This is a genomic window from Rhodococcus sp. IEGM1339 (genome assembly GCF_050321925.1).
Classification (GTDB): domain Bacteria; phylum Actinomycetota; class Actinomycetes; order Mycobacteriales; family Mycobacteriaceae; genus Rhodococcus; species Rhodococcus pyridinivorans.
Window position 1 is genome coordinate 1 of sequence record NZ_JBNQFT010000009.1, and the last position, 114,485, is coordinate 114,485.

104 protein-coding genes and 3 pseudogenes (1 of these 107 running past the window's edge) are annotated in these 114,485 nt (G+C 68.2%); 50 read left to right on the top strand and 57 right to left on the bottom strand.

The features are described from left to right. Positions 1-535, top strand: a pseudogene (locus tag ACQR3U_RS11240) (glucose-6-phosphate isomerase); the annotation flags it as partial. Positions 536-538: 3 nt separating this feature from the next. After that, positions 539-838, top strand: a complete 300-nt coding sequence (locus ACQR3U_RS11245) for a WhiB family transcriptional regulator (RefSeq protein WP_006553755.1) — start codon at positions 539-541, stop codon at positions 836-838. A 13-nt stretch (positions 839-851) separates the two neighbouring features. Here ACQR3U_RS11245 and ACQR3U_RS11250 read toward each other — a convergent pair whose 3' ends face one another. Further along, on the bottom strand, positions 852-2,255 hold the full coding sequence (locus ACQR3U_RS11250; RefSeq protein ID WP_230810601.1) for a PLP-dependent aminotransferase family protein: 1,404 nt from the start codon (positions 2,253-2,255) through the stop codon (positions 852-854). 37 nt (positions 2,256-2,292) lie between these two features. Between ACQR3U_RS11250 and ACQR3U_RS11255 the strand changes: the two genes are divergently transcribed. Together ACQR3U_RS11255 and ACQR3U_RS11260 are read left to right on the top strand one after the other, a co-directional pair. Next, positions 2,293-3,174, top strand: coding sequence for a DMT family transporter (locus tag ACQR3U_RS11255; RefSeq protein WP_230810600.1), 882 nt, complete (start codon positions 2,293-2,295; stop codon positions 3,172-3,174). A gap of 125 nt (positions 3,175-3,299) precedes the next feature. Beyond that, positions 3,300-4,718, top strand: coding sequence for a DUF4038 domain-containing protein (locus ACQR3U_RS11260; RefSeq protein WP_230810599.1), 1,419 nt, complete (start codon positions 3,300-3,302; stop codon positions 4,716-4,718). A gap of 28 nt (positions 4,719-4,746) precedes the next feature. On the opposite strand, the gene ACQR3U_RS11265 is transcribed toward ACQR3U_RS11260, so the two are convergent. From ACQR3U_RS11265 to ACQR3U_RS11290, 6 genes and pseudogenes are all read right to left on the bottom strand, one after another. Continuing rightward, on the bottom strand, positions 4,747-5,397 hold the full coding sequence (locus tag ACQR3U_RS11265; RefSeq protein WP_230810598.1) for a TetR/AcrR family transcriptional regulator: 651 nt from the start codon (positions 5,395-5,397) through the stop codon (positions 4,747-4,749). Positions 5,398-5,798: 401 nt separating this feature from the next. Then, on the bottom strand, positions 5,799-5,987 hold the full coding sequence (locus ACQR3U_RS11270) for a ferredoxin (protein WP_006553751.1): 189 nt from the start codon (positions 5,985-5,987) through the stop codon (positions 5,799-5,801). Then, the gene (locus ACQR3U_RS11275; RefSeq protein ID WP_006553750.1) at positions 5,984-7,276 is read right to left on the bottom strand and encodes a cytochrome P450; all 1,293 of its coding nucleotides are present in this window, start codon (positions 7,274-7,276) and stop codon (positions 5,984-5,986) included. Before ACQR3U_RS11275 ends, ACQR3U_RS11270 begins: the two co-directional genes overlap by 4 nt. A gap of 369 nt (positions 7,277-7,645) precedes the next feature. Continuing rightward, positions 7,646-8,050, bottom strand: a pseudogene (locus ACQR3U_RS11280) (MFS transporter); the annotation flags it as partial. A gap of 76 nt (positions 8,051-8,126) precedes the next feature. Beyond that, positions 8,127-9,413 (bottom strand): MFS transporter, encoded by a 1,287-nt coding sequence (locus ACQR3U_RS11285; protein WP_006553748.1) that lies wholly within the window; start codon positions 9,411-9,413, stop codon positions 8,127-8,129. A 248-nt stretch (positions 9,414-9,661) separates the two neighbouring features. Continuing rightward, positions 9,662-9,805 (bottom strand): annotated as a pseudogene (locus tag ACQR3U_RS11290) (fatty acid--CoA ligase); the annotation flags it as partial. Positions 9,806-10,091: 286 nt separating this feature from the next. Here ACQR3U_RS11290 and ACQR3U_RS11295 point away from each other — a divergent pair. Continuing rightward, on the top strand, positions 10,092-11,426 hold the full coding sequence (locus tag ACQR3U_RS11295; RefSeq protein WP_006553746.1) for a cytochrome P450: 1,335 nt from the start codon (positions 10,092-10,094) through the stop codon (positions 11,424-11,426). A gap of 360 nt (positions 11,427-11,786) precedes the next feature. Next, positions 11,787-12,509 (top strand): M23 family metallopeptidase, encoded by a 723-nt coding sequence (locus ACQR3U_RS11300; RefSeq protein WP_230810610.1) that lies wholly within the window; start codon positions 11,787-11,789, stop codon positions 12,507-12,509. A gap of 99 nt (positions 12,510-12,608) precedes the next feature. Here the strand turns inward: ACQR3U_RS11300 and ACQR3U_RS11305 are convergent, their stop codons facing one another. Then, positions 12,609-14,579, bottom strand: coding sequence for a M13 family metallopeptidase (locus ACQR3U_RS11305; RefSeq protein WP_006553744.1), 1,971 nt, complete (start codon positions 14,577-14,579; stop codon positions 12,609-12,611). Positions 14,580-14,691: 112 nt separating this feature from the next. Between ACQR3U_RS11305 and ACQR3U_RS11310 the strand changes: the two genes are divergently transcribed. Beyond that, complete coding sequence (locus ACQR3U_RS11310; protein ID WP_019290817.1) at positions 14,692-15,897, top strand: serine hydrolase domain-containing protein; 1,206 nt, start codon at positions 14,692-14,694, stop codon at positions 15,895-15,897. A 242-nt stretch (positions 15,898-16,139) separates the two neighbouring features. Here the strand turns inward: ACQR3U_RS11310 and ACQR3U_RS11315 are convergent, their stop codons facing one another. The 4 genes from ACQR3U_RS11315 to ACQR3U_RS11330 all read right to left on the bottom strand — a co-directional run bounded on the left by ACQR3U_RS11315 (position 16,140) and on the right by ACQR3U_RS11330 (position 19,745). Continuing rightward, on the bottom strand, positions 16,140-17,063 hold the full coding sequence (locus ACQR3U_RS11315) for a PaaI family thioesterase (protein WP_006553742.1): 924 nt from the start codon (positions 17,061-17,063) through the stop codon (positions 16,140-16,142). A gap of 197 nt (positions 17,064-17,260) precedes the next feature. Continuing rightward, the gene (locus tag ACQR3U_RS11320; RefSeq protein WP_006553741.1) at positions 17,261-17,872 is read right to left on the bottom strand and encodes a DUF1707 SHOCT-like domain-containing protein; all 612 of its coding nucleotides are present in this window, start codon (positions 17,870-17,872) and stop codon (positions 17,261-17,263) included. A gap of 53 nt (positions 17,873-17,925) precedes the next feature. Beyond that, on the bottom strand, positions 17,926-18,582 hold the full coding sequence (locus ACQR3U_RS11325; protein ID WP_230810597.1) for a response regulator: 657 nt from the start codon (positions 18,580-18,582) through the stop codon (positions 17,926-17,928). After that, positions 18,579-19,745, bottom strand: a complete 1,167-nt coding sequence (locus ACQR3U_RS11330) for a sensor histidine kinase (RefSeq protein WP_230810596.1) — start codon at positions 19,743-19,745, stop codon at positions 18,579-18,581. Before ACQR3U_RS11330 ends, ACQR3U_RS11325 begins: the two co-directional genes overlap by 4 nt. A 152-nt stretch (positions 19,746-19,897) precedes the next feature. On the opposite strand from ACQR3U_RS11330, the gene ACQR3U_RS11335 reads away from it, so the two are divergent. Beyond that, on the top strand, positions 19,898-20,431 hold the full coding sequence (locus ACQR3U_RS11335) for a hypothetical protein (protein WP_230810595.1): 534 nt from the start codon (positions 19,898-19,900) through the stop codon (positions 20,429-20,431). A gap of 118 nt (positions 20,432-20,549) precedes the next feature. Beyond that, positions 20,550-21,008, top strand: a complete 459-nt coding sequence (locus ACQR3U_RS11340; RefSeq protein WP_033096336.1) for a VOC family protein — start codon at positions 20,550-20,552, stop codon at positions 21,006-21,008. Between the two features lie 9 nt (positions 21,009-21,017). Here ACQR3U_RS11340 and ACQR3U_RS11345 read toward each other — a convergent pair whose 3' ends face one another. Then, on the bottom strand, positions 21,018-22,037 hold the full coding sequence (locus tag ACQR3U_RS11345) for a sigma-70 family RNA polymerase sigma factor (protein ID WP_269065656.1): 1,020 nt from the start codon (positions 22,035-22,037) through the stop codon (positions 21,018-21,020). A gap of 186 nt (positions 22,038-22,223) precedes the next feature. Here ACQR3U_RS11345 and ACQR3U_RS11350 point away from each other — a divergent pair, with 186 nt between their 5' ends. From ACQR3U_RS11350 to ACQR3U_RS11380, 7 genes are all read left to right on the top strand, one after another. Beyond that, positions 22,224-23,660, top strand: coding sequence for an ABC1 kinase family protein (locus ACQR3U_RS11350; RefSeq protein ID WP_230810608.1), 1,437 nt, complete (start codon positions 22,224-22,226; stop codon positions 23,658-23,660). 113 nt (positions 23,661-23,773) lie between these two features. Next, a complete protein-coding gene (locus ACQR3U_RS11355; RefSeq protein WP_033096334.1) occupies positions 23,774-24,583 on the top strand; it encodes a crotonase/enoyl-CoA hydratase family protein in 810 nt (269 codons plus the stop codon). Between the two features lie 40 nt (positions 24,584-24,623). Further along, a complete protein-coding gene (locus ACQR3U_RS11360) occupies positions 24,624-25,781 on the top strand; it encodes an acyl-CoA dehydrogenase family protein (protein WP_230810594.1) in 1,158 nt (385 codons plus the stop codon). 2 nt (positions 25,782-25,783) lie between these two features. After that, complete coding sequence (locus ACQR3U_RS11365; RefSeq protein WP_230810593.1) at positions 25,784-26,815, top strand: AMP-binding enzyme; 1,032 nt, start codon at positions 25,784-25,786, stop codon at positions 26,813-26,815. Further along, on the top strand, positions 26,812-27,420 hold the full coding sequence (locus ACQR3U_RS11370; protein ID WP_230810592.1) for a TetR/AcrR family transcriptional regulator: 609 nt from the start codon (positions 26,812-26,814) through the stop codon (positions 27,418-27,420). The genes ACQR3U_RS11365 and ACQR3U_RS11370 overlap by 4 nt, the downstream gene beginning before the upstream one ends. Then, positions 27,417-28,562: an acyl-CoA dehydrogenase family protein gene (locus tag ACQR3U_RS11375; protein WP_006553729.1), complete on the top strand. Its 1,146-nt coding sequence runs from the start codon at positions 27,417-27,419 to the stop codon at positions 28,560-28,562. Before ACQR3U_RS11370 ends, ACQR3U_RS11375 begins: the two co-directional genes overlap by 4 nt. Then, positions 28,559-29,599, top strand: coding sequence for an acyl-CoA dehydrogenase family protein (locus tag ACQR3U_RS11380; protein WP_230810591.1), 1,041 nt, complete (start codon positions 28,559-28,561; stop codon positions 29,597-29,599). The genes ACQR3U_RS11375 and ACQR3U_RS11380 overlap by 4 nt, the downstream gene beginning before the upstream one ends. A gap of 113 nt (positions 29,600-29,712) precedes the next feature. On the opposite strand, the gene ACQR3U_RS11385 is transcribed toward ACQR3U_RS11380, so the two are convergent. Both ACQR3U_RS11385 and ACQR3U_RS11390 read right to left on the bottom strand, forming a co-directional pair. Beyond that, positions 29,713-32,325 (bottom strand): AMP-binding protein, encoded by a 2,613-nt coding sequence (locus ACQR3U_RS11385; RefSeq protein WP_372477597.1) that lies wholly within the window; start codon positions 32,323-32,325, stop codon positions 29,713-29,715. A gap of 224 nt (positions 32,326-32,549) precedes the next feature. Beyond that, on the bottom strand, positions 32,550-32,972 hold the full coding sequence (locus tag ACQR3U_RS11390; RefSeq protein WP_230810590.1) for an STAS domain-containing protein: 423 nt from the start codon (positions 32,970-32,972) through the stop codon (positions 32,550-32,552). Positions 32,973-33,265: 293 nt separating this feature from the next. Between ACQR3U_RS11390 and ACQR3U_RS11395 the strand changes: the two genes are divergently transcribed. Continuing rightward, positions 33,266-34,492, top strand: a complete 1,227-nt coding sequence (locus ACQR3U_RS11395; RefSeq protein ID WP_230810589.1) for an EAL domain-containing protein — start codon at positions 33,266-33,268, stop codon at positions 34,490-34,492. A gap of 16 nt (positions 34,493-34,508) precedes the next feature. On the opposite strand, the gene ACQR3U_RS11400 is transcribed toward ACQR3U_RS11395, so the two are convergent. The 3 genes from ACQR3U_RS11400 to ACQR3U_RS11410 all read right to left on the bottom strand — a co-directional run bounded on the left by ACQR3U_RS11400 (position 34,509) and on the right by ACQR3U_RS11410 (position 37,344). Then, positions 34,509-35,519 carry a DICT sensory domain-containing protein gene (locus ACQR3U_RS11400; protein ID WP_019290832.1) on the bottom strand — a complete coding sequence of 337 codons (1,011 nt, stop codon included), beginning with the start codon at positions 35,517-35,519 and terminating at the stop codon, positions 34,509-34,511. 134 nt (positions 35,520-35,653) lie between these two features. Beyond that, positions 35,654-36,430: a 3-oxoadipate--succinyl-CoA transferase subunit B gene (locus ACQR3U_RS11405; protein WP_006553723.1), complete on the bottom strand. Its 777-nt coding sequence runs from the start codon at positions 36,428-36,430 to the stop codon at positions 35,654-35,656. Next, complete coding sequence (locus tag ACQR3U_RS11410) at positions 36,427-37,344, bottom strand: CoA transferase subunit A (protein WP_230810588.1); 918 nt, start codon at positions 37,342-37,344, stop codon at positions 36,427-36,429. Before ACQR3U_RS11410 ends, ACQR3U_RS11405 begins: the two co-directional genes overlap by 4 nt. A 72-nt stretch (positions 37,345-37,416) precedes the next feature. Here ACQR3U_RS11410 and ACQR3U_RS11415 point away from each other — a divergent pair, with 72 nt between their 5' ends. Next, complete coding sequence (locus ACQR3U_RS11415) at positions 37,417-38,313, top strand: LysR family transcriptional regulator (RefSeq protein ID WP_230810587.1); 897 nt, start codon at positions 37,417-37,419, stop codon at positions 38,311-38,313. Between the two features lie 52 nt (positions 38,314-38,365). Here the strand turns inward: ACQR3U_RS11415 and ACQR3U_RS11420 are convergent, their stop codons facing one another. Beyond that, positions 38,366-39,781 carry an MFS transporter gene (locus ACQR3U_RS11420; protein WP_230810586.1) on the bottom strand — a complete coding sequence of 472 codons (1,416 nt, stop codon included), beginning with the start codon at positions 39,779-39,781 and terminating at the stop codon, positions 38,366-38,368. 205 nt (positions 39,782-39,986) lie between these two features. Here ACQR3U_RS11420 and ACQR3U_RS11425 point away from each other — a divergent pair, with 205 nt between their 5' ends. Together ACQR3U_RS11425 and ACQR3U_RS11430 are read left to right on the top strand one after the other, a co-directional pair. Next, positions 39,987-41,207: a CaiB/BaiF CoA transferase family protein gene (locus tag ACQR3U_RS11425; protein WP_019290835.1), complete on the top strand. Its 1,221-nt coding sequence runs from the start codon at positions 39,987-39,989 to the stop codon at positions 41,205-41,207. Positions 41,208-41,383: 176 nt separating this feature from the next. Continuing rightward, on the top strand, positions 41,384-41,698 hold the full coding sequence (locus ACQR3U_RS11430; protein ID WP_372477595.1) for a WhiB family transcriptional regulator: 315 nt from the start codon (positions 41,384-41,386) through the stop codon (positions 41,696-41,698). A gap of 5 nt (positions 41,699-41,703) precedes the next feature. Here ACQR3U_RS11430 and ACQR3U_RS11435 read toward each other — a convergent pair whose 3' ends face one another. Then, positions 41,704-42,396, bottom strand: coding sequence for an SDR family NAD(P)-dependent oxidoreductase (locus ACQR3U_RS11435; protein ID WP_230810585.1), 693 nt, complete (start codon positions 42,394-42,396; stop codon positions 41,704-41,706). Between the two features lie 212 nt (positions 42,397-42,608). Here ACQR3U_RS11435 and ACQR3U_RS11440 point away from each other — a divergent pair, with 212 nt between their 5' ends. The 4 genes from ACQR3U_RS11440 (at position 42,609) to ACQR3U_RS11455 (ending at position 46,765) form a co-directional block, all read left to right on the top strand. Then, positions 42,609-43,322: a dienelactone hydrolase family protein gene (locus ACQR3U_RS11440; protein WP_230810584.1), complete on the top strand. Its 714-nt coding sequence runs from the start codon at positions 42,609-42,611 to the stop codon at positions 43,320-43,322. Positions 43,323-43,451: 129 nt separating this feature from the next. Beyond that, on the top strand, positions 43,452-45,386 hold the full coding sequence (locus tag ACQR3U_RS11445; protein ID WP_230810606.1) for a 2-oxoacid:acceptor oxidoreductase subunit alpha: 1,935 nt from the start codon (positions 43,452-43,454) through the stop codon (positions 45,384-45,386). After that, a complete protein-coding gene (locus tag ACQR3U_RS11450; protein ID WP_230810583.1) occupies positions 45,383-46,453 on the top strand; it encodes a 2-oxoacid:ferredoxin oxidoreductase subunit beta in 1,071 nt (356 codons plus the stop codon). The genes ACQR3U_RS11445 and ACQR3U_RS11450 overlap by 4 nt, the downstream gene beginning before the upstream one ends. Before the next feature lie 129 nt (positions 46,454-46,582). Continuing rightward, positions 46,583-46,765, top strand: coding sequence for a hypothetical protein (locus ACQR3U_RS11455; RefSeq protein ID WP_019290838.1), 183 nt, complete (start codon positions 46,583-46,585; stop codon positions 46,763-46,765). Positions 46,766-46,834: 69 nt separating this feature from the next. Here ACQR3U_RS11455 and ACQR3U_RS11460 read toward each other — a convergent pair whose 3' ends face one another. Together ACQR3U_RS11460 and ACQR3U_RS11465 are read right to left on the bottom strand one after the other, a co-directional pair. Then, positions 46,835-47,854, bottom strand: coding sequence for a MaoC family dehydratase (locus ACQR3U_RS11460; protein WP_230810582.1), 1,020 nt, complete (start codon positions 47,852-47,854; stop codon positions 46,835-46,837). A gap of 5 nt (positions 47,855-47,859) precedes the next feature. Next, entirely contained in the window at positions 47,860-48,735 is an 876-nt protein-coding gene (locus ACQR3U_RS11465; RefSeq protein ID WP_230810605.1) for an HpcH/HpaI aldolase/citrate lyase family protein, read from the bottom strand. Positions 48,736-48,946: 211 nt separating this feature from the next. Here ACQR3U_RS11465 and ACQR3U_RS11470 point away from each other — a divergent pair, with 211 nt between their 5' ends. From ACQR3U_RS11470 to ACQR3U_RS11480, 3 genes are read left to right on the top strand one after another with little or no spacing between them, the layout of a single operon-like run. Continuing rightward, complete coding sequence (locus ACQR3U_RS11470; protein ID WP_200358751.1) at positions 48,947-50,098, top strand: acyl-CoA dehydrogenase family protein; 1,152 nt, start codon at positions 48,947-48,949, stop codon at positions 50,096-50,098. A gap of 26 nt (positions 50,099-50,124) precedes the next feature. Next, a complete protein-coding gene (locus tag ACQR3U_RS11475; protein ID WP_230810581.1) occupies positions 50,125-50,871 on the top strand; it encodes a GntR family transcriptional regulator in 747 nt (248 codons plus the stop codon). Positions 50,872-50,899: 28 nt separating this feature from the next. Beyond that, the gene (locus tag ACQR3U_RS11480; protein WP_006553710.1) at positions 50,900-51,352 is read left to right on the top strand and encodes a MaoC family dehydratase; all 453 of its coding nucleotides are present in this window, start codon (positions 50,900-50,902) and stop codon (positions 51,350-51,352) included. 3 nt (positions 51,353-51,355) lie between these two features. Here ACQR3U_RS11480 and ACQR3U_RS11485 read toward each other — a convergent pair whose 3' ends face one another. From ACQR3U_RS11485 to ACQR3U_RS11500, 4 genes are all read right to left on the bottom strand, one after another. Continuing rightward, positions 51,356-52,477: a PQQ-dependent sugar dehydrogenase gene (locus ACQR3U_RS11485; protein WP_230810580.1), complete on the bottom strand. Its 1,122-nt coding sequence runs from the start codon at positions 52,475-52,477 to the stop codon at positions 51,356-51,358. Positions 52,478-52,533: 56 nt separating this feature from the next. After that, the gene (locus tag ACQR3U_RS11490) at positions 52,534-52,971 is read right to left on the bottom strand and encodes a MaoC/PaaZ C-terminal domain-containing protein (RefSeq protein ID WP_230810579.1); all 438 of its coding nucleotides are present in this window, start codon (positions 52,969-52,971) and stop codon (positions 52,534-52,536) included. Then, positions 52,968-53,414: an FAS1-like dehydratase domain-containing protein gene (locus ACQR3U_RS11495; RefSeq protein WP_019290845.1), complete on the bottom strand. Its 447-nt coding sequence runs from the start codon at positions 53,412-53,414 to the stop codon at positions 52,968-52,970. The genes ACQR3U_RS11490 and ACQR3U_RS11495 overlap by 4 nt, the downstream gene beginning before the upstream one ends. 92 nt (positions 53,415-53,506) lie before the next feature. Beyond that, a complete protein-coding gene (locus tag ACQR3U_RS11500) occupies positions 53,507-54,568 on the bottom strand; it encodes a D-TA family PLP-dependent enzyme (protein ID WP_230810578.1) in 1,062 nt (353 codons plus the stop codon). Between the two features lie 71 nt (positions 54,569-54,639). On the opposite strand from ACQR3U_RS11500, the gene ACQR3U_RS11505 reads away from it, so the two are divergent. Genes ACQR3U_RS11505 through ACQR3U_RS11520 form a run of 4 tightly spaced genes read left to right on the top strand, consistent with a single transcriptional unit; the run spans position 54,640 to position 58,462 of the window. Next, positions 54,640-56,484, top strand: coding sequence for an N-acyl-D-amino-acid deacylase family protein (locus tag ACQR3U_RS11505; RefSeq protein ID WP_230810577.1), 1,845 nt, complete (start codon positions 54,640-54,642; stop codon positions 56,482-56,484). Further along, complete coding sequence (locus tag ACQR3U_RS11510) at positions 56,481-57,122, top strand: TetR/AcrR family transcriptional regulator (RefSeq protein WP_006553702.1); 642 nt, start codon at positions 56,481-56,483, stop codon at positions 57,120-57,122. The genes ACQR3U_RS11505 and ACQR3U_RS11510 overlap by 4 nt, the downstream gene beginning before the upstream one ends. Then, on the top strand, positions 57,112-57,984 hold the full coding sequence (locus ACQR3U_RS11515; protein WP_230810576.1) for an alpha/beta fold hydrolase: 873 nt from the start codon (positions 57,112-57,114) through the stop codon (positions 57,982-57,984). Before ACQR3U_RS11510 ends, ACQR3U_RS11515 begins: the two co-directional genes overlap by 11 nt. Before the next feature lie 4 nt (positions 57,985-57,988). Next, entirely contained in the window at positions 57,989-58,462 is a 474-nt protein-coding gene (locus ACQR3U_RS11520; RefSeq protein WP_019290849.1) for a nitroreductase family deazaflavin-dependent oxidoreductase, read from the top strand. 7 nt (positions 58,463-58,469) lie between these two features. Here ACQR3U_RS11520 and ACQR3U_RS11525 read toward each other — a convergent pair whose 3' ends face one another. From ACQR3U_RS11525 to ACQR3U_RS11550, 6 genes are all read right to left on the bottom strand, one after another. Then, a complete protein-coding gene (locus ACQR3U_RS11525) occupies positions 58,470-59,240 on the bottom strand; it encodes an ABC transporter permease (protein WP_202399481.1) in 771 nt (256 codons plus the stop codon). A gap of 47 nt (positions 59,241-59,287) precedes the next feature. Then, positions 59,288-60,460, bottom strand: a complete 1,173-nt coding sequence (locus ACQR3U_RS11530) for an ABC transporter substrate-binding protein (RefSeq protein ID WP_006553698.1) — start codon at positions 60,458-60,460, stop codon at positions 59,288-59,290. Further along, on the bottom strand, positions 60,457-61,197 hold the full coding sequence (locus ACQR3U_RS11535; RefSeq protein WP_039585024.1) for an ABC transporter ATP-binding protein: 741 nt from the start codon (positions 61,195-61,197) through the stop codon (positions 60,457-60,459). Before ACQR3U_RS11535 ends, ACQR3U_RS11530 begins: the two co-directional genes overlap by 4 nt. Beyond that, positions 61,173-62,222, bottom strand: coding sequence for an acyl-CoA dehydrogenase family protein (locus ACQR3U_RS11540; protein WP_230810575.1), 1,050 nt, complete (start codon positions 62,220-62,222; stop codon positions 61,173-61,175). The genes ACQR3U_RS11535 and ACQR3U_RS11540 overlap by 25 nt, the downstream gene beginning before the upstream one ends. Positions 62,223-62,229: 7 nt before the next feature. Further along, entirely contained in the window at positions 62,230-62,745 is a 516-nt protein-coding gene (locus ACQR3U_RS11545; RefSeq protein ID WP_016694511.1) for a DUF4242 domain-containing protein, read from the bottom strand. A gap of 114 nt (positions 62,746-62,859) precedes the next feature. Then, positions 62,860-62,952, bottom strand: coding sequence for a putative leader peptide (locus tag ACQR3U_RS11550; RefSeq protein ID WP_363890111.1), 93 nt, complete (start codon positions 62,950-62,952; stop codon positions 62,860-62,862). 54 nt (positions 62,953-63,006) lie between these two features. Between ACQR3U_RS11550 and ACQR3U_RS11555 the strand changes: the two genes are divergently transcribed. After that, entirely contained in the window at positions 63,007-63,642 is a 636-nt protein-coding gene (locus ACQR3U_RS11555) for a TetR/AcrR family transcriptional regulator (protein ID WP_230810574.1), read from the top strand. Here the strand turns inward: ACQR3U_RS11555 and ACQR3U_RS11560 are convergent. Then, positions 63,617-64,786: an energy-coupling factor ABC transporter permease gene (locus ACQR3U_RS11560; protein ID WP_230810573.1), complete on the bottom strand. Its 1,170-nt coding sequence runs from the start codon at positions 64,784-64,786 to the stop codon at positions 63,617-63,619. The genes ACQR3U_RS11555 and ACQR3U_RS11560 overlap by 26 nt on opposite strands. 134 nt (positions 64,787-64,920) lie before the next feature. On the opposite strand from ACQR3U_RS11560, the gene ACQR3U_RS11565 reads away from it, so the two are divergent. Beyond that, entirely contained in the window at positions 64,921-66,147 is a 1,227-nt protein-coding gene (locus tag ACQR3U_RS11565) for an acyl-CoA dehydrogenase family protein (protein ID WP_230810572.1), read from the top strand. Positions 66,148-66,475: 328 nt separating this feature from the next. Then, on the top strand, positions 66,476-67,066 hold the full coding sequence (locus ACQR3U_RS11570) for a hypothetical protein (protein ID WP_006552714.1): 591 nt from the start codon (positions 66,476-66,478) through the stop codon (positions 67,064-67,066). Positions 67,067-67,082: 16 nt separating this feature from the next. On the opposite strand, the gene ACQR3U_RS11575 is transcribed toward ACQR3U_RS11570, so the two are convergent. Together ACQR3U_RS11575 and ACQR3U_RS11580 are read right to left on the bottom strand one after the other, a co-directional pair. Next, positions 67,083-67,895 (bottom strand): alpha/beta fold hydrolase, encoded by an 813-nt coding sequence (locus ACQR3U_RS11575; RefSeq protein WP_230810571.1) that lies wholly within the window; start codon positions 67,893-67,895, stop codon positions 67,083-67,085. A gap of 22 nt (positions 67,896-67,917) precedes the next feature. Next, positions 67,918-69,453, bottom strand: coding sequence for an ABC-F family ATP-binding cassette domain-containing protein (locus ACQR3U_RS11580; protein ID WP_230810570.1), 1,536 nt, complete (start codon positions 69,451-69,453; stop codon positions 67,918-67,920). Between the two features lie 193 nt (positions 69,454-69,646). Here ACQR3U_RS11580 and ACQR3U_RS11585 point away from each other — a divergent pair, with 193 nt between their 5' ends. From ACQR3U_RS11585 to ACQR3U_RS11595, 3 genes are all read left to right on the top strand, one after another. Then, positions 69,647-71,416, top strand: a complete 1,770-nt coding sequence (locus ACQR3U_RS11585; RefSeq protein WP_230810569.1) for a penicillin-binding transpeptidase domain-containing protein — start codon at positions 69,647-69,649, stop codon at positions 71,414-71,416. Positions 71,417-71,494: 78 nt separating this feature from the next. Continuing rightward, a complete protein-coding gene (locus ACQR3U_RS11590) occupies positions 71,495-73,174 on the top strand; it encodes an NTF2-like N-terminal transpeptidase domain-containing protein (protein WP_024102066.1) in 1,680 nt (559 codons plus the stop codon). Positions 73,175-73,278: 104 nt separating this feature from the next. Further along, the gene (locus ACQR3U_RS11595; protein WP_230810568.1) at positions 73,279-74,016 is read left to right on the top strand and encodes a sulfite exporter TauE/SafE family protein; all 738 of its coding nucleotides are present in this window, start codon (positions 73,279-73,281) and stop codon (positions 74,014-74,016) included. A 21-nt stretch (positions 74,017-74,037) separates the two neighbouring features. Here the strand turns inward: ACQR3U_RS11595 and ACQR3U_RS11600 are convergent, their stop codons facing one another. The 5 genes from ACQR3U_RS11600 to ACQR3U_RS11620 all read right to left on the bottom strand — a co-directional run bounded on the left by ACQR3U_RS11600 (position 74,038) and on the right by ACQR3U_RS11620 (position 79,504). Then, a complete protein-coding gene (locus tag ACQR3U_RS11600; protein WP_033096407.1) occupies positions 74,038-75,510 on the bottom strand; it encodes a peptide MFS transporter in 1,473 nt (490 codons plus the stop codon). Positions 75,511-75,639: 129 nt separating this feature from the next. Continuing rightward, positions 75,640-76,020: a DUF3054 domain-containing protein gene (locus ACQR3U_RS11605; protein WP_006552707.1), complete on the bottom strand. Its 381-nt coding sequence runs from the start codon at positions 76,018-76,020 to the stop codon at positions 75,640-75,642. Between the two features lie 134 nt (positions 76,021-76,154). Beyond that, on the bottom strand, positions 76,155-76,709 hold the full coding sequence (locus ACQR3U_RS11610; protein WP_006552706.1) for a YceI family protein: 555 nt from the start codon (positions 76,707-76,709) through the stop codon (positions 76,155-76,157). Positions 76,710-76,798: 89 nt separating this feature from the next. Beyond that, entirely contained in the window at positions 76,799-77,920 is a 1,122-nt protein-coding gene (locus ACQR3U_RS11615; RefSeq protein WP_228044692.1) for a lysylphosphatidylglycerol synthase transmembrane domain-containing protein, read from the bottom strand. Between the two features lie 84 nt (positions 77,921-78,004). Beyond that, entirely contained in the window at positions 78,005-79,504 is a 1,500-nt protein-coding gene (locus ACQR3U_RS11620) for an adenylate/guanylate cyclase domain-containing protein (protein WP_230810604.1), read from the bottom strand. Between the two features lie 174 nt (positions 79,505-79,678). Here ACQR3U_RS11620 and macS point away from each other — a divergent pair, with 174 nt between their 5' ends. The 3 genes from macS (at position 79,679) to ACQR3U_RS11635 (ending at position 82,244) form a co-directional block, all read left to right on the top strand. After that, positions 79,679-80,881 (top strand): MacS family sensor histidine kinase, encoded by a 1,203-nt coding sequence (gene macS / locus ACQR3U_RS11625; protein WP_006552703.1) that lies wholly within the window; start codon positions 79,679-79,681, stop codon positions 80,879-80,881. Continuing rightward, positions 80,881-81,507, top strand: a complete 627-nt coding sequence (locus ACQR3U_RS11630) for a response regulator (protein WP_006552702.1) — start codon at positions 80,881-80,883, stop codon at positions 81,505-81,507. The genes macS and ACQR3U_RS11630 overlap by 1 nt, the downstream gene beginning before the upstream one ends. A 62-nt stretch (positions 81,508-81,569) precedes the next feature. Next, entirely contained in the window at positions 81,570-82,244 is a 675-nt protein-coding gene (locus ACQR3U_RS11635) for a DUF1707 SHOCT-like domain-containing protein (RefSeq protein WP_006552701.1), read from the top strand. A 57-nt stretch (positions 82,245-82,301) separates the two neighbouring features. Here the strand turns inward: ACQR3U_RS11635 and ACQR3U_RS11640 are convergent, their stop codons facing one another. The 3 genes from ACQR3U_RS11640 to trmB are packed head-to-tail and all read right to left on the bottom strand — an operon-like array spanning position 82,302 to position 87,127. Continuing rightward, positions 82,302-85,682, bottom strand: coding sequence for an MMPL family transporter (locus ACQR3U_RS11640; RefSeq protein WP_230810567.1), 3,381 nt, complete (start codon positions 85,680-85,682; stop codon positions 82,302-82,304). 9 nt (positions 85,683-85,691) lie between these two features. After that, positions 85,692-86,384 (bottom strand): NYN domain-containing protein, encoded by a 693-nt coding sequence (locus ACQR3U_RS11645; protein ID WP_006552699.1) that lies wholly within the window; start codon positions 86,382-86,384, stop codon positions 85,692-85,694. Then, positions 86,381-87,127, bottom strand: coding sequence for a tRNA (guanosine(46)-N7)-methyltransferase TrmB (gene trmB, locus ACQR3U_RS11650; RefSeq protein WP_006552698.1), 747 nt, complete (start codon positions 87,125-87,127; stop codon positions 86,381-86,383). Before trmB ends, ACQR3U_RS11645 begins: the two co-directional genes overlap by 4 nt. 135 nt (positions 87,128-87,262) lie before the next feature. Between trmB and ACQR3U_RS11655 the strand changes: the two genes are divergently transcribed. The 4 genes from ACQR3U_RS11655 to ACQR3U_RS11670 all read left to right on the top strand — a co-directional run bounded on the left by ACQR3U_RS11655 (position 87,263) and on the right by ACQR3U_RS11670 (position 91,818). Then, on the top strand, positions 87,263-87,907 hold the full coding sequence (locus tag ACQR3U_RS11655) for a hypothetical protein (protein ID WP_039585086.1): 645 nt from the start codon (positions 87,263-87,265) through the stop codon (positions 87,905-87,907). Next, entirely contained in the window at positions 87,904-89,289 is a 1,386-nt protein-coding gene (locus tag ACQR3U_RS11660; RefSeq protein WP_064256134.1) for a hypothetical protein, read from the top strand. The genes ACQR3U_RS11655 and ACQR3U_RS11660 overlap by 4 nt, the downstream gene beginning before the upstream one ends. 38 nt (positions 89,290-89,327) lie before the next feature. Continuing rightward, the gene (locus tag ACQR3U_RS11665) at positions 89,328-89,705 is read left to right on the top strand and encodes a DUF6802 family protein (protein WP_006552695.1); all 378 of its coding nucleotides are present in this window, start codon (positions 89,328-89,330) and stop codon (positions 89,703-89,705) included. Positions 89,706-89,985: 280 nt separating this feature from the next. Then, complete coding sequence (locus tag ACQR3U_RS11670) at positions 89,986-91,818, top strand: phosphoenolpyruvate carboxykinase (GTP) (RefSeq protein WP_006552694.1); 1,833 nt, start codon at positions 89,986-89,988, stop codon at positions 91,816-91,818. 420 nt (positions 91,819-92,238) lie between these two features. Here the strand turns inward: ACQR3U_RS11670 and ACQR3U_RS11675 are convergent, their stop codons facing one another. From ACQR3U_RS11675 to ACQR3U_RS11685, 3 genes are read right to left on the bottom strand one after another with little or no spacing between them, the layout of a single operon-like run. Beyond that, positions 92,239-92,715 (bottom strand): VOC family protein, encoded by a 477-nt coding sequence (locus ACQR3U_RS11675; RefSeq protein WP_006552691.1) that lies wholly within the window; start codon positions 92,713-92,715, stop codon positions 92,239-92,241. A gap of 59 nt (positions 92,716-92,774) precedes the next feature. Continuing rightward, positions 92,775-93,944 carry a zinc-dependent alcohol dehydrogenase gene (locus ACQR3U_RS11680; RefSeq protein WP_033096319.1) on the bottom strand — a complete coding sequence of 390 codons (1,170 nt, stop codon included), beginning with the start codon at positions 93,942-93,944 and terminating at the stop codon, positions 92,775-92,777. Continuing rightward, positions 93,944-94,510 carry an SRPBCC family protein gene (locus tag ACQR3U_RS11685; RefSeq protein ID WP_006552689.1) on the bottom strand — a complete coding sequence of 189 codons (567 nt, stop codon included), beginning with the start codon at positions 94,508-94,510 and terminating at the stop codon, positions 93,944-93,946. Before ACQR3U_RS11685 ends, ACQR3U_RS11680 begins: the two co-directional genes overlap by 1 nt. 448 nt (positions 94,511-94,958) lie before the next feature. Between ACQR3U_RS11685 and cysK the strand changes: the two genes are divergently transcribed. Further along, positions 94,959-95,894 (top strand): cysteine synthase A, encoded by a 936-nt coding sequence (gene cysK, locus ACQR3U_RS11690; protein WP_024102055.1) that lies wholly within the window; start codon positions 94,959-94,961, stop codon positions 95,892-95,894. Positions 95,895-95,902: 8 nt separating this feature from the next. Beyond that, complete coding sequence (gene epsC / locus ACQR3U_RS11695; RefSeq protein WP_006552687.1) at positions 95,903-96,481, top strand: serine O-acetyltransferase EpsC; 579 nt, start codon at positions 95,903-95,905, stop codon at positions 96,479-96,481. Between the two features lie 87 nt (positions 96,482-96,568). Here epsC and ACQR3U_RS11700 read toward each other — a convergent pair whose 3' ends face one another. Continuing rightward, positions 96,569-98,017, bottom strand: coding sequence for an aldehyde dehydrogenase (locus tag ACQR3U_RS11700; RefSeq protein ID WP_230810566.1), 1,449 nt, complete (start codon positions 98,015-98,017; stop codon positions 96,569-96,571). A 73-nt stretch (positions 98,018-98,090) separates the two neighbouring features. Then, a complete protein-coding gene (locus ACQR3U_RS11705) occupies positions 98,091-98,612 on the bottom strand; it encodes a nucleoside deaminase (protein WP_033096317.1) in 522 nt (173 codons plus the stop codon). Between the two features lie 110 nt (positions 98,613-98,722). Here ACQR3U_RS11705 and ACQR3U_RS11710 point away from each other — a divergent pair, with 110 nt between their 5' ends. Further along, the gene (locus ACQR3U_RS11710; protein ID WP_230810565.1) at positions 98,723-99,154 is read left to right on the top strand and encodes a hypothetical protein; all 432 of its coding nucleotides are present in this window, start codon (positions 98,723-98,725) and stop codon (positions 99,152-99,154) included. Positions 99,155-99,160: 6 nt separating this feature from the next. On the opposite strand, the gene ACQR3U_RS11715 is transcribed toward ACQR3U_RS11710, so the two are convergent. Genes ACQR3U_RS11715 through ACQR3U_RS11725 form a run of 3 tightly spaced genes read right to left on the bottom strand, consistent with a single transcriptional unit; the run spans position 99,161 to position 101,379 of the window. Next, a complete protein-coding gene (locus ACQR3U_RS11715) occupies positions 99,161-99,592 on the bottom strand; it encodes a CBS domain-containing protein (protein ID WP_024102052.1) in 432 nt (143 codons plus the stop codon). Continuing rightward, positions 99,579-100,601: an ROK family protein gene (locus ACQR3U_RS11720; protein ID WP_230810564.1), complete on the bottom strand. Its 1,023-nt coding sequence runs from the start codon at positions 100,599-100,601 to the stop codon at positions 99,579-99,581. Before ACQR3U_RS11720 ends, ACQR3U_RS11715 begins: the two co-directional genes overlap by 14 nt. Positions 100,602-100,623: 22 nt before the next feature. After that, a complete protein-coding gene (locus ACQR3U_RS11725; protein ID WP_006552681.1) occupies positions 100,624-101,379 on the bottom strand; it encodes a class I SAM-dependent methyltransferase in 756 nt (251 codons plus the stop codon). Between the two features lie 165 nt (positions 101,380-101,544). Between ACQR3U_RS11725 and ACQR3U_RS11730 the strand changes: the two genes are divergently transcribed. After that, positions 101,545-102,774 (top strand): glycosyltransferase family 4 protein, encoded by a 1,230-nt coding sequence (locus tag ACQR3U_RS11730; protein ID WP_230810563.1) that lies wholly within the window; start codon positions 101,545-101,547, stop codon positions 102,772-102,774. Here the strand turns inward: ACQR3U_RS11730 and ACQR3U_RS11735 are convergent. After that, positions 102,685-104,436 carry a hypothetical protein gene (locus tag ACQR3U_RS11735; RefSeq protein WP_230810562.1) on the bottom strand — a complete coding sequence of 584 codons (1,752 nt, stop codon included), beginning with the start codon at positions 104,434-104,436 and terminating at the stop codon, positions 102,685-102,687. The genes ACQR3U_RS11730 and ACQR3U_RS11735 overlap by 90 nt on opposite strands. A gap of 42 nt (positions 104,437-104,478) precedes the next feature. Between ACQR3U_RS11735 and ACQR3U_RS11740 the strand changes: the two genes are divergently transcribed. Beyond that, entirely contained in the window at positions 104,479-105,780 is a 1,302-nt protein-coding gene (locus ACQR3U_RS11740; RefSeq protein ID WP_019290885.1) for a lipopolysaccharide biosynthesis protein, read from the top strand. Positions 105,781-105,808: 28 nt separating this feature from the next. Here the strand turns inward: ACQR3U_RS11740 and ACQR3U_RS11745 are convergent, their stop codons facing one another. Next, positions 105,809-107,044, bottom strand: a complete 1,236-nt coding sequence (locus tag ACQR3U_RS11745) for a DUF3068 domain-containing protein (protein ID WP_072740554.1) — start codon at positions 107,042-107,044, stop codon at positions 105,809-105,811. Between the two features lie 246 nt (positions 107,045-107,290). On the opposite strand from ACQR3U_RS11745, the gene ACQR3U_RS11750 reads away from it, so the two are divergent. Continuing rightward, a complete protein-coding gene (locus ACQR3U_RS11750; RefSeq protein WP_033096313.1) occupies positions 107,291-108,463 on the top strand; it encodes an acyltransferase family protein in 1,173 nt (390 codons plus the stop codon). On the opposite strand, the gene ACQR3U_RS11755 is transcribed toward ACQR3U_RS11750, so the two are convergent. The 4 genes from ACQR3U_RS11755 to ACQR3U_RS11770 all read right to left on the bottom strand — a co-directional run. Further along, positions 108,352-112,638, bottom strand: a complete 4,287-nt coding sequence (locus ACQR3U_RS11755; protein WP_230810561.1) for an alpha-(1->3)-arabinofuranosyltransferase — start codon at positions 112,636-112,638, stop codon at positions 108,352-108,354. The genes ACQR3U_RS11750 and ACQR3U_RS11755 overlap by 112 nt on opposite strands. Continuing rightward, a complete protein-coding gene (locus ACQR3U_RS11760) occupies positions 112,619-112,792 on the bottom strand; it encodes a DUF2613 domain-containing protein (protein ID WP_006552672.1) in 174 nt (57 codons plus the stop codon). The genes ACQR3U_RS11755 and ACQR3U_RS11760 overlap by 20 nt, the downstream gene beginning before the upstream one ends. 140 nt (positions 112,793-112,932) lie before the next feature. Continuing rightward, entirely contained in the window at positions 112,933-114,015 is a 1,083-nt protein-coding gene (locus tag ACQR3U_RS11765) for an isochorismate synthase (RefSeq protein ID WP_064061924.1), read from the bottom strand. A gap of 55 nt (positions 114,016-114,070) precedes the next feature. Then, a protein-coding gene (locus tag ACQR3U_RS11770; protein ID WP_019290888.1) for a universal stress protein crosses the window boundary here: on the bottom strand, positions 114,071-114,485 show its 3' portion. Its footprint extends 53 nt past the window's final position; 415 of the gene's 468 nt are visible here — the last part of the coding sequence; its start codon lies beyond the right edge, outside the window; the stop codon is at positions 114,071-114,073.

The following is a 114,485-nucleotide window of genomic DNA, read 5'->3' on the forward strand; positions in this document are numbered from 1 at the left end:
GGAGGTGTTCTGGGGTGAGCCCGGTACCAACGGTCAGCACGCCTTCTTCCAGCTGCTGCACCAGGGCACCGAGATCGTCCCCGTCGACTTTCTCGGCCTGGCCCGTAGCGGCGACGACCTGCCCGCCCGCGACGGGCAGACCAGCATGCAGGTGTTGTTGCTGGCGAACATGTTCGCCCAGGCCAAAGTGTTGGCCTTCGGGCGTGATGCCGACGAGGTCCGTGCCGACGGCGTCGACGAGGCGTTGGTGGCGCACAAGGTGATGCCCGGGGATCGGCCGTCGACGACGATCCTCGCCCCGGAACTGACCCCGTCGGTGGTCGGGCAGATCATCGCCTTCTACGAACATCAGACCTTCGTCCAAGGCGTCGTGTGGGGGATCGACTCGTTCGACCAGTGGGGCGTCGAACTCGGCAAGACCCAGGCCACCGCCCTGCAGACGGTGCTCGCCGGCGACGAGATCCCCGAGACCGGCGACGCGTCCACCGACCACCTGATCGAGGTCTACCGCACCCTGCGCAACGGAGGGAGGTAGGACATGCCCGCGCTGAAGTTGCTCTATCTGCCGCCTCCCGTTACCGAGGAATGGGATTGGCAGATGGACGCGGCTTGTCGCGACGCAGACGGATCGTTGTTCTTCCACCCGGACAACGAGCGGGGCGACGCGAGGGAGAACCGGATGGCTTCGGCCAAGAAGGTCTGCGCTCGTTGTCCGGTGCGGGAGAAGTGCCTGCAGTACGCCCTCGATTCCGGTGAACGCTACGGGATCTGGGGTGGGCTCACAGAGGACGAACGCACCCGGGTGAGGAAGGCCCGCCGGCGCCGCACGAGCCGGTGACGTCCGCTCGCCCTCACCCGCCGGAGACGACTTTCCCGATGACCCGCGCGGCCTCCCGGAAGGCCGCCGGATTCGGTCCTGCGTAGTTGAGCCGGAGGTACTGACCGGTGGGCTCCGCCGGGAACCACTCGTCACCTGCCGCGACGAGCACCCCGGCGGCCTCGCACTCGTGCGCGACGGCCTCGGCGTCGACGTCGTCCGGGAGCCTGCCCCACAGGTTGAGCCCACCGGACGGTAGCCCGTCGACAGCCACATCCGGTGCGAGCTCACGAAGTTCGCTCACGAGAAGGTTGCGGCGCGATTCGAGCTCGCGCCGCACCGCCCGCAGATGGGTCTGCCATGCCGGCTGGGTGACGACGTCGAGCGCGACCGTCTGGAGAACGCCGCTCACATAGACGGATTCGGCCTGCACGTCGGCGAGGATGCGTTCGCGAGCCGGTCCACGCGCGACGATCGCCGCGACCCGCACCGACGGCGCGACACTCTTGGTCAGGGAGCGGACATAGACGACGTGGCCCGAATCGTCGCGGGCGAACAGCGGAACGGACGGGGCCGAGATCCCGAAGTCGTGGGCCCAGTCGTCCTCGATGACGAACGCTCCCGCATCGCGCACGACGTCGAGGACCCGCTCGCCGGTCGACGACGGCCATTGCGCCCCGGTGGGATTCGCGAAGTTCGGTTGTGCGTAGAAGGCGCGGGCCCGGGTCCGATCGAAGGCGCGGGCCAATTCGTCGGGATCGGGCCCGTTGGGTCCGCTGGAAACCGGTGCGAGCTGCACGCCGGCCTTCGTGGCCGCGAGGATTGCACCCCAATAGGTCGGTGACTCCACGATGAGGGGATTACCGGCGCCGACGAGTGCGCGGAAGATCGACCCGAGCCCGCTCTGACTGCCGGGGGTGATGATCACGTCGCCCGCGGACGGCGGGGCCGTGCGCGCGTTCGTCGCTTCCGACAGCTCCGCGGCGAACCACTCCTGCAGTTCGGGAAGTCCTGCAGCAGGTGTCCGTCCTACGGCGGCGTCGCTGCGGGCTGCGCGTGAATATGCTCCGCGGACAAGGCGTTCGGGAAGCAGCGTGCGGTCGGGATAGCCGGAGTGGAGTGAGACCACATCGTTGGACACGGTGCGCAGGGCGGCGGAGGCGCGAGGCAACGAGGGAGCCGTTCCGAGCGCTTCCGTCTGCCAGCTGTGATCGATCGTGTTCGACGTGCGGATCCGGCGGACGAAGGTTCCCACACCGGTGCGACTCTCCACGAGACCCCGGGTCTGGAGTGTCTTCAATGCTTTCTGCACCGTGACGGGGCTGACGCCGTACTGCGCGACGAGCGATCTCGTCGACGGCAACCGGGCGTCGGGTGCTGCGGTGGCGATCCACCGGGTCAGTTCCGCGACGAGCTGGGAACTGCTACTGTTCGACATGAGATTGAAGAGTAGCGCTATCGTGTCCGGCAGGCCAGTGCTATCGTCCGATCCTCGCGGGCTCGCCTGGGGTCTGCTCGGCGTCGCAGGCTTCTCCCTGACCGTGCCGCTCACCCGCATCGCCGTCGAGAACGGGGCGATGTCACCGCTGTTCGTCGCCGCCGGCCGCGCGGTCGTCGCGGCGGTTCTCGCCGCTCTGGCGCTCGCGCTCACGGGGCAACGACTCCCGAACACGCATCAGTGGCGCAGGATCGCCGTCGTCACAGGTGGGGTGGTGATCGGATTCCCCATGCTCACCTCGTACGCCCTGACCATGGTACCGGCGAACCACAGCGCGATCGTCATCGCGATCCTTCCGGCTGCGACCGCGGTGGTCGCGGTGTTGCGGGCCCACGAACGGCCGCCCACCCCGTTCTGGGTCGCGGCGGGTGCGGGGACGGTCGCCGTCATGGCCTTCGCGGGACTGCGTGGCGGAGGTGCCGCGGGATTCGGTCGAGCCGATCTGCTGTTGCTCGGCGCGGTGGTCGCCGCCGCCGTCGGTTACGCAGAAGGCGGGCTGCTGGCGCGGGAGATCGGTGCGTGGCAGACGATCTCGTGGGCACTGGTGCTGGGGTCACCGTTGATGGTGACACTCACCCTGGTCTCGCTCGCCGACGGACCGCCGCAGGGTGGGGTGACGCACTGGGCGTCGTTCGCGTACCTCGGCATCGTCAGCATGTTCCTCGGGTTCTTCGCGTGGTACCGAGGTCTGGCCATCGGGCCGATGGCTCGGGTCGGGCAGGTGCAACTGACCCAGCCGATCATGACGGTCGGCTGGGCCGCCTGGCTGCTGGGAGAACCATTGACATGGGCAGTGTTTGCGGGCGGTGCCGTCGTCGTCCTGTGCGCCGGCACCGCCGTCCGCGTCCGTCGGAATTGAACGTCGGTCCTTGTCGAGGAAGAAGTCCCCAGCGCGGGTTGTCGCCGACGACGGGTTCCGTGTTTTCGCTCGGAGCCACGATCTCCTCCGTAGCCTGGACGTACCACGGGCGCGGTGGGGTGACGATGAAACAGGCAGTCCTTGTGATGGTGTTGCTGCTGGTCGCGGCCTGTTCGAACGCGGGAGAGCAGGAACAGCGGACGAACGTCCCGGCGGTCGAAGCGGACTGCGATGCCGCCGACCACCGCTTCGTCTCGTCCGTCGGCGCCGATGGCCGCCATTTCGAGGATCAATACGGTGATCCCGTCCTCGTCCGCGGCGACTCGCCGTGGTCGGGGATGGCCGACTGGTCGCCCGAGCAGGCCGAGTTGTATTTCACCGACCGCGAGATCAACGGGTTCAATGCCTCGATCATGTCGGCGATCATCGTGCCGGTGAACGGCGGCCCGAGCTACGAAGGCGCCACCATCGACGGCATCGAACCGTTCGTCGACGGCGACATCACGCAGTGGAACGAGGTGTACTGGTCGCGTGTCGACGACTACCTCCGGATCGCGTGCCGCCACGGGAACACGGTATTCCTGTATCCGATGGACGGGTGGAACCTCACCCACGTCTTTGCGTCGACCACGCCGGAACAGGCCTTCGAGTACGGACGGCGGTTCGCGCAGCGGTACGCGGAATTCCCGAACATCGTCTGGATGACCGGCGGGGACTACTCACCGGAGGCGGAGGATCTCGCGGCCGGTGCCGAGTCGGATCTCGTGCTGCACGCGATGCTCGACGGGATCCGTGATGCCGGCTCCGACGCACCGTTCACGATCCAACTGGGGTGGGACAAGCTGCTGTCCACGGATCACCCGTTCTGGGAACCGGTCGTGGACTGGAACTTCGTCTACACCTACGCGCCCACCTATCAGGCCGTCCTGCAGGCCTACGAGCGTGCCGACGGAACCCGCGACCCGCGACCCGAACTGTTCTCGGAGGGCAACTACGAAGGTGAGAACAACCAGGAGGACACGGCACCGACCACCGACGAGACACTCCGACGTCAGGCGTTGTGGGCACTGACCTCCGGTTCGCCCGGCGAGTTCCGGGGTTCCGACGACTGGGAGTTCCCGGACGGGTGGGAAACCCGTCTGGATACTCCCGCTGTCGCACAGCTGCGAGCGATACGTGAACTGTGGCAGTCGTGGCCGTGGTGGGAGCTCGTGCCGGATATCGACGAACCGCTCGTCGTCGCCGGTCGCGGCACCCCGTGGACGAGTGACGAGATGATCGACGTTCTCGACGACGAGTACGTCACCGCTGCCCGGACACCCGACGGTTCACTCGCCGTCGTCTACCTTCCGACGCAGCGCACGATCCGGCTCGATCCTGCGTTGGTACCGGAGGAGGCGACCCTCGAGTGGGTCGACCCCGCCGACGCGACCGGGCCTCGGCAGCCGGCGACTTCCGACGAGAACGGCGACATCCCTATACCGGGGCCGAACACGGATGGAGACGGGGATTGGCTTCTCGTGATCACCGAGCGAGAGGGATGAACTTTGCTGTTCGAGAATGCTGCTCTCGTCAGCGGGCGGCGAATCCCTGCGAGCAGAAACTCCATACCTCGTCGGCCGAGATGAGAAGGGTCGTAGTGTCGTCGCCACCGCCCGACTGGGCAATGGACATCACGGTCTGCATTGTCATGGCGGCCATTCGCTTCGCGTTCGTTCCCTCGCGAAGGCTGCCCTCGGCATCGACCTTCTCCATCAGCTCCGTGAACAGCGTGAGCATCGGTGCGTGTGCGACCTTCACCTCGGCAGGATGGGTGAGCACCAGCTGCGGCGCGAGGTCGGTGAACAGGGGTCGCGGGGCCGCCGGATCGGGTCGGGACGACTCGAACAGCAGTTCCACTGCGACGCGCAGCTGATCGAGAGGATCCTTCTCGTCGGCGGCAGCGGCACGGATCTGATCGGCAGAGCGGCTCAGAGCATCCTCGAAGAGTGCCAGCAACAGCTCGTGCTTACCGTCGAATTGTAGGTAGAAGCTGCGAAGCGACTGCTTCGACCGGTCGACAACTTCCTGAACCGTGAAGTCGGTGCTGCCCTTTTCCGCGATGATCGCCTGTGCGGCATCGAGAAAGCGCTGAACGCGCTGCTCGGCGCGCAGCTTCGCGGTCCGGATGGAACGCTCCACCGCGCGCTGCTTCCAGGCCGGCTCTTCGCTGGCGCCCGTCACTGCCCGGATCGCCCTGTGTCGCGTGGAGTGGACATGGGGACACTGTACCGGAGGGTAGGGAGGCAACGCGGGGCCGTCCTTCCGCTTTCCGTCCCGACTCGAGACTGTTGCTATCAGAAAAAGAAACCTTGCTCTCATCCCGATACGGCTGATTCGGGGCCGGAAAGAGGCAAGTCGGAATGCGCACCCGGGACGGAATCCGCTGCCGTTCTCGCCATCCGCTGCGGCAATTCGCTGGTTGTCAGGATGGCCGTGAGACATCCTGACAACCAACGCGGGGATCGGAGCGCACCCGGCCCCCGTAGACGGGTCATTCCCCGCAAGAGGCTCGGGAGGTGGATTCTCTGCTGGAGAATGGAAGGCCGGACGCCGGACCCGTCGAAGAACGGCGCGCTCTGATCTCAGTCGAGCCGGATCGCCCTTTCGGGGCAACCCCCTGCGGCCTCCCGCACGGAGTCCTGGTGTTCGGCCGGGACCTCGGACATCAGGGTGACGGCGTATCCGCCGTCGCTCAGGTCGAAGACCTCCGGGCAGGCCGCGAGGCAGACGCCGTGTCCGCGGCAGGCGTCGTCGTCGACGACGACCTTCACTTCGACTCACCTTCCGCCGGCGTGTACTCGAGGTGCAGGGCGAGCAGGCCGCGCAGGATGAAGGTCGGCAGGTAACCGAACTTCCGGTCGTCCTCGGGGCCGTGCACTTTCTCGGAGATCCGGATCTCGCTGGTGCGCTCGAGCAGGCGCGCGATGCCCACGCGTCCTTCGGTTCGGGCGAGCGGGGCGCCAGGACACGAGTGCACGCCGCGACCGAACGCGATGTGGGTGCGTGCGTTGCGGCGATCGATGTCGAACTCGTTCGGGTCGGAGAACTGGCGCGGGTCGCGGTTGGCGGCGCCGTTGACCAGCATCATGATCGTGCCGGCCGAGACGTCGACCCCGCCGACGGTGGTGGGGGTCTTCGCGAGCCGGAAGTCGCCCTTGATCGGGCTCTCGAAACGCAGCGTCTCTTCGATGAAGTTCGGGATGCGATCGGGCTCGCTGCGCAGGGTCTTCTGGAGTTCGGGCTGCTCGGCGATGATCCGCAACGCGGAACTCAGCAGACGCACGGTGGTCTCCTGGCCGGCGGAGAACACGTTCGCGGCGATACGCAGGACGTCGTCGACGGGCGGCAGGGTGCCGTCGGGGAAGGTTGCGGTGGCGAGGCCCGTCAGCACGTCGTCGGTGGGGTTCGCGCGGCGGTCCTCGATGTACTGGCCGAACTTCTTGTACAGGAACTCGAGCGGGTTGAGCTTCAGCGTCTCACCCTCGGTGCTGCCGAGCGAGAAGCCTTTCTCCACTTGGATCTTCAGGCCCTCGATGAATTCTTGATGGTCACTCTCCGGCACGCCCAGCAGGTCGGCGATGACGAGCATCGCGAACGGAGCGGCGAAGCCGGTGATGTAGTCGCCCTCGCCTCGGGCGAGCAGATCGTCGAGGAGGCGGTCGGCGATGCGCTCGATGAAGGCCTCGTTCTCCTTGAGGCGCTTGGGCGTGATGAGCCGCATCAGCAGGCCGCGATGGTCGGTGTGCTGCGGGGGATCCATGGTGGGGAGCTGGTCGTTCATCGGCAGCGAGGGGCGGTGCTCCTCGATGAAGTCGGTGATGTCGTCGCTCTCGGGGCAGGCCGGAAGGCCGGAGAACGGACCGGTCACCGAGATGCACGACGAGAAGGTCTGCTCGTCGCTCAGGACCTGGATCGCCTCTTCGTAGCCGGTGACCATCATGACGTTGTGGTGGGGTTCGCGCGTGACCGGGCATCCCTCGCGCAGGGCGTCGTAGTAGGGGTACGGGTCCTCGACGAGTTCCGGATCGGTGAAGAAGTTCTTCGTCTCGATGTCGGTCATGGTTCCTCCCGGGGCAGGCGGTGGCTGTGATGGAGTTCGGCTTCGCCACGCGGCGTCGCGCGCTCGAGTCCGTATCTCGACCGCACATCCAACCACGGGTTCGAAAGTTGGGCGCGAGAGGATCTTTCGTGCATTTCGGGCTTGTGATGGATAACGTGACGACGATCGATGTGCTGTGTTCGATCTTGAAATGTGTGTAACCGCAGAAGCGACAACATGCCCGTACTCGAGCCTCGGAAAGTTCGGGTACGGGCACGGGATGTGTTCGTCGTCGGAATGTCCGATGGGTGACTTCACGCCGACGGTGGGTCGGTGGAGTCGACGGGAGGAAGAGCGACGCGACGACCTTCGCGTATCGGCGGTATCCGGTCAGCGGCGCAGATCGGCACCGCGAAGGGCCGGCGTGCTCGCCGAGGTATCGGATGGACGGAGCGACCGGACATGGTTGACCGCGAGCGCGGCGAACACGATCACGCTGCCGCACGCCCCGAGGGCGAACGCGAGCGTGATGCCTCCGTCGGTCGGATGCAGGTCGGCGCCCATGTGTGCGGCGAGGACGGCGCCGGACAGGGCACTGCCGAAGGCGCCGCCGACGGTGCGGAGGACCTGGTTGAAACTGACGGCGCTGCCGAGCTCGGTGTCGGCCACGCTGCGTGCGATGAGCGCGGGCATCGCGGCGTAGGTCGTGCCCATGCCGACGCCGAACAGGAACATCCCGACGAGGATCTCCCACAGCCGGTCGTGTTCGAACCACAGCAGGAAGGCCGAGACGGTGCCACCGTCCACATCGACGACCGGGTCGTCGATTCACGAGCCGTCTCCGAACCTCGAACCTCGAACCGGGGCAACATCAGTGATGGGACAAGGCCGCGGGGCGTGCTTCGGTATCGATACCCGGGATACCGCGTCCCCGCAGCGATGCGCCCGCGGTCTCCGCCACGAAGTAGAGGGCGACGAGACCGACCGCGCACGCGCCCATCATGTAGAAGGCCGGCATGAGATCGTTGCCGGTCCGCTCGACGAGCCATTCGTTGATCGCGGGAGCCGTACCTCCGAAGATCGAGGTGGCCACGTTGTACGAGATCGCGAACCCGGCGAACCGGACCTGCGTGGGGAACATCGCGGGGAAGGTCGCCGAGATGGTCGACAACTGCATCACGTACAGCAGGCCGAGCACGGTGAAGCCGAGGATCGCCCAGCCGAAGCCCACCGACATCAACATGTACATCGGCACGGCGAGAACGAACAGACCACCCAGCGACGTCGCCCAGAGGGGCTTGCGCCCGATGCGGTCCGACAAGGAGCCGGAGAACGGGATGACCGCCATCATCGCGAGCTGACCGATCAACACCAGGATCAGTGCCGAAGTGGTCGTCAGACCGATCCGGTCCTCGAGATAGGTCGGCATGTAGCTCAGCAACGTGTAGTTGCAGACGTTCAGCGCGATGACCAGACCCATCATCGTGATGATCGGTCGCCAGTAGCGGGTGAGCAGGTCCTTGAACTCGGCGCCGACGCTGGCCTCCTCCTGGTGCGCCTCCTCCAGTTCCTTGAAGACCGGCGTCTCGTCGAGCTTCGAACGAAGGTAGAGGCCTACCAGAGCGAGCGGGCCGGCGACGAAGAACGGCAGGCGCCAACCCCAGGTCGACATGAACGCATCGGTGGACATCAGATCGATCATCAGGACGAGGAACGCACCGACGGAGAAACCACCCAGCGTGCCGAACTCGAGGAAACTACCGTAGAAGCCACGTTTGTGGTCGGGGGAGTACTCGGCCATGAAAGTCGCTGCGCCACCGTACTCACCGCCGGTGGAGAACCCCTGGATCATGCGCAACAGCACGAGCAGCAGAGGTGCCCAGAACCCGATCGACTCGTACGACGGGACCGCGCCGAGCAGAACCGTCGAACCACCCATCAACAGGATGGTGAGCGCCAGGATCTGGCGCCGACCCAACCGGTCGCCGAGTGGACCCCACACGAAACCGCCCAGCGGCCGCATGACGAAGGAGACCGCAAAGACACCCAGCGTGAGCAGTGTCGCGGATTCGAGATCGCCGGGGAAGAACGAATCGGCGATGTAGGTGGCCGTGTAGGCATAGACGCCGTAGTCGAACCACTCGGTGAAATTACCCATGGCCGACGCACCGATGGCGCGCCGTATCTTCGCCGGCGGCTCGTCGTGAGCGTCCGGCTTGGGGTCGACAGAACCGTTCTTCGCTATGGTCCCCCCTGCGATCGAGGTCAGTGCCTCGGCGGATACCCGAGTCGACAGAGGGTGAAACCGCTTCCCGTGAAGTTCCTCGAAGCCGTGGTCAGGCGGACAATCTGCTGAGCGGGCGTACCGACGAGGCATAACCGTGCCCGCTCACGCCGGCCCGCTGCGGAGTCGACGGTTGCGGCGGTGGCCTCCGGATCGTCGAGATAGCCCTGCATCACGTTGTATCCGCGGATTAGCACCTCGCTGTCGTCGGCGATGCTCACTTCCACACCGTCGCAGGGTTTTCCGACGGTCGTGGCGATCTGTTCGATGCGCACTGGGAAGCGGCCGACAAGGTGCTCTCGCGGCAAGCAGGCGCGCGGAAAATAGGGCGCAGGGGAAATCGGGACGGGTAGTTGTCACTGCAGCGCCGACCGTTTGCGCGCCTTGAAGACAGTTGCATGCCGTCCGAAGGCGTGCTTCTGTCCGCGGACCGTGCAAGCCTGCTCGTTCCGGGGTTGCGGTGATCTCCCTCTGCGGGTCCGGACGGACGTTTGGATGTGCTCCCGACGGGAAGCCTTCACAAGTCCTGCCCCTCCGACGCCGGGAGCACCTGTGCCTGCAACGACCGCGACCGTTTCGCCCACCGACGCCGCTCGGCTCCTCGGGCAGGTGGCCGTGCCGTTCGTGGCGGTGGGACCGATCGCTCGTCGGCGTTGGGCGATGAAGCTGCTCGAGAAGAACCAATCCGATGCCGGCGTGGTCCGCCTGGTCGCCGATCTACGGAAGCGGCACGGTGACGGACCGGTGGTCGTGCCGATCCCCGGCCGCACCCTCGCAATCGTCCTGACGCCCGAGGATGTGGACCGGATCCTGCGCACCGACACGGCATCGTTCACTGCGGCCAACAAGGAGAAGGTGGCCGCACTCAGCCCGTTCCAGCCCAACGGTGTGCTCATCTCCCGAGGGAACATCCGCGCCCAGCGACGCGCGTTCAACGAGTCGGTCCTCGAACCGGAACACGCCCTGCACCGTCTCGCGGCCGAATGGGTTCCCGTGATCGAGCAGGAGGCGCAGGATCTGCTCGAGCATGCGAGGTCGCGCGGTGAACTCGACGCCCCGGATTTCGTGAAGACCTGGTGGCGCCTCGTTCGGCGACTCGCGTTCGGCGACGCCGCCCGCGACGACGAGAGCATCACCGACCAGTTGTGGACGCTGCGCTCGAACGGGAACTGGTCGTTCGCGCATCCGCTCCGGCACCGCCTGCGCGATCGGTTCACCCAGAACCTGCACCGTCATGTCACGGCGGCTCCGTCCGAGAGTCTGGCCGGGGTGGTCCGGGACCTCGCAGCGCCGGCGTCCGTCGACCCGATCGGGCAGATGCCGCACTGGTTGTTCGCGTTCGACGCCGCAGGCATGGTCAGCGCCCGAACCCTGGCGGTGTTGTCGACCCATTCCGAGCAGCGTCTGCGCGTCGAGTCGGAATTGTCGGGAACCGAAGCCGGGACACCGCAGGTCTACGAGTACCTGCGGGCCTGCGTGCTGGACACGACCCGGCTGTGGCCGACCACTCCGGTGATCCTCCGGGACTCCGTGGAAGAGACCACGTGGAGCGACGGTGCGGGTGGTACCTCCACGATTCCCGCCGGTACGGGCTTCGTGATCCTGTCCTCGGCCTTCCACCGCTCCGACGACCTGCCGTTCGCCGACACCTTCGAACCCGAGATCTGGCTCGACGGCCGCGCCGAGCGCTATCCCGCGCTCGTGCCGTTCAGCGCCGGACCGACGGTGTGCCCCGGGCGCAGCATCGTGCTGTTCGCGGCGAGCACCTTCCTTGCGACTCTGCTCCGGTCCGCCGAGTTCACCGTGGTGTCGGATATGAAGCCGGATCCGGCGCGTCCGCTGCCCGCGACGTTCGACAATTTCGGTCTGCGTTTCGCGGTGCGGTAGGACCCTCTCGGCTGGGGCCGCAATACCGCCTCGATACCCCCCCGGAGATCGTTTCCCCGTTATCCGAAGGCGTGACGTCACTCACGGTTCACCCCGGTTTTGCGACCAACGCGTGAGGTCGACGGTGGCGATGTGAATCGAGTAGGGCAAATCGGGCGCTTTTTGTCCGATACCGGTCGGTTTGGAGTCAAGGCGACACGCTGAGGTCGTCAAAGGTCGAAGTACTCTGTGATGGAATCGTGACCCTTTCGTTACCGAGGGCCTGTCCCAGAGGAAACTGCTGTGATCCGAAATCCTGAATCCACCCACACCCGAGAAGCCACCGATCTGCGACGGCGCGCAACCCGCGCCGGCAGGTGGATGGCAGTCGCGGTCCTCGCGAGCGCCGTCACCGTCGGCGGAACGACGGTCGCGAACGCCGCAGGCGACCGGGTCCGCGTCGAGTCCGCCACCGCATGGACGGGCGCCGGGGAGAACCTCTCGACCGCACCGCAGGTGCTGAAGGTCGCCGGTGTCGACGCATCCCACTACACCGAGAAGCTGAACCGCGCCGCCGAGAGGGAAGCACAGCGTGTCGTCGAGGCGATCGCTGCCCAGGAGGCAGCACAGCGTGCCGAGGCCGAGCGGATCGCCCACGAGGCCGCCGAGCAGGCCGCTCGTGAGGAGGCCGCGCGTCGCCCCGCGCTCGCCTTCCCCGCTGCAGGAACGCTGACCTCGGGCTACGGTCCGCGCTGGGGGACCAACCACAACGGTATCGACGTCGCCAACTCGATCGGCACGCCCATCCTCTCCGTCACCGACGGCGTCGTGATCGAATCCGGTCCGGCCTCGGGCTTCGGCCTGTGGGTGCGCATCGCGCAGGACGACGGCACGACCGGTGTCTACGGCCACATCGATCAGTCCCTCGTCTCGGTCGGCCAGCACGTCCGCGCCGGTGAGCAGATCGCCACGATGGGCAACCGCGGCCAGTCCACCGGCCCGCACCTGCACTACGAGGTGTGGCAGCCGGGCGGCGCCAAGGTCGACCCCATCCCGTGGTTCCACGCGCGCGGCGTTCCGGTGCCGAGCTCGCACCTCGGCTGATCCGGTAGGCGACAGCCCGAGAACGGCCCCCGAAACGAACGCCCCCGAAACGACCACTGCCCCGACGCTGTCCGCGTCGGGGCAGAGTCGTGCGTGGAGTTACCAGATGCGCACGCGCTCCGAAGGATCGAGATACAGCCTGTCGCCCTCGGTGACGCCGAACGCCTCGTAGAACGCGTCGATGTTGCGGATCACGCCGTTGCAGCGGAACTCCGGCGGCGAGTGCGGGTCGACGGCGAGGCGTCGTGACGCCTCCTCGTCGCGAACCTTCGTACGCCACACCTGCGCCCACCCGAAGAACACGCGCTGCAGTCCGGTCAGGCCGTCGATGACGGGCGCGGGCTTGCCGTCGAGCGCGATCTCGTAGGCCTTCAACGCGATCGACAGGCCACCGAGATCACCGATGTTCTCGCCGATCGTGAAGCTGCCGTTGACACGCTGTCCGGGAAGGGCCTTCGGCTCGAACTCGTCGTACTGCGCGATGAGGGCCGCGGTGCGCTTGCCGAACTCCTCGCGGTCCGAATCGGTCCACCAGTTCTCCAGATTGCCGTCGCCGTCGTACTTCGCGCCCTGATCGTCGAATCCGTGGCCGATCTCGTGCCCGATGACCGCGCCGATACCGCCGTAGTTCGCGGCGTCGTCGGCATGCAGGTCGAAGAACGGGGGCTGGAGAATCGCGGCGGGGAAGACGATCTCGTTCATCCCCGGGTTGTAGTAGGCGTTGACCGTCTGCGGGGTCATGAACCACTCGCCGCGATCGACCGGACCACCGAGCTTGCCGAGATCGCGGTCGTATTCCGCGGCGTACCCGCTGCGGTAGTTGCCCACCACGTCGTCCGGGGTGATCGTCACAGCGGAGTAGTCGCGCCAGGTGTCGGGATAGCCGACCTTGGGGGTGAACTTCTCGAGCTTGCGCAGCGCGGCCTCGCGCGTGGCCGGGCTCATCCATTCGAGGTCGGTGATGGACTGCCGGTACGCCTCGGTGAGATTGTCGACGAGCACCTGCATGCGCGTCTTCGCCTCGGCGGGGAAGTGCCGTTCGACGTAGAGCTTTCCGACGGCCTCGCCGAGCAGGTCCTGCACGAGCGACACACCGCGCTTCCAGCGGTCGCGGATCTCCTGCGTACCGGTGAGCGTGCGGCCGTAGAACGCGAAGTTCTCGTCGACGAACGCCTCGGACAGGTACGGAGCCCGCGCGCGCAGCACCCGCCACACCGCCCAGGCCTTCCAGTCGTCGAGGTCCTCGTCGGCCCACAACGTCGCGAACGTCTCGAGGAAGCTCGGCTGACGAACGACGATCTCGGCCCACTGTTCGGTGGTCGCGCCGGTCGCGGTGATCCATCCCGTCCAGTCGAACTGCGGAAGATCGGTGCGCAGCGAGTCGAGGGTGAGCAGGTTGTAACTCAGGTCGGCGTCGCGACGCTTGACGACGTCCCAGTGCCCAGCGGCCAGCCTCGTCTCGAGCGCGACCACCTTCGCCGCGTCGTAGGGCAGGTCGGCGAGGGCGAACATCCGGCCGATGTGGGCGGTGTACTGGTCACGGATCTCGGCGTAGCGGTCCTCGCGGTAGTACGACTCGTCGGGCAGCCCGAGCCCGCCCTGCGAAACGTGCATCAGGTACCGCTCGGAGTTCTTCGAATCGGTGTCGACGTAGTGTGCGAGCGCACCCGTCACGCCGGCGCGCTGCAACCCGCCCAGTACTGCCGCGAGCGCGGCGCGGTCGGCAGCGCCGGAGACCGCCCGGAGTTCCCCGCGGATCGGATCGAGACCGGCTGCCTCGATCGTCGCGGTGTCCATGAACGAGGTGTACAGGTCGCCGATCTTCTGGGCGTCGGTGCCCGGCTCGGCGCCGGACGCCGCGGCCTCTTCGATGATGGTCCGCACGTCGACCTCGGCCTTGTCGGCGAGCGTGCGGAAGGCTCCGTCGAGCGCGCGGTCGGCGGGGATCTCGTGTTCGGCGAGCCATCGGCCGTTCACGTGTTCGAAGAGGTCGTCCTGGGGGCGGACCCGTTCGTCGACGTGTCCGAGATCGATGCCGGAGCGAATCTCCGAGTTCTGCGCGAGGGTCATGCTCCCATCCTTACACCGGAAGGACAGGTCGTGCAGTCACCCTGCGGACCGGACCGCCGCGGAAGTGGGAGAACACCCTCGGGAGCGTTTACATACTCCTACCATCGCCCTCATGACCGAAGGTTCCACGACGGAGCCGCCCGTGGCGACCCCGTCCACACAGATGCTGGTCGATCCGCGCTTCATGCCTGTCGCGGATCTGTTCTTCCGGATGTTCTACAAGCCGAGCCAGGGCGGCGGCGCTCTCGCCTGCTACCTGCACGGCGAACCCGTCCTCGACATCTGGGCGGGCTGGGCCGCACGCGACAAGCGGTGGACCCGCGACACCGTGGTGCTGTCGTTCTCCACCGGCAAGGGGGTGGCCAGCACGGTGGTGCACCGCCTCGCCGAGCGTGGCCTGCTCGACTACGACGCAGCCGTGGCCGAGTACTGGCCGGAGTTCGCCGCGGCCGGCAAGGAGACGATCACCCTGCGACAGCTCATGTCGCATCGCGCCGGACTGCACAGGTCCCGCGGTCTCGTGCCCGGCAGGGAAGGACTGCTCGATTCAGAGGCGGTGGCCGCCGCGCTCGCCGCCTCCCCACCCGATCCACGACGTTTCCACGGGCCGGGTTATCACGCCGTCACCTACGGCAACCTCGTCGCCGAGATCGCATCGCGCGTGACCGGGGTGTCCTTCCAGGAACTCGTGCGCACCGAGATCGCCGAGCCGCTCGGCACGGACGAGTTCTGGTACCACGTGCCCGAGGACCAACGGCACCGCATCGCCCGGGTGTTCCCCAAGGTCAACTTCCTGCCGGCACCGTGGACGACGGCGTCGGCGGTGCTGTCGCACGCGCCGGGCGTGCGGGGTCTAGCCGAGGCAGGCATGGCGGAGGGCTTCGACGAGTTGATGCGCAGTCCGTCCGCGCACGACGCCGTCATGCCAGGATGGAACGGTGTGTTCACCGCTCGGGCCCTGGCCCGCATGTACGCGGCGATCGCGAACGGCGGAGCGATCGACGGTGCCCGCCTGTTGAAGGAGGACACCGTCGGCCAGTTGCTCGAAGTGCAGACCCGGCGACGCGACTACGTCCTCGGCATCCGGCCCAACTGGCGGCTGGGTTACCACCCCGGATGGGTCGCCCTGAGGCAGCAGCCGCTGCGGTCGGTCGGCCACTACGGCTTCGGCGGCTCGGGAGCGTTCGCCGACCCGGAGACCGGACTGTCGGTCGCGTTCGTCACCAACCGCATGGGCAACACCTTCACCACGATCTCCGACGGCCGGTTCCCGAGGCTCGGCGCCGCGGCGGTGACGGCCGCGCGCAGAGCAGCGTGATCAGACGTCGACACCCACGTTGACCGCGGCGAGGACCCGGTCACCCTCACGTGCGGTGACCGTCGTCCCCGTCGGGTCGTGGATCGAGTCGGTGTCGTTGCGAGTGTCGCGGCCGCTGTGCTCGGTGTACGGCTCGCCCGTCCTCGTTCATGATCTCTCCTCCGTGCGTCCTCGTTCCGACCATCGTGCGTCCGGACGCTCGAGGCACGGTGCGAGAGAGCTGGGAGATTCCCGCGAATCCGTTACGCGCGGTGCAGCAGCTGGACGTTGGCGTGTGCGCGCACGTAGACCGTGCCGTCGGCGGCGCACAGCGTCGTCTCGAAGGACGCGAGTCGCCGTCCGGCCCGCACCGCTTCGGATCGCAGTTCGATGACCGGCCCGGGGACGGCGGGCGAGCGGAGGTAGTCGAGGCCGATCTCCAGCACGCGATAGTCCTGATCGATGCCGGTCAGCGTCTGTGCGGCCAGGCCGGTGACGGCCTCCGCCATCGACACGAGCACACCGCCCTGCACCGAACCGATCACGTTGGCCATCCACTCGCGCGGCGACAGCCGGGCCTGCACGACGCCGCGCTCGGCGGCTGTCACCTCGAGTCCGAGCAGCCCGGCGAGCGGTCCGCGCGGAAGAGTCCCGGTGGAGATGCCCGTGACGATGTCGAGGCCGGGCAGTTCGGCCAGGATCGCCACATCGGACCACGGTTCCGGCTCGTCCCGCTCCGGCACGGCCTCCGACGCCTCGGCGCCGAGTTCCATCGGCGTGCGCCCGACGACGATGGAGCGGCCGACCAGGTGCGCGACGAGAGCACCCTGCTCGTCGCGCACGTCGGTGCCCGACACGGCGGTGGACTCGTCGAAGAACAGGCTGCTGCCGTGACCGACGAGGGCCCCCGAGGCGGGGAAGGGGTGGGCGAGCGTCGCCGTCACGTGCGACAGCACGCTCTGCGGTCGCTCACCGGTCTCCGCGAATCGCGCGATACCGGCGGGTGCGCCCGCGGCGACGTCGGTGAAGACGCCGATGGAGGCGAGCGTGGTCTGCCCGCGGTGGTCGAACAGGTGCGATCCGACGGACTGGGTGACCGAGACCGACGCGTCGTCGGCGACCTCGATGCCGACGCCCATGAAACGACCCGGACGATCGACGGTGAACTGTGCGGTCTCGATTGCCATTCCTTGCTTCTACCAGGAACAGCGCAATAAAGAGCAATCGGGGAGTGGTTCGTCCCGGTCCGCGATCACCGGTCGACCCCGCTCTGCGGTCACCCCTCGGCTCAGCTCCGTGACTGTCGGTCGCTTCAGCCCCGTGACCGTCGGTCGCTTCAGCTCCGTGACTGTCGGTCGCTTCAGCTCCGTGACTGTCGGTCGCTTCAGCTCCGTGGCGTCTCCGGACCGCGACGACCCTCGAGTTCCCGGATCCGCTTCGACGCCTCCTCGAGCCGCTTCTTCCGTTCGGCGGCCTCCGACTTCTTGAGCTCTTCGTAGACCTTCTCGTCGTCGTCGCTGTACTTCAGGATCAACCGCGGAACGCTGAGCGTGACGATCAGCGACGGCCACACGATCCACGCGTAGCTCCAGTCGAGAGCGATCTGCAGGACGAGGAAGGTCACGAGCGTGACGCCGATGATGATCCAGTCCAGCGTCTCGACCATGCTGCCCCGTTCGCGGAGCGAGGCCAGTTCGTCCTCCGGGGACTGGGGTGCCGTCGCAGAGGAGCTGTCGTGGCTGACCGCCGGCGCGGAGGAGTCGTGGGTCATCCGGATGTGACCGTCGACCTGTTCGAGGGGAACACCGCCGGGTAGCCCCCGGAAGGAGGGGAGCAACGCCGAAAACGTTCGCGCCGAAGATATCTCTCCGGATCGTTCGTAGAACTCGGCGCTGTCGAGCCGGCCCGCGGCGTAGTGTTCGCCGAGTGCGTTCAACGCGTGCATGCGTTCGGCGTCGCTGAGCAGCAGGTCGTCGTGATCGGAAGTGCCGGTCATTGTTTTTCCCGCGCTTTCGGAGTCGGTTGTCGAATCCTGGTGCATCCCCGATCCTAGAGCTGATGGTCGGGCATGTCCCGGGCGAGGATGGCCGCCTGGATCCGCGATTGCAGCCCGAGTTTGTGCAGCACCCGGGCGACGTGTGTCTTCGCCGTGTTCTCACCGATGCCGAGGCGGGTGGCGATCTGGCGGTTGGACAATCCCTCGCCCAGGCACGCGAAGACCTCCTGTTCGCGTGCGGTGAGGGCGTCGATATCCGGACTGTCCGGAACATCCTCCCGCCGAGTCGATTTCGAGACGAACGCGTCGATGACGGTTCGCGTGACCTGCGGTGAGAGCACGGACTCCCCGGAGTGCACCGCCCGGATCGCGTCGAGCATGGCATCCGCCGAGGCGGTCTTGAGGAGGTATCCGGCCGCTCCGGCCCGAAGACTCTCGAAGACGTACTCGTCGATCTCGAAACTCGTCAGCACCAGCACCCGGGCACTCGTCTCCTCCGTGATGGTGCGGGTCGCGGCGATCCCGTCGACGTGCGGCATGCGGATGTCCATGAGGACGACATCCGGGGCGAGGGCGCGCGTCTGCGACACCGCGACGGCACCGTCGGCGGCTTCACCCACCACCTCGATGTCCTCGCTCGTGTGGAGCAGGAGCCGCAGGCCCGCGCGGATGGCGCTGTGGTCGTCGGCGAGCAACACCCTGATCGTCACGTCGTACTCCTGTTCGCGATCGGCAGTTGCACGTATGTCCTCCATTCGTTCCCGTCGCGACCGGAGCGGGCGTGCCCGCCCACCGCGGCGGCGCGTTCGGCGATGTTGCGCAGGCCGTGCCCGGCGCCGCGGGCCGGTGACGGGTCCGGGGTGTCCGGGTCGCCGATCGGGTTCACCACCTCGATCCCGAGGCGGCCGTCGGCGTCGTCGAAACGAAGGGTCACCGGCCGTCCGGGTGCATGCTTGACCGCGTTCGTCAGGGTCTCCTGGACGATGCGGTAGGCCGTGAGATCAACCTCCGCGTCGAGGTCTGCGGGTGGACGACCGTCGATCCGGACGGAGGTGCCGGCGGCGCGTGCGGAGGCGGTGAGCGGTTCGAGGTCGGCGAGGCGACCCGCGGTGGTGATCTCGTCGGTGTCGTCGCTGCGCAGCAGACGCACCATCGACTGCATCTCCTGCAGGGCGGCCACGCTGCCGGAGCGCACGGACTCGAGCACGGTCAGCGCTCGGTCGGGATCGGAATCGCGGAGGCGGAGCGCGGCCTCGCTCTGGATCGCGATCGACGACAGGTGCCCAGCCACGACATCGTGCAGGTCGCGGGCCAGACGCTGCCGCTCGGTGGTGATGGCGGCGCGACGGTCCAGTTCCGCGACCCGCGAGAGAGCCTCGGCGCGTGCCCGTTCGATCTCGGCGGCGTCCCGATGTGTGCGGACGGATCGGGCCCACCAGATCGGGACGACGATCACGAGCGCGGCGATCGACACGGCCCATACGGCGATGCGCAGTTCTCCGAAGTACACACCGAGCGCGACGGCGCCGACGACGATCGGGACCAACGGGGCGCGTTCGAGGAAGCGACTGGTCCGCGCCGAGCCGAAGAGCGTTGCGGTGTACAGCAGGTCGCCGTATGCGATCCAGACCGGCAGCGAAGGGCCGACGACGAGGTCGACCAGTACCGGAACCGTGCCCAGCAGGAGTGCGAGAAGCGGTCGCGTGCGACGCATCGTCATCGGAGCACACACGCACGCGAGCAGAACCAGCCACACCCACAGCGGCTGCGGCGGCCGATCCTCGACGAGCACACCGAGATCCAGGGCGTACAACAGCGAGCCACCCGCGAAGTACGCGAGGGCGACGAGCAGGGAATTGTAGCGCGGGTTCACGAATCCCACTCGAATCTCGGATTCACGGTTGTCCACGGCAACGATTCGACCACAACCGGGGGAGGATCAGGGTCGGCGTCACCCGAAGTGATGAGGCATTTGCCGCCCATCGGGCGACGCGCGCGGGGGGATGTGCCCGCGATTCTGAGGTCATGTTCAGCCACATCGCCGCTTTCATCGTCGGGTGCGAGATCGCGTTCTGGGTCGTGCTCGCGGCCGGCCTCGTGTGCCGGTATCTGCTCCGGCTCCGGAGGACGGGCACGGTGCTGCTCGCCCTGATCCCGCTGATCGACGTCGTTCTGCTCGCGGCCGTCGCGGTGGATCTGCACAACGGGGCGGAGGTCGGCTGGGTCCACCGCGCCGCGGGTATCTATCTCGGTGCGAGTGTCGCCATCGGGCCGAGCGTCGTCCGGTGGGCCGACCGGCGGTTCGCCTATCACCTCGCGGGTGGTCCGAAACCGGAACGCGCTGCGAAGGAGGGCCCGGAGGCCTTCCGCAAGGAATGTGTGGACTTCGGGCGATGGCTGCTCGCGGCCGGGATCAGTGCGGCAGCCGTGCTCGGGCTCGGGTCGACCGTCGCGAACGGCGAACAGGCCTCGGCGCTGTACGGAATCTTCCCCACCCTCGCCACGATCACGGTGATCTGGCTGATCACGGGCCCGGTCTGGGTGCTCGGTAAACAGTGACGACCACACCGCGCCGAGAAATCTCGGGGTGCGCGATGAGTTCTCACGGGGCGGCCGGTCTGTATCCGTGACACCCGCACCGCGTCCCGCACAGGACGGGCCGACCACAGGAGAAACCATGTCGCGCATGCTGTTCGTCAACCTCGCCGTCGAGAACATCACCGCCACCCGCGCATTCTTCGACACGCTCGGATTCACGTTCGACGAGTCGTTCTGCGACGAGAACGCCGCCTGCCTGAAGATCAACGACCAGACCTACGTGATGCTGCTCGAGAAGCAGATGTTCCGGATGTTCACCAACGACGACATCTGCGACACCACGAAGGCTCGTGAGGTGCTGATGTGCGTGTCGGCCGACAGTCGCGAAGGTGTCGACGCGCTCGTCGACGGCGCGATCGCGGCCGGTGGCAGCGAATGGGTGACGACCGGCGCGCAGAAGGCGCAGGAGGAGATGGGGGACTACGCGTACCAGCGGGCGTTCCGCGACCTCGACAACCACGTCTGGGAGGTCATGTGGATGGACATGGCCGCCGCTCAGCAGGCCGATGCTACGGAAGCTGCGCCTGCCGAGGCGTGACCTTCGACGTCAGCGGGCTGCCGGGTCCTCCGGCAGCCCGAACCTGGCGAACAACCCGGCGGTGTCGTCGGAGAAGAAGACGGTGGCGTGCGCGACCCTACCGTCGACGACGTCGAGCACCTGCAGTTGGAAAGGGTGGTGGCGGTCGTCCTCCCCTCGCATGTACAGCCCGAATGCCGGCTGGCCGTTGGCCACGGTGGGAAGCAGCACCTGGTCGCCGGGGCCCTTCGCGGGGCACTGGTGCTTGATGAGGGTGACGATCGCGTCGGGGCCCTGGTACCAGCCCTCGAAGGGCGGCATCTCCCAGACGGCGTCCTGGGTGAGCATCTCGACGAGCGAATCGATGTCGTACTTCTCGAAGCCGTCGACCCAGCGCTGCAGCAACGCCTTGGTCTCGGCGCTGTCGGGTTCGGCGAGGTCGTCGTCGCGGACCTGGGCGTCTTTCAGCTGCGCACGTGCCCGTTGCAGAAGGCTGTTGACCGCCGCCGTCGACGTGTCGAGCGCGGCTGCGACCTCGGTGGCGCGCCACTGCAGGACCTCGCGGAGCAGCAGGACCGCGCGCTGACGAGCGGAGAGATGCTGCAGGGCCGCGACGAAGGCGAGGCGGACGGAATCGCGGGAGGCAGCGATGGTGGCGGGATCCGACGGATCGTCGGTGGCGTACCCCACGGGGAACGGCTCGAGCCACGGCACCTCGGGGCGGGTGACCAGATCGTCGGTGGGATCGGAGCTGGGCGCGCCGAGCCCGGTGGGCAACGGCCGGCGACTGCGGCCTTCGAGCGCCGTCAGGCACACGTTGGTGGCGATCCGGTGCAGCCACGTGCGCAGTGAGGAGCGGCCGCCGAAGTTCTCGTAACCGCGCCAGGCGCGCAGGTAGGTCTCCTGGACCAGGTCTTCCGCATCGTGCAGCGACCCGCTCATGCGATAACAGTGGGCGAGCAGTTCGCGACGGAACGGCTCGGCGAGTTCCATGAAATCGGTCGACGTCGATGTCGAACCGGCAGATTCTTCGAGCAGTTGTTCGGTCATGAGCGCGATACCCCCGGCTGGTCGGACCCGAATCCGCTACCCGTCAGAGAGTAGTCGGGGGCACCGACAGAAGACAGATGATCGCCGGGTCTCGATCGGGGGGCCGGATACAGGTACCGTGCACGAAGTCGCGCCGAGGTGAGCGCGTGGTGGACGGAGTGGGGACAGGTCGTGCACGAGTACACGCTGCGCGAAGGCGTATCCGGAGCGCGGGGTCACAGCAGGCCCGAGCGCAACGGGCCCGTCGGCCCCTTCGCCGACGTCCTTCCACCCGGGGCACTGGACGTCGAGCGGCCTCCGCTCGACCGGTTCGGGCCGGCCGAGCTCGGACGGGCCGTGGTCGTCGCCGCCGTCCTGATCGCCTTCGTGGTGTGGGCGGTGTTGCGGTGGACCGTCCGGCCCCGGCAGCACAGCGTCGTCGAAGCGGCCGCGCACGGCACCGTCGACGCCTTCGAACATCTCGGGCCGACCTTCGTGAAGCTGGGCCAGCTCATCGCGTCGTCACCCGGACTGTTCCCCGCGGCCCTCGCCGACGCGTGCCTGCGCATGCTCGACGACGTGCCGACCTTCCCTTCCGAGCAGGCCCGCGCGGTGATCGAGGAGGATCTCGGACACCGCATCGACGAGATGTTCGAGTCGTTCGACGATGTGCCGCTCGCCGCGGCGTCTGTGGCCCAGGTGCACGGGTGCGTGCTGCGCGACGGCCGACGGGCCGTGGTGAAGGTGCAGCGACCGGGGATCGCGCACCGCATGCTCGTCGATCTGCGCGCCGCCTACATGGGCGCGAAGCTGCTGCAGCTCTTCGAGTTCTTCCGTATCGCGAACACTCCGGGGATCATCCGCGATCTCTACAACGCGACGATGACCGAGCTCAACGCGGCGGTCGAAGCGGATCGTCAGGATCGTTTCCGCCGCAACATCTCCGCGTTCGGCGACAACGTCTACGTCACGGTGCCCGAGGTGTACTGGCAGTGGTGCGGTCCGCGGGTGATCTGCATGGAGCGCCTGCAGGGCAAGCCCGTCGACCGGGTGGTGCCGGGCCAGGACGATCTCGACACCTCCCTGCTCGTGCGCCGCGGAGTGAAGGTGTGGATGGAGGCGGTGCTCTGTCACGGCCCGTTCCACGGCGACGTGCACGCGGGCAATCTCTGGCTGCTCGACGACGGACGTGTCGCGCTGCTCGACTTCGGCATCGTCGGCGAACTGCCCGAGAAGTGGCGCGCGCTGCTGCGGGCGTTGTTCCGCGCGGCCCTGCTCGACGGGGACTTCACGGCGGTCGCGCAGAGTGTGCGGGCGCTCGGTGTCGCCGCCGACCTCGACGTCGACGACGCGTCGGTCGGCCGGCAGGTTGCCGAGATCTTCGGTCCGCTGCTCGGTCAGGACGTGGGGGAGTTGCGGCTCAGCGAACTGATCGGTGCGCTCGTCTCGCTCGGCCGCAAGTGGAACACGTCGACGCCCGAGGAACTCGTGTTGTTCGGGAAGCAGCTCGGATATTTCGAGCGCTACGCGACCGCGCTGGCGCCGGGCTGGGTGCTCGGCCGCGATCCCTTCGTCTTCCGGAACATCTTCCCGGACGAGGTAGCCATAAGAATCGCCGAATCGAACGTGAGCCTGCCCGACTGAGCCACGAGCCCGTTCGGTCTTTACAGGATCCGACCGGCCCCGTAATTTGAACGATCGTTCGACCAAATTATGGTGCTAGCCACACATTGGCTACCGGAAGGACCGCGACCGCAATGGCAACTTCGCAGGACGTCGTACTGAGCACGCGCGACGGAAACGTCGTGACCTGGACGATCAACCTTCCGGAGGCGCGCAACCCGATCTCGGGTGACGACGTCATCGATCGCCTCGTCGAGCTCGCCGAGGAGGCAAACCGCGACATCGACACCCGCGTCGTCATTCTCACCGGCGCCGGATCGGCCTTCTCCGCCGGCGGCAACGTCAAGGACATGGACGAACGTCGCGGCATGTTCGGCGGCAGCCCCCACGCCCTGCGCGAGGGCTACCGTTACGGCATCCAGCGCCTGCCCCGCGCCATCTACCACTGCGAGGTCCCGATCATCGCCGCGGTCAACGGACCGGCCGTAGGCGCCGGCTGCGACCTCGCGATGATGTGCGACATGCGGATCGCCTCGTCGAAGGCGTTCTTCGCGGAGAGCTTCGTCAAGCTCGGCATCATCCCCGGCGACGGCGGCGCCTGGCTGCTTCCGCGCGCGGTCGGGGCGGCGCGCGCCGCCGAGATGGCCTTCACCGGCGACCGCGTCGACGCCGCGACGGCATTCGACTGGGGCATGGTCTCGCAGGTCGTCGAACCCGAGCAGCTCCTCGACGCCGCGAATGCGCTCGCCGCCCGCGTCGCCGTCAACCCCCCGAGCGCACTGCGCATGACGAAGAAGTTGCTGCGCGAGGGTCAGCGCGTCGATCTCGACACGCTGCTCGAACTGTCGGCCTCCTTCCAGGCGCTCTCGCACCACACCGAGGACCACCGCGAAGCCCTCTCGGCGTTCCTCGAACGACGCACCGGCGACTTCACCGGCAACTGACCTTCCCCTCTCCTTGCCCCCACACCCCGGAGGACAAGCCATGCAGCGGACGATCTTCACCGAAGAACACGAGCAGTTCCGGAAGATGGTGCGCGACTTCATCGAACGTGAGGTCGCGCCGCATCGCGAGGAATGGGACGAGATGGGTCGCCCGCCCCGCGAATTCTTCCGCCGGCTGGGCGAACTCGGCATCCTGGGGATCCAGGTCCCCGAGGAGTTCGGCGGAGGGGGCGAGTCCGGCTTCAAGTTCAACACGATCGTCTTCGAAGAGGTTGCGCGCGCCGGAGTCTCGTTCGGCTCCTACACCGTGCACGCCTGCCTGATCCTGCCCTACCTGCTCGAGTACGCGACCGAGGAGCAGAAGCAGCGCTGGCTGCCCGGCTTCGCCGACGGCTCGATCATGACCGCGATCGCGATGACCGAGCCCGGCACCGGCTCCGACCTCGCCAACATCGCGACCTCGGCGAAGCTGTCCGAGGACGGCAAGCACTACATCATCAACGGCGCGAAGACCTTCATCACCGGCGGCGTCACCGCCGACCTCATCCTCACGGTCTGCCGTACGAGTCCGTTCGATCCTGAGAACGGCCGCGGCGGCCTGTCGATCATCGCGGTGCCCACCGACACCGAGGGCTTCGCGGTAGGCCGCAAGCTCGACAAGATCGGCCTGCACCAGCAGGACACCGCCGAGCTCTCGTACACCGACGTGAAGGTGCCGGTCGAGAACCTCCTCGGTGAGGAAGGCGCGGGCTTCGGCTACCTCACTCACAACCTGCCGCAGGAGCGTCTGAGCATCGCTCTGAACCAGGTCGGCTTCGCCGAGGCCGCCATCGCCCACGCGATCCCATACACCAAGGAACGCAAGGTCTTCGGCAAGCCCGTCGCGGCGTTCCAGAACACCAAGTTCGTGCTCGCCGAGTGCTCGGCCGAGACCCAGGCCGCGCGTGTCTACGTCGACCACTGCCTCGAACTGCTCGACCGCAAGGAACTGACGGTCGCCGATGCGGCCCGCGCGAAGCTGTTCTGCACCGAGGTCTCCGGTCGCGTCATCGACAAGTGCCTGCAGCTGCACGGCGGCTACGGCTACATCACCGAGTACCCCATCGCCCGGCTGTACGCCGATACCCGCGTGACCCGGATCTACGGTGGCACCAGCGAGGTCATGAAGACGATCATCTCCAAGGATCTGGGGCTGTAGGCATGTACCCGGGCCGTTACGCCGCCGTCGCCCCGGACCGGCCCGCCGTGCACGAGGCCGCGACCGGCCGGACGCTCACCTATCGGGAGCTCGAGGACGTGTCCGTCCGGTTCGCGCACTGGCTGCGCGCACACGACGTCGGGAAGGGCGACCACATCGCGGTCGTCACCGTCAACGACGCCACTGCGTTCGAACTGTACTGGGGGGCAGTTCGTTCGGGCGTCTACGTCACCTTCGTCAACACGCATCTCGCTCCCGTCGAGGCCGCGTACATCGTCGACGACTGCGACGCGAAGGTGCTCGTCGTCTCGGCGCCGCTCGCCGACCTCGCCGAGGCGATCGTGCCGCTCACCCCGAAGGTGACGCACCGTGTCGCCTTCGACGAGAACACCGTCTACCTGTCGCCGGCACCGATCTACCACGCCGCGCTCTTGCGGTACGGCGTGTCGACGCAGGCGCTCGGTGGCCCGGGCACACTCGGCCTGGCGCGCATCTGCGACGAGAACGGCAATCGGCTACCCACCGGCGAGATCGGCACCGTCTACTTCGAGCGGGACGACTTCTCGTTCGAGTACCACAAGGATCCGGACAAGACGGCGTCCACCAGGCACCCTTTCGAGAAGAACTGGTTCACCACAGGCGACGTCGGATATCTCGACGAGGACGACTATCTGTTCCTCACCGGAAGGGACAAGTTCACGATCATCTCGGGCGGGGTGAACATCTACCCGCAGGAGATCGAGAACGTCCTCGCGCTGCACCCGTCGATCGCGGATGTCGCGGTGGTCGGCGTGCCGGATGCGGACCGCGGTGAACGTGTCGAAGCGTTCGTGCAGCTCGTCCCCGAGGCAGAGGGATCCGATGACGCCGAGGACGACATCATCGGGTTCTGCCGGGAGCGCCTCTCGCGTTTCAAGTGCCCCCGGCACGTGCGGTTCGTCGACGAACTGCCGCGCACGCCGACGGGCAAGATGGTCAGGGGCAGGCTCGGCGAGCTGATCGCGCAGTACGCCGATACCGGAGCGTTGTCGTGAGAGTGCTGTCGCCGAAGCAGCGCGTCTTCATCGAGGCGGGCCGGAAAGAGTTTGTGCGCAACGGATACGGCTCGTCGTCGATCCGGACCATCGCGCAGGAGGCAGGCGTGAGCCTGTCCGCCATGTACTACCACTACAAGAACAAACAGGATCTGCTGCTGGCGATCCTGCTCGACGGCGTCGACACCTACGACGCGGTCTGTGACGCCGAACTCGCCCGCGTCGGCGACGATCCGGTCGAGCAGATCCGCGCGTTCGTCAAGGGGAACGTCATCTTCCGCACGCAGTTCCCCGAGCAGGGACGCATGATCGCGACGGAGGTGCGCAATCTCGAACCCGAGGGTGCGCTGCTGTACGAGGAAGGCCGGCGCGCCGGCCGAAGGCGGATCCGCGACATCATCGATCGCGGTGTCGCACAAGGTGTCTTCACCACGAAGTATCCCGACGACTGCCGCCGATCGATTCTGGCGATGGTCTCGGCGATCGCCAACTGGTACGACCCCGAGGGCCCGGACGGTCCGGACGAGATCGCCGAACGCTACGCGGACCTGTCGCTGGCGCTGCTGTGTCCCACCATCACCGGTGGAGAAGGAGATCGACGATGAGTGCACGACTCGTGCCGAGGGCGGGCACCCCCGACCCGGCACTGACGGAACTCCGTGCCGAGGTACGGGCGTTCCTGAAGGAACAGATCGACGCGGGCGTGTTCACCCCAGGCATCGACACCTGGCTGACGCGATGGAACCCCGAGTTCACGCGCGCACTCGCCGCTCGCGGTTGGGTCGGCATGACGATCCCCGTCGAGTACGGCGGACACGGACGAACCTTCATGGAGCGCTTCGTCGTCACCGAGGAGCTGCTCGCGGTGGGCGCGCCGGTCGCCGCCCAGTGGGTCGCCGACCGCCAGGCCGCACCGTCGCTACTGAAGTACGGCACCGAAGAGCAGAAGCAGCGGTTCCTGCCGGGCATCGCGGCCGGTGAGATCTGCTGGGCCATCGGAATGTCCGAGCCCGACTCCGGATCCGACCTCGCGAGCGTCAAGACGAAGGCCACGCAGGTGGACGGTGGGTGGCGGATCTCCGGCACCAAGTTGTGGACGTCCGGGGCCCACCACGCCGACGCCTTCTTCGGCCTCGCGCGGTCCGCCCCGCTCGATCCCGCGCACCGCCACGACGGGCTGAGCCAGTTCATCGTGCTGCTCGACTCCCCGGGCGTGACCATCCGCCCGATCCTGTCGATGTCCGGCGACCACCACTTCAACGAGGTGCTGCTCGACGACGTCTTCGTCCCGGACGACCTGGTGCTCGGACAGATCGGCGCCGGCTGGGAACAGGTGACGAGCGAGCTCGGTTACGAGCGCAGCGGTCCCGAACGTTTCCTGTCGACCTTCGGGGTGCTCGAATCCCTCGTACACGGTGTGGCCGACGGCAGCGTCGAAGCGGACACCCGCATCGGAGCGACCATCGGGCGCATCGCGGGTCTGCACCGCATGTCCACCGCGGTCTCCGAGTCCCTCGAACGTGGCGAGAACGCCGAACTCGCGGCGTCGGTAGTGAAGGTGCTCGGCACGAAGACCGAAGGGGACCTGGCGGATCTCGCCGACGAGGTCGCGGGATACACCGCGGCCGACGCACATCTGGCCGAGCTCGTCCGGGCAGGAGTCATGCAACGACCGGGCTTCACACTGCGCGGCGGCACGAGCGAGATCCTCCGCGGGGTCATCGCACGAGGATTGGGGATGAGATGAGCGGGCAGGACGCACTGCAGTCGACGGAACTGCGCGACTTCGCACAGATGCTGTCCGAGGTGTTCACCTCGGGCGACGACCACCGCATCGGTGACGTCGTCGAACTCGATCGTGCCCTGTGGAGCACCCTCACCGAGCTCGGCCTCGATCGGCTCACCGGTTCGGAGGACAGTGGTGGAAGCGGCGCGGGATGGCTCGAAGCCGCCCTGCTGCTCGAAGCTGCCGGCAGTGCTGCTGCTGCCGTGCCGGTGGCCGAGAACGATCTGCTCGCGGGTTGGCTCCTCGAGCAGGCAGGCCTCGAGGCGGTGCCGGCCGTGCGTACCGCCGCGGTGCTCGACGCCGACGGCCGCGCACGCCACGTGCCGTGGGCCCGGTTCGCGGACTCGATCGTCGTGTTGTGGGAGTCACCGCAGGGATGGCAGGTCGCCGAGGTCGCTCGCGGCGATGTCGAGATCGTCGAGGCCGTGAACCTGGCGGCGGAGCCCCGCGACCACGTGTGCGTCGACCTGTCGGCACTGTCGGGACGTGACGTTCCGGCGGGCACCGCCTACGAGTTCCGCTACCGGGGCGCGCTCGTCCGTGCGCTGGCCACCGCGGGTGCGATGGATCGGGTTCTCGAGCTCGTCGTCGATCACACCACTGCCCGCGTGCAGTTCGGTCGTCCGCTGGCCAAGTTCCAGGCGGTGCAGGCGCTCGTCGCCGACATCGCCACCGAGGCCTCGCTCGTGCACGCCGCCGCGGATGGTGCGGTCGATGCCGTTCTCGCCGGTGGTTTCGATGACGCGTCGACCCGCTTCGCGATCGCGGCGGCCGCGTCGTGTGCCGGGCATGCGGCGTCGGTCGTCGCCCGAAACGCGCATCAGGCGCTCGGCGCGATCGGCTTCACGATGGAACACGAGCTGCATCGGCACGCCAACCGGATCCTGTCGTGGCGCAGCGAATTCGGCACGGTCGCGTCGTGGGATTCCGAACTGCTCGCCGCGGCCGGTGACGCCGGGGGCGTGTGGGCGTTGATCATGGGTGGCCCGGCACGCTGACGAGCACGAGACATGTCGGTGCATGCTTCAACGCGGTCTTATCGATGTCGTTCACAGGGGCGAGGACTGCACACCACGCGTCCCGGGATCTTCGAACCAGTAGCAGTGACAGTTCACGCCACCGGGGATCTCCCCGGCATCTCCGCAGCGTGGGACGGGGGCGAACCACTGCTGGTACCGGCCGGATTCGGATCGGATTTCGCCCGCGCAGCACCGACCCGTCGACGCAGAGCAAGGGTGACCGTCACGGCTTGCCAGAAGAGAATGCCGACCAGAATCGACAGGGCGAACGCCAACCAGGGATGGTCCTCTCGCAGCGGCAGATACACCTGGAAGTGCGTCAGGTAGATGTAGAGCGACGCGCTCGCCAGCACCCCTGCGATCCGGCTCAGCACAGGTGGGCAGGGAACGGACTCGAGCCACACCAGCAGGCCCAGCCCACCGATGACGAGAAGTTCTCGCTGGAGATCACCCGAGAAGTATCCGGGCACCGTGGCTGCGATCACCGCCGTGACGATCATTCGGTGCCACACGGTCGTCGACGTAGCGGCAGCCCAGCCCAGGGCGAACAACCAGAAGACCATCGACGCGCTCAGAATCAGATTGTTGCCGTCCCCGAGCTCGATCACGCGGTAGCGGGGGAGCAGACCCACACCCACCAAGGCCATCGCGAACCAGAACGAGTGCCTGCGCTCAACACGGTCGATGAGCGGGATGGACAACACCGCGATGACTACGAGCAGGATGTACACGATCGCTTCGATGAACCAGTACCGCCATTCGGGCGTCCACCCGTCGGGGCCGAGAATGCCGTTGAGCAACAACGCACTGGTCACGAGATAGTCCCCGGTCAGTGCGATCACGACGCCGAGCCACACCATGCTGGGTACGGCAATTCGGGCGACGCTGCCCAGGACATGTCGCACCCGTTCGGTACGGGGAGTGGCGAGATGAAAGCGTGCGAAGTTGTATCCGGCGACCCCCAGCAGCACATGCGCGCCGCCGAGAACCCCGAACAACCGGATGTGCGAACCGACGATCAGCACGATCGCAACAGCGCGGAGCAGCACGTTGGTCTCGACCGCCCGCCACCATCGTCGCCGGGGCGTAGGCACGAAATCCTTGATCGCGGTGGTGTGCCAGTTCTGGGGTAGATAGCCGAGCATGCGCTCGAGCCGCAGAGACATCTGCACATAGGACAGCGAGTCGCCGCCCAGGCTCACGAACGAGCTGTCGTCGGTGACCTGCCCACTGTGCAGCACCTCGGCATACAGGGTCCGCAGGGCGGCCGTGTCCACGACGGTGCTCTCTGCCTCGGGTGAATCGGGCGTCGCGTGGTGCACGAGCTCGGCCACTGCCCGAAGGTCGGGTTTGCCCGTGCCGGTCCGCGGAAGCTCGTCGACGAGACAGACCCGCACGGCCGCGACGGGAAGACCACAGGCCCGTGCGCTCGTGGACCGGATCGCCTCGAGATCGCTCGCACCCTCGACCGCCACGATCATGTCGTCCGCCCCGCCGACACAGCATGCTGTCAGTCCCTGTTCGGCGAGGGTCGACTCGACCTGCTGCAGGTCGATCCGTAGCCCGAAGATCTTGACGAAACGGCTGCGTCGGCCCACCACCTCGTACACGCCGCCGTCGATCTGCCGCGCGAGGTCGCCGGTCCGCAGTTCACCCTCGAGGACGTCCCCGAGACCCAGATCCTCGGGCGTGTGCGCGTAGCCGAGCATCACGTTCGGCCCCGTGTAGATCAGTTCACCGGTGCCGTCCGGAGCGTCCGGTATCGGCTCGAGCCGGAAGGATCCACCGGGAACAGCTCGTCCGATCGACTGCGGATAGTCGGAGGCGAGTTCCGGAGGCAGGTACGCCATCCGTGCGGTCGCCTCCGTCTGCCCGTACATGACGAAGAAATCCCAGCCCCGCTCACGGCCCGACTGCGTATAGGCGCGGACCCGATCCGGTGAGAGTCGACCGCCGGCCTGGGTGATGTAGCGCAGGTCGGGTAGGTCCAGTTCGTCGAATCCGAACCGATCGAGCAGATCGAACGTGTAGGGCACGCCGGCGAAGCTGGTGCCGCGGTGGTCTCGGAACAGCTCCCAGAACGCCGGGTCGGTCACCGAGCGGCTCGTGAGGATCACTGCGGCTCCGCGCAGTAGGTGGCTGTGGATGACAGAGAGCCCGTAGCAGTAATGCATCGGCAGCGTCGTCACTGCCCGGTCGGTACTACGGATGTCGAGGTACTCCGCGATCGACTCTGCATTGGACTGCACGTTGCGATGGGACAGGCGGACGAGTTTCGGGGAGCCCGTCGAGCCGGAGGTGCTCAGCAGCAGCGCCAGGTCGGGGTGCAGTACATGCGCAGAACCGTCACCCCGTTCCTCGATCGTCACGGTCCCGTCGATACTGCGCACCACCACGTCGGGTCGGTATGCGGCGATCAGGCCTTCGAAGGCTGCGGGGTGGTCGCCCGGCGCCAGCAGAACCGGATGTCCGGCGAGTAGGGCTGCAAGGTAGACGACAAGAACATCGATCTCGTTGGCACCTGCGATCAACACCAGTCGGCGGGTGTTGCCCAGCCGGGCAGTTGCCCGATGGACTCGGTCGGCCAGGTCGCTGTAGGTGACGGTTTCCTGCTGGGTGATCAAGGCTGGGGCGTCACCGAAGTCTTCCAGATGGAGGACGAAACGCACGCGAGGATGTTCCTTGCGGAAGAACGGGCTGAGCACCGATAGAGTGTAAGGGCTGCCAAACCTGACAACCGAGGGCTTGAATTGGCCTTTACCACCACCTTATGGGGTTCGCCCCCCCACACACACATGTCGCCGCGGTCGTGGGTGGATCCGATGCTGCAGTCGTGTCCGAGGTGTTGCGACGCGCGCACGTGGCGGGCGCACTGCTACAGCAGTCGGTTGCACGCCGGCCGGACGCCGTCACGCGCCCCTTGCTGTGATCAGGCAGCGGGTGCTGTGCCCGCGTCGCAGGGTGCGGCATCGGCTGTGACGTCGAGGTCGGGAGCGAGGATGTCGAGCAGCATGCGCACCTGGCGTGTGGGTGCGACGACGTGGAAACGGTCGGGCCGGATGTGAACGGCATCGGCGAGCATCGAGGCGACCTCGGAGTACATGAAGGTCACCTCGGACAGGTCGACGACGACGTGGTCGCCCGAGAGTGCGAGGTCGCCGAGAGTGGAGGCGAACTCCGCTCGGGCGGTCATGTCGAGATCTCCCTTCGCCCGCAGGACGCTGCAGCGACGGGAGGGCGAGTGGACGTCGAGACGGTAGCGCGGTGCTCGGGCGACCGTCTCTGCACCGACTCGTGAGAGTGCGCCGCTGTGGGTGACGATCCTGCGGGTGGTGCTCGTACGTGTGCTCATTGCGGTCTCCTGTCGGCGTGGATTTCGTGCCGTCCGGTGCGGGCTGGATCATGAGCAGACGGTCGGCCTGCTGGGGTCGTGGTGAGAACGTCGGGGTCCGGTGAGAACTCGCCTCGGGCTTGCACAGAGCCTGTCCGACGGATGTCGCTTCGCCACCACCCGTTCCATAACGGAACGATAACGAAACATCACGGTTCTGTAACGTAGGCGTTCGGAGCTGCGAAAATATCCTATGTTCCTGGCTCCGTCGGCCCGAGCGGACGATCGGTGGCCGGAGATGGGATGCTGGATCCATGAGCGCTGTTCCTGCCGACGCTGCCGCCGACGCGGAGGCCGCGTTCGGCGGCCTCGTCGTGGAGACGGAGCTCGCCCCCATCCATCGGCTCGGCAGCGGTGCGCTGTCCGCCGTCGAACTGCAACTGCGTGGTCCGGGAGGATCATCGTTGCACGATGCGACCGCTCTGAGCGAGGCCGCCCGGGCGATGCATCAGAAGTCGGAACTGGACCGGATCAAGTGGCGCAGGGCCGGACGGCAAGCCGAGTCGGCGGTTCCGCATCTGGTGACCGTCGATCTCGATTCGCTCGACGAACTCGGCGCGCTCGGGGATCGAGGGGGCCCGACCACGGTCGCTCTCATCACCGAGCAGGCGCTGATCGCCGCCCCTGCCAGGACGCTGCGCACCATTGCGGCGGCGCGCACCGCCGGCATGCTCGTCGCGGTGGACGGTGTGGGAGCGCGTGCTCAGGCCCTCGCGCTGCTGCCGCTCGTCGAACCGGATGTGATCATCACGTCGCCGGCCCTGATCGCGCGTGCGGCCGACGCCTCGACGGCGAGGATTGCCCACGCCGTCGCCGCGTACATCGAATCCAGCAGCGCGGTCGTCATCGCGCAGGGCGTCGATTCGGAACTGCATCGCCGCCGCGCTCTGGGATTGGCCGCCGAATACGGAATGGGCGCGCTGTATCCGACAGTCGGATCGACCGGGGATGCCGCGCAAGCGGATTCGGATGTCGAACCGATATCGCTGCGTCCGCGACGGGCCGTTCCCGGCGGCCCCGAACTCACTCCCTTCGCTCTGGCGTCCGAAGGACGCAGACGCACAAGTAGTTTCAAGCGACTTCTGGTGTCGATGAGCAAGCTGCTCGAGACCGACGCGGTGGGAGCCGGACCGGAGACGATCGTGCTCGGCACCTTCCAGCGCGCCGAGCACTTCACCCCGACCTCCCGGGTTCGATGGGCGCAGCTCGCCGAGCAGGTCGCCTACACCGGGGTCTACGGCGTCGGAATCGATCCCTACGTCGACTCCGCGGTACACCACGCGCCGTTGGACCCGAACGATCCGATCGTCGACGAATGGAACGTCGTCGTCCTCGGTCCGCACTTCGCGTGCGTACTCGCCGCGCTCGACATGCACACCGACGCAGAGGATCTCGACCGCGAGTTCCGCTACGTGCTGTCCTACGACCGCGGCACCGTGATCCGGTGCGCTCACAGCATCCTGGCGCGTTTCGAGGGGTGACCCGAGGGAGAGCGGCTCAGGACGAGGGTGGGACCTCCAAGGGGACCGGTCGGGGACGGGACAGGGTCGCGCGCGCCGCGCGGGCGACGGCCTCCCGGTCGTAGGAGACGACGTACTCGAACTCCCGCTCGCCGCCGGCCGTTCGACGGTGCAGGTCGAGGGCAGAGAGCGCGCACGCGAACGACTCTCCCAGGAGGATGACGTTCCACTCGTCGACGAGGGGATCGTGCGGCTCGATCGGGACGAGGTCCGGGCCCGAGGTGCTCGTGCCGAACCCGACCGCGAAGACCGCGACGTGCGCGAGGGTGTCGGCCATCGACAGCCATCGTCTGCGTGCGGCCCCGGTGAAGTGGTCGTGGTGCTGGAAGGTGCCGAGGGCGATCGTGTCGGGTCCGGCCTCCCCGGCTCGCGCCTCGAGGTCGGCGCTCATGGACACGAGCAGACCCTTGCCGCTCCGCACGCGTTCCCGACCGGCAGACAGGATGCGGAAGGGCGCGGCGGTCGCGTCGTCTAGCGGCGCACTCCAGGTGGGTTCACGGAACAACCCGCCGCGCGGCGACGAAGGGCCGGCTTCACCCTCCGCAACGTGTAGTGCTGTACCGCAACCGAAATCGATACCGTGGGCGAGGGCCGCCTCGCGATGAAGGTCGGAGTCGACGCCCTCGGCGAGAACGACGGAGTTCGTGCGCTCGCAGTGGGCCCGCAACGACAGCAGGGTAGTGGCGGCCCGCAGGTCGGATGCGACGAGCGCCTCGGCCGGTACGACGACCACCTCCGGCTCGACCAGAGCCAGGACGACCGTGGCGCGGGACGCCGATTCCGCGATGCGTACCGCCACGGCGAATCCGCGCTCGCGCACAGCGGCGATCCGGTGCAGGACCGTCGGGGGATCGGCGAACACCTCGTGCTCGTCGAGCAGTGCGACGGCATCGCGTCCGGCCACCGGCCTGTGCGCGAGGTCGGTCAACGGCATCACAGCCGCGACGACCGTGCCGTCCACGAGGTCGTGGATCGTGCTCGCGTGCATGACGTGCCGCCTTCCCGCATCACGCGGCGGTCCGTCCGCCGAGCATCACGCCGGACGCGCGCAGGCTCGCAGGATCCGGGGCGTCGTCCGTTGCGGACATCCTGCCAGCCGCCACGTCGGTCACGTGGACGGGATCACCGCAGATACAGGCGGACCTTGTCGATCTCGTTGCGCAGCAGGTCGATCTCCTCGGCGGTGGGATCCTCGGTCAGCGTCAGCTCGTCGGAGACCTTCAGATCCCAGCCGGTGGCGGCGCGGACCTGGTCGACGGTGACACCGCGGTGGATGCTGGTCAGTTCGAGTTCGTCGAAGGAATCTTGCCGCGACAGCACGCCCAGACTGGTGAACACCTTCGTCACCCCGCGGCCGCGGGGCATGATGCCGACGCCCGCCTCACGGGCGCGCACCGGGCTCGGGGTCGTGCAGAAGTCCAGTTCGGCGGGGAAGGCACTCGGATCGTGGCGTCGCATGATCACGAACACCTCGCCGGCGTTGGGCATGATCTCGACGGCTCCGCCGCCGCCGGGCAGGCGCACGGTGGGCTTGTCCCAGTCGCCGATGATGCTGGTGTTGAGGCTGCCGTCGCGGTCGATCTGCGCCGCCCCGAGGAACCCGACGTCGACGTTGCCGCCTTGGAGCACGTACCCGAACAGCGACGCCATGGACACCACGGATTCGGCGCCGGAGACCACGACGGAGTCGGCGATGCCCTCGGCCATCGCCTCGGGGTGCGCACCGCAGACCCCGGATTCGTAGATCAGCTCGACGTCGGGGTTCGACGTGCGGGCGGCGAGGTCGACGGCGAGGGTGGGCAGACCCACCCCGGCGAAGACCCGGGCCTTGCCGGCCAGGGCCCGCGCGGCGACGGAGACGATCAGTTCGGTGGTGGAGAAGGTTTCGGTGGTGGTCACTTTCGGCTCCCGTAGTCGACGGTCCCGGAGGGGCGCGGCGCGACCTCGAGGTCGGCCCAGTACTCTTCGCCCAGTTTCTCGAGGTATTCGGCGTGATCGGCGGTGGTGAGGACCCATTCCTTCAACCAGGTGCGCAGTTGCTGGGGGTCCTTGCTGATCGCGGTCCATCGGCGGTAGAACGCGCAGTCGCGGTCGTAGTAACCCTGCGCGTAGGAGGGGTGCGCTCCGCGCGGGCTCAGCACCACCGCGTCCACCGCGTGCGAGGGGACGAGGGTGCGGCTGGGATCGGAGCGGATCACGTCGTCGTCGACGATCTCTTCGACCGCCACGATGGCCTTCTTCGCAGCGTAGACCGCTTCCTGCTGCACGCCGGCGATGCCCCAGATCTGGACGTTGCCGGAGCGGTCGGCGCGCTGGGCGTGGATGATCGTCACGTCCGGGTTCAGTGGAGGCGCAACGTAGACGCTGCCGCCGCTGAAGGGATCCTCGACGAGCCGGATGTTCGGGTTGATCTTCGGCAGGTCGCTGCCGGCATACGAGCGCAGCGGGAAGAAGGGCAGCCCGGCCGCGCCGGCCTGGTAGCGGCAGACCATGCCGTAGTGGCTGTACTCCTCGACTTCGAGTGCGACGGGGTCGTGGCTCTCGATGCGCCGGCGGATCTCGTACAGCGACCCGGCCGAGCCGCTGGCGAAGAACGAGGCGACGAGCTTCGACACGCAGTCGGCGGCGATGAGCTGATCGGAGATGATGTCGGGGGTCATGCGGCACAACGTCAGGTCGCGCCTGCCCTGCCGGATGATCTCGTGCGCCGCGGCGAACGGGATGAGGTGCGAGAAACCCTCGAGGGCAACGGTCATGCCGTCCTCGACATAGGTGGCGATCGCCTCGCGCAGGGTCATGAGTTTGTCCGGCATACCCGGTCGTCCTCCGTGTGGTCGGTAATTCGGTGTCGGATATCAGGCGCCCGCAGGCGCAATAATCGACGGGTGGAGATCCAGCAGGTGAAGGCGTTCCTGGCGGTGGCGGAGGAACTGCATTTCGGTCGCGCGGCGCAACGGCTGCACATGGCCCAGCCGCCGCTCAGCCGCACGATCCGCAGGCTCGAGAAAGAACTCGGAGCCGAACTCTTCGAACGCAACACCCGCAGCGTGCGGTTGACGGAGAGCGGTCGCGCGCTCGTGGAGCCGGCCCGGAACATCCTCGACGCCTGCCGGCTCGCCGAGATGGCGGTGACCGCCGCGGGGTCGGGTCAGACCGGCAGGGTCCGTATCGGTTTCGCCGGTTCGTCCTCGCACTATCTCGTGGGCCGGTGGGCGAAGCTCGTGCGGCGCACTCATCCCGGTATCGAATTCGTGCTCGACAGTTCGGCGTACGCGAGCGAGGCGCTCAACAAGCTGGCCGCGGGCAAGCTCGACATCGGCATCGTGCGCGTGTTGTTCTTCCCACCGGGGATCGCGTCGCGCGTCGTGGCCCGAGAGAACCTCGTCGTGGCGCTGCCCAAGGAGCACCCGCTCGCCGACCGTGAGCAGGTCCGGCTCGAGGACCTCGCGCACGAGGCGTGGGTGATGCTGCCCGCCGAACCCGGATCGATGCTGCGCGAGCTGTTGCTCCGTATCGCCCACGATGTCGGATTCACGCCCAGAATCGTTCAGAGCGCCCCGGATTCGCTGTCGCTGATCGCCCTGGTCTCGGCCGGGGTGGGATGTTCGATGACGGTCTCGTCGGTCGCGGCGAACGTCATCAACCCCGAGGTCGTGTCCGTTCCTCTCGCAGATCATCCCGAGCCGCTCGACGTGCGGCTCGTGTGGCGGGAGGACGACGACAGTGCCGCGCTGCGGGAGGTTCTCCGCCTCTCCGAGGAAGCGCTGCCGACTCCGGATTGACCGGGGCCGGCCGGCGACTGCGCCGGCCGGCCCCGAGTGCGAGCGATCCGTCCTAGGCATGGACGCGACCTCGTGGGGTGTCGTCGGTTCCCGGAGTACGGCGGTCGTGCTCGGCCGCCTCCGACTGCTCGAGGGCGAGTTCGTCGGCGTCGGACTTCTCGGCGACCGAGGGTGCCTTCGGGTCGTATCCGGTGCGCTCGAGCAGTGCCAGGGTGCACACGAGGGAAACCGCTGCGTAGCAGGCCGCCGCGATGGCCACGCCGGTGACGTCACCGGACGAGTTGAGCAGGTACTGGGCGAGAACCGGGGTGCCACCACCGACGATCAGCGAGCACAGCTGGTAGGCGAGCGACAGGCCCGAGTACCGGATGTTTGCCGGGAAGGCGCGGGCCAGGATGCCGGCGATCGCGCCGTAGAACATCGAGTGCGGAATCGTCGCGAGGCACATACCGATCACGGCGACCGCGAAGGTCTCGGTGCGGATCGCGAAGAACATCGCCGGCATGAGGAACAGCTCCGGGACGATCATCAGGAGCATGGCCCTGCGCATGTCGATTTTCGACACCAGCACGGCACCGAACGGCTGCACGATGAACTGCACGACGAGGGCGATGGCGATGATCGCGAGGAAGGTGCCGCGCTCGTAACCGAGTTCGCTCGTCGCCCACGACAGCGCGAAGGTGTTCTTGAAATAGGTCACCTGGGCGAGGGGCAGTGCACCGGCGCCGAGCAGGACCAGGACCCAGTGCTTGCGCAGCACTTCCTTGATCGGGAGCTTGACGGTCTTCTTGCGTGCCAGAACGGCTTTCATCGCGTCCGATTCCTCGAGCTCGAGGCGGATCACCATGCCTATGACGACCAGCACGCCCGACAGCAGGAACGGGATGCGCCAGCCCCACATCATGAACTGCGGGGTGGGCAGCGCTGCGAGGAAGAAGAAGGCCATCGTCGACAGCAGGTTGCCGGCGGGCGAACCCTGCTGCGCGAACGCCGAATACAGGATTCCCTTGCCCTTCGGGGCGTTCTCGCTGGCGATGAGGACGGCGCCGCCCCATTCGCCGCCGACCGCGACGCCCTGCACGATGCGCAGGAAGACCAGCAGGACCGGCGCCCACATTCCGATCTGCGCGTAGGTGGGGAGCAAACCGATGCCCACCGTCGCGATGCCCATCATGACGAGCGTGATGACGAGGGTGTTCTTGCGTCCGAGGCGGTCTCCGAGATGGCCGAAGATGACGCCACCGAGTGGGCGGGCAAGGAAGCCGGCCCAGAGGGTGACGAACGCGAGGAGGGTCGCGACACCGCTCGAGAGTTCGTCCGAGAAGAAGACCTGGCCGAACACCAGCGCGGCGGCCGTGCCGTAGATGTAGAAGTCGTACCACTCGATGGTGGTGCCGATGAAGGAGGCGATACCGGCCTTGCGGGCCTTCCTCGCGATCTCCTGATCGGTGGGTGTGGACGAACTCATGCGCCCTCCGTCTGCTACGCCCCCGGACGAAGCGGGTGAAATGTGGTCTGCGTCTCAACAGAGAGTGGCAGGGCTCGGATTTCCAGTCCAATACCCAATAGGACTCGAATCGATACCGCAGAGGTATTACTGAGGAGTCCGTGTTCGTCCTGGTAGACATGCAGCGACGCCGGATGGGGGAACCGCGAACGCGAAAGGACATCAGGTGACGAGCGACCGAACCGATCGGACCGAGGTGGAGGTTTCCGCCGGCCTGCCGCTGGAGGGCATCACTGTGGTGAGCCTCGAACAGGCGGTCGCCGCGCCCCTCGCGACGCGCCATCTCGCAGACCTCGGAGCCCGTGTCGTCAAGGTCGAACGCGTCGGCGACGGCGACTTCGCGCGCGCCTACGACGGTGCCGTGCACGGCCTGGCCGCACACTTCGTCTGGCTCAACCGCGGCAAGGAATCGTTCGCGGTGGATCTCAAGGCTCCCGAGGGCATCGATGCGGTGAAGGCGCTGATCCGCGGTGCGGACGTCTTCTTGCAGAATCTCGCTCCCGGCGCGGTGGAGCGTCTCGGACTCGGTGCCGACGACCTGCGTGCCGACCACCCGGAACTGGTGGTGGTCAACATGTCCGGTTACGGCACCGACGGACCGATGCGCGACCGCAAGGCCTACGACATGCTCGTGCAGTCCGAGACGGGCCTGTGCTCGATCACCGGCACGCCCGAGACTGCGGTGAAGACGGGCATCCCCACCTCGGACATCGCCGCGGGCATGTATGCGCTCACCTCCATCCAGGCGGCGCTGTTGCGCCGGCACCGCACGGGCGTCGGCGCGACGATCGACGTGTCGATGTTCGACGCGACCGCCGAATGGCTCGGTTATCCGATGTACCTGCAGATGTATCAGGGGCGGCAGGTGCCGCGGATGGGTCTGTCGCACACGTCGATCGCGCCGTACGACAAATACCCCACCTCGGACGGCGAGATCCTCATCGGCGTGCAGAACGATCGGGGCTGGCGCACGCTCACCGATGTGCTCGGCATGCCCGAACTGGGCGATGATCCGCGCTACGCCACCAATCTCGAGCGGGTGCGTCGCCGCGAGGACGTCGATGCGCTGGTCGGGCAGGCCACCAAGCAATTCACCAGTGCGGAGCTCGACGGCAAGCTCGCCGACGCCGGTGTGCCCGCCGCGCAGCTGCGGGATCTGCGCGGGCTCATCGAGCACCCCCAGCTCTCGACGCGCGATCGCTGGCGTGAGGTGCAGACCGAGGCGGGGACGGTGCGTGGCATCCTGCCGCCGATGAACTTCCGCGACGTCGAACTGCCGATGGGCGCGGTGCCGGGGCTCGGTCAGCACACCGACACGGTGCTCGCCGCTCTCGGGCTCACCGACGAGCAGATCGCGGGCCTGAAGAAGGCCGGCATCGTCGGCTGATCCGCCCCCCTGGTCCGCTCGGCCTCGTCCGCTCATCAAATGTGCGGCCATAGCGTCCGGTGCTTATAGGTATCCGAAGCGACTGGCATCGTCGATTCTGATGGATTTGTCCTGCTCAACGATTGACGATCCCCGCCGGGTACCGAAAAATGGCCGTACAAACACTCGTTCGACGAGTGCAGGTCCGCGATGACCCGATGGGCAAGGAGGCGGCGATGTACGGATCCGGCGACCGTGACTGGGTGGTCGCGGCGCGGTGCCGCGGGGTGGACACGTCGATGTTCTTCCCTCAGCCCGAGGACGGCCGTGGTGCGGTGCTCCGGGCCGAGCGGCAGGCGAAGGAGGTCTGTCGCTCCTGTCCGGTGATCGACGCGTGCCGAGTGCACGCCGTGCGCACCGGAGAGACGCACGGCGTGTGGGGCGGCATGAACTACGCCGAACGGCGAGCGTTCGAACGTGCGATGAAACTCGGTCGCCTCCAGTCGGTCTGACGCTGTCAGCCGACATTGGTGACGGGGATCAGACCACCGGTGACGGAGGCGCCCGCATCGGAGATCAGGAACTCGATGACCTTCGCGATGTCGGCCGGCTTCGACCAGCGGCTCGTGTCGGCGTCGGGCATCGCGGCGCGGTTGGCCGGGGTGTCGATGACGACGGGCAGCAGCGCGTTGACGCGGATGTGGTCGTCGCGGTACTCGAGCGCCATCGTCTCGACCAGCGCCGACAAAGCAGCCTTGGAAGCGATGTAGGGGGCGCCGCCCGGGAAGGGGTTGAGCGTCGCGGCGGTGGAGATGCAGACGATCGATCCACCGCCGCGGCGGATCAGGTGGGGCAGCGCCGCCTGGCTGACGGAATAGGCAGTGCGCAGGTTGAGATCGAGCTGGGAGTCGAGGACCTCGATCGGAGTCTCGTGCACCCGAGGTCCGGAGGTGAAGCCGCCGACAAGATTGACGACGCCGAAGAGGGGAGCGTCGGGGTCGTCGCACGCCAGGTTCAGGGCGTCCTCGAGCTGTTGCTCGTCGGAGACGTCGGCCTGGACGAGTTGGAGGTTCGGATGCGTGCCCACGCGCTCGAGCTCGTCACGGACCAGCCACGGCACCACGACCCGCCATCCGGTGTCGAGGAGATGTTTCGTCACGGCGCTGCCGAGGCCGCCGGTGCCACCACTGACCAATACGGTGCGAGCCATCTGCCGGTATCCCTTTCGAGCGAGCCGTCTGCCGTGCTCCAACCGTACGTCGGTGCGCGAGAGGAACGATACCGCAGATCGGAAATGATGTTCTTTTCTGGTGGGTGGGACGGACGGTCCCTGAGCTGCAGTGACGGGTGGATGTGCTGCCCGCTGAACGACTTCGTACGAAGATCATGACGAACAAACGACGCAAAGTGGAAGGACGGTCGATGACCGACATCGAGGCAGAATTCGTTCACATCGCAGGTCTGCGCGCCTATCTGGCCAGGCCGCTCGGCGGTGCCACCGGAGGAATGCTGCTGCTGCCCATGATCACCGGCATCGACGCCCAGGTCCGCGAGTACGCGCACGACATCGCCGGAACCGGTGTGACCGCGCTCGTCTGGGATCCCTGGCACGGACCGAGCGCCGACGACACCTCGCGCGAGGAACTCGTGGAGTTGATGCGGGGCCTCGACGACGAGAACTGCGTCGCGGAGATGGCGACCCTGCTCGACCATGCTTTCGGTGAACTGCGCCTGGAGAAGGTCGGCGTGATCGGATGGTGCCTCGGCGGACGCCTCGCCCTGATCCTCGGCGCCCGAGACACGCGGGTCGCGAATGTCGTGGCCTACCACCCGTCGATCGCGGTGCCACCCGCCCCGAACCACACGATCGACGCCGTCGAACAGGCAGGTCGCGTCGCAGCACCCGTCATGGTGCTGCACGCCGGCGCCGACACGATCATGAGCGCCGAGACCTTCGCGAACCTGCAGGCGACGCTGCAACAGCGCGAGACCGGCGCGACCATCACCCACGTCTACCCGGGCGCCGAACACGGTTTCTCCTCCCGCGACCGGCACGGCAATCCCGTCAACGCCGACGCCTACGCCGTGTCGTGGCCCCAGGCGTTGAGCTTCATCGGCGACACCGTCCGCTCCTGACGCGTTCGCTACAAAGTTGGCTTTCCGCTGCGGTGATTGCCGGCAATTGCTGTAGCAGAAAGCCGATCTTGTAGCGGATGAGCAGAATTTTCGGGAGAACCGGTTGCACATGCGCGCGTGAGGGCCACGATGGAGCGCATGGCGTCGAGCGCGAAACTCGAACAGGTCGTCATCCGCATCGCCGGCGACTCCGGCGACGGCATGCAACTCGCCGGTGACAGGTTCACCGCCGAGGCGGCGGCCTTCGGCAACGACCTTGCCACACAACCCAACTTCCCCGCCGAGATCCGCGCACCTCAGGGCACTCTTCCCGGGGTCTCGAGCTTCCAGATCCAGATCGCCGACCACGACATCCTCACCGCCGGCGACCGGCCCGACGTGCTGGTCGCGATGAACCCGGCGGCCTTCAAGGCCAACGTCGGCGACCTGCCCCGAGGCGGCACCGTCATCGTGAACAGCGACGAGTTCACCAAACGGAACCTGAGCAAGGCGGGCTACGACGCCGATCCGCTCGGCACCGACGCGGTGGAGCACCTGACCGTCCACGCCCTGCCGATGAGCACGCTCACCGCTGGAGCCGTCGAACCCGCCGGCGTCGGCAAGAAGGATGCGCAGCGCTCGAAGAACATGTTCGCGCTCGGTCTCCTGTCGTGGATGTACGGGCGGCCGATCGCGTCGGTCGAGACGTTCCTCGAGCGCAAGTTCGCGTCGAAGCCCGACATCGCGCACGCGAACGTCCTCGCCCTGCGCGCCGGCTGGAACTACGGCGAGACCACCGAGGCGTTCGCCGCAACCTACGAGGTGGCCCGCGCGGCACTGCCACCCGGGACGTACCGGCAGATCACCGGCAACACCGCCCTCGCCTACGGTCTCGTCGCGGCGGGTCGCGCGGCGGGGATGGACGTCTTCCTCGGCACCTACCCGATCACGCCGGCCTCCGACATCCTCCACGAACTGAGCAGACTCGGACGCTTCGGAGTGCACACCTTCCAAGCCGAGGACGAGATCGCGGGTATCGGCGCCGCGATCGGCGCGTCCTACGGTGGCGCGCTCGGGGTCACGAGCACGTCGGGTCCGGGAATCGCCCTGCAATCCGAGGCCATCGGTCTGGCGGTGATGACCGAACTGCCGCTGATCGTCGTCGACGTCCAGCGTGGTGGACCGTCCACGGGCCTTCCGACGAAGACCGAACAGGCCGACCTGATGCAGGCGATGTTCGGCCGCAACGGCGAATCGCCCGTCGCGATCGTCGCTCCGCAGTCACCCGCCGACTGCTTCGACGCCGCACTCGAAGCCGCGCGCATCGCCATCACCTACCGCACCCCGGTCATGCTGTTGTCCGACGGTGCGATCGCCAACGGATCCGAACCGTGGCGGATCCCCGACATCGACGACCTGCCCCGCATCGATCCGCGCTTCGCCGCGTCGCCGGGTGACGACGATCCCGGCTACCTGCCCTACGCCCGCCACGCCGACACCCTCGCGCGCGACTGGGCGATACCCGGCACCGCAGGTCGCGAGCATCGGATCGGCGGACTCGAGAAGGCCGACGGCACCGGCGACATCTCGTACCACCACACCAACCACGAGCTGATGACCCGACTGCGGGTCGCGCGGGTGGCCGGCATCGACGTCCCGGATCTCGACGTCGACGACCCCACCGGCGACGCCGAGGTGCTCGTGCTCGGCTGGGGTTCGTCGTACGGGCCGATCGGGGAGGCCGTGCGTCGCGCCCGGCGAGCGGGGCATGTCGTCGCCCGCGCGCACCTCCGGCACCTGGCGCCGATGCCGAAGAATCTCGGCGACGTGCTCGGCCGCTACCGGCGCGTGCTGGTCCCGGAGATGAACCTCGGTCAGCTGTCCTTCCTGCTGCGGTCGCGGTTCGATGCCGACATCCAGCCGGTGACGAAGGTATCCGGCATGGCGTTCCGCGCCGACGAACTCCACGACGCCATCGAAGCCGAGTTCGCCGGAACACTCGCCGACACCGAACGATCCCGGACGCCGGCCGCGGTCGCCTCGTCGACGAAACTCGACCCGACAGCAGAGAGGGCACGAGCATGACCGGACTCCTCGGCCACGATCTCGGACTCCGCCCGCACACCGACGCACTCGACGGTGTGCCCCGGACGGACGACCCGCAGAAGGCGAAGGACTTCACGTCCGACCAGGAAGTGCGGTGGTGTCCGGGTTGCGGCGACTACATCATCCTCGCGACGGTCCGCAGCCTGCTGCCCGAATTGGGTGTCCGGCGTGAGAATCTCGTGTTCGTCTCCGGTATCGGATGCTCGTCGCGCTTCCCCTACTATCTCGACACCTACGGTGTGCACTCGATCCACGGACGCGCCCCGACACTCGCGACCGGTCTGGCGGTGACGCGTCCGGATCTGTCGGTGTGGGTCGTGACCGGCGACGGCGACGCCCTGTCGATCGGCGGCAACCATCTCGTCCACGCCCTGCGTCGCAACGTGAACATGCGGATCCTGTTGTTCAACAACCGGATCTACGGCCTGACCAAGGGTCAGTACTCGCCGACCTCGGAGGTCGGCAAGGTCACCAAGTCCTCACCCGGTGGGTCGGTCGACGCGCCGTTCAACACCCTGTCGCTCGCGCTCGGCGCCGAGGCGTCCTTCGTCGCACGTGCTCTCGACTCCGATCGCGCCGGACTGACGGAGGTCCTGCGCGCGGCGGCACACCATCGCGGTGCGGCCTTCGTCGAGATCCTGCAGGACTGCCCGATCTTCAACGACGGCTCGTTCGACGTGTTGCGCAAGGACGAAGCGCCGTCGCACCTGATCCCGCTGCGGCACGGCGAACCGATCATCTTCGGCGTCGACGACGAGCGGTGCGTCGTCCGAAAGGGTTTCGGTCTGCGTGTGGCGCAACGCTCCGAGGTGGACGCCGCCGACATCGTCGTGCACGACGCGCACACCGACGACCCCGAATACGCGTACGCGCTGTCGCGGCTGTCGGACCAGGACCTTCGTTACGTCGTCACGGGGATCGTGCGGCAGGTCGGGCGGACGACCTACGACGACGCGGAGCGCGCTCGGGTGCGGACCGCGCGGGAGTCCGGCACCGCCGACCTGCAGCAGTTGCTGCGGGGCGACAACACGTGGACCGTGCCCTGATGCCCGTATCCGCTACCGTCCTGGCTATTCGCCGCCGCAATTGCTGTGGCGGATGGTCGAAGTCGTTGCGGATCGGGCATGTGTGAACAATTTGTTGACAACAACTTGCTCACGCGCCGTCCTGGGATCATGTCCGAGGAAGGTTTCACCCCACCCGATCCGCGTCGCGAACGCGCCCATCGTGAGTACGCGGGGCTGTTCCGGATCGCCGAACGGCACGGCAGCACTCCCGAACAACGGGCCAGGCAGTCGCACCCCGAGATGCTCGACCCGCTCGGCGCCATCCGTCTCGTCAAACGAGTCGACGCATAACGACGAAACCGACATTGTTCGCGATTTCCCAAACGATTTCGCGCACAACGTCGGTTTCGGCAGGGGCTGTCAGGCCATGAGTGCGGTGAACCGCCAATCCAGCACGGGCGCCGGCTCGGCACCGCCGCGGTTGCCATTCGCGGCACCGCCGCGGTGCGCGTAGACGACCGACCGCAGGTTCAGCACGCCACCGCCCTCGGCGAGGGGCTCGGCGGATTCGATGTGCAGGTCGCTGGTGAGGGTGTCGCCCTCCTGCACCGGACCGGTGTGGTCGCACGACTTCCAACCCAGCACCGTCACGAGATTCGGCAGCGCGCGCGTCGCCTGCGAGAAGGCCAGGCCGATGGTGTGGCCGCCGTACACGAGACGACCCGACGCGCCGACCCGCTCGTCGTGGTGCGTCGCCGCGATGTTGAGGCTCAGGCGCGCGAGTTCCGGTGCGCTCGAGACGACATCGCCGCTGGACTGCAGCACGGCACCGGCGAGGGACTTGTCGAAGTGCTCGCCCGGCACCTTCGACCGGTAGACATCCAGATCCCAGTCGGCGGGCGCGGACCACTGTGGTTCGTCCTGCGGTCCGATGGCCGAGAGGTCGTCGGAGTGCACGACGCGGTCGGGGTCGGGGTTCTCGCTCAGCGGCAGCATCGCGCAGCGGTAGAAATCGAGGACGGTGTTGCCGTCCTGATCGACCGTGTTCATGCGCAACGCCGCGAGACCGGTGGGCCTGCGTCCGGGCTTCGCCGAATTCTCCTTCAGTCCCACGACTTCGGTGGTGGTGTAGAGGGTGTCGCCGATGTGCGGGAAGCGGCGGAAACGCAGGCCGCGGTAGAAGAGGTTGGCCTTGACGTGGTGCGTGACGAGCGTGGACTGCCCGATCGCGATGTCGGTGACGAAACCGGCGTGCGCGACCGGCCCACCCGCGACGGCGGCCGAGAGGTGCTTGTCGAGCGGAAGACGTAGGCGGTCACCGAGAATGCTCTGGTGCGCGGCGGCGAGGCCGTCGGTGAGCGTCACGGCGGGGGCGGTGTCGAAGACCTGGCCGACGGTCAGTTCGTCGAAATAGGGTCCGCCGACGTACGAGGTGGCCATGGCGTTCAGGCTCCGATCTTCGACAGGGTGCGGCGGGCGGCGACGGCAACGGCCTCGTCGAGCATCTGCCCGTCGAGCTGGGCGGCTCCGGCACCGCGGTTCTCGGCTTCCTCGAGCGCGGCGAGAACCTTGCGGGCGGCGTCGACCTGATCGTCGGTGGGCGTGAAGGCCGCTGCGGCAGAGGTGATCTGCGCGGGGTGGATGACCCACTTGCCGTCGAATCCGAGATCGGACACCCACTGCACCGAGTGACGGAAGGCGTCGTCGTCGGCGATGCCGAGGAACGGGCCGTCGATCGCCTGGACACCCGCAGCGCGGGCGGCGTGCAGCACGCGGTCCTGCACGTAGAGCCAGTGCTCGGGCGCGGCGGTGCGGGCGCGGCCCAGGGAGGCGCCGAGGTCGGCGTAGCCGATGATCACGCCGGCAACCCGGGGCCCGGCGACGATCTCGTCGATGCGCTGCACGCCGGCGGGGGTCTCGATGAGGGCCTGCACCGGGACGGTCGAATCGCCGAGGATGCGGTCGGCCTCGACGAGGTCGTCGGCGCTCTCGACCTTGGGGATCACGATCGAGGCGAGGGCGTCGCCGAGTGCGGCGCACGTGCGCAGGTCGTCCTCGAACCAGGGCGTGCCGCGTCCGTTGATGCGCACGGAGACGGTGCGTGCGGCGCCGTGTTCGCGGACCAGGGGAGCCACGAGTTCGCGGGCGGCGTCCTTCTGGGCGGCGGTGACGGCGTCCTCGAGGTCGAGGACGACCTCGTCGACGGCGGAGGCGAGGGCCTTACCGGCTTTGCGTTCGTCGGAGCCGGGGGCGACGAGAACGGCGCGCTGGCGGAGGTGTTGCTCGGAAGACACGGGGACCTCGGGGAGTTCGGTCGGCAATGACGGCGCTAAATGTACGGCCATTGTTGGCGGTATGCCACCCCACGGAGAGGTGTGCTCATAGGAAGGTGCAGTCGTTCGTATCGTCGAAAACTCTGCAATCACGCCTTCGAATGACGGTCTTTGCGTTGACAACGTCCGAACTCGGTCCACAAAATGGCCGTACAAAGTTGCCGGGTCCGTGTGGCCCGTCCCCAACGAAGGATGCCCCGTGACCTACCTGAACGACGAAGAGACTTTTCTGGTCGAGACCGTCCGCGACTTCATCGATCGGGAGGTCAAGCCGTCGGTGCAGGAGGTCGAGCACGCCAACGAGTACCCCGAGAAGTGGATCGAGCAGATGAAGCAGATCGGCATCTACGGGCTCGCCGTGCCCGAGGAGTACGGCGGCTCGCCGGTGTCGATGCCCTGCTACGTCCAGGTCACCGAGGAACTCGCCCGCGGATGGATGTCGTTGTCGGGTGCGATGGGCGGGCACACCGTCGTCGCCAAGCTGCTGACCCTGTTCGGCACCGAGGAGCAGAAGAGCAAGTATCTGCCCAAGCTCGCCACCGGTGAGATCCGGGCGACGATGGCGCTGACCGAGCCCGGCGGCGGCTCCGACCTGCAAGCGATGACGACGACCGCCAAGCGTGACGGCGACGAGCTGGTCATCAACGGTGCCAAGACGTGGATCACCAACGCGCGTCGCTCGGGGCTGATCGCGCTGCTGTGCAAGACCGACCCCACCGCGCAGCCGCGCCACAAGGGCATCTCCGTCGTGCTCGTCGAGCACGGCCCGGGCCTGACCGTCTCACGCGACCTGCCCAAGCTGGGTTACAAGGGCGTCGAGTCGTGCGAGCTGAGCTTCGATGGCTACCGCATCTCCGTCGACGCGATCCTCGGCGGCGAGCCCGGCAAGGGCTTCGCCCACATGATGAAGGGCCTCGAGACCGGCCGTCTGCAGGTCGCCTCCCGCGCCCTCGGTGTCGCGACCGCTGCACTCGAGGATTCCCTCGCCTACGCGCAGCAGCGCGAGAGCTTCGGTCAGCCGATCTGGAAGCACCAGTCCATCGGCAACTACCTGGCGGAGATGGCCACCAAGCTCACCGCCGCCCGGCAGCTGGCGCGCTACGCGGCGGAGAAGTACGACAGCGGCGAGCGCTGCGACATGGAAGCCGGTATGGCCAAGCTGTACTGCTCGGAGATCGCGATGGAGATCGCCCTGAACGCGGTGCGCATCCACGGCGGCTACGGCTACTCCACCGAGTACGACGTCGAGCGCTACTTCCGCGACGCGCCGCTGATGATCGTCGGCGAGGGCACCAACGAGATCCAGCGCAACGTCATCGCGAGCCAGCTCGTAGCACGCGGCGGACTGTGACGACCGGCCGCTAGGATCGGTCCGTCATGGACTACAAGGTGCGGGAAACGGAACCGGCCTACGCGCAACTCGCGCGCCAGCTCCGGGAGGCCGTCGAGGCGGGACGGTACAGCGACGGCACGCGCCTGCCCACCGAGGCCGAACTCGCCGAGGAACACGGCGTGAGCCGGCAGACGGTGCGTCGCGCCTTCCAGGATCTCGTGGCCGACGGCATCGTCTACCGCGTTCCCGGCCGCGGCACCTTCGCGAACGAGTCGGGCCGGCGCTACCGGCCCCAGCTCGGCTCGATCGAGGATCTGCTCGCGTTGTCGGCCGACACGGTCATGCAGATCGTCTCGCCGCTGCGACGCGGAGTCGACATCGACGCCGCGAGCCGGCTGCGTCTCGACACCGACGTGCTGTACACGGCGGTATTCAAGCGCCTGCACGACGGAATCCCCTTCGTACTCACCATGGTTCACCTGCCCGAACCCGTCGCCGCGCACGTACTCGACTCGCCGGAGCTCCAAGCGGGTGCGTCCAGCCGGAACACGATGATCGGGCTGCTCGAACCGCATCTCGACAGTCCCATCGTCGAAGCCGCACAGTCCATCACGGTCGCGCTCGCCACCGAACAGGTGGCGACCGAACTGAATTGTGAAGTAGGACATCCCTTGCTGCGCGTCGACCGGTTGTACTCGAACGACGATGGCGTGCCCACCGAGTTGTCGGTGAGTTACTTTCTGCCCGAGCACTACACCTATCGCGTCACCCTCAGGCGAGCCGGTCTCTGACCGTCGCCGCACATCGACAGGAGCAACAATGCGGGTTCTCAACGGAATCGACGAGGTCGAGAAGGCCGTCGGCGAGCACCTCGGCTACAGCGACTGGCTCGAGATCGACCAGAAGCGCATCGATCTGTTCGCCGAGGCCACCGGTGATCACCAGTGGATCCACGTCGACCCCGAGCGTGCGAAGGACGGCCCGTACGGCAAGACCATCGCCCACGGTTACCTGACCCTGTCGCTGCTGCCGGTGCTCGGCACCCAGATCTTTTCCCTCGAGGGCCTGAAGATGAAGGTCAACTACGGCAGCAACAAGGTTCGCTATCCCGCGCCGGTCCCCGTCGGCTCGCGGATCCGTGCCGGCGCCGAGTTCACATCGCTCGAGCGCACCGCCAAGGGTGCGAACCTCGTCGTCGGATACACCATCGAGATCGAGGGTGGAGAGCGCCCGGCGCTGGTCGCCGAGACGGTGGTCGTTCTCGTCCCCTGATCGTCAGGAGATCTCGATCCGGAGGATGCGGTCGTCGTCGTCGGCCGGGCTGCCGCGACCGTCCCGATTGGACGTCGTCAGCCACAGTGAGCCGTCCGGCGCGGCGACGACGGTCCGCAATCGTCCGTACTCGCCGACGAAGAAGTCGGTCGCGGTGACTGCGGTGTCCTGCACATCAGTATCCGGGATATCGATGCGCCAGAGGCGTTCTCCGCGCAGGCCTGCCATCCACAGGCTGCCGTCGAACCATGCCAGTCCCGATGGCGACGCCTGCGAGACCGGCCAGGTGAGGACCGGATCGACGAATTCGCCGGAGCCCCCGGCCCCTTCGGTCACGGGCCAGCCGTAGTTCGCACCGGCCGTCACGAGATTCAGCTCGTCGACGTCGTTCTGCCCGAACTCCGACGCCCACAACCGTCCCCGGCCGTCGAATGCGAGTCCCTGCACGTTGCGGTGACCGAGCGAGTACACCGGCGACGCCGGATCTGGGTTGTCGGGCGCGGGTTCGCCGTCGCCGGTGATGCGAAGAATCTTGCCGCCGAGTGATTCCGGATCCTGGGCGAGTTCGCGCTCGCCCGCCTCGCCGGTCGCGACGTACAGCATCCCGTCGGGACCGAAGATCATCCGCCCGCCGTCGTGGATCCGTCCGGCCGGGATACCGTCGAGGATCACCTCCGGTTCGGCGAGCGTGGTGCCGTCGAAAACGGCTCGGAGTACCCGGTTGTCGCTGCCGGTTGTCACGTACAGGTACACGAAGCGGTCGGTGTCGAAGGTCGGCGACACCGCGATTCCCAGCAGTCCCGATTCGCCCTGCGCGAGGGTCTCTCCGACGCGACCGACCTCGCGGACCTCGCCGTCGGTGATCTCGACGATCCGGCCGGTGTTGCGCTCGGTCACCAGTGCAGAACCACCGGGAAGAAAAGCAACTCCCCACGGAGCGTCGAGACCGGACGCGACGGTGCCGGTCACGCGCGGAGTACCCGTCCCGGGCGTCGAGGGCTCGGTGACGGTACGGCTCACCCGGGCGGTGCCCTCGTCGACGGACGGACTCGACGGGGACGCACATGCCCCGAGGTACACGGCTGTTGCTGCGGCGGCCAAGCCGGCGAGAAGTGTCCGCGACATGGGTCGATCCTCTCTTACCGAGGTCCGTTCCGTCGGCGAATTCCCGGCGCTCGGAGTCAGGACGAGAACGCGAGCCGGACCTGGGTCTTGCCGAGCACCCGCCGGTCGTCGACGGATACGGTGATATCGATCCGTGCGGTGCGCTCCGCCTCGTCGAGGTGGCCGACCTTCGCAGACACCGACAGGACGGCACCGTACATCGGGTCGACCACAACGGGTCGCGTGAACCGTGTCTCGTAGGAGACGACCACGGTGGGATCGCCGAGCCGTTCCGTGAGGGTCTGCAGGGCGAGGGCTGCGGTGAGCATTCCCTGGCAGAGCACGCCGGGGAGCCCTTCGCCGGCCGCGACGACGTCGTCGTAGTGGATCGGGTTGAAGTCGCCCGAGGCACCGGCGTAGCGGACCAGATCGCTGCGGGTCACCGTCAGTTCGGTCTTCGCGATGACCGCACCGACCTCGAGTTCGTCGAATCGTAGTGCGGTGCCGAGTGTCATGCGTCGTCTCCTCGGTGAAGCAGTGTCGAAGTGACTACCGCGACCAGATCGTCCGTGTCGTCCCGGATCTCGCAGATCGTGGACAGGATGTGGTTGCCGGCGCGTTCGGTGACCTCCGTGATGGTGAGCGTCGCGGTCAAATCGTCGCCGGCCACGATCGGGCGCCGGTGCTCGACCTTCTCCGACCCGTGCACCACCCGGTGCAGCTCGAGACCGGTACCCGGCGTCTCCAGAAGCTGTGTCACCGACGGACTCTGGACGACGGTGGTGAAGGTCGTAGGAGCCACGACATCAGGGAAGCCGGCGGCCCGGGCTGCCTCCGGGTCGAGATGGATCGGATGCGTCGATCGGACGGCGCGGGCGAATTCCCGGATCTTCTCCCGGCCGACGAGATAGGACGTCGGCGGAAAGATGCGTCCGGCAAGGTCGGGGTTCAGCGGCATCAACGCAGCGTAGCGACGTGCGGGGAGGATCGGTGTCGTGTTCGTGACCTACACGCCGAATTCGAGGTGATCGTGTGGGGACCGTCTCGGGATCACGTGTTGCACCCTCGTGCCGCGACCTTCCATCGCTCGACTACCGCGTCGCCGGAGACCATGATCAACTCGTCCGCGAGGTTCACGGCATTGCACACGTGGTTGGGGATCACCCGCATCCTGTCGCCGAGTTGTGGGCGGGTTGATGCCTCCGGCCACTGCACCGTCGCGTGATGCTCCGACAGTGCGGTGATGCGCGCGTCCGGTTCCCCGAGGATGCGTCCGTACCCCGTGGCCCACGCGGCTCGATCGGCGCCGAGCACCTTGGAACCGGCATCGAGCACGATCACCTCGTCGCGAGCGGAAACGACGGTCGCCAGGGCGGTCAGCGCGATGTCGGATTCGCTCACCGCGCCGAGTTCGAGTTGCTGCGCATCACCGAAGACGTACACGCCGGGACGCAACTCGGTTGCAACCGTGGGCACGTCGAGATGTGCCGTGGGGGAGGAACCCCCACTGATCACGGTCGGCTCGATCCCCGCTGCTCGTAGCGACGCCGCTGCTGCCGCCAGTGCGTCGACTTCCTCCCGTGCTGCGCTGTCGGGCGCGTCGGGTGCGTACGAGTGGCCGGGGAAGGTGAAGACGCCGCGCACGTCGAGGCCCGCCTCGCGGGCCGCCGACGCCACGGTTCCGGCCTGTTCGGGCAACACGCCGGTGCGGTGGTGCCCGCTGTCGATCTCGACGAGCACCCCGATCGCGGTGCCGGCGTGCTCGACGAATTGCCGGGCTCCGGTCGCGGAATCGATCCCGACCGTCAGGCGCACCCGGTCGGTCAACGCGCGCAGCCGTGCACCGCGGGCAGCGTCGACCCACAGCGGGTACGCGACGAACAGGTCGTCGAAACCCTCGTCGGCGAAGACTTCGGCTTCGGAGACGGTCGCGACCGTCAGGCCGCGGGCTCCCGCACCGAGCTGGCGTCGTCCGATCTCGGAGCACTTGTGCGTCTTCGCGTGGGGTCGCAGCGACAGGCCTCGTGAGGCGGCGGACTGCGCCATCCGCGCGATGTTGCGGTCGAGGATGTCGCGGTCGACGAGCAGTGCCGGGGTGGTGTCGAGGTCCATGGCCGAACCGTAGACCGTCGGAACCGGGAATTTAGAGAGTGCGCGGCCTCTTTTTCATGTACCCTCGCGCCATGAGTGGTGTGGATCACAATTATGGGGATTTCGACGTCATCGTCCGAGGTGGTCTCTGGTTCGACGGGACGGGCGCACCCGGCGTCGTCCGCAACCTCGGTATCCGCGACGGACTCGTCGTCACCGCGACCTCCGACGACCTTCCTGCCGGCCCGAACACCGAGGTCGTCGACGCGCACGGCCGCTGGGTGATGCCGGGCTTCGTCGACACCCACACCCACTACGACGCCGAAGTGCTCGTGGGTCCGGGTCTGTCCGAGTCGGTGCGGCACGGCGTCACGACCGTGCTCATGGGCAACTGCTCGATCTCGACGGTCTTCGTGCCGCCGGTCGACGCTGCCGACCTGTTCGGTCGCGTCGAAGCACTCCCGCGCGAGCACGTCCTCTCGGCCCTCGAGAAGTCCAAGACCTGGAGCACGCCCCGCGAATACATCGAGGCGCTGAACAAGCTTCCGCTCGGCCCGAACGTGACGGCCTTCGTGGGACATTCGGACGTCCGCGCGTCGGTGATGGGGCTCGGACGCTCTACCGAGTCGGCGAACCGACCGAGCCGGGCCGAACTCGCCGAGATCGACGCCCGCATCGAGGACGCCCTCGACGCGGGCTTCCTCGGCGTGTCGACGATGACGAACCCGTGGGACAAGATGGACGGCGACCGCTATCGCTCGCGCACCCTGCCGTCGACCCACGCGTCGTGGTCGAAATTCCGCCGCCTGCACAAGATCCTGCGCCGACGCGGTCGCACCCTGCAGGCCGTGCCGAACCTCAACACCAAGTACGACGTCGTGTTCTTCGCCCTCGCCGGCACGGGCATCGGGCGCAAGCCGATGAAGACGTCGGTGCTCGCAGCGGCCGACACGAAGGCCGAACGGTGGGTCAACCGCATCTTCGGTCCGATTGCATTCGCGGCCAACCGGATCGGCAAGGGTGCCTTCCGCTGGCAACACCTGCCCACGACCTTCGAGGTGTACTCCGACGGCATCGACCTCGTCGTCTTCGAGGAATTCGGATCAGGCCGTGCCGCACTGCATCTGCAGGACGAACTCGTCCGCAACGACCTGCTGCGCGACGAGGCCTACCGCCGCTGGTTCCGGCAGGACTTCGAGAAGAAGTTCTCACCGCGCGTGTGGCACCGCGATTTCGACGACACCCGGATCGTCGAATGTCCCGACGCCTCGCTCGTCGGCCGGTCGATCGGCGACGTCGCGCGCGAGAGGAAGCTGCATCCTGTCGACACCTTCCTCGACCTCGTCGTCGAGTACGGCAGGAAGTTCCGGTGGCACACCGTGATCGCCAACGACCGAAGCAAGGTCGCCGACCGGCTCATCCGCACGCCCGGCGTCACCGTCGGGTTCTCGGACGCCGGCGCCCACCTGCGGAACATGGCCTTCTACAACTTCGCGATCTGCCTGCTCCGCCGCGTCCACGACGCCGAGAAGAAGAGCGTCCACGACGCCGAGAAGGCGGGCAGGCCGTTCCTCACGCTGCCCGAAGCCGTCCACAAGCTCACCGGCGAACTCGGCGACTTCTACGGAATCGACGCCGGCCACCTGCGGGTGGGCGACCGCGCCGACTTCGTCGTGGTCGATCCTGCCGGACTGAACGCCGACGTCGATGCCTATCACGAGTCGCCGCTCGAGGAGTTCGGCGGAATCCGCCGCATGGTCAACCGCAACGACCGCGCGGTGACGGCGACGGCGGTCGCCGGCCGGGTGGTCTTCCGCGACGGCGAGTTCGTGCCCGGTTACGGACATACCGTCGGCACCGGCCGGTTCCTGCGCGCCGGGGTGGAGGAACGCGGACCCGCGCCGATGCGCATCTCGGCGGGTGAGCCCGTCGCGTGAGTGCATCCGTAGTACGCCGTACCCAGCAGGAGCGCAGGGAGGAGACGATCGGCCGCATCCTCGACGCGACCATCACTGCCCTCGCCGAGCTCGGTTGTACCGCGACCACGATCGGTGAGGTGTGCCGGCGCTCGGGGGTGTCGTCGGGTGGGGTGTTCCGGCACTTCCCCACGCGACTCGACCTGATGATCGCGGCGGCCGACGCCGTCCGGGAACGCCAGTTCGCGAACTTCGAAGCGGGTCTCGCGGCGCTCGGTGACGAGCACGCGGACATCTCCGAGTCGCTGCGGGTGTGCCTCGAACTGCTGCGCACCGCCTGCCGGGCCCCGATGAACGCAGCCTGGTACGAACTGCTCGGCGCGGCGCGCACCGACCCGGCGTTGCGGGAGCATCTAACGCCGATGGCCGAGCGCTACCACGCCCAGATCGTCGATCTCGGCAGGTCGCTGCCTGTCGCGGCACGGTTCCCGGCCGACGTCTTCGACACCCTCCTGCTGTCGCTCGTGCACATGTTCGACGGCGAAGCGCTGGCGTCGACGGTGCATCCGCAGCCGGAACTCGAGGTGCGACGGATCGAACTGATGGCCCGGATGTTGGCGCTCGTCACATCTGACATAAGTTCGAATAATGAGCAATAGTGGATCTGCTCCTCAGTGGTTCGTCGACGCCCTGGCCACACCCGCCGAGACCGGGACGGTCGAGGCAGCCGGTGCGACCATCGCCTACCGGGCGTGGGGCGAATCCGGTCTGCCGGGCATCGTGCTGGTCCACGGCGGCATGGCGCATTCGGGGTGGTGGGACCACATCGGCCCGCAGCTTGCCGCCGGACGTCGTGTCGTCGCGCTCGATCTGAGCGGTCACGGCGACAGTGACCACCGCGAGCACTACACCCTGGAAGCGTGGTCCGCGGAGGTCGTCGCTGCGGCCCGCGCCGGCGGTATCAGCGGTCCACCGGTCCTCATCGGTCACAGCATGGGCGGGATCGTCTCGTTCGCCGCCTCACATCTCCACGGCGACGAACTCGCCGGTGTGGTGATCATCGATTCGCCGATCCGCGACATGACGCCCGAGGAACTCGAGATGCGCGCGAAGGCCGTCGCGAACGCCGGACCGCCGAAGGTGTACGCCGCGGCGGAGGACGCCGTCGCCCGGTTCCGCCTCGTGCCGCCGCAGGACGACGCCGAACCCTACGTGCTCGAGCGCATCGCCCGCGGATCGCTGAAGCAGGTCGACGGCGGCTGGTCGTGGAAATTCGACAATCTCCGCATGGGACGTGAGGGGCGCCGTAGCCTCGAGGCGATGAGTCCGGGATGCGCCGTCGCCTACTTCCGCTGCGAACGCGGCATCATCGACGACGCGCTCTACGGGCGGATGGTCGACAATCTGGGTCCTGATGCGTTGTTGATCGATCTTCCGGCCTCGGGCCACCATCCGATGATCGATCAGCCGCTGGCCGTCGTCGCCGCAGCCCGGACGCTGCTGGCAGCCTGGGGGAGATGACCGCATGAATCCGCTCCGACCGGTCGCCGTCCGTATCGGAGCGTTGCCGTGGTTGCCGCGGTATTCACAGCCGATCATCGCGGTGGACAAGACCATCCAACGGGCCACGCGCGGCAAGGTCACCCTGCTCGCGATCGCGGGACTGCCCTCGCTCGTGCTCACCGTGAAGGGCCGCAAGAGCGGGGTGCCGCGGTCCACACCGCTGCTGTGTGTGCCGCACGACGGGGGATGGCTCGTGGTGGGGTCGAACTGGGGACACCCGAAAGCCCCGTCCTGGGCGATCAACCTGCGCGCGGCCGACCAGGCGCAGGTGCTGTACGACGGGCACGAGCACGCGGTGTCGGTGCGGATCGCGGAGGGCGACGAACGCGCGCGGCTGTGGCAGGTGCTGCTGGAGACGTGGCCGAACTACGCGCTGTACGCGAAGCGCACCGACCGGGTGCTCCCCGTCTTCGTACTGACGCCGCTCGAGTCCTGATCGCAGGTCAGAGCGGGCGGTCGGCTTCCTCGACGCTCACCGGCCTCCGCCGTTCGCGCAGCAGGTGCCGCGCCGCCCAGTCGAGCCAGAACCCGAGGAAACCGATCACGACGATCACGGCCATGACCTGGTCGTAGGCGAGCTGGTCGCGGGCGTTGAGGATCTGGTAACCGAGACCGGACCGCACGCCGAGCATCTCGGCGGGGACGAGCACGACCCACGCGATACCGAGACCGACCCGCAGACCGGTCTGCACCTGCGCGCGGATGGCCGGCAGGACGACGGTGGTGAGCAGTTCGAGTCGCGTCGCACCGAACGAGCGGGCCACCATCAGATAGCCCTGGTCGATGCCGTGCACACCGGCCGCCGTGTTGATGACGATCGGCCAGATCGCGGCGGCGGCGATGAGGAAGAATACGGGCTGGTGGCCGATGCCGAACAACGCCACGGCGATCGGCGCCCACGACAGCGGCGAGATCATCCGCAGGAACTGCATGATGGGCATCGTCGCGCGCTCGACCAACGGGTTGAGTCCGATCAGCAACCCGAGCGGGATGCCGAGCGTCGCGGCGATCAGCAGACCCACCAGCAACCGCCACAGGCTCGCGAGCGTGTCGGGCAGCAGGACGCCGCGTGCGAACAGGTCGACGATCGCCGGGAAGACGTACTGCGGGGCGAAGTCCCGCACGAGCGAATCCGGCGCGACGAGCACCGTCGTCACCAGCCACCACAAGGCGATCGCGATGACGATGGCGACGGCCTGGGGGACGAGGGGCAGCTGCCGGACGGTGCGGGCCGTCTCCGGCGCCGTGCCGGTCGGGGCGCTCACGAAGGATCGACCTCCTCTGTGCGGGTGAGATCGGCGGGAAGGCCGAAGGCATCGGTGCCGTCGACGCGGGTGAGGGATGTGCGGACGAAGCGGTCGTCGACGAGGTCGTCGTGCACCGTCGCAGGGTCGAGACGAGAGAGGAACCGTGTGTCGCCGTCGACGACGGTGTCGTGCATCGCCTCGATCAGTGCCGCGGTGAAGGTCGGGAAGGGGAACGGCTGGTACCCGATGCGTTGCGGCTGCCACTGCGGGTGCATCGTGCCGGCCTCGCGGTCGGGATAGGTGAGGGCCTTCGTGATCGCGGGCAATGGCTGCGGAAGGTATCCGGCGGACAACATCGCGGCCGCGGCCTGACGGTCGGCGCCGATCTGCAACTGGGCGGAGACCACCGAGTCGGTGAGGGACTGTACGGCGACGGGGTCGCGTTCGATCAGGTCCTCGTGCACGAGCAGGGCGCAGCACGCGTGGTCGCGCCACACATCACCGAGGAAACGGTGGATCCGCCCCACCCCGCGGACCTCCGCGGCGGCGTTGAACGGATCGGCGACGGTGAACGCGGCGATCGAGCCGTTCGCCAGGGCCGGGATCATGTCGGACGGACCCATCACGACGAGGCCCACGGTACGGGCGGACTTCGACGGCGCCTCCCGCACGACCGGTGTCAGTCCGTGCGCCCGCAACAGCTGTTGCAGAGCAATGTTGTGGATCGACCACCAGAACGGGATCGCCACCGTCTGACCTGCGAGATCGCTCAGGTCGGTGATGTGCGGGGCGACCGTCAGCGCCGAGCCGTTGGTGTGGTTCCAGCCGAGGATCCGCACGGAACTACCCAGGCTGTACCGCAACTGGACCGCCATGGGCATGAGCAGGTGCACGACGTCGACGCGCCGGCTGATGAAGGCTTCGGCGAGCGACGCCCAACTGCGGAAGAGCACCGGCTTCGCGGAATCGACGACGCCGGAGGGATACAGGCTCGACCCGTGCGCGACGAGCAGCGGCGCGGCGTCGGTGATCGGCAGGTAGCCGATGCGCAGTTGCCCCGTGCGATTGGCGCGGTCGGTGGTCGCGGTGCGCGCGAGGTCGATCGTGCCGGCAATACCCCCGGCTGCCGCGAGGCCGAGCGCACCGCGCATGAGGGTGCGACGGCTGAACAGACCCGGATCGGTCATGTCGCGGACAGCGACGAATCGCGGTAGTGCGCCAGGATGGCCGGACGCAGCGCGTCGCGGTCGAGCGCAGACATGCCGCCGAGCGCCCATTCCTGCTGCACCACACCCGAACTCCCGAACAGTGCGATGCGGTCGGCGAGTTCGAGCGCCTCGTCGATGTCGTGGGTGACGAGGACCGTCGTGAAACCGAGATCGCGCGCGAGTTCGCCGAGCCACGACCGCAAATCGGAGCGGGTGGCCGGGTCGAGGGCGCTGAACGGTTCGTCGAGCAGCAGCAGTCGCGGACGCACCGCGACGGCGCGGATGACGGCGATGCGCTGGGCCTGACCACCGGACAGCTGGTCGGGGTAGTAGCCGGCGAGCGCGGAGAGGCCGAAACGCTCGAGGAGCGAATCGGCGTAGGCGGTGTCGAACCGCTCGCGGTGCGCGGCGAACCGTCCACCGAAGGCGATGTTCTCGCGCACGGTGAGCCACGGCATCAGGAAGGGCTGCTGGAAGACCATCCCGGTGTGCGGACGGTTGTCGCCCTCGGTGTCGGGCCAGTCGACGGAACCGCGATCGAGGTGATCGAGACCCGCGACGATCCGCAGCAGCGTCGACTTGCCGCTACCGCTGCTGCCGAGCACCACGAGGAACTCGCCGGTCGCGATATCCAGATCCACCCCCTGGAGAACCGGGCTACGGCGACCGGCGAAACTCTTGTATCCGTTCGCTATTCGTACTGCGACAGTTCCCACCGAAGCTGTCCTTCCGACGGCGATTGAATGGGCAGGAAGGCCGCCTCACGGAATCGGCGGTTGGTGGCGCTGGCCGTCGCGTATCCGGCACCGCCGCGCAGTGTCGCTTCGAGGCGGGTCGCGGCGACGGCGACGACCGAACCGTCGAGACGCAGGCGGATGAACTCCGCAGGAGCGATCGAGGTGGGATCGGTGGCAAAGCGGTACAGCCGTTCGCGCAGTGACTCGTACTGCGCCGAAAGCTCTTCGTACTCACCGGTGAACTGCTCGCCCAGTCCGTGCAGACGGCCGACGGCCTCAGTGAGCGATGCGCGTGCCATGCCGACGCAGAACGAGGTCTGCAGCATCATGAAGGTGGGCCGGATCGAACCGCAGAAGTTTGCGAGATCCTCGGTGAGGATGTGCGACTGCGGAATCCGCACACCATCGAGCGTCAGCGAGGTCGACGACGTGGCGCCGAGCGCGAGCAGTTCGGGTGAATCCGCGATGGTGATGCCCTCGGCGTCGGCGCGGACGACGGCGACGAGGCGATCACCGTCGGCGGTGCGGGCCGGGAAGACGATCACCGAGTCGGGAAAGACGTTGGACGCCCAGTGGATCGGGCCGGTGACGGTGATGCCGTCGTCGGTTCGTTCGGCGACGAGGGGGAGCTCGCCGAGACCGGCAAGATGCTTGAGCGCCGCGGCCATGGCGGTGACGCCGATCGTGCGGCCGGACGCGAGGTCGTCCCGGTAACGATCGCGCAGGAACTGCGGTGCGCGATCGATGTATTCGAGCGCCATGCGCTGCGCCCACAGCGAGAAGCCGACGGTGAGCGATTCGGCGGCGACCTCGTCGATGACCGCGACCATCTCGGAGAGACACTCCCCGCTCAGCCCCTTGCGGAGCAGGCCGAGCTCGCCTGTACGGGCGATGTCGGTGCGGATGTCGGTTTCTCCGCGATCGAGAGCAGCTGCGCGATCGCGTACGAACTCTGCGATCGCCGCGCGCTGTTCCTCGCTCGTCCGGTCAATGGCCGCGGTCATCGGATGCTTATCCTTCGAGGGAGTGGAGACGGTCGATGGGCGTGCTGACGACCTCGCGGGCGCGCACGACGGCGGCCTCGTCGGGGGCGTTGTAGAAGCACAGGCACTTGTCCATGTCCTCGCGGACGTAGGTGCGCAGGAAGCTCACCTCGGGGACGTCGGCGTACTTCGGTGAATTCGCCTTCTTGCGCGCGAGGTAGGTCTCCATGTCGATGGTGTCGGGGATGTCCCACTCGACGAGGTAACCGGCCTCGGGGCGGGTGGCCTTGATCTGGTCGAGCTCGGCGCCGACCAGACGGACCTCGTTCGGGCCGACGATCTCGGCGACATCGAGGGAGGCCGACTCGAGCTGGGCGGGGCGGCAGGCGTCGAACTCGGCGATCGCGAAGACGCGCGTGCCGCCAGTGGTGACCTGCGATTCGATCAGTTCGCCGCCGGCGGCGACGACAGCATCGTCGAAGGCCTTGATGGCAGCTTCGGCCTGGCCCTCGGTGGGGACGAGTTCGTAGAGATACAGCGACATGGGGTCACCTTCCGGGAAAGCGGGTTGGAACTGTGACCGGTCCGGGCACGGCGGGGCGCCGTTTCGTCTTCGGACGGGGCGACTACGGCATGCGGCGCACGCAGACGAGGCCGGTCAGAGAGAGGAGCGACAACACGCAGCAGTCGACACCCGCACGAGATCCACGTGCAGGCGGCGAGTCAGAAGGCTGTGTGTCACGTGCTCCACCGTACTGTGAATAGAACGGTCTGTCTATCGCGCCCTGTCCGTTACTCTGGGTACGTGCGTACGTTCGTCGAGAGTGAATCGATCGGCACTCCGAAGGGCACGGCCGGTCCGAAGGGGAAAGCCGAGCGATCGCCGTCCAAGCCCTCACCCTCCACACGTCTGCTCGACACCGCGAGCACGCTCTTCGCCGAGCACGGCATCCGTGCGGTGGGCATCGACCGCATCCTCGCCGAGGCCGGCGTCGCCCGCGCGAGCCTCTACTCGTCGTACGGGTCGAAGGATGCACTGGTGCTCGCCTATCTGGAGGATCTCGACCAGCGCGACCGGCAGCGGTGGCACGCCGCCGCCGAACCGCTCGACGATCCGATCGCGAAGATCCTCACCTTCTTCGATCTCGCGATGCAGTCGGCGCCGAAGAAGAACTTCCGGGGATGCCAGTACGCCAACGCCGCGACGGAATTCCCCCAGGAGTCTCTCGAACCGGTGCTCGCGCACCGGGAATGGCTGAATTCGACGCTCGTCGACCTGCTGAATCTCGCCGGGGTGACCGAATCCGAGGTGGTGGCCGGGCGCGTGCAACTGATCTACGACGGTGCCTTGTCCGGCAGCAAGTTCGAGCACTCCGTCGAACCGATCCGGCTCGGCCGCGACATGGCTGCAGCGATCATCGAGACGCATCTCCCCCGCTGACCCGGGGTCCGCGTCGACCTGTGGACTCAGCCTGCCGAGTTGCTCCGTTGCTGTGTGCGGCGCTCCGTGGTCGCGGAGATGCCGGCCGCGGCACGAGAGCGCGGAAACACACGCTGGCCAGGACGAAGGTGCCGAGCGTTCCCAGCACCGCGGCCACACCCGTCGAACCGGGACGGTCGTCGATGGTGTAGTCGGCCAGTGCGCTGTCGGCGAGCCGATGTTCCTCGACGTCCCGTGCCATGCAGTCGCCTGTGAGATCCTCGGCGAGCGAGTCGATCTCGCAGCCGCGTGAGGTGGCGACCTCGAGAGCGCCGGGGGTGTCGACGGCGAGCGGCGCGAGGATCCCCGCGACGACGAGCGAGGTGAACGCCAGGCCGATGAACAGCGTCCCGCGAGCGCGCGGACGCGGAGGCGGGGCCGGCGAGGCGGTCGCGTCGAGAGGATTGACCGGAAGCCGGGTGAGATGGACGGATTCCGGGGAGATCCGCGCAACGGCGAGCACGACGGCGGCCGTCACCACACCCTCGACCAGCCCGACGGGAATGTGCGTGGCGTAGAGGAATCCGATGTTCGACACCGGAACCGCAAAGGTGCCGACGAGGGCGTACTCGACGACGAAACCCGTCACCGCCGCGAGGACCGAGACGAACCCTGCGACGAACGAGACCAGACCGAGTATGACGAACCGCCGCACCCCGTGGTGTTCGCACAGTGCGCGCAGCGCCGTCGCGGCGAGGAAACCGGCGGCGATGGCGACGAGCACCATGTTCGTGACGTTGGCGCCCAGTGCCGACAGGCCGCCGTCGGCGAAGACGAAGGCCTGCACCACGAGGACGATCGTCAATGCGACCGCACCCACGAACGGGCCGAGCAGGATCGCCGCGAGCGCGCCGCCCACGACGTGGCCGCTCACGTCCGGCAGCACCGGAACGTCGACCACCTGCAGGGCGAACAACAGGGCGCAGACCACCGCCGCAGTGGGCACCGACCTCTTGCTCAGGTCGCTGCGTGCGTACCAGGCGGCGATGCTGACCCCGATCACGGCGATGACGAAGAACCACGCGGACGCGCGGTCGGCGATCAGGCCGTCGCCCATGTGCAGGGCGAGGACGTCCGTGCCGGCGAACCCACTCGTATCGACCATCTCCGATGTCCCTCCCACCGACGGAGTGCTCTGCGGCGAAGGCTAGTACCGGCATCGGGGGAGGCGGAGCGTTTTCGAGAGCTCGGCGGGACGGGAGCCTGGGCAAAAAGTGAAACCCGTTCTATATTTGCGTCATGTACGAGTGGTCCGACACAGACCTCATGTTCCGCGATGCGCTTCGCGGTTTCATCGAGAAGGAAATCCGCCCGCACGTCGACAGTCTCGAATCGGGAGAACTGCCGCCGTACGACATCATCCGGAAGTTGTACGCGACTTTCGGCATCGACGAGATGGCCCGTGAGTCGCTCGAACGCGCCCTCGCGAAAGAGGAACGCGGAGAGAAGCCTTCGGGGTCGTCCGGTGGTACCGGCGGGTCGCCGGGGATGGCGGCGTTGCTCAACATCGAGATCGCCGGGGTGAGCCTCGGGCTCATCGCCTCGCTGGGCGTCAGCCTGGGCCTGACCGCGGGCACGATCCGCAGCCGCGGCACCCTCGCGCAGAAGAAGCGATGGCTGCCCGAGTTGGTGACCTTCGAGAAGGTCGGAGCGTGGGCGATCACCGAACCCGATTCGGGTTCGGACGCCTTCGGCGGGATGAAGACGACGGTGCGCCGCGACGGGGAGGACTACGCCCTCAACGGCCAGAAGACCTTCATCACCAACGGTCCGTACGCCGACGTGATCATCGTGTACGCGAAGCTCGACGAGGGCGACTCCTCGGTGGATCGCCGCGACCGCAAGGTGCTCGCATTCGTGCTGGACAAGGGCATGGAAGGGCTCACCCAGAGCCCGCCCTTCAAGAAGATGGGCATGAACTCCTCGCCGACGGGCGAGCTGTTCTTCGACAACGTGCGCCTGACGCGCGACCGGCTGCTGGGTGAGACCGAGGACGGCGGTCGCAGCGACGGCAAGGACAGCGCGCGCGAATCCTTCGCCACCGAACGTATCGGCATCGCCTATCTGGCCCTGGGCATCATCGAGCAGTGTCTGAAGCTGTGCACCGAGTACGCGAAGTCGCGGAAGCTGTGGGGCAAGGAGATCGCACAGTTCCAGTTGATCCAGCTCAAGCTCGCCGAGATGGAGATCGCGCGGGTGAACGTCCGCAACATGGTCTTCAGCGCGATCGAACGCACGCAGGCGGGGAAGCCGGTGAGCCTGTCGGAGGCGTCGGCGATGAAGCTGTACTCGTCGCGGGCTGCGACCGAGGTGGCGATGGAGGCCGTGCAGCTGTTCGGAGGAAACGGATACATGGCCGAATATCGCGTCGAACAACTCGCGCGTGATGCGAAATCGTTGATGATCTACGCCGGTAGTAACGAAATTCAAGTAACACATATCGCGAAGGGATTGCTCGCACAGTAAGCCCTGAATACGACCGCTCGAAATTAGCAAAAAGGACAATTTTCGGAGGGGGGATGACAATTCCCCCACTGTGTCGACTATTGTTCGCCATGAGAAAAGTTATGCCGGTCGCCGACGAGGGGAGCGACCGGTCCGGAGGGGAGTCCGAGCGGAAATCGGGGGAGCGATGTACGCGGAACGAAGGGACGGCGAAAAGCCGTCGGTCACGACGGACGGCAGGAGCGCTCGCGCAGAGCGCACCCGGCAGGCCGTCATAGAGGCTCATATCGCGCTCATCAGGGCGGGAGAGCTCAAACCCACAGGGGCGCAGATCGCCTCGCGGGCCGGGGTGTCCCTGCGATCGTTGTGGGGACACTTCGGCGACCTCGAGACATTGTTCGCTGTCACCGGCGCCGAGCTGATGCGGCGCCAGGTCGACGCCTACGAGCCGATCGATCCGTCGCTGCCGCTCGAGGAGCGGATCGACGCCTACTGCAGGCAGCGGGCGGAGATGCTCGAATACATCGCGCCGTTCGCACGGTCGTCCGAGATCCGCGTGCCGTTCTCGCGCGAGTTGCAGCGCAACCGCGTGCGTTATCTCGACCGGGCGCGATACGAGATCAGGGCGTTGTTCTCCGACCAGTTCGAGGGCGTCGACGGCACCGTCCGCACCCACATCGAGAACCTGCTGGGTGTGTCGACGACCTGGCCCACCTGGGTGTCGCTGCGGGACGTACTGCGTTTGCCGGTGCCCGAAGCCGTCGAGGTCATGAAGCGGTCGGTGTCGGCGCTGCTCGCGGAGGCATCCGGAGCCGGCCGGCAGCAGGCGGTGGCCCGTGTTGCGCAGGAGAAGGCCGCGGTCGCACCGCACCGGAGGGCGCAGCAGTCCCGGCCGGTGCCGGCGATGACACCGCGGGAACAGGTCGTCGTCCCGGCCTGAGCGCCCGGCCTGAGCATCAGAGCGTGTCGGTCGGTTTCCGACCGGCGCGTGCCGAGAGAAAGGTCTCGACCGCAGGCAGCGCGGCCGAGACCGTCTCGGCATGGTCCACCCCGCGCAGGATCGCGAGTCGCGCACCGGGGACGGTGCGCGACAACGCGCGGGTGTCCTCCACGCGCAGGCGATCGTCCGACCCGACGACGGCGAGCACGGGCACGTCGATGCCGGCGAGCATCTCGTCGTCGATCCCCGGTTCCCGATCCGACCGGCGGAAATAGGCGGCGAGAGCCTGCGCGTCGTTCTTCAGGAAGGCCGAGCGCGTCGGGGGATCGACCGGCGTGCGACGCCGCTCCTCCCAGGCACGGACGAAACCGTCCATGCCCTCGCGCTCGAGCACGTCGACGGTGCCGGGGAAGAACATCGCGTCCATCGATCCCGCCTGGGGGCGTGCGCTCCCGCCGAGCAGCGTCAGGCTCGACAGTCTGTCCGGAGCGTCGACGGCGAGCGCGAGTCCCGCACGGGCGCCGAACGAATAGCCGACGTAGTGCACCCGGTCGACCCCGGCCGCATCCAGGACGGCCAGCAGGTCCCCGACGATCGCGTCCATCGCGTAGGCGTCCTCGTCGTGAGGGGTGTCGCTGCGGCCGTGCCCACGCAGGTCGGGCATGACCAACCGGAAATCCCCGCTGAGCGCCTTCACGTAGCCGAAGGCCCGCCACACCGCCGACGACAGGGCACTGCCGTGGACCAGCAGCACGACCGGTGCCCCCTCGGGACCTGCCGTGGTGAACCGGATCCGGGTGCCGTCGGCGGGATTCGTCGCGTGGCTCATCCCAGCAGTATCGCCGAACGGCTCACCGCCCGAGCTCGACCGACCGATCCACCTCCACCTCCTCCAGGAATCGTTCGTCGTGCGAGACCACCACGAGCGCACCGCTGTAGGCACGCAGGGCCTGGGTCAAGTGCGCGAGACCGGCCAGGTCGAGGTTGTTGGTGGGCTCGTCCAGCAGCAACAACTGCGGAGCGGGATCGGCCGCGAGCACGATCGCGAGCGCGGCCCGCAGTCGTTCCCCACCCGACAGTGCCCCCACGGCGACCTCGGCGTGCCGGCCGCGGAACAGGAAGCGCGCCAGACGTGCCCGCACCTGCTGCGGAGTCAGGTGCGGCGCACGATCCTCGGCGTTCTCCGCGACCGAACGATCGTCGTCGAAGATGTCGAGCCGCTGCGGGAGCAACGCGAAGGGAACGTGGGGTTCCGCCTCGACGATGCGGTGCAGCAGGGTCGTCTTCCCCGACCCGTTGGGGCCGCGCAGCGCGATCCGTTCCGGCCCGACGATCTCGAGCGGTGCGTCCGCCACACGCCGGCCGGGTGGAACCGCGGTTCCGGGCAGGTCGATGCGGATCTCCGGATCGTCGCGCACGGCGTCCTTCGCGCGATCGAGGTTCTCCCGTGCAGTGGTCAGATCCTCCTCGTGCTCACGGCGGAATCGCCCGGCGGATTCCTGCGCCTGCCGTTTGCGCGCGCCCATGACGATCTTGGGTTCGCGCTTCTGCTCGTACATCTTCTGCCCGTAGCGTTGCCGCCGGGCGAGCGTGACGTGCGCCGCCGCCAATTCGCGTGCCTGGCGCCGCACGTCGTTACGGGCGTCCCGCACTGCGGCCCGTGCCGCCTCCTGCTCCTCCGCGACGATCCGTTCGTACTCGCCGAATCCGCCGCCGAACAGGCGCAGAGCCCCGTTGCGCAGTTCGGCGATCGAGTCCATGCGGTCGAGCAGTTCCCGGTCGTGCCCGGCGACGAGCACCGTGCCGGGGAACCGGTCGAGCGCATCCTGCAGGCGCGCACGTCCGTCGGCGTCGAGATTGTTCGTCGGCTCGTCGAGCAACAGCGCGTCCGGTTCGTCGAGCAGGCGTGCGGTGAAGGCGAGCAGCACCGTCTCCCCGCCGGAGAGCTGACCGACGGTGCGGTCGAAATCCCCGACGTCGTGCAGGATCCGGTCGAGGCCGACGCGATGCATGAGCGCAAGAGCGCGGTCCTCGATGTCCCACCGATCGGCTACGACCTCGAAGTCCAGATCGTCGAACGATCCTGATTCGATGCGACGCAGGGACTTTCGGATATCTCCGATGCCGAGGACGGAATCGACCGGCACCGTCGGATCGAGGGTCACGTCCTGAGGGAGGTAGGCGACCCGTCCCCGCACCGTCGACGAACCGGAGGTCGGGCGGAGTTCACCCGCGATCAACCGGAGCAGGGTGGTCTTCCCACTTCCGTTGCGTCCCACCAGGCCGATCCGCCCCGCCGGGACGACGGCGTCGAGATCCTGCACGGCGATGGTGCCGTCCGGATGGGCGTAGGAGAGTGCGGACAGCGTGATACCGGATGAAGACATGATGGCTCCCGAAGGGTGAGGGTCGATTGCGCGAGTGCGCGGGGGACGGGACCTCTCACAGGAGCAACGGACTTCTCCGATCGACGGGTACGGGATGCGAACACCATGGTGAGCCCGCACCGTCCGGGATGCAACCGAATATTTCACCCCGACTCCTACCTGCGATAACAGGCACGGGCTCGAAATTGCAGGCATGATCGGGACCGTGTGGATCCGACTGATCGGTATGGGAGTCGCGACAGCCACGGTGCTGTCGCTGTCGGCGTGTGCCCTCGGCCCCGATCAGCCCGAGACGATCGCGGAAGAGTTCGCTGCCGCTCTCGACGCCGGCGACGTCTTCGGAGCGGCAGCGCTGACCACCGATCCGGTGGCCGCGGAGTCCGCGATCGATGTCCTCTTCGCCGGCCTCGGCCACGACGACCCGACCGTGAGTGTCGCGGGGACGGGCGACGGCGACACCTTCGACCTCGACGTGACGTGGAACTTCGGGGAGGGCCGCGACTGGTCGTACCGCACCACCGGCAGCGCGACGGAGGACCCCGAGGCCGACGCGTGGCGGGTCCGCTGGGACCCCACGGTGCTGTCACCGGAACTGGCGGGCGGCGCGTCGCTGGAGTATCTGACCACCGTCGGCGCCCCGCCGACGATCTTCGACCGGGCCGGGCGGCCGCTCATGGGGGAGCAGGTCGTCACCGTCGTGAACCTGGATGCCACCGCCGATCCCGCCGCGGTCGCTCCCGTGCTGGCCACGGTCGTCCCGACGATCACGGCGGAGAGTCTCGCCGAGCAGGTCGCGGTGGCCGCCGGCGGCGCTGCGGGAGTGATCACACTGCGTGAGGAGGACCTCGCACCGATCGAGGATCGCCTCGCCGCGCTGCCCGGCGTGACGCTCGTGCCGCAGACCCGTCTGCTCACCACCGAGCGCGACCTCGCCTCGCCCGTGTGGTCCGGCCTCGCCGAACTGTGGCAGGAGGGGCAGGACGCCTCGGCCGGCTGGGTGATCCGGCGGGTCGCGGCGGACGGCACGACGAGCCAGGTCGCCGGCGAAGCCGGACCGGAGGCACCCGACCTGACCAGCACGATCGACCTCGACCTGCAGCGACGGGCCGAGGAGGTCCTCGCGGGTTTCGACACGCCCGCGGTGATCGTCGGGATCGAACCCTCGACGGGCGCGATCCGCACGATGGCCCAGAACGACGCGGCCGACGCCGAGGGGCCGATCGCCGCGACCGGCCTCTATCCGCCGGGGTCGACGTTCAAGGTGGTGACGACGGCGGCGGCGCTCGATGCCGGGCTCGCCGAACCCGACACCGTGCTGCCGTGCCCGGGCGTCGCCTCGGTCGGCTCACGAACGATCCCGAACGACGAGAACTTCGATCTCGGCCCCGTGCCGCTGCACACCGCGTTCGCGTTCTCGTGCAATACGACCATGGGGCAGCTCGCTCTGGACCTGCCGCCCGACGCCCTGCGCGCCACCGCGGAACGCTTCGGTCTCGGCATCGATTACGTCACGCCCGGTCTCGTCACGGTCACGGGTAACGTGCCGGTCGCAGACACCGATGCTGCCCGCGTGGAGGCAGCGATCGGACAGGGTCGGGTGACGGCGTCGCCTTTCGGGATGGCGCTGGTCGCAGCCTCGGCGGCGAACGGCCGCACGCCGGTTCCGACGATCGTGGAGGGGCAGCCGGCGACCGCGGATCGGGAGGCCGAACCGATGCCCGAGAACGTGCTGACGGCACTGCGAGAGATGATGCGCGAGACTGTGATCGAGGGTACAGCCGGCACGTTGCGCGACATTCCCGATCTGACGGGGAAGACGGGGACGGCGGAGTACGGTGACAACGTCGGGGCGCACGGCTGGTTTATCGGATCACAGGATAATCTTGCCTTTGCGGTGTTCGTGTCGGGGGCGGACGGCTCCGCCCCTGCCGTCGAGGCGGCGGGTCGATGGCTGAGGGGGTAGGACGCGTGGCGCAATTGTGATGTGTTCGTGCACAACGCGTGCTGGTATCTCGTGTGACTGAAGTGAAGGTTGTTACATATGAGATTTCGTGATTGGCGGGGGAAGCGGGGGCGCATCGTCGCGCTGGCCGTGTGCCTCGTCGTGGCTGTCGTCGCTCTGACGACGGTTGTGTTCTCGGATTCTCGAAGCGAGGCGCAACGCCTCGTCGACGACTTCGTTGCCGCCCTCGACGATCGTGATGCGGGCGCAGCGGCGGCCCTGACCTCCTACCCGAACGCGGCGGAGGAAACGATCTCGCAGATGTACGACGGTCTGTCCGACGGCACCGTCGACTACGACGTCACCCAGCTGGTCGAACTCAACGACGACTCGGGATACTTCACGCTCTCCGCCGGCTGGAATTTCGGTGAGGGCAAGGACTGGTCGTATCAGGTCACCGGTTCGGTGCGGAAGCTCGCCGTCGGCTGGCGTGTGTCCTGGGACCCGGAGGTCGTCGTCCCCGACCTGTCCGGCGGACGCACCGTCCACCACGTGCGCACCGACGCCGCGCCGCCGAAGATCTTCGACCGCACGGGCCGCCTCCTCATGGAGGAACAGACCATCAACGCCGTGGTGCTCGACCCGGCGGCGATGCCCGACCCCGTCGACACCACCACTCGTCTCGCGGCGGTTCTCGAGCCGGTCGCACCCGTCATCACCGCCCAGCTGATGCAGGAGCGGATGGCGGAGAACCCCGGAAACCGGATCACCGCGGTCAAGCTCCGCGACCAGGACTACCAGTTCCTCGAGGGCGGCATCGTGTCGATCCCCGGGGTCGAGGTGCTCACGACACCCACCCTGATCAGCGCCGATCGGCGGATCTCCACGCCGCTGCTCGACTCGCTGCGCTCGGCCTGGCAGCTCGAACGCGACCGGACGGCAGGCTGGGCGGTCACCCTCGAGGATCCCGAGGAGGGCCCGATCCAGGTGGCGGGCTTCCAGGGCCCGCCGCCTCCGGACCTGCAGGCGACCGTCGACTCCCAGGTGCAGCTCGCCGCGAAGGAAGCGGTCGTCACCGCAGGTACCCCGGCCGCGGTGGTCGCCATCCAGCCCTCGACCGGTGGCATCCTCGCCGCCGACGTCAACAACTGGGCCATGGAACTCGGTCCCGTCATCACCCACGGTCTCTACCCGGCCGGCGGCGTTCTCGATCCGGTCCGGCTCGCGGCCGGCCTCGAGCGCGGCGTCGATCCGAACGACGTGGGATCCGATGACGTCGCCTCGACCGCCCGTCGCCTCGGCCTCGGCGTCGACTACGACGTGCCGGGCTTCGAGTTCGAGACCTCGCAGATCGGGCACAACCGCTCCGGAGTTGTCCAGTTCGCCGGATCGGATTCCGACGAGAACCTGATCACGCCGCTCGGCGCCGCGGTGCTGGCCGCCTCGGTCGCACGGGGCAGCGTCGCTGCCCCGACGATCGTGCAGGGCCAGGAGACGGTCGTCCACGACGCCCCCGAGGCGCTGCCCGGTTCTGTGATCGACGCCCTGCGCGGCATGATGATCGACAACGTGCAGAACGGTCCGGCGTCCTTCCTCCGCGGACACGCCGGTCTCGCGGGTATCGCCGCGGCGAGCGGTGAGGACCGCTGGTTCTTCGGCTACACCGGCGGCGACCTGGCCTTCGCGGTCTTCGTCGCCGATGCCGACGGCGGCGACCGCGCGATCAAGATGGCCGACACCTTCCTGCGCAAGCTCGGAGAACCCCTGCTCGGGGAGTGATCGGCCGGAGGCCGGTCCATGGTGCGCTGATCGGCCGGAGGCCGGTCCATGGTGCGCTGATCCGCCGGAGGCCGGTCCGCGGCGTACAGGTACGTTGAGCGACCGTGACCGTCCTCGACCTGGCACTGCTCGTGGTTGCCGGATTCTTCGCGGGTGTCGTCGGGTTCGTCACCGGCCTGGCGTCGATCGTCTCGTATCCGGCGTTGCTCGCCGTCGGCCTCCCGTCGGTCGCGGCGAACGTCACCAACACCGTCGCGATGGTCGGTGTGGGTGTCGGGGCGCTGACCAATTCGGCGCGGGAGGTCGTCGACACCGGCCCCCGCGTGTGGTGGTGGACGCTCTACGCCGCGCTCGGCGGCGTGGTCGGCGCGGCTGTCCTGCTCGTCGCGCCGCCCGACTCGTTCGAGGCGATCGTTCCGGGTTTCGTCGCGCTCGCCGCTCTCGCGCTGCTGCTCCAACCACGCATCCGCACCCTGGCCGGCGGTCGCGACCTGCCGCGGGTGTTCTCCGTGGCGGTCTTCGTCGTCGCGGTCTACGGCGGATACTTCGGTGCCGGCGCCGGCGTCGTCTTCTACGCGCTGGTGCTTATCTGCACGTCCGAGCAGATTTGGCGCGCGAGCATCCTCAAGAGCTACCTGCTCGGCGTCGCCAACCTGGTCGCGGCGATCGGGTTCGCAGTCTTCGGACCCGTGCACTGGGGTGCGGCGGCCGCCATGGCCGTCGGCGCGTTCGCGGGTGGCTACTGCGGTCCGCCGCTCGTGCGGCGCATACCCCCGAACCTGCTGCGCGTGGGTGTCGCGCTCGCAGGGTTCGGGTTGGCGGTATGGCTCGCTCTCCGCTGAGCAGCGTCCTGTGCAGTGGTGCTACTGCACGCCGTGCATGAGCTTCTTGATGTGCGGCGCGAAGAGGGCCAGCACGATGCCCACTGCGATCGACGCTCCGCCGATCCACAGGTAGTACGGCACCTCGTTGTTCTCGTCGTAGAACCCCGCGAGGGTGCCGGCCATGGCCGTACCGCATGCGACGGACAGGTAGAACAACGCGACCATCTGCGTGTGGAAGTTCTTCGGCGCGAGCTTCGTCGACAGCGACAGTCCGACGGGGGACAGGAACAGCTCGGCGAAGGTGAACAGCAGCAGGATGAAGACCAGTCCGAGCAGCGGAGCGCTGTTGGGGCCGCCACCGGCCATGGGGATGAAGCACAGGAAGGCGATGCCCATGATGATCGTGCCTGCGGCGAACTTGATGGGCGACGAGGGCTGACGCGGTCCGAGTTTGGTCCACACGGCGGCGAAGACACCCGCGAACAGGATGATGAAGACCGGGTTGATCGACTGCACCCAGGACGGCGGGAACTCCCACCCGAACAGATTACGGTCCAGGCGTGTGTCGGCGTAGACGGCGACCATCGTGAACTGTTGCTGGAAGAGCGACCAGAACACCGCGCTCGCGATGAACATCGGGATGAACGACAGCACCCGGCTGCGCTCGACCGGCGTGATCTGCTTGCTCGACAGCATGAGGACGAAGTAGGTGATCGTCGCGATGATGGTCAGGGCGACGACGATGTCGGACATGTTGCTCGTCGTGACGAGGCCGGTCAGCGCGGCGACCGCGATGAGGACCACGGCGACCAGACCGATCCCGGCGGCTTTCGTGCGCGTCTCGGCGGGAAGCGGATGGGGTGGCACCTTGCCGATGTCGCCGAGATGCTTGCGGTAGATCGTGTACTGCAGCAGGCCGAGGAACATGCCGACCGCGGCGAGACCGAAGCCCCAGTGGAAGCCGTAACGCGTCTGTAGGAAGCCGGTGAGCAGCGGGCCGACGAGCGCGCCGATGTTCACGCCCATGTAGAAGATGGAGAAACCGGCGTCGCGTCGCGGGTCCTGCTCGTCGTAGAGATCGCCGACGATCGACGTCGCCGTGGCCTTCAGACCACCGCTACCGAACGCGACCAGCACCAGGCCGATACCCACCCCGACGAAACCGGGCAGCACCGCGAGCGCGATGTGGCCGAACATGATGAGCACGGCGCTGTAGAACAGGGTCCGTTCGGAACCCAGCAGCCGGTCGGCGATCCACGCCCCGAGAATCGTCGACAGGTAGACCGTGCCGCCGTAGGCACCGACGATGGAGGTCGCAGCCCCCTGGCTGATCCCCAGCCCGCCCTCGGATGCCGAGTAGTACAGGTAGTAGATCAGGATGCCCTGCATGCCGTAGAAGGAGAATCGCTCCCACATCTCGACACCGAACAGGTTGGCCAGGGGTAGTGGCTGACCGAAGAACCGATGGTCGGATCGCGACCCGGTCAGAGTAGGTGGTTCCAGCGTGGACATGATCTCCACTGTTCCACCGCACGGGGCGCGAGCGCGAAAAATTCGCGTATCCCGCGGTCGCAGATCACACTTCGCGTGCGAGTGCGAGAGCTGCGACCGGAGGGTCGGTACTGGTCGACCTCGGCGAGGTCAGTGAGCGTCGACCTTGCGGTGCTGGAGCAGTCCGACGACCACGCGCCAGCCCACCAGGAACAGGCCCAAGAAGATCGTCGCGACGATGATGAAGGCGGTTGCGGTGCCCTGACCGGTGACGGCCCGCAGCAGCATCCCCACGACGAGGGTGCTCACCCACACGAGCAGTCCGGTGGGAACGGCCGCGAAGGCGTCGAACTTGTCGCGGTAGAGCCACGCGGTGAAGAACCATCCGACGGTGAGGCCGCCGAGGAACGGCCACGCCGTTCCTGCGAGCCCCACGAGATCGAGCACTTCGTCGTGACTGGAACGACCGAGCACGGCGAATACGACGACGAGAACGACGTCGATCGCCAACGCCGGGATGTACTTCTTCACGGGTCCAGAGTAGCGGCGGCGCGGGGCGCGTCGGAATCTCCGGCGCGTGCTCTCGAGCACGATCCGGACCGGTAGAGCGGGTGGAACGCGGCAGCGCCCCTGCCGGAGCAGGGGCGCTGTCTGTGCGAGAGGGGTCAGGCCTGCAGGCCGGCCTCGATCTCGAGGGTGATGGTGATCTTGTCGCCGACGACGGCTCCGCCGCCTTCGAGCGGCATTTCGATGCTGATGCCGAAATCCTTGCGGTTGATGACGGTGGTGGCCTCGAAGCCGGCGACCGGGCCCTGGCCCATGCCGGGGTTGACGCCGTTGAACTCGACCTTCAGGTCGACCGGGCGGGTGACGCCGTGGAGCGTGAAGTCGCCCGTGACGATGTAGTTATCACCGTCGGCACGCACGTCGGTCGAGGTGAAGGTGGCGACGGGGAACTGCTCGGCGTCGAAGAAGTCGGCGGAGCGGACGTGCGCGTCGCGGTCGGCGTTCTTGGTGTTGATCGACTTGACGTCGATCTCGGCGTTCACCGATGCGGTGCCGTCCTCGGCGACGGTGATGGCGCCGGAGAAGTTCTCGAAGGTGCCGCGAACCTTGCTGACGACGAGGTGCCGGACGGTGAAGCCCACGTTCGAGTGGACGGGATCGATGGCCCAGGTGCCGGTGGTCAGGCCGGGGAAGGTGGGGGTGGCGGTCGTCATGGTGGTCCTCCTTGATGGTCAAACTTTCAACTGCCTGCCGACAACCATGCCACCAAATAGTTGCATGCGCAACTACATCGTGAGGTGGATCACGCCGGCTCGGGATTCTCGACCGGACGACGCCGCCGCTCCAGGGCGCTGCGCTCGTGTTCTGCGCGCTCGGCGATCGGATCGATCTCGTCGGGTCCGTTGCCCCGGTACATCGCGGCGACGGTGGCCCAGCCCGCCAGGGCCACGAACGCGAAGCTCACCATCCGATACACGAAGACCGCTGCCAGCGACTGCGACGCGCTCAGCCCGGCAGCGGTGAGCGTCGCGATGAGGGTGCCGTCCACGAATCCGAGGCCGCCCGGTGCGAGCGGCACGCTGCCCACGGCCTTCGCCGCCGCGAACGCGATGAACAACCCCGCCACCGACGGGGAGCCGCCGACAGCCCAACACGCCAGTCCGAGGCACGCGACATCGGCTGCACGGTGCACGGCCGACCACGCCACCGCGGCCACACCGTCGCGACGCGCGAGTTCGACGGACTCGAGCTGCGCGAGGGTGCGTTCGAAGACGTCGAAGCCGGTGTCCCTCGGCTTCCTCGTGATGCGGTTGACCCGACGGAGCACCCACGTGCCCGCCGCCTCGATCGACGTGGGGTTCTTCGCGACGTACCGCAGGCCGAAGATCAACGCGATCGCGCCCGCGAGCGACAACACGAGAGTGACGGGGCTGATCCGGCTGCCGACCGCGAACGCACCGATCATGCCCACCGACGCCAGGGTCACGGCCGCGATGACGCCGGAAACCGCGAGTTGCCACGAGGCGACCACGGGGGTCGCACCCCACTTGCGGGTCTGCTTGTAGGTGAAGGCCGTGGAGAAGACCGGACCTGCGGGCAGGGTCACCGCCATCGCCGTGCTGCCGTAGATCACCGACGCCGAACGCCAGTGCCCGACGCGCACCCCGCCGGCGCGGAGCAGTCGCTGCTGCACTCCCGCGAAGCCGCTGAGGGAGATCATCTGCGCCAGCACGGCCGCCGCGAACCAGCCCCAGTGCATCTCCGTGACCGCGCGCCACGAGTCGCTCATCGTCGGCCACAGGTAGATCGCCTCGACCGTCAGCAGAGCCACGAGGGCGATCGCCGACACCCACTTGATCCACCGGAACGAGCCCCGACGCGGCGTGGCGTCGGGGCATGGAGGATCGTCGTGCGGCTGCGCCACGCTGTTCACCGTAACCGACCGTCGGGTCACGAAGAGGGCGCTGTGGCCGTTCCGCGTCGTTCGCGGGTGTCGCGGGACGGACCGTCACTCGTCCGTCGAAGTGTCCGTCCCGTTCGCTTCTCCGGGGGTTCCGGGATAGCGAACCGGCCATGCGAGATGGGTCATCCGCCGCCGGCCGCGAAGCTGCACCTCGTCGCCGAGTTCCCAGTGGCTGCGCTCCTCGTCGTCCGCGAAGTACAACGCGCTCGACGACGCGAGAACCCTACTCGGACGCAGTTTCGCCAGCTCGGTCAGGCGCGAGGCCTCGTTGACCGGGTCGCCGATCACCGTGTACTCGAAGCGCTCCGCCGCGCCGATGTTGCCGGCCACCGCGAGTCCCGCCGACACGCCGATCCCGACATCGAGTCCGGTGATCTCGTCCAGAGCGAAACGCAGTTCGCGGGCCGCCGCGAGCGCCGCCGTGGGGGCGTCCGGCCGGTCGAGGGGAGCGCCGAAGATCACCAATGCCGCGTCGCCCATGAACTTGTTGACGAAGCCGTGATGATGGTCGACCACCTCGACGACGACACGGAAGAACTCGTTGAGCAGTTCGACGACCTCGCTCGGCGGGCGCTCGGCGGCCGTCGCCGTCGAACCCACCATGTCGACGAACAGCACCGCGACGTAGCGCGTCTCACCACCGAGCTCGGTGCCGTACTGCAGGGCCCGGCGCGCGACGTCCTCACCGACGTGCTGACCGAACAACTCCCGCAGACGCCGGCGTTCGTCGGACTCGGCCATCATGCGGTTGAAGCCGACCTGTAGGCGTCCGATCTCACTGCCGTCGAACACCTCGACCTGCACTCCCGAGGCGCCGCGCTGCACGCGTTCGATCGCCCAGCGCAACTGCTTGATCGGGTCGGAGATCTGCGCCGACGTCAGCAGCGACAACACGAGCGCGAGACCGATCGACGTCACCGCGAGAGCGAGCACGGACAGGGCGAGCGCGTCGGCGTCGAAGTCGGTGTTGGCGCTCAACTGCGTCACGCACAGCAGCACGATCCCGGCGACCGGCATGAGCGTGCCCAGGCCCCAGGTCATGGCCAGGCGCGTGCCGACGCCGGGAGCCATCGTCCGGTCGAAGTTCCCCTCGCTCAGCGCCCGCGCGGCGACCGGCCGCAGGATGCGTTCACCGAGCATGTAGGTGAAACCGAAGGTGCTGGTCGCGGCCATTGCGACGGTGACCGAGACCGCCATCGCGAGCGACGGCATCTCCTCGGCGGTGAGGAAGACGAAGAGCACGCCGCCGAGCAGCCACAGACCGAGGTGCACGATCGCCTGTCGCAGCGGGGCGTGCAGGGCCGCCATCTGTTCGGCCCGGGTGGGCGGGCCGCCGCGGAGCTGCCACCGGACGACAGAGCGCAGCGTGATCGCTGCGGCGCCGAGGCTCACGATGCCGGCGAAGGCCAGGTACACCGCGAAGACCGCGAAGTTGCGGACCCGATCCGCGATGATGGCGTCGGTCTCGGCGATGGGGATGCCGTACCGGACGAAGGCGAACACGAGCATCGCACCGAACAGGTTCGACGCGCCCATGGAGACCATGTAGAGCGGCCAACGACTCCGCAAGGTGGCGGCGACAGCTCGGTACGACCTCAGCACGACTTCAAATCAAACCACTGTGCGGACGGTCACAGGATGGGGCGGTCACTGTTGGAGGCGCGGAGTGGTTGGATTCACTCGCCCCACCTACTGTGACGAAAGGTGCGAAACGTACACATGAGGCCGCCTCCGACCGGTCCCGACGCGGATGCACCCCTGTGGCGGGCCGCCCAGGTCTTCCGGCTCGTGACCGTCGCATATGCGGTGGGATCGCAGTTCTCGACCGTCGTGAACTACACCCGTCCGGGCTTGTCGTGGTTCTTCACCGGGGTGCTCGTGACGTGGTCGCTCGTCTCGGCGGTGTTGCTCTCCCGCGAGGCACGACTGCGCCGCACGGTCACCGTGGTGGACCAGATCCTCGCCGTCGCGTTGATGGCGGCGACCCGGCTGGTCGCCGACCACGACTGGTACAGCAACCACCAGACCATGCCCACCACGCTGTGGGTCGCCAACGCCGTGCTGTCGGCCGCGATCCTCGGCGGTCCGCTCACGGGCATCGGCTCGGCGCTGCTGATGTCCGTCGTCAGCGCGGTGGTGCGCGACCAGATCAACCTCGACCTGTGGCGCGACGCGACGGCGCCGGTGCTCGTCGCGTGCGGTGTGGCAATGGGTTTCGCCACCACCACCGCGCGTAGTGCGCACCGGCAACTCGAGCAGGCCGTGCGCGTGGCAGCGGCCACCGAGGAACGGGACCGGCTCGCCCGGCAGGTGCACGACGGCGTGCTGCAGGTGCTCGCGCTCGTGCAGCGGCGCGGACTCGAGCTGGGCGGTGATGCGACGGAACTCGCCGAGTTGGCCCGCGAACAGGAGACCGCGCTGCGCCAGCTGATCTCCGAACAGGACACCGACGTCGACCGCGGCGGTGAGCATGCCGACCTCACCGCCCTCGTCCGGGCCAGGGCCGGGACCGGTGCGACGGTGTCCGCGCCCGCCGGCCCGATCATGATCCCGCGGGATCGAGCGGAGGAACTCGCGGCGCTCACGACAGCGGCGCTGTCGAACACGCAACTGCACGCCGGCGCCGGTGCCGCCGCCTACATCCTCCTCGAGGATCTCGGCGACGAGATCGTACTCAGCATCCGGGACGACGGCGTCGGGATCGAACCGGGCAGACTCGACGAAGCTCGCGAACAGGGACGCATGGGGGTGTCCAAGTCGATCGTCGGGCGAGCGGAATGGCTCGGCGGCGTCGCACTGCTCGACAGCGATGTAGGCGAAGGAACCGAATGGGAGATCCGGGTACCGAAGGGGAATGAGTGGCCGAGCTCAGCGCGGAAACACACGAGAACAGCACAGAGGAACGCAGCACCGTCAGCGTGATGGTGGTCGACGACCACCCGATCTGGCGCAACGCCGTCGGACGTGACCTCGAGGAGGCCGGGTTCACCGTCGTCGCCGAGGCCGACGGTGTCGCGAGCGCCGCGCGCCGTGCCGCCGTCGTCCGCCCCGACGTCGTGCTCATGGACATGGCGATGCCCGACGGCACCGGCACCGAGGCGACCCGCGCGGTCCTCGAGGTCTCCCCGGACAGCCGGGTGCTGGTCCTGTCGGCGTCCTCCGAACGCGACGACGTCCTCGGCGCGGTCAAGGCGGGCGCGTCCGGCTATCTCGTGAAGAGCGCCTCGGTGCACGAACTCGTCGACGCCGTCCTCGCGACCGCGCGGGGACAGGCCGTCTTCACCCCCGGACTGGCCGGGCTCGTGCTCGGCGAGTACCGCCGGATGTCGAACGACGTCGCCGACCGGAGACCCCCACCGACCCTGACCGGCCGGGAGACCGAAGTGTTGCGTCTCGTCGCGAAAGGGTTGTCGGCGAAACAGATCGCAGCGCGACTGACGCTCAGCCACCGCACGGTGGAGAACCACGTCCAAGCGGCGCTACGCAAACTGCAGCTCGCCAACCGCGTCGAACTCACCCGCTACGTCATCGAACAGGGCCTCGAATAGCGCCCCGCACAGTGGCTCCGACGACTTCGGAGGCATACCGTTCGTCCCGTTAAGCTCAAGGCATGGAACCGAAGGATCTGCGGGTGTCGGACGCCGAGCGCGAGCACGTCGGCGAACTTCTGCAGCGGGCGGTCGGGCAGGGAATGCTCTCGCTCGGGGAGTTCACCGAACGGATGGACACCGTCCTCGCGGCCAAGACCCGAGGCGACCTGAACCAGGTGCTCGTCGACCTGCCCGGTATCCAGATCCGGCCCGAGTTCCAGGAGCAGAATCTGCCGGGCATGTCGCAGGCGCACTATCCGGCGCCGAGTGCGGCCGGCTACCCCGCGCCGAGTGCAGCTGCTTTCCCCGCGACCGGCCAGGGCGCTCCTCTCGTGATCAAGGGCCGCGTCTCCGGCATCGAACGCAAGGGTCGCTGGCACGTGCCGCCCGCCGTCGTTCTCGACACCGTCGCGTCCTCCGTGACCCTCGATTTCACCGAAGCGGTGATGCAGACGCAGGTCGTGCGGATCGACGTGAGCGACTACCTCAGCTCGATCAACATCGTGCTCCCCGCCGAGGCCACGGCCGACGTCAACGGCGTCGAGAACGTCGCGTCGAGCGTGTCGTCGAAGGTGCGCGGCGGAGCGCCGTACGGACCGCTGCACGTCGTGGTGACAGGCAAGGTCCGCGGCGGGAGCTTCAACGTCACCCATCCGCTGTCCACGCGGCTGCGGAAGTTCTTCAACGGCAGCTGACCCCGGAAACACCCTAGGCGACCCGCTCTGCGGGTCGCCTCGAGTTCGTTCGTCAGATCAGTCGCGACGCTGCCGGGCGATCAGCTCACTGACGCTGATCGAACGGCCGCTGTCGGGACCGTGGCGTCCACGCCTCCGCGACTCCGCGTCGTTCTGCTCCGGCTGCGATTCGTCCGCTCGCGCTTCCGGCCGCTCGCCGGCCGGGCGGGGCGGCTGCTCCGGACCACGGGACCGGGAGGGCAGAGGCGGACGGGGACCGTTCTGTGTCGGCGGCTGCATGCCCTGCGTCGGCGGCTGCTGAGTGCCCGGCACGGGCGGTCGGGCAGGTCCCTGCGCCGGAGGTCGCTGGGCCTCCGATGTCGGGGGACGTTGCGAGTCCGGCGCCGAGGGGCGCGGTGCGTCGGAAGTGGGCCTCGGTCGCTGGGCCGAAGACTCCCCGCCGGGCGACGTACGGCGCAACTGCGACAGCCAGTTCTCGATCGCCTGCGGATCCCGTCCACGACCGGTGCCGGGTTCGCTCGGACGCGGAGCCGGGGCACCGGACAGAGCTTCCGCATCGCCCGGGACAGCGGGCGGTCGGATGAAGGACTGCGGCAGCGGCGGCGGAACCTCCCCGCGCTGACGGCGGGGGAGCGGAGGCACCGACGACGGCGACGACGGGTCGGACGCACCGCGCTGTGTGGCATCGAGCGCACCGCGCTGTGTGGCATCGAGCGCACCGCGCTGTGTCTGATCGAGCGCACCGCGCTGTGTCTGATCGAGCGCACCGCGCTGCGTGACATCGCGCTGCGGCATCTCCGGGGCACGACGTTCGGGCTTCTCCGGGACACCCTTCTCCGGGCCTCCGAGCCCCGGAAGAGCCGAGCCGTTGCGCTCGTCCACCGGCGGCCGACCCTCCGGGCGACGACGCGGCTCCGGGATCGGACGCGACGGACGCCCCGGACCCGTACCGGGCTGCACCGGACGGCTCGCCGGCATCGGACGCCCGGCTGCGGGCGGCACCCGTTCGCCGTTCCGCGGAGCAGCAGGGGGACGACCGGACGCGGGCGCGGCCGGACGGACCGGGGGGCGGCCCGGGGCCTGCCGTCGCACCGGCGGCGGCGTGAGATCGCGGAGCTTGCGCTGTTCGGCGGCCGGCCTCGGCGGAGCGATCTTGGGCAGCGGCTGCGTGAGGTCGGAGCCGCCCTCGAAGGCACCTGCCGGGAAGCGGTGCGCGCCCGTGGCCGCGACCGTCGCCGGCCCGAACATGCCGACGGTGATGAGCTCGGGAACGTCCTCGGGCATCAGTTCGTCGGCGAGGATCGGCTCGCCCAAGCCGATCTTCTCCTGGATCCGCTTCATCCACGCCGGAGCCCACCAGCAGTCGTCGCCGAGCAGCTTCATCACGGCGGGCACGAGGAACATGCGGATGACGGTCGCGTCGATGATCAGCGCGGCGATCATGCCGAACGCGATGTACTTCATCATCACCAGCTCCGAGAACCCGAAGGCACCGGTGACGACGATAAGGATCAGGGCGGCCGCGGTGATGATGCGACCGGTGTGGGCGGTACCGATACGGATCGACTCGGTGGTGCTCGCCCCCATCGATCTCGCCTCGACCATTCTGGAGAGCAGGAACACCTCGTAGTCGGTCGACAGGCCGTACACGATCGCGATGATCAGCACGAGCACCGGCGACATGATCGGCCCCGGGGTGAAGTTGAGCAGGTCGGCGCCGTTGCCGTCGATGAAGATCCAGGTGAGGATGCCCAGCGTCGAGCCGAGACCCAGGGCGCTCATCAACACGGCCTTGACCGGCAGCACGAGCGAGCCGAACGCCAGGAACATCAGCAACGTCGTCAACAGCACGACGACCACGACCATCAGCGGCAGGGTCTCGAGCAGGGCCCCGATGGAGTCCTGCTCGATCGCCGGGGTGCCGCCGACGAGCACTTCGACACCCTCGGGCCATTCGGCTGCGTGCAGGTACTCGACGGTGTCGGCGGACTCGTTGCGGTCGGTCAGACCGGCCTTGAGCACACGGACGCCGTCCTTCGCGGGGCCGGTGATCTGGAACTTCTCGACGAGGCCGGGAGCTTCGCTGGCCGTCGTGATGATCTTGTTGAGGTCGCCGCCCTCGGCGCCGCGGACCACGAGCTTGACCGGCTCGGCGCGCTGGCCGGGGAACAGTTCGTCGAAGGTCTCCTGCGCGACGCGCGTGGGGTGCTCGGGCGGCAGGTAGGTCTCGTTGATGCCGCCGAACTTGATGCCGGTCAGCGGCATGATGAGCAGCAGCAGGCCGATGACCGTCGGGATGGTCACCTTCATCGGGTTGACCATCACCCAGCGGCACAGGCGGCCGAGGAAACTGTTCTCGACCTGCTCGTTCGACTGGATCTGCCCGAAGCGTTTCATGCCGAACTTGTCGATGCGCCTGCCGAGGATGCTCAGGATGGCGGGCAGGATCGTGATCGACAGCAGGGCAGCCAGTGAGACCGCCGAGATCGCGCCGTAGGCGACCGACTTGAGGAAGCCCTGCGGGAACAGCACGAGACCACCGAGGCTGGTGACGACCATCGTCGCCGAGAACACCACCGTGCGACCTGCGGTGACGACGGTGCGTCGCACCGCCGCCGGGGTGTCGTAACCCTCGGCGAGTTCCTCACGGAACCGCGACACCATGAACAGGCCGTAGTCGATCGCCAGGCCCAGGCCGATCAGTGAGACGACCGGTGCGACGAACGAGTTGACCTCGGTGAAGTTGGTGATCAACCGGACGATGCCGTTCGCCGCGACGATCGTGAGACCACCGGTGATCAGCGGGAGAGCGGCCGCGACGACGCCACCGAAGACGAAGAACAACAGGATGCCGACGGCCGGGATCGCGAGGATCTCCATGCGCTTGATGTCGTTGGCCATCGTGTCGTTCAGTGCGCCGGAGATCGGCTGCAGACCGGCGAGCTGCACGTCGACGCCGTCGATGTAGAAGGCGTCCTTGATCTCGCGGAAGTTGCCGGTCAGCTCCGTGTCGTCCTCGCCGGCGATCGCGACCGACGCGATCGCGTGCTGACGCGACGGATCGGCCAGCGACGGCAGCGACGGCGCGTCGTCGGTGGGCCAGTACGCACCGTTGATCTTGAGGATTTCGTCGGGATGCTCGGCGACCAGCGAGTTCAGGCTGTCGGTGACCTTCGCCGCGAACTCGGGATCGTCGACCGTGCTGCCCTCGGGTGCCGTGTACAGCACCAGCACGTCGCCCGCGGTGTCGCGGCCGAAGGTGCCGTCGGCGAGCTTGGCAGCGGCGACGGACTCCGAACCGGGATCGTCCCAGCCGCTCTGGCTGAGGTGATCGTTCAGGCTCAGCCCGTACCCGGCGAGCGCGAGCAACCCCGCGACCATCACCGCAATGACGGTGAAGCGCGCGCGGTAGACGAGCTCTCCCCAACGGTCGAACACGTAAGTCTCCTATTCGGCGACGCTCTTGCGCCCCACCAGGAGAGCAGAAAGCGGTCGGAACGGCTGCAGCCAGGCACCCTCGTCGGGCAGCGATTCCAGGCTGACGCGGGGCAGCGGTTCGCGGAACACACCGGGAATGTCCTCGAGATCGAGGAACTGGATGATCTCGGAGGTCACCGCCCAGCTGGCGTGCTCGCGGAAACCGAGCACCTGGGTCGCGATGCCCTCCTGTGCTAGCCGCTCGAGGGGTTCACGGAACGCCTGCCCGTCGGCGGAGGCCACCATGACACCCGCGAGACCTTCCCGGTGCCTCAGCTCGATGTGGTCCAGCATGTCGGAGTCGACATCGCTGTCCTCGTCGATCTTCGGCTTGGCGAACACCGCGAAGCCCACATTACGCAAGGCCTCGACCCAGGGGCGGACGACGTCCGCGCTGCCGGGGGCGATATTGGTGAACACCGTGGCTTCGGGTTCGAGGGTCGCGGAGTGCAGACGCGACAGTTCGGCGGTGCGTCCGAGCAGCCACCGGCCGAGAGCGTCGAAGCGCGGGCGGTAGGCCGCGGTGGGCCGGCCGCCGAGGATCGCGCCGAGGCCCATGTCGAGGTTGGGTGCGTCCCAGACGAGCAGGACCTTTCGGACCGGCTCGACACCGTCGATCGCGGAGGGGTCGGTCACGCCGGGAAGCTCTTCATGGACACTCATGCTCCGATCTTCCCCCAGACGAACTCGTTGATAGCGCTACCCACCTGGTGTGCCTTGTCCTCGAACTTGGTGACGGGGCGTTCGAGGCTGATCGGGGAGGTGCCGGTGAAGCGGGCGAGGCGCGGTTCGGCATCGCCCACCTCGGCGATGGCCTCGGCGTAATCGGCGTGGTCGGTGGCCACGTGCAGCACTCCACCGGGCTTCAATCGGTCGGCGATCAGGGCGAACGTCGGGGCCTGCAGGAGTCGGCGCTTGTGGTGGCGGGCCTTGGGCCACGGATCCGGGAAGAACACCCGCACGCCGGTGAGTGACGCGGTGGTCAGCATCTTCTCGAGCACCTCGACGGCGTCGCCGCGCAGGATCCGCAGGTTCCGGATCGGCGCGTCGGTGTTGCAGCTGCGTTCGATGTTCTGCAGTGTCTGGGCGATGCCGGGCTTGTAGACCTCCACGGCGATGAGGTTCACCTCGGGCTCGGCTTGGGCCATAGCGACCGCGGCGGTTCCTGTTCCGGATCCGATCTCGAGGACGAGGGGCGCGGAGCGACCGAACCAGGCGTCGACGTCGAGCGGTTCGTCGCCGACTTCCTTGCCGAGTTCGGGCCAACGACGGTCCCAGCACTGCTGCTGGGGGTCGGTCAGCGATCCACGGCGGGACCGGAAACTCGTCACCCTGGGGTATAGGCGGTTCCCGCGGGTCGGGCGCTCCTCGAGCGTCTCGGTGGTGTGCTGATCGGCTTCGTTCACCGGTCCATTGTCGCGTATTCCGAGAGTGTGTGGCGGGAGTGACCTGAGTGGCCACAGTGTTTTCTCAGGGAAGCATTCGTTCGGCTGCCTGTCAGCGATCTCTCTGCGACAATTTCCGCCGACGATCGGGGGATCATGACGGGGGAGTTGTGGCACCACCTCGCTGCGCAGGTCGAACAACTGGATGCGCAGGCAGGGCGGTTGATTCGCAGGGCGCTGACCGAGCATACGGCCGCGCTGCGGGTGCAGGTCGCGGGGCGGGCCGGGACCGGCCGGGAGAGCGTCGAGACGCAGGTACGCGAACTGCTGCTCCGCAGGGTCGATATCGAGGGTGGGCGAGTAGACGCGGCCGTGGGCGGAGTGGCAGTGGACACGCCGGACGGTCCCGACCCGGTCCTCGACGGTGACGTCGTCGTCTACGTCGTGCCGCGTCGTCTCGACCCGGCCGTCGCCCATCCGGCCGACCGCGCCGCGCTGACGGCCGTGGATCCTTGTCGCCTCGTCCTCGTGGTGACGGGTGGGACGGATGACAGCGAGTGCGCTCTCGTCGCGCGTGCGACGGGGGTGCCGCCGGATCAGGTGGTCGCGGTCCGCGATGAGGAACTGCTCGGGGAACGGCTCGCCGCGCGTGCGGTCGTGGCGCGCCGCCTACGTGACGAGGAGCTCGCCCGGGTCGTGGCGGGTGTCCCGGCGGCACCGCAGGTGCGCGAACTCGTCGAACAGACACTCGACCTGGTCGGGCTGGACCCGATGGAGTCCGTCGCCGCGGGACTACGGTGACACCGCCGAGCGGACTCGTGGATCCGGCCGACGACGTCCTGCGCCGATGGAACCCGCGCGGATGGATGGGACTGCACCGGCCGGCCGCGACCGGCGTGCGGGTCGTCGGAGTGCCCGGTTCCGGCGCCGGCACGCTGGCAGCGGAGCTACGACCTCTGGGCGGGCTGGACATCACGGACGATGGCCGCGCCGTCACCCTCGTGGTGTTCGACCCGTCGGCGACGATCGGCCGCACCGAACTCGACCTCGTCCGCTCGGCGGCAGCCGAGTCGATCGAGGTCGTCTGCGCACTGACGGGCATCGACCGCTTTCCCGACTGGCGTGCGGTCCGCGACGCCGACGTCGAGATCCTGCAGCGGCACGCATCCTGGCTGCCGAGGGTCGTGGTCCTGCCCGTGAGCGCCGCGGCCGCTCGGCGGGCACGCGAACTCGAGGACGACGCGAGCGAGGCGGTCCGGCAGACCCTGCTCACCGCGTCCGGACTCGTCGAACTGCGGGACGTCCTGGCCGCCACGGTCCGGTCGTCACACGACCCGCGACGAGCACGCGCCGCGGTCGTCGCCGCCACCCGGCCGATGATCGAGGAGGAGATCGGACGACTGAGCGCGGAGGACGAGGAAGGGGGCCTGCGTGCGGAGCGCTCCCGCCTCACAGCCGCAGCACCACCCGCGACCTCCGGCCCCGACCTGCGCCGGCTGCAGGTGACGCTGTTGCAGGAGGTCGCGATGCGCGTGCGGGCGGCGTCCACCGCCGCGGGCGAGGTGCTCGAGACCGCGGACGCGGATGCGGTGGTCACGACGATCGACACCCACGTCGACGACCTGTGTGCGCGGCTCACCGACGAGACGGCCCGGATCGCACCGGGCACTCCGGCGCCGGAACCCACGCGCACCGCCCGCCCACCGCAGACCGCGCGGTCGATGGAGGACACGCTGACGGTGGTCTTCGGTGCGTCGGCAGGCGCGGGTCTCGGCAGACTGCTCCTCACCCCGTTCGGGGACCTGCCGGGCTGGATGTCGCTGGTGGTCGCGATCGCGTGCGCGGTTCCGGCCGCCGGATGGCTGATGCGGATCCGTAGGCGAATCGCCTACCGCGACCGGATGCGGCGGTGGATCGCCGACGAGCTCGCGACCGTACGGGCGGAACTCGACACCTGGATCCGCACCCGCATCCACGAGACGGAACTGCAGTCCACCGCGCTCGCGGTCGCTGCGCGCGACCGGCACGCGACCCGCGTGCGGGAACGCGTCGCCGCGATCGACGCGGAGATCACCCGTCGCCGGGGCGAGCGGCGTGCCCGCACCGCCGCGTGCGAACGCGACCTGGCGGCACTCGGACACATCCCGGAACCGCAAGGTGCCGGGGTGCGTCCAACCGGATAGGAGCGATCCGGCGCGTGCCGGGTCGGAAAGGGGAGACGATGGCCGAATTCGCCGGCTCGGGTGGCACACCCCAGCCGTTCACCGATCCCTTCGATCCGTCCGGGTTCGATCCGTCCGAGTTGGCCGCCTGGGCCGACGAGCTCGCCCCGACGACCGATCTCGACGGTGACGGCGCCGCCGAGACGGTCGTCGCCGATACCGAGCACTGGGGAGTCGGTGGCGACTGGGGCGACGGTCTGGTGGTGGCCACCGACACCGATCTCGACGGCAGCAGCGATCGCCTCTCGGTGATCGCGGACGACGGCCGTTACGGCGTGTGGGAATACTGTCGCGAGCTGGACGGATCGGGTCGGTGGAGTCGACTGGACACAGGTAGCCTTGAATACGACGTACACCACGGAGAAGAGTCGAAGTGATTCATATCCGGCTGCGCAGCAGGGGGAGGGGACGGTATTGTGCGCAAGTTCTGAATCGTTTCTGTGAGATTTCCGACCGGCCCCGAGTGACGCCGGTCGGCATTCCGACGTTAACCTCTATGAAAAGGACATCCGGCGCCTACTTCGCCTGTTCGGCCACGGACGAAGTAGGTGGTACCCCTGCCGAGAGGGGCAAGCCCGGGTCTGCCCTCGTCCGCACAGAAGAACGTGCAGGTCGGAGGTGGGATCCCGGTTCCGGGCACACCCCAGGAGAGTTTTGATGACCTCAGCGACCATTCCCGGTTTGAACGGTACCGACGACAAGCTCCCGACCCAGCATGCCGAGTTGCTTGCCTGGGTCCAGGAGATTGCCGAGCTCACCCAGCCCGATCGTGTCGTATGGGCCGACGGATCCGATGAGGAATGGGACCGTCTGACCTCTCAGCTGGTCGAGGCAGGCACCTTCACGCGTCTGAACGACGAGAAGAAGCCGAACTCGTTCCTGGCCAATTCCGATCCGTCGGACGTCGCACGCGTCGAGTCGCGCACCTTCATCTGCTCGAAGAACGAGATCGACGCGGGCCCGACCAACAACTGGGTCGACCCCGACGAGATGCGTGCCACGATGACCGAGCTGTACCGCGGCAGCATGCGCGGACGCACCCTCTTCGTCGTGCCCTTCTGCATGGGCCCGCTCGGAGCCGAGGACCCGAAGCTCGGCGTCGAGCTGACCGACTCGGAGTACGTCGTCGTCTCGATGCGCATCATGACCCGCATGGGCAGCGCGGCTCTCGAGAAGCTCGGCACCGACCGTCCGTTCGTCAAGGCGCTGCACTCCGTGGGTGCGCCGCTCGAGGCCGGTCAGCAGGATGTCCCGTGGCCGTGCAACGACACGAAGTACATCACCCACTTCCCCGAGACCCGTGAGATCTGGAGCTTCGGCTCCGGCTACGGCGGCAACGCCCTGCTCGGCAAGAAGTGCTACTCGCTGCGCATCGCGTCGGCCATGGCGCACGACGAGGGCTGGCTGGCCGAGCACATGCTGATCCTCAAGCTGATCTCGCCCGAGGAAAAGGCCTACTACATCGCCGCGGCGTTCCCGTCGGCCTGTGGCAAGACCAACCTCGCGATGATCCAGCCGACCATTCCGGGCTGGCGTGCCGAGACCCTCGGCGACGACATCGCGTGGATGCGTTTCGGCAAGGACGGCCGCCTCTACGCCGTGAACCCCGAGTTCGGCTTCTTCGGCGTCGCGCCGGGCACCAGCGCCGACTCGAACCCGAACGCGATGGCGACCATCGAGGCCGGCAACACCATCTACACCAACGTCGCGAAGACCGACGACGGCGACATCTGGTGGGAGGGCATCGGCGGCGAGACCCCGGCGCACCTCACCGACTGGCTGGGCAACGACTGGACCCCCGAGTCCGGCACCAACGCCGCGCACCCGAACTCGCGTTACTGCACCCCGATGTCGCAGTGCCCGATCCTCGCCCCCGAGTGGGACGACCCGCAGGGTGTGCCGATCTCCGCGATCCTGTTCGGTGGCCGCCGCAAGACGACGGTGCCCCTCGTCAGCGAGTCCTTCGACTGGCAGCACGGCACCTTCCTCGGCGCGACCCTGTCGTCCGAGCAGACCGCCGCGGCAGAGGGCAAGGTCGGTAGCGTCCGTCGCGACCCGATGGCGATGCTGCCCTTCCTCGGCTACAACGCCGGCGACTACCTGAACCACTGGATCACGCTCGGCAAGAACGCCGACGAGGACAAGCTGCCGAAGATCTTCTACGTCAACTGGTTCCGTCGCGGCGACGACGGCCGCTTCCTGTGGCCCGGCTTCGGCGAGAACTCGCGCGTGCTCAAGTGGATCGTCGACCGCATCGAGCACAAGGCCGGCGCGCAGTCCACGCCGATCGGCTACGTGCCCAGCGCCGCCGACCTCACGCTCGACGGTCTCGATGTCGATCCCGCCGACGTCGACGAGGCCCTGAAGGTCGACGTCGAGGAGTGGAAGTCCGAGATCGACGGCATCGCCGAGTGGTTCGAGTTCCTCGGTGAGAAGGTGCCCTCGGGCATCCGCGACGAGTTCGAGGCCCTCAAGCAGCGCCTCGGCTGAGTCCGTACACGACGACGAATGCCGTTCCCGGTTTCCCGGGGGCGGCATTCGCCGTCTGTGGGGTGAAATCCGGGAAATCGTTCACAGCGGATATCTCGGTTGTGCCACGCCGACCGGTGACGTAGTTCGACGATGCACGGCAACTACTTCCGTCGGCGAGCGGGTCGTCTCGTGCGTGGTTCGAGTCGTATCGGTCGGAAGTGTGCGGCACTGGTGGGGGCATTGCCGGGCGACGGCGCAGTCCGTGCGCTGTCGCCTTCCCTTGACGAAATAGCCCAGGGCCATCACGCCGTCGTCGAATCGCTTCTGCGCACGCCTCTTGTCGAACACTGATCCCCCCGGCTCTCGTACAGAACATCCGGGAGGAAGATCCTAGTCAGCGTGCACCGAAGGGTGCTCCGTGGGCAACTGCTTTACACCTCACGCGTTCTGCGTTGCCGCCCACTCGTCGAGCCGTCGCTTCGCTTCCTCCGCGGGCACGTTCTCGACCCGCGTCATCACGGCCCACCGATGACCGAACGGATCGAGGATCGACGCGAACCGGTCGCCGGTGACGAAGGTCGACGGTTCCTCGAACACCCGGGCACCGAGGGCGACGGCCCGCGCGAACACGGCGTCGGCGTCCGCGCAGTACAGCACGTACGAATGGTCGACGTCGTTCGTTCCGCTCGGCGCGTGCAGGCCGATGCCGGGATGGGGATCGCTCAATTGCAGTCGGCCGTTGTCGAAGTCGAGCTCTGCGTGCATCACCGTCCCGTCGGGGCCGTCCATCCGCTCGACGACGGTCGCTCCGAACGCGTCGCAGTAGAAGTCGATCGCGCCGGAGGCACCGTCGACGACGAGGAAGGGGGTGAGGGAGGTGTATCCCTCGGGGATGGGGTTCACCGAATTCGTCATGGCGCCAGTGTCGGACGCCGACCGTGCGCTCGTATTGAAGAAATCCGACCGGTGACGACCTAGGGGCGGAAGACCGCGCGCAGGCAGTCGTCCTCCTTGTTCTTGAACATCTCGTAGCCGCGTACCGCGTCGGTGAGCGGAAGGTCGTGCGTCATGAGCCAACTCGGGTCCAACCTGCTCTCGAGGACGTGTTCGAACAGGGTGGGCATGTACCGCTGGCCGTGTTGCTGCGCCGTCCGCAGGGTCAAGCTCTTGTTCGTCAGCACCGCCATCGGGAACTTGTCGGTGACACCGTAGATGCCGAGCACCGACACGACTCCGCCCTTGCCGCAGGACAGGATCGCCTCGCGCAGGGAGGTCGCGCGGTCGCTCTCCATCCGCAGCGCCTGCTTGACCTTGTCGTAGGCCTGCATGACGCCGGTTCCGTGACCCTCCATGCCCACAGCGTCGATGCAGGCGTCCGGTCCGCGTCCGCCGGTGCTCTCGCGGAGCGTCTCGTAGACGCTGTCGACCTCGGCGTAGTCCACGGTTTCGGCGCCGACCTTCTTCGCGGCGCGGTCGAGGCGGTCTCGGAAACGGTCGATCACGATCACCCTGTCGGCGCCCATGATCTTCGCGCTTGCCGCGGCCATGAGACCGACGGCGCCGGCGCCCCAGACCGCCACGGTGTCGCCCGGGGTGATGTCGCAGAAGTCGGCGCCCATGTAGCCCGTCGGTACCGCGTCCGACAGGAACAGGGCCTGTTCGTCGCCGACACCGTCGGGGATCTGGAAGCAGTTGACGTCGCCGAAGGGCACGCGGATGTACTCGGCGTGCGAACCCTGGTACCCGCCGAAGGGATGGGTGTAGCCGTAGATTCCGCCGGTGGGATAGCCCAGCACGGGTTGCTGCATCGCGGCGTTCGGGTTGGTGGTGTCGCACACCGCGTGCAGGCCGTCGGCGCAGTACGGGCACTTCCCGCATCCGATGAACGACGGCACGACCACCCGGTCGCCGACCCGCACGTTCGTCACCTCCGGGCCGGTGTCGACGATCTCGCCCATGAACTCGTGGCCGATCACGTCGCCCTCCCGCATCCCCGGCAGGTACCCGCCGAGGAAGTGCAGATCGGACCCGCAGGTCGTGGTGAGGCGGACCGCCACGATCACGTCGTGCGGGTTGACCAGGCCGGGATCGTCGACCGTCTCCACCGACAACTCGTTCACCCCCATCCAGCACAGGGCTCGCATCACGCGTCTCCTTCCGATGCACGGGCACTCGGACTGCCCTGCAGGGTGGGGATCTCACCGGTCTGCATGAGAGCCCGCGCACGGTAGAGCGCAGTGAAGGTCAGGGCGCCGGTGACGAGATCGGGGACGGGAACCTCGGCGCGAAGGGTCATCTCGGTGCCGCCCCGGGGCGCGTCGGACACCGCGAGCACTACGCGAGGACCCGGGGTGTCCGCGTCGTCCTCGCCGACGAACGCGAGTCCTTCCGAGGTGACGTCGACGCGGGTGTCCCAGGTCGTCGTCCCGCCGGGGCTCTCCCAGGTCCAGCGCAGCCGGTTCGCTTCGACCGTCTCCACCCGGACGTGGTCGCCGAAGACTCTGCTCAGGTTCTCGGGATCGCGCCAGAACTGCATGACCTGTGCGCGCGGAGCCGCGACGGTCACCGTCTGCGGTTTCCGAGCGTCGACGGGCCGGTCGACGGCGCGCCGGACGAATCCGCCCACCGAGCGACCGGCGTCGTCGATCGCCCTGTTCGCGTTCTCCACGACTCGGCTCGCGTTCTGCACGACTCTGTTGAAGTCGACCACGGTCGTCTCCTTGCTCGGATGCTCGGGTCGGTGTTCGGTGTTCGGTCTAGTCAGGGTCTTCCGCGTTTCGGCGTCTGTTCGGCGACACCGTGCCGTAGCGGGGGGTGATCGTCCACTGTGCTTCGTCGAGTGCACGGATCCTCGGCGCGAGCGTGCCCGGCGCCAGTTCGTCGTAATCGGGGACGGGAAGATCGTGACGACTCATATGGTCGGCTACCCGTGCTCGGTGGCCGGGCAAACCCGGTCGAGCCGGTCCGAAGTCTCGCGGGGCACGAACCCGTCGAGGCCGGGCCGGGCGACGACACGCCGACTCGCCGGGGAATAACGACGGCGTACGGATACGTTCGTACATCGATGGGCCCGCCGAGTCGTCCGATGACGGCGAAATGGTGCAATAGACCGAGACCGCGACCCGAGCCGCCGTGTGTGGCCATGAGGAGGATCGAGCATGAGCAGGATCTACGACAACGTCACCGAGCTGGTCGGACGGACCCCGATCGTCAAGCTCAACCGTCTGACCGAGGGAGCCGGCGCCACCGTCGCCGCGAAGCTCGAGTTCTACAACCCGGCCAACAGCGTCAAGGACCGCATCGGTGTCGCGATCGTCGACGCCGCCGAGAAGTCCGGTGAGCTGAAGCCCGGCGGCACCATCGTCGAGGGCACCTCCGGCAACACCGGTATCGCGCTCGCCATGGTCGGCGCTGCGCGCGGCTACAAGGTCATCCTCACGATGCCCGAGACGATGTCGACCGAGCGTCGCGTGATGCTCCGCGCCTACGGCGCCGAGATCGTCCTCACCCCCGGTTCCGAGGGCATGAAGGGTGCCGTCGCGAAGGCCGAGGAGATCGTCGCGAACACCGAGAATGCCATCCTGGCCCGCCAGTTCGGCAACCCGGCCAACCCGGAGATCCACGAGCGCACCACCGGTGAAGAGGTCTGGAACGACACCGACGGTGCCGTCGACATCTTCGTCGCGGGCATCGGCACGGGTGGCACGCTCACCGGTGTCGGCCGCACCCTCAAGGACCGCAAGCCCGACGTGAAGGTCGTCGGTGTCGAGCCCGCCGACTCGCCGATCCTCACCGGCGGTGAGCCCGGCCCCCACAAGATCCAGGGCATCGGCGCGAACTTCGTGCCCGAGGTCCTCGACCGCGAGATCTACGATGAGATCGTCGACGTGAAGTTCGACGACGCCATCGAGGTCGCCCGCCGCCTGGGCACCGACGAGGGCATCCTCGGAGGCATCTCGGCCGGCGCCAACGTGTGGGCCGCACTCGAGATCGCGAAGCGTCCGGAGAACGTCGGCAAGCTGATCGTCGTCGTCGTTCCCGACTTCGGCGAGCGCTACATCTCCACCCCGCTCTTCGAGCACATCCGGGACTGATCGCCGTCGTGGGTATCCTGCACACTCTCCGGGAGGATCTGCAGTCGGCGCGCGGCCACGATCCGGCCGCGCGCAGCGACGCGGAGAACGCCATCGTCTATTCGGGGCTGCACGCGATCTGGTCGCACCGCATCGCGCACCGGATGTGGCAGGTGCCCGCCCTGAAGGGACCTGCGCGGATCCTCGCGCAGTTCACCCGGTTCCTCACCGGCATCGAGATCCACCCCGGTGCGACCATCGGCCGGCGCTTCTTCATCGACCACGGCATGGGCGTGGTCATCGGTGAGACGGCCGAGATCGGCGACGACGTGATGCTCTACCACGGCGTGACGCTCGGCGGCCGGTCGCTGGCGAAGGAGAAGCGTCATCCGACGCTGGGCAACCGGGTCACCGTCGGGGCGGGGGCGAAGGTCCTCGGCCCGGTGGTGATCGGGGACGACAGCGCGATCGGCGCCAACGCCGTGGTCACCCACGACGTGCCGGCGGATTCGATCGCAACGGGTATCCCCGCGACCGTCCGGTCCCGCAAGAAGCACGAACCGCTCGTGGATCCGACGACGTACATCGATCCCGCGATGTACATCTGAGGTCGCGTCCTCCCGAAACACGAAAGAGGGGAGGATATGTGCGTGTTCTCCGTCGAGAACGTACATATCCTCCCCTTTCTTCCGGGATCAGCCCTCGTAACCGAGCGGGTACAGCACCGACTTGGTTTCGCAGTACGCCTCGACGCCCTCGGGACCGTTCTCGCGGCCGATGCCGGAGTTCTTGTAGCCGCCGAACGGTGAACCCGGATCGAATGCGTACCAGTTGATTCCGTACGTGCCGGTGCGCACGCGCGAGGCGATCTCGAGGCCCTTCTCGACGTCGGTGGTGTACACGGAACCGGCGAGGCCGTAATCGGAGTCGTTGGCGATCTTCACCGCTTCGTCGACGCTGTCGTAGGGGATCACGCAGATGACGGGTCCGAAGATCTCTTCGCGGGCGATGGTCATGGAGTTGTCGACGTCGGCGAAGATCGTCGGTTCGACGAAGTAGCCCGTCTCGATGCCCTCGGGGCGACCACCGCCGAGCACGAGACGGGCGCCTTCCTCCTTGCCCTTGGCGATGTAGGACTCGACGCGATCGCGCTGCTTCGCGGAGATCAGCGGACCGAGTTGTGCGCCTTCGGTATCGGGCAGTCCGACGGGGAAGAAGGCCGCGGTCGCGGTCATCTTCTCGATCACCTCGTCGTAGCGCGACCGCGGCGCGAGGACGCGGGTCTGCCCGACGCAGGCCTGACCGGTGTTCATCAGGCCGGACATCACCAGCATCGGCATCGTCGAGTCGAGGTCGGCGTCCTCGAGGATGATCGCTGCCGACTTGCCGCCGAGTTCGAGTGAGCAGCGCTTGAGTCCGCGCGCGGCGATCTCACCGATGTGACGACCCACGGCCGTCGAACCGGTGAAGGTGATCTTGTCGACGTCGGGGTGCGAGACCAGGTACTCGCCGGTCTCGGCGCCGCCGGGCACGAGTGAGAGGATGCCCTCGGGAAGTCCTGCCTCCGTGAAGATCTCGGCGAGGACGTTCGTCGTCAGCGGCGATTCGGGAGCGGGCTTGAGGACCACCGTGCATCCGGCGAGCAGGGCGGGTCCGAGTTTGTTGAGCATCAGGAACAGCGGCACGTTCCACGCGATGACGGCGGCGACGACGCCGACGGGTTCGCGGCTGACGCGGCTGCGACCGAACAGGCCGGTGCGCTCCTCGGTCCACGGGAACGAATCGGCAAGCCCCGCATAGTAGTCGAGTGTGGCCAGGCCCGACGTCAGCTGCATCATCTCGACCGAGGCCGGCGGCTGGCCCATCTCCGCGGTGAGCGAGGCGCCGATCTCCGCACGACGCTCCTCGATGAGCTTTGCTGCCTTGCCGAGGATCTCGGCGCGCTCGCTCGGGGTGGTGCGCGACCACGGGCCTTCGTCGAAGGCCGTGCGGGCGGCGGACACCGCGGCATCGATGTCCTGCGGTCCCGCGACGGGCACGGAACCGACGCGCTCTTCCGTGGCGGGGGAGAACACCTCGAGTCTCTCGTCGGTCGACGGTGCCACCCATCGGCCGCCGATGAACAACTTGTCGTAGTCGGTCATGTCGCTTCCTCACCTGGCTGTGCTCGTGTATCGGCCGCATTCGTGTGACCTCGAACACTAGAACACGTTACAACTATTGACCAGGGGGTGACCAGACCGGACGGGATGGGAAGGCTCGATCTCCGAGATGGCAGCGACGGTGCAGGAGCCGAATCTCCTGCTCGAACTCGGGAACGGGCCCGTCGACGACGGCCTCCGGCACGACCTCGCGGATCGGCAGCGGACGGACCGGTGCCGGCGGCACGCCCATCTCGCCGAGCCACCGGACCAGTTGCTCGGAGGACGCCGCGTAGACGATCCGCCCCAGGCCCACCCAGCCGTGCGCGGCCGCGCACATCGGGCAGTGCTCACCGGAGGTGTAGACGGTGGCGGCGGCACGCCGGTCGGGTTCGAGATGTTCGGCCGCCCACCGCGCGAGCGCGAACTCGGGATGCCGGGTGCGGTCGCCGCCGGCGATGCGGTTGCGGTCCTCGGCCAGGACCGTGCCGTCCGCGTCGACGAGCACCGACCCGAACGGCTCGTCACCTGCCGCGACCGCCTCCTCCGCGAGTTCGACGCACCGCCGCAGATGCTGCAGATCCGTGTCGTTCACCATGGACGTCTCCTTCCTCCCTCGACTGCACCGTAGGGCGGGGGAGGAGCCGGGTGGCGCGAATCGGCGACCGTCACCACACTGGAGGGTGCCCAACGGTCAGGAGACATGTCATGGCGGAGAACAATCCGTTCGGGTTCGACCCCGAAGATCTCGACCGCGTGGTGCGGGAAGCCGGTGAGGAACTGCGGGAACTGAAGGACCGTATCTTCTCCTTCCTCGAACCGCCGGTGGCGCCGACGCGCACGCAGCCGCGGCCCGAGACCACCGGTGAGAAGGGCGACGGCGTCTGGGTCGTCTACACCACCGAGGACGACGGCGTGGCCCGCGTCGACCAGGTCCATCGCACCGAACTCGACGCGCTGCGCACGCTCAAGGGCAACACCGACCCGCGACGCTCGGTGCGGTTCCTGCCCTACGGGATGAGCGTGAGCATCCTCGATCGCCCGAGCGCCACCGAGGGCGGTGCCGCAGAGGAGAGTGCCACCGGCGACACCGCTCCCGACGACACCGCTCCCGACGACGCCGCGACCGGCGAGAACTGATCAGTTCTAGCCACCATCGTGGATGTAGGAGGCGAGCTGGTCGCGTTCGGTCTGTAGTTCGTCGATGCGGCTCTTGACCACGTCGCCGATACTGACGATCCCCACCAGCCGAGCGTCCACCACGACCGGTAGGTGCCGGATCCGTTGTTCGGTCATGGTCTCGGCGAGACTGTCGACCGAATCGGTGGGCAGGCAGGTCGTCACCGTCCGCGACATCAGTTCGTGTGCCGGGGCGGCGAGGATCGACGGTCCGCGTTCGTGCAGGGCGCGTACGACGTCGCGTTCGGTGACGATCCCGGCGACGGTCTTGCCCTCGCACACCACCATCGCGCCGATGTTGAACCGCGCGAAGTCGCCGATGAGCTCGCACACCGTGGTGTCGGGCTCGACCGTGTGCACCGCCGAGCCCTTGTTCCGCACAATGTCAGCAATCCGCATCCGGTACCGCCGATCTGCTCGCAGAGCATCCCGGCGGCACCTCACCGGTTTCCGCCGGGACTCCGATGTGGTCCTCAGGGTAGGCCGGAAAACCGGGTGTGCCCGGTCGGGTTATCCAGTCGTGACCTGCGGCGACGATCGATGCGCCGGTGAGGGTGCCCAGTGCGCCGAGTTCGGCGGGGACGATCTGCAGGTCCTGCACGAACCGTAGGCGGGCGTGCCGGGCCGCCGACGCGAGCATCGGCCGCCACAGGTGCCCGCCCGATTGCGCGAAGCCGCCGCCGACGACCACGCGTCCTACATCCGTCAGTGCTGCCGCCGACGCGATGACCTGGCCCAGTGCCGTCCCGGCCCGTTCGAGGGCCGCGGCGGCGACGCCGACCCCGGCCTCGGCGTCCGTGGCCAGCGCGACACCGTCGGGGCCTTCCCAGCCGTGGGCACGGGCCCAGCGCACCGCCGACGGGCCGCTCGCCACGGTCTCGATGCAGCCGACGCCTCCGCACGCGCACACCGTCGTGCCGTAGGGCGAGACGACGTGCCCGATGTGGCCGGCGTTTCCGGTGCGGCCGCGCACGATCCGGCCGCCGAGCACGAGACCGCCGCCGATGCCGGTGCCGAGCACGACCCCGAGCAGGTCGGCGACATCGCGTCCGGCACCGAAGCGCTGTTCGGCGAGGGTCGCGGCCGCGCCGTCCATCACCGGATCGACGCGGGCGTCGGGGAACACCGAACGCACGGCGTCGACGAGTGCGAAGCCGGAGCTCCACTCGGAGATGTTGATCGGGCCGATCGTCCCGGCGTTCGTGTCGACCGGTCCTGCCGCAGCGATACCCACGGCGGTCACCGGTCCCTCGCCGATCTCCGCGACCTCCCGCAACAGTCCCGCGCACGCGCCCCACACGTCCTTCCGGGGGACCGGCACGGATCGGGCTTCGAGCGGGGTGCCGTCGTCGGCGGCGACGGCCGCGGCGAGCTTGGTGCCGCCGACGTCCAGGGCCAATGCGGTCATGGCGACGACACTAAGCGACGGGTCAGCGTCGGCGCAGGACCAGTACCAGGTTGCTGGCGAGGAACTCCCGGACGCCGGGCACGTCCACGAGCCACCACGCCCAACTCGGGTGGTAGCGGGGGAAGGCCGCGAGCAGTTCGCCATCGGGTGTCGAACGTGCCCAGCGCAGACCGTCGCTCGCGCCCACGTCGAACAGCGACACCCCGTACCGGTTCTTCGGCTCCCTGCCGTGCTTGCGCGCGTAGCGCCGGGCCGCGTACTCGCCGCCGAAGGCGTGCCACGGACCGGTCTCGTGCCCGCCGAACGGTCCCCACCACAGGGTGTACGACAGCACCATCAGTCCGCCGGGCCGCGTGACGCGCAGCATCTCGTCGGCCATCACCCACGGCGTTGCGACGTGTTCGGCGACGTTCGACGAGAAGCACACGTCCACCGACCCGGTGCGCAACGGCAGCGCCAGGCCGGAGCCGCGGATCGCGCCGCCCACCTGCAGGCCGGCGGCGTGCATCTCCGACGGGTCGGGCTCGATCGGCACGTAGCGCGAACCCACCTCGGTGAACACGTCGGCGAAGTAGCCCGGTCCGCCGCCGACGTCGACGACCGTGGTGCCCGTCAGATCGGCGCCGGTCAGACCCGTGTAGAGATCGCCGATGAGGTCGACGGTGTCGCGCGCGAGACCGCCGTAGAACTTCTCGGGTGCCGTCTGCTCGAACCGGAAGCTGCCGAGCAACCCCACGGAGCGGCGCAGTGTGGCGCGGCGGGCGAACAGCCGGGTCACGTCGGTGCGGGGTCGGGTCGTCGATGGCACGTCCAGTCACCTTAGTGCGGGCCTCACACTCGTCCCTCACCTGTTGCCGCCCGGCACCCGCTACTGTGTCCCTGTCATCGTCCGAGTCACATCTGCCCGGCCGGGTGGTCGAGTCGACATACAGGGGGTCACCGCGTGCGGGAGGTTCTGCTGCTTTGCTGGCGCGATAGCGGACATCCGCAGGGTGGTGGCAGCGAGCGGTATCTCGAACAGGTCGGGGCGCAGCTCGCGGCGCGCGGCGTCCGCGTCGTCCTGCGGACTGCCTCCTATCCCGGAGCCGCCGAGCGAGACCGGATCGACGGCATCACCGTCAGCCGCGGCGGGGGTCGGCTCACCGTCTATCCGCGCGCGCTCGCCGCGATCCTCGCAGGCAGATTCGGTGTCGGCCCCCTCGCCGGTACCCGTCCCGACGCCGTCATCGACACCCAGAACGGCATTCCGTTCTTCGCCCGGCTCGTCGCCGGTGCGCCCGTCACGGTGCTCGTGCACCACTGCCACCGCGAACAGTGGCCGGTCGCGGGCAGGCTGATGGCCAAGCTCGGCTGGTGGATCGAGTCGTCGCTCTCGCCGCGCGTGCACCACCGCAACCAGTACCTCACCGTCTCTCTTCCGTCTGCCGACGAACTGCGCGCTCTCGGGGTCGACCGGGAGCGGATCGCGGTGGTCCGCAACGGTGTCGACGCCGTTCCCGCCGGTGTCGCGGTGGGTGGCGACGACACGCGCACGGCCCACCCGAGCGTGTGCGTGCTCTCGAGGCTGGTGCCGCACAAGCAGATCGAGGACGCCCTCGCCGCGGTCGCGGCGCTGCGCTGCACCGTCCCGGGTCTGCATCTCGACGTCATCGGCGGCGGCTGGTGGGAGCAGAACCTCCGCGATGCGGCCGCCGAACTCGGCATCGGCGACGCCGTCACCTTCCACGGCCATGTCGACGAGCAGCGCAAGCACGAATTGCTCTCCCGCGCTTGGATTCACGTGATGCCCTCGCGCAAGGAGGGGTGGGGACTGGCGGTGGTCGAGGCCGCCCAGCACGGTGTGCCCACCATCGGTTACCGCAGCTCCAAGGGATTGACCGACTCGATCATCGACGGCGTGACCGGTGTGCTCGTGGACTCGCCCGCCGAACTGACCGCCGCCGTCGCCGATCTGATCGCCGACGCCGACCGTCGTCGTCAGCTCGGTAACAAGGCCCGCATCCGCGCGGGCGAGTTCTCGTGGGAGGCCACGGGAGAGGGCGTGCACGAGGTCCTGTCCGTCACGACCTTCGGGCACACCGTCTCAGGACTGTTCCCGCGCGCCGACGAGCCGTCGACGCTCGCCGACCCGCTGCCCGAGCGCGCAGCCAGCGCCGCCGGCCAGTACCAGTAGCCACACGACGTGCGCCCCGATCGCCAGGGCGCGATGGGGTGACGGGGTCGAAGTGACTCCCTCCACCCGGTACAGGCTCAGATCCTCGTCCTGATAAGCGGTCTCGAGGGCTCCGAGCGTGCTCTGCGCGTCACCGAGTTCGCCCGGCGTGCCGTGCTCGACGAGCACCCAGCCCACCCCGCGGGTGGCGAGCGCACTCGGATCCGCGCCGGACAGCAGCAGGGCTTCGACGTCCTCCGCGCGACGACCCTCCCCGGCGACACTGCCCTCGGCGACGATCAGGGTTCCGGTCTGCAGGACGTCGGCGCGCAGCATGCGCGGGGACGGATCGAGCACCGGTACGGGCCCGGAGAAGTCGAAGACCCGGAACATGCCCACGGGCAGCACCGCCACGTCGCCGTCGTCGGCCGTGACGATCTGCGACACCTTCTCCCAGCCCAACGGATAGCGCACGGGCTGCAGTTGCCCGCCCGCACCCCACACCAGGTCGGGCAACGCGACCAGCACGGCGGCGATCGCGGCCGCCGCCCACACCGGTTCGGGCGCCACGAAGCGCCGGGCGAGGACGGTCGTGCCGGCCGCCGCGGCGAGCGCGTAGGCGGGCATCGCCCACGCGACCCACTTCTGGGTGTCGCGCAGCAGTCCCGCGCCGGGCACGTTCACCATCGCCCATTCGCCGACGGCGAGTCCCGGGCCGGTCGCGGCGAGGGCGATGACGAGCACCGCAAGGACGGCAGGCACCGCGACCGCGACGATCACGGAGTTCCTACGTCGCCGCCACAGTGCCGGCACCCCGCACGCCACCACCGTGAGCAGCAGCAGGGTGCCCATCAGCGCCCATGCGGTAGTGCGCGAGGTGGGGACGGATTCGGCGTTCCAGATCCCGCCGAGCCCTGCCACCGAACCGATCGTGCCGAGCAGTGGTTCGGCCCGGGCGGCGAAGGCGCGCACACCGGCCGGGTCCGCTTCGGTGCCGCCACCGGCGAGCGCCGTCGCGATCAGCCACGGCAACGACACCGCGACACCCAGCGCGAGTGCGCCGCCCACGCGCGGCAGCACCCGCGTCCGCCCACCGGGCGCGACGAGGACGGCGCAGGCCGTCACGATCGCCAGCAGGGCACCGGTCGGGGTCAGCCCCGCAGCGGCCAGGCAGACCGCCAGCGACGCCCAGCCGCCGCGTCTCCGTCGCCGGATCGCGACGACCGCACAGATCGTCCACGGCAGCGCGGCGTACCCGGCGAGCAGACTCCAGTGGCCCTGCAACAGCCGCTCGGCGACATAGGGATTCCAGATCGCGACCGTCGCCGCGACGAGCCGGGCGCCGGTTCCGCTCGTCGGCAGCACCACCGCGACCAGCCGTGCCGCACCCCATCCCGCCGCCCACAACGACGCGACGAGCAGCGCCGTGACCGCGACACCACCGTCGACGACGGTGCTCACCCACGCCAGCAGGGCGTCCTGCGGCACCGCGCGGGCGGCGGCGTCGGACAGACCGAGCGCAGAATCGGTGAGGAACGATCGGGGAGTGCTCACCGCGTCGCGGAAGAGCAGGTAGCCGGGGGAGACGAGGAACGGACCGAGCACCGCGACCGTCAGGACGAGGGACCAGACCGCCGGGAGAGCCGCCGTCGTGGACATGCGGGACGACTCCGGGCGGGACATGGCGGCAGAATACGGTGTCGTTCCGGATGGGAGGATGAGCGGATGCCGCGAACACCCCGACCCGCGTCGGAGGGAACCGAGACCACTCGTGGTTCGACGACGGGAACCGCCGTCACCGGCATGACACTGGTGACGGTCGGCGCGATGACCGCGAACCTCGCGTCCTATCTGTTGCACCTGCCGGCGGGACGCTGGCTCGGGCCCGCCGGATACGGCGAGTTCGCGAGCCTGCTCGCCGCCCAGCTCGTCCTCGCCGTGCCGGCACTGGCGTTGCAGACGGTCGTCGCCCGGGAGGCCGTGCACGGCACCGGCGCCGCGGCGCTGCGTCGTCTCGGTTACCGCTGCGCCGTGCTCGCCATCGTCGTCGCGATGCTCCTCGTGCCCGTCGTGGCGTGGGCGCTCGACACGAGTGTCGGCGGGGCGTTCGGGTCGCTCGTCACCGCGCCGCTGCTCGTCCTCCTCGCCGCCGAACAGGGCCTGCTGCAGGGCCGGGGCAGGTTCGCAGCGCTCAGCGTCGTCCTGTCCGCCGCGGGCGTCGCGAAGGTGGTGCCGGCCGTGGCGGTGCTCGCCGTCGGAGGCGGCCCCGGTGCCGCGCTGTTCGCCGGGGCGCTCGGCACGGGTGCGGTCGCGCTGGCCGCGAGTGTGCTCGTGGGCCGGACGTCGGGTGGACGGACGGAACCGGTCCCGACCGCCGGGGCGGTGCTGCGTGCCTCCCAGGTGCAGCTGGCCCTCATCGCGCTCACGTCGCTCGACCTGCTGCTCGCCCGCATGCTGCTCGATCCCGATTCCGCCGGGTTGTACGCGCTGGGGGCGGTGGCGACGAAGGTCGCCTTCTGGTTGCCGCAGGCGGTCGGTGTGGTGCTCTATCCGCGGATGGCGAATCCCGCCCAGTCGGCGGCCGCGGTGCGGTCGGCGCTCACCGTCCTCGTCGCGATCGGCGCGGTGCTCGTCGCCGGCGCGGCGATCTGCGCACCGATCGTCCCGATGCTCGTCGGCGACGCCTACGGGCCGGTGCAGTCGCTGCTGTGGCTGTTCGCACTGCAGGGCGCGTGTCTGGCCGTCCTGCAGGGCGCGCTGCTGTCGGCGATCGCCGGGGAACGTACCCATCTCGCGCTCGTCGCGTGGGTGGGCCTCGCCCTCGAGGCGGTGCTGATGTTCACGGTGGCGTCGACCCTGCGGCAGTTCATCGCCGTCGCTGTCGGTGTGGCCGCCGCGACGGCCGCGGTGGTCGCGGTGCTCGCTCTGCGCGGTGCTGCAGTGGCCCGGTCGTCCACGGACGACGCGGTGACCCCGTCCACCGACGAGTCACCCGCGAACGACACCGCCCCCCACCGGGATCGGTGAGGGGCGGCTCGGTTCGTCTACCGGACGATCACTCCTGCGTCGGAGGCTTCCGCAGATCGGTGCGCGGGATCTCCTGCGTTCGATCCGTCGTCCAATCACGCTGCTGCGCGTTCGGATCGGTCTGGCGCGGGATGACCTCGGTGCGGTCCTCGGTGTGATCGCGCTGCGCGCCGCCCGAATGCGCCGGGCCGACCGTGGTCGTGGCCGGACCTGCCGGGGCGGGACCGCCGGTCGCGGTGGCCGGACGACGGTTGCCGCCACCGCGGATGCCGAGCACGAAGCCGACGATCAGCAGGATGACGCCGAGGATGCCGAGGATGATCGGCAGGGTGCGGCCGAACAGCGAGATGGTGTCCTGGCCGTCCTTGGCCTGGCCGATCTGGTACTCGATCGTCTCCTCGTCGAACGGCAGCGTCACGTTGAGGACCGTCACCTCGGGCTTGTCGGCCTCGCGGGCGTAGTACTGGTCCTGCTGCTCCTGGCCCTTGACGACGACACCGGTGACCGGGTCGACCCACAGGTCGCGGATGTTGTTGTACCAGCGGGTCATCGTGATCGGCTCGTCGCCCTCACCGACACCCCAGGTGGAGGCGGGCAGGCTGAGCTTGTAGGTCGGGACCTCGGGGTCGGCCTTCGAGAGGTCGACCGGCCCGATCTCCTGGCTGAAGTGGTAGACCTTCATGCCGTTGATCTCCTCCTCACCGACGAAGTCGATGGGGAAGTTCTCGCGAGCGTTGATGTCGTAGTACGGGTACGACTCCTGCTGGACGTCGAACGGGAACTTGTACTGCAGTCCGGCGCGGTTGTCGATCTCCACCGGCGGCTTGTCGGCGCTCACCTGGATCGTGCTCACGCGCTCCGGGAACTCCTCCTCCGAGACGGGCATGGAGGTCTTCCGGTCGATCGTGAGACGGTCGACGACGGCCGAGACCAGGCCCGTGTCCCCTTGCATGTCGAGTCGTCGCACGGTCTGGCCTGCCTGCAGCGTCATGACCTCGGCGTTCGAGGGATCCTCGACGGTGACGAAGCGCTGCGCGACGATCGGCACGTCGCGATCGACCTGCGCGTTGCCGGCGAGCAGCTGACGGGAATTGAGGATGTCGCCCGTGCCTTCGGCGACCGTGGTCACCTCGAGATCGAGCGGTGTCGTTCTCAGCTTCCCGAGCGTGTACGTCGGCACGAGAATCGCGATCACCAGGAGGAAGGCCCCCAGGCCCACCAGAATCATTGCCAGTATCCGGCCGGAGCTCGAACGCTCAGCCATGCTTTCTCCTCACTCAACGGTCGTCATCGAGTACCCCCACCGGCAGCAGCAGGGCTGCACGGATCGCCTGGCATCCGGCCCGCGAACACCACGTGAGCTCAGACACTAACAGCCCGGTATGGCAATATGCGCGCCCGCTCGCCGCTGGGATGGATCGGTAGTCGATCTTCGTCGCTGCCGGGATCGTCCCGTTCCGGGTGATCCTGCTCTGTCCACCGCTCCCGCGACACGGCACACTGGTGCCCGATGACCACTACCACCGACCGGAACCGCAGCATGAGCGGATTCCTTCCGGCACTCGAAGGAATGCGCGGTTTCGCCGCAGTGGGCGTGTTGATCACCCACGTCGCGTTCCAGACCGGCGCGGTGCACGACTCGGTGATCGGCCTGGTGTGGGCGCGGTTCGACCTCGCCGTCGCCCTGTTCTTCGCCCTGTCCGGTTTCCTGCTGTGGCGACCGCACGCCGCCGCGGCCCGCGCGCTCGGTCCGTCCCCCTCGACGACCCGCTACTTCCTCTCCCGCGCGACCCGCATCCTCCCCGCCTACTGGACCGTCGTGATCCTGGTGCTGTGGTTGCTGCCCGGCGCGGGCGGCGGCGCGACGGTGTGGTGGTCGAATCTCGCGCTCGTGCAAGTGTTCGTCCCACTGACCCTCACCGAGGGCCTCACCCAGATGTGGAGTCTGTCGGTGGAGGTGGCCTTCTATCTCGTGCTGCCGCTGCTGGCGCTGGCGGTGAGCGGGCTGCGCGGGGACGCCGCCCGTTACCGCGTCCCGCTGCTGCTCGCCGTGAGCGCACTGTCGCTGCTGTGGGCGTGGCTACCGGTCGGCACCCCCGACCACATCAACCACACCAACTGGCTGCCCGGCTACCTGCCCTGGTTCGCGGCGGGAATGATCCTCGCCGAACTCGTCACCGGTCCCGAGACGTGGATGCACCGCTTCGCGGCGCGGCGCACGGTGATGGGAGCGATCGCCGTCGCCGCCTTCGCTGCCGCCACCACCCCGCTGGCCGGACCGGAGACGCTCACCGATCTCGCACCCACCGAATATCTCGCCAAGATCGCCCTGGGCGCGATCATGAGCTTCGCCCTGCTCGCCCCGCTGACCCTCGCACCGCGCCGGCAGCACCGCGTCCTGGCGAGCCCGGCCGCACTGGCCGTCGGACGCTGGTCGTACGGCGTGTTCATCTGGCATCTCGCGGTGCTGTCGATCGTCTTCCCCGTCTTCGGGATCCCGGCTTTTGCGGGGCACTTCTGGTTCGTCCTGACGGTGACGGTCGTGCTGAGTCTGGCCGTCGCGTCCGTCAGCTACGCCCTCGTCGAGGAGCCGGCGCGGGCCGCCTTCCACCGCTGGGACAAGGCCCGGCGCGGTACCGCCGCCAGGCCCACCGCGACCACGCCGACGAGCGCCGCGAACTGAATCAGGAACGAGTGCCCGACATATCCGTCGGGTGATCGCCACGGCCCGGTGGACAGCAGCGCCATCGCCAGCATCGTCGCGCCACCCGCGGTGCCTACGAGCACACGCGACGCCAGGACGGGGCCGTGGCGCACCGCGAGCGCACCGATCCCCACCGCGCCGGCGACCGCGACGGCGGCACCGGCCCATCCCGCGAGGAGCGTCGCGGCGACCAGCACACCGGTGAGCGCGAGAACCGACGAACCCCAGGTGCGCGGCATCGGACCCGGATCCTCGACCCGCCGCCGCGGCCACACGGCCGCCGCGAACAACGGGACGAGCAACAGCGACCCGCCGAAGATCCCGAGCCGGTACCAGCGGTCGGTCGCGAACTCGAGTGTCAGCGTCTGCTCCGGCCCGGCCGGCACGATCCAGCCCTGCTGCCAGCCGTCCACGACGACCGGCGTCGCCACGGCACCGTCCGGGGTGCGCGCCACCCAGCCGACGTTGGTGCTCTCGGGCACCACCACGAGCCGGTCCTCGTCGCCCGCCGGAACCATCACTTCGCGCAGGTTCTCCGTCCAGCGGCCCTTGTCGAGTTCCGTCGGCTCCGCGACGGGCGCGTCGGGACCGGGGACGTCGAGCCGAAGGCCCGAGACGACGAAGGCCGCACCGGGATCGACGTCGATGTCGACCCGGCCCGGGTTCATGCCGACGACGTCGGTGCCGCACAGTGTCGCGGGGACCTCCACGCCCGCCGCGAGATCGGCGACCCGCGCGGTGAGCGACGTGCGGTAGCTGCGTCCGTCGATCTCCACGACGGGTCCGCGCTCGCAGTCGACGGTCACCGTCTCGTCGTTGACGGATCCCTGTGCCCCGATCGGCCCGTCGTCGCCGAGCACCGACACCTCGGCGAGCCCCGGCGGGGTGAGTTTCGAGAAACCCAGCACTGTGCGATCGAGGGTGTCGCGCCAGTGCACCACGGTGAGTTCGATCCGGTCCGTGACGTGCGGGGTCAGATCGACGATCGTGTCGTCACCGTCGAGTTCGCGCACCTGCGGTCCGTTGCCGAGATTCACCGCGACCCGCGACGGCGCGACCGGCAGCGCTCCCAGCGCCGTCCTGATCTCCAATCCCGTGACGCGTTGTTCCTCAGGAAGCTCCAGCGTGAGCGACGGCCGCGGCGCACCCGCTTCGAGCGAGCTCTCCTCCGCGGTCCACGACGTCCGCGGGTCGCCGTCGGTGAGGGCGAACGCCGAGCCATGCAGGTCGACGATGTCGGCGTCACCGCGCGCGACGACCCGATCCGAACGGTCCGCGAGGTCCTCGAGCGCCGGCCCGGGGCGCGCGCGCAGGAGCAGTTCCGGGCGGACCCAGGTCTCCTGCGGCACGTCCAGGGTGCGGGTGAACATGCCGGGTTCCTCGGCGGAGGTGGCGAGTCCCCGCGCGCAACGGACACGGTCGTCGGTGTCGACGCAGCTGCCGCGGCCGGGGAATTCCTGGCCGAGCTGCCATCCGCGTACCGCGGCGTCCTCGACCGGGCCCGGCACCACGATGCGGCGACGGATGTCGATCGGGCGTGGTTCGTTCCGGTCGGTGAAGTCCTCGACGACCACCTCGGTGAGACCGAACTGGTTGCCGACCGTGCCGCGTTCGGTGTGCACGGACGTGATGCGGATCCACGAGGTGGTGCCCAGCGGCAGCGCGACCGTCTGTTCGCGTCCCGGTTCGTCGACGCGCACCGCCGTGCTGCCCCGGTCGGTGGACACCTCGAGCCACTTGACGGGATCGCCGAGAGCACCGGAGCTGGTCGTCAGGTGCAGCAGACCCGCTTCGATCGGCCGGTCGAGGTCGAGCTGCAGCCACTGGCCGATCGCCGATTCGAGTCCGTTGCTGTGCCAGCCGGTCGTCGGATCGCCGTCGACCACCGCGGCCGGGCTGCTTGCGACCGACGTGCCACCGAGCTGGGTGGCATCCGACGCCGCGCTGGACACGCTGATGCGGGCGCCTTCCCATTCGGCCCGGACGAGTTCGGTGTCGGGCACCGGATAGTCGGGGACGGCGTTGTGGGTGCGACGCGGGTCGTCGGCGGTCCGGATCGTCGACGAATGATGGTCGACCTGCCCGTAGTCCGTCTCGCGGTCCGTCGGGGTGTCGGTGACCGTCACCTCGTCGACGGGCAGACCAGCGCGGGCCGCGTCGGCGGCGAGGAGCGTGGGACCGACGAACTCGGGCTGCGCGGTGTTGCGGCGCAGCAGCGCTTCGGGGCCGCCCTGCACGACCGGCACGTCGGCGATGTCCACGACGTAGGGACCGACGGGTGCCGCGGCGGGTTCGGCGACGCGGTAGATCTCCACGGCCGGATAGGCAGGTCGCAGGTCGGCGTCGGTGACGAAGTCGTCGGGGTTGTCGAAGACGATGTCGTCACCGAACTCGGCGACCCGCTCGATGCCCGGCGAACCGTCGAGCGCGCGATGCACGAGTGCCGGTCGCGCGGCGGGAGAGGTGTCGGGATCGAGGTCGTTGCGCACCACCAGGAAGCCGATGCCCTGACCGCGCAGGGTCGCGGCGAGACCGTCGGACGGGCGGCCGTCGGCGATGTCGCGTTGCACGGCGTCGAGGGCACGGATGGCGCCGGGTGGCACGAGCGGGACGGCGTCGCGCACCGCCCACGGCGTCGATGCGAGTGCCTGCAGCGGTTCGTCGCGGGTGAGCCCCCACATCTGGCTGCCGAACGGCGCGCCGGGAACGATGAGGGCGCGTTCGCCGCGCTCGCTCGTGTTGTCCTCGAGCCAGGCCGCCGTGGCGTGCCAGTGCTCGGGGACCTCGTCGAAAGCGCCGCGCGGAGCGAGCCGCCCGGTCCACGCGAGTGAGGTCGCGAGCGTCATCGCGACGAGGATCAGCGTCGTCACCGCGACCATCGGATTGCGTTCGGGATGCGCGAAGGCGTTCCGGGCACGCGTCCACGGCACCGATCCGGGCAGAGGAACAGCGCGCAGTAGGTGCGCGATCCCGAGCACGATCGGCAGTCGCACGAGCGGCTCGAGCTTGTGGACGTTGCGCAGCGGCGCACCGGCGGTGTCGAGGAACAACCGGACCTGCTCGGCGAACGGCGAGTCGAGCTGGCCGACGTAACCGACGCCCATGCCGACGAGACCCACCACGAGGATCAGGGTGAAACGACCGCGCGCGGGCATCGACCGCATCGCGAGACCGGCGAGACCGACCGCGGCCAGGGCGCCGGTGACGAGGACCGCGGCCGGTTGCGTGACGAGCACGGCGCCCGCGATGCGTTCGGGGGAGACGAAGGGCGTCCAGCTGCTGGTGCCGCGCAGCACCTCGGCGAGCGACGTCCATTCGGTGGTGACACCGGACGATTCGATGAAGTCGAGGAAGGGCGGACTGACGCGACCGAGCAGCAGCAGCGGCACCATCCACCAGGTCACCGCGACGACGCACAGCGGCAGCCACCACAGGGTGAAGCGCCACCAGCGCCGGTTCGGACGGTGCGCGGCCCACCACAGCGCCGCGACGAGACAGGCCGCGGCGGTCGCGACCGCGTTGATCGCGCCCATGAGCGCCACCGCCACGGCGGACTGCGCGGCGAGCCGGCGGGCCGAGCCCGGATTCTGCGTGTTCAGATACCGCACCAGCGGCAGCAGCACCCACGGCGCCAACATCATCGGATGTGCTTCCGACGAGATGGAACCGAGCGTCGTGAGGACGCGCGGGGACAGCACGAACACCGTCGCCGCGATCAGACGGGAGCTACGGCTCCCGATACCGAGGGCTTCGGCGAGGCGGACGAGACCCCAGAATCCGGCGACGAGCAGCAGCACCCACCACACCCGCTGGGTGATCCACGGGGGGATGTGCAGCAGTTGACCCGCGGCGAAGAACGAGCCGTGCGGGAAGAAGTAGCCGTACGCCTGGTTCTGCACCTGCCCGAGCGGCGCCACACTGCTCCACTGGTGAGCGGCGCGCGTGAGGAATCCGATCGGGTTCTGCGTCAGGTCGTACTTGGTGTCGGCGACGACCAGGCCCGGAACCTGGGCGAAGGACAGGACCACCGCCACCGCGGTGACTGCGTACAGCCACCGGCGGGACAGCGGTTCGGCGGACGGGAGCTCCGTCTCGCCTCGGTACGTGCGTGAACTCGAAGCGTTGCCGGCGCCGTCAGCGGCTGCCGTACTCAACCTGGTTCAGGAGGGACGAATCGGCGTTGCCACTGCGATCGATCTGAGGGCGCGAATTCTCCTGCACAGCGGCCGTTACGCCGAAGACCGCCACGGCGCCGAGTACGGCACCGACGACCACGCTACCCAGGCCCGGTCCCAGGAACTTCCCCATTCCGTCTCCCCATCTCCAGTGACGCAGGCAGTCATCGCCGGCCGCCACGCTGTCTATCGGTCCGCGCCAAACTATCACCCCGGAAGGCGGTGGTGGACGGTGCGAGCCTCCGAGTCGATCTTTACCGTCGCCGCGGTGCGCTAGACGCCCAGTGCGCCGAGCAGTGTGCGCAGTTTCGCGGTGGTCTCGTCGAGTTCGGCGAGGGGGTCGGAGTCGGCCACGATGCCGCCTCCTGCCCAGGCCACGGCGCGTCGGCCGTCGGAACTGAGCTCCGCGCACCGGATGGCGACGAACCAGTCGCCGTCGCCTTGTTCGTCGCACCAGCCTACCGCGCCGCCGTAGAAGCGCCGGTCGCCCTCGACCCGGGAGATGACGTCCAGCGCGGCCTCGGTGGGGGTGCCCGCCACGGCCGGGGTGGGGTGCAGAACGTGGGCGAGGGTGAGCGCGTCGGTGTCGGGGTCGCGGAGGGTGCCGGTGACCGGCGTGGCGAGATGCCAGACATCGGGTGTCGCGGTGAGCTCGGGCTTGTCGGGGATGTCGAGGTCGCTGCACAGCGGGGCCAGTCGCGTGCGGATCCAGTCGACGACGTAACCGTGCTCGGTGAGGTTCTTGTCCGAGGTCAGCAGATCCTCACCGGCGCGGCGGTCCTCGTCCGGATCGGCCCGGCGCGCGGCGGTCCCGGCGAGGGGACGGCACGTGACGGTCTCGCCACGGCGGCTCACGAGCAGTTCGGGCGTCGCCCCGACCAGCGTGTGACCCCAATAGCGTTCGCCCGCCGCGCTCAGATCCAGCGCGTACGTCGCCGCGTCGGGATGGCGTTCGATCATGCGGGCCGCGAGAGCGAGCGGGTCGAGCGGTGCGTCGGCCTCGAGGGCGACCCGCCGGGCGGCGACGACCTTCTCCATCTCCCCGAGGGACATCTGCTCCACGAGCCGGCGCACCCGCTCGACGTGCACGCGGGGCAGTGGCAGTTCGGCGGAGATCCGCACCGGCGGCAGGTCCGACAGGTCGGGCGGGGCCTGCCACGGGCCGTCGAGGATCTCGACGTCGTCGGGCTGCGCGAGGGCCACCGGACGGTGCCGCGAGAACGGCAGTGCACCGACGACGATCGTCGCCTTACCGCTGCGGAGTGCCTGCGTGGCGGAGTGGACGTCGTCGAAGAACCGGCGGGTGCCGGTGGCGTGCACCGAGCGTTCGGTGCGCGAGAGCAGGAATCCGTCCATGGTGGATCGACAATATCCCTGCCCGCACCCGGCGCCGGTGACCCGGTGCGGGGCGTCAGCGACCCGGCGGCACGATCAGGACCGGCCGGTGACTGTGCCGGAGCACGTGATCGGCCACCGACGACTGCAACAGGGACCGCAGACCGGTGGTGCCGCGGGTGCCGGTGACGATGATGTCGACGTCCAGCTCGTCGGCGGCCTCGATGATCGCCGACCACACCGCGTTGACGACCTCGACGGTGCGGCCCTCGGCGTGCAGACCCACCGAGCGGGCCATCTCGAGCCCCTCGTCGTTGGTGATGCGCGCGTCGGACAGGGCGACGTCCTCGCTGTCCTCGTCGGGCACCCAGTCGGGTTGCATGACACCGGACAGGCCGGACATGCGGGCGGCCTGCCGGACCATCGGCTCCCAGGCGGTGACGACGACGGCACGGCACGACTCGAGGAAACGACCCGCATACTGCACGGCA

Coding starts and splice junctions, on each gene's coding strand:
- ACQR3U_RS11670 (WP_006552694.1), top strand. CDS start 89,986: ATGACCTCAGCGACCATTCCCGGTTTGAACGGTACCGACGACAAGCTC.
- ACQR3U_RS11750 (WP_033096313.1), top strand. CDS start 107,291: ATGACCACTACCACCGACCGGAACCGCAGCATGAGCGGATTCCTTCCG.
- ACQR3U_RS11600 (WP_033096407.1), bottom strand. CDS start 75,510: ATGTCCACGCTGGAACCACCTACTCTGACCGGGTCGCGATCCGACCAT.
- ACQR3U_RS11300 (WP_230810610.1), top strand. CDS start 11,787: ATGGCAGTCGCGGTCCTCGCGAGCGCCGTCACCGTCGGCGGAACGACG.
- ACQR3U_RS11560 (WP_230810573.1), bottom strand. CDS start 64,786: ATGGTCGATACGAGTGGGTTCGCCGGCACGGACGTCCTCGCCCTGCAC.
- ACQR3U_RS11585 (WP_230810569.1), top strand. CDS start 69,647: ATGATCGGGACCGTGTGGATCCGACTGATCGGTATGGGAGTCGCGACA.
- ACQR3U_RS11545 (WP_016694511.1), bottom strand. CDS start 62,745: ATGTCGCTGTATCTCTACGAACTCGTCCCCACCGAGGGCCAGGCCGAA.
- ACQR3U_RS11285 (WP_006553748.1), bottom strand. CDS start 9,413: ATGGGTAATTTCACCGAGTGGTTCGACTACGGCGTCTATGCCTACACG.
- ACQR3U_RS11700 (WP_230810566.1), bottom strand. CDS start 98,017: ATGACCGACTACGACAAGTTGTTCATCGGCGGCCGATGGGTGGCACCG.
- ACQR3U_RS11335 (WP_230810595.1), top strand. CDS start 19,898: ATGTTCAGCCACATCGCCGCTTTCATCGTCGGGTGCGAGATCGCGTTC.
- ACQR3U_RS11715 (WP_024102052.1), bottom strand. CDS start 99,592: ATGCGGATTGCTGACATTGTGCGGAACAAGGGCTCGGCGGTGCACACG.
- ACQR3U_RS11345 (WP_269065656.1), bottom strand. CDS start 22,037: ATGACCGAACAACTGCTCGAAGAATCTGCCGGTTCGACATCGACGTCG.
- ACQR3U_RS11655 (WP_039585086.1), top strand. CDS start 87,263: ATGACGGGGGAGTTGTGGCACCACCTCGCTGCGCAGGTCGAACAACTG.
- ACQR3U_RS11610 (WP_006552706.1), bottom strand. CDS start 76,709: ATGACGACCGCCACCCCCACCTTCCCCGGCCTGACCACCGGCACCTGG.
- ACQR3U_RS11590 (WP_024102066.1), top strand. CDS start 71,495: ATGAGATTTCGTGATTGGCGGGGGAAGCGGGGGCGCATCGTCGCGCTG.
- ACQR3U_RS11630 (WP_006552702.1), top strand. CDS start 80,881: ATGGTGGTCGACGACCACCCGATCTGGCGCAACGCCGTCGGACGTGAC.
- ACQR3U_RS11355 (WP_033096334.1), top strand. CDS start 23,774: ATGGCAACTTCGCAGGACGTCGTACTGAGCACGCGCGACGGAAACGTC.
- ACQR3U_RS11365 (WP_230810593.1), top strand. CDS start 25,784: ATGTACCCGGGCCGTTACGCCGCCGTCGCCCCGGACCGGCCCGCCGTG.
- ACQR3U_RS11580 (WP_230810570.1), bottom strand. CDS start 69,453: ATGTCTTCATCCGGTATCACGCTGTCCGCACTCTCCTACGCCCATCCG.
- ACQR3U_RS11745 (WP_072740554.1), bottom strand. CDS start 107,044: ATGGCTGAGCGTTCGAGCTCCGGCCGGATACTGGCAATGATTCTGGTG.
- ACQR3U_RS11435 (WP_230810585.1), bottom strand. CDS start 42,396: ATGGCTCGCACCGTATTGGTCAGTGGTGGCACCGGCGGCCTCGGCAGC.
- ACQR3U_RS11360 (WP_230810594.1), top strand. CDS start 24,624: ATGCAGCGGACGATCTTCACCGAAGAACACGAGCAGTTCCGGAAGATG.
- ACQR3U_RS11760 (WP_006552672.1), bottom strand. CDS start 112,792: ATGGGGAAGTTCCTGGGACCGGGCCTGGGTAGCGTGGTCGTCGGTGCC.
- ACQR3U_RS11460 (WP_230810582.1), bottom strand. CDS start 47,854: ATGGCCACCTCGTACGTCGGCGGACCCTATTTCGACGAACTGACCGTC.
- ACQR3U_RS11450 (WP_230810583.1), top strand. CDS start 45,383: ATGACCGGACTCCTCGGCCACGATCTCGGACTCCGCCCGCACACCGAC.
- ACQR3U_RS11680 (WP_033096319.1), bottom strand. CDS start 93,944: ATGCGAGCCCTGTGCTGGATGGGGGTGAACGAGTTGTCGGTGGAGACG.
- cysK (WP_024102055.1), top strand. CDS start 94,959: ATGAGCAGGATCTACGACAACGTCACCGAGCTGGTCGGACGGACCCCG.
- ACQR3U_RS11305 (WP_006553744.1), bottom strand. CDS start 14,579: ATGACCCTCGCGCAGAACTCGGAGATTCGCTCCGGCATCGATCTCGGA.
- ACQR3U_RS11310 (WP_019290817.1), top strand. CDS start 14,692: ATGACCGAAGGTTCCACGACGGAGCCGCCCGTGGCGACCCCGTCCACA.
- ACQR3U_RS11575 (WP_230810571.1), bottom strand. CDS start 67,895: ATGAGCCACGCGACGAATCCCGCCGACGGCACCCGGATCCGGTTCACC.
- ACQR3U_RS11530 (WP_006553698.1), bottom strand. CDS start 60,460: ATGACCGATCCGGGTCTGTTCAGCCGTCGCACCCTCATGCGCGGTGCG.
- ACQR3U_RS11705 (WP_033096317.1), bottom strand. CDS start 98,612: ATGGTGAACGACACGGATCTGCAGCATCTGCGGCGGTGCGTCGAACTC.
- ACQR3U_RS11490 (WP_230810579.1), bottom strand. CDS start 52,971: ATGACACTCGGCACCGCACTACGATTCGACGAACTCGAGGTCGGTGCG.
- ACQR3U_RS11665 (WP_006552695.1), top strand. CDS start 89,328: ATGGCCGAATTCGCCGGCTCGGGTGGCACACCCCAGCCGTTCACCGAT.
- ACQR3U_RS11320 (WP_006553741.1), bottom strand. CDS start 17,872: ATGACCGGCACTTCCGATCACGACGACCTGCTGCTCAGCGACGCCGAA.
- ACQR3U_RS11440 (WP_230810584.1), top strand. CDS start 42,609: ATGACCGACATCGAGGCAGAATTCGTTCACATCGCAGGTCTGCGCGCC.
- ACQR3U_RS11620 (WP_230810604.1), bottom strand. CDS start 79,504: ATGGTCTCCATGGGCGCGTCGAACCTGTTCGGTGCGATGCTCGTGTTC.
- ACQR3U_RS11475 (WP_230810581.1), top strand. CDS start 50,125: ATGGACTACAAGGTGCGGGAAACGGAACCGGCCTACGCGCAACTCGCG.
- ACQR3U_RS11675 (WP_006552691.1), bottom strand. CDS start 92,715: ATGACGAATTCGGTGAACCCCATCCCCGAGGGATACACCTCCCTCACC.
- ACQR3U_RS11245 (WP_006553755.1), top strand. CDS start 539: ATGCCCGCGCTGAAGTTGCTCTATCTGCCGCCTCCCGTTACCGAGGAA.
- ACQR3U_RS11275 (WP_006553750.1), bottom strand. CDS start 7,276: ATGACCGACATCGAGACGAAGAACTTCTTCACCGATCCGGAACTCGTC.
- ACQR3U_RS11735 (WP_230810562.1), bottom strand. CDS start 104,436: ATGTCCCGCCCGGAGTCGTCCCGCATGTCCACGACGGCGGCTCTCCCG.
- ACQR3U_RS11380 (WP_230810591.1), top strand. CDS start 28,559: ATGAGCGGGCAGGACGCACTGCAGTCGACGGAACTGCGCGACTTCGCA.
- ACQR3U_RS11520 (WP_019290849.1), top strand. CDS start 57,989: ATGAATCCGCTCCGACCGGTCGCCGTCCGTATCGGAGCGTTGCCGTGG.
- ACQR3U_RS11315 (WP_006553742.1), bottom strand. CDS start 17,063: ATGGCAATCGAGACCGCACAGTTCACCGTCGATCGTCCGGGTCGTTTC.
- ACQR3U_RS11410 (WP_230810588.1), bottom strand. CDS start 37,344: ATGCCGGACAAACTCATGACCCTGCGCGAGGCGATCGCCACCTATGTC.
- ACQR3U_RS11455 (WP_019290838.1), top strand. CDS start 46,583: ATGTCCGAGGAAGGTTTCACCCCACCCGATCCGCGTCGCGAACGCGCC.
- ACQR3U_RS11505 (WP_230810577.1), top strand. CDS start 54,640: ATGAGTGGTGTGGATCACAATTATGGGGATTTCGACGTCATCGTCCGA.
- ACQR3U_RS11260 (WP_230810599.1), top strand. CDS start 3,300: ATGAAACAGGCAGTCCTTGTGATGGTGTTGCTGCTGGTCGCGGCCTGT.
- ACQR3U_RS11340 (WP_033096336.1), top strand. CDS start 20,550: ATGTCGCGCATGCTGTTCGTCAACCTCGCCGTCGAGAACATCACCGCC.
- ACQR3U_RS11515 (WP_230810576.1), top strand. CDS start 57,112: ATGAGCAATAGTGGATCTGCTCCTCAGTGGTTCGTCGACGCCCTGGCC.
- ACQR3U_RS11635 (WP_006552701.1), top strand. CDS start 81,570: ATGGAACCGAAGGATCTGCGGGTGTCGGACGCCGAGCGCGAGCACGTC.
- ACQR3U_RS11740 (WP_019290885.1), top strand. CDS start 104,479: ATGCCGCGAACACCCCGACCCGCGTCGGAGGGAACCGAGACCACTCGT.
- ACQR3U_RS11485 (WP_230810580.1), bottom strand. CDS start 52,477: ATGTCGCGGACACTTCTCGCCGGCTTGGCCGCCGCAGCAACAGCCGTG.
- ACQR3U_RS11375 (WP_006553729.1), top strand. CDS start 27,417: ATGAGTGCACGACTCGTGCCGAGGGCGGGCACCCCCGACCCGGCACTG.
- macS (WP_006552703.1), top strand. CDS start 79,679: ATGAGGCCGCCTCCGACCGGTCCCGACGCGGATGCACCCCTGTGGCGG.
- ACQR3U_RS11445 (WP_230810606.1), top strand. CDS start 43,452: ATGGAGCGCATGGCGTCGAGCGCGAAACTCGAACAGGTCGTCATCCGC.
- ACQR3U_RS11645 (WP_006552699.1), bottom strand. CDS start 86,384: ATGAGTGTCCATGAAGAGCTTCCCGGCGTGACCGACCCCTCCGCGATC.
- ACQR3U_RS11500 (WP_230810578.1), bottom strand. CDS start 54,568: ATGGACCTCGACACCACCCCGGCACTGCTCGTCGACCGCGACATCCTC.
- ACQR3U_RS11480 (WP_006553710.1), top strand. CDS start 50,900: ATGCGGGTTCTCAACGGAATCGACGAGGTCGAGAAGGCCGTCGGCGAG.
- ACQR3U_RS11250 (WP_230810601.1), bottom strand. CDS start 2,255: ATGTCGAACAGTAGCAGTTCCCAGCTCGTCGCGGAACTGACCCGGTGG.
- ACQR3U_RS11400 (WP_019290832.1), bottom strand. CDS start 35,519: ATGCACGCGAGCACGATCCACGACCTCGTGGACGGCACGGTCGTCGCG.
- ACQR3U_RS11720 (WP_230810564.1), bottom strand. CDS start 100,601: ATGACCGCATTGGCCCTGGACGTCGGCGGCACCAAGCTCGCCGCGGCC.
- ACQR3U_RS11765 (WP_064061924.1), bottom strand. CDS start 114,015: ATGGACGGATTCCTGCTCTCGCGCACCGAACGCTCGGTGCACGCCACC.
- ACQR3U_RS11565 (WP_230810572.1), top strand. CDS start 64,921: ATGTACGAGTGGTCCGACACAGACCTCATGTTCCGCGATGCGCTTCGC.
- ACQR3U_RS11495 (WP_019290845.1), bottom strand. CDS start 53,414: ATGCCGCTGAACCCCGACCTTGCCGGACGCATCTTTCCGCCGACGTCC.
- ACQR3U_RS11710 (WP_230810565.1), top strand. CDS start 98,723: ATGGCGGAGAACAATCCGTTCGGGTTCGACCCCGAAGATCTCGACCGC.
- ACQR3U_RS11390 (WP_230810590.1), bottom strand. CDS start 32,972: ATGAGCACACGTACGAGCACCACCCGCAGGATCGTCACCCACAGCGGC.
- ACQR3U_RS11540 (WP_230810575.1), bottom strand. CDS start 62,222: ATGACCGCGGCCATTGACCGGACGAGCGAGGAACAGCGCGCGGCGATC.
- ACQR3U_RS11395 (WP_230810589.1), top strand. CDS start 33,266: ATGAGCGCTGTTCCTGCCGACGCTGCCGCCGACGCGGAGGCCGCGTTC.
- ACQR3U_RS11420 (WP_230810586.1), bottom strand. CDS start 39,781: ATGAGTTCGTCCACACCCACCGATCAGGAGATCGCGAGGAAGGCCCGC.